112 protein-coding genes, 4 pseudogenes and 1 riboswitch (2 of these 117 running past the window's edge) are annotated in these 111,764 nt (G+C 59.9%); of the genes and pseudogenes, 56 read left to right on the forward strand and 60 right to left on the reverse strand.

All coding sequences use genetic code 11. The features are described 5' to 3' along the window. The 10 genes from LXM96_RS15285 to LXM96_RS15330 form a co-directional block, all read right to left on the reverse strand. A protein-coding gene (locus LXM96_RS15285) for an ABC transporter substrate-binding protein (protein ID WP_239999421.1) crosses the window boundary here: on the reverse strand, positions 1 to 1,158 show its 5' portion. Its footprint begins 396 nt before the window's first position; 1,158 of the gene's 1,554 nt are visible here — the first part of the coding sequence; its start codon is at positions 1,156 to 1,158; its stop codon lies beyond the left edge, outside the window. A gap of 86 nt (positions 1,159 to 1,244) precedes the next feature. Then, the gene (locus LXM96_RS15290) at positions 1,245 to 1,502 is read right to left on the reverse strand and encodes a helix-turn-helix domain-containing protein (protein ID WP_239999422.1); all 258 of its coding nucleotides are present in this window, start codon (positions 1,500 to 1,502) and stop codon (positions 1,245 to 1,247) included. Between the two features lie 58 nt (positions 1,503 to 1,560). Continuing rightward, positions 1,561 to 2,430, reverse strand: a complete 870-nt coding sequence (locus LXM96_RS15295; RefSeq protein WP_239999423.1) for a glycine betaine ABC transporter substrate-binding protein — start codon at positions 2,428 to 2,430, stop codon at positions 1,561 to 1,563. Between the two features lie 60 nt (positions 2,431 to 2,490). Further along, complete coding sequence (locus LXM96_RS15300) at positions 2,491 to 3,372, reverse strand: ABC transporter permease (protein WP_239999424.1); 882 nt, start codon at positions 3,370 to 3,372, stop codon at positions 2,491 to 2,493. Positions 3,373 to 3,396: 24 nt separating this feature from the next. After that, entirely contained in the window at positions 3,397 to 4,629 is a 1,233-nt protein-coding gene (gene proV / locus LXM96_RS15305; RefSeq protein ID WP_239999425.1) for a glycine betaine/L-proline ABC transporter ATP-binding protein ProV, read from the reverse strand. 373 nt (positions 4,630 to 5,002) lie between these two features. Beyond that, the gene (locus tag LXM96_RS15310; protein WP_239999426.1) at positions 5,003 to 6,010 is read right to left on the reverse strand and encodes an SDR family oxidoreductase; all 1,008 of its coding nucleotides are present in this window, start codon (positions 6,008 to 6,010) and stop codon (positions 5,003 to 5,005) included. 96 nt (positions 6,011 to 6,106) lie between these two features. Next, positions 6,107 to 6,793: a hypothetical protein gene (locus LXM96_RS15315; RefSeq protein ID WP_239999427.1), complete on the reverse strand. Its 687-nt coding sequence runs from the start codon at positions 6,791 to 6,793 to the stop codon at positions 6,107 to 6,109. Positions 6,794 to 6,860: 67 nt separating this feature from the next. After that, positions 6,861 to 7,817: a CAP domain-containing protein gene (locus LXM96_RS15320; protein WP_239999428.1), complete on the reverse strand. Its 957-nt coding sequence runs from the start codon at positions 7,815 to 7,817 to the stop codon at positions 6,861 to 6,863. A gap of 123 nt (positions 7,818 to 7,940) precedes the next feature. After that, positions 7,941 to 9,299: a PRC-barrel domain-containing protein gene (locus tag LXM96_RS15325; RefSeq protein WP_239999429.1), complete on the reverse strand. Its 1,359-nt coding sequence runs from the start codon at positions 9,297 to 9,299 to the stop codon at positions 7,941 to 7,943. Between the two features lie 116 nt (positions 9,300 to 9,415). Further along, positions 9,416 to 9,949: a superoxide dismutase family protein gene (locus LXM96_RS15330; RefSeq protein WP_239999430.1), complete on the reverse strand. Its 534-nt coding sequence runs from the start codon at positions 9,947 to 9,949 to the stop codon at positions 9,416 to 9,418. Between the two features lie 518 nt (positions 9,950 to 10,467). Between LXM96_RS15330 and LXM96_RS15335 the strand changes: the two genes are divergently transcribed. The 7 genes from LXM96_RS15335 (at position 10,468) to minE (ending at position 16,952) form a co-directional block, all read left to right on the forward strand. Further along, complete coding sequence (locus LXM96_RS15335; RefSeq protein ID WP_239999431.1) at positions 10,468 to 10,728, forward strand: DUF4212 domain-containing protein; 261 nt, start codon at positions 10,468 to 10,470, stop codon at positions 10,726 to 10,728. A gap of 12 nt (positions 10,729 to 10,740) precedes the next feature. Beyond that, the gene (locus tag LXM96_RS15340) at positions 10,741 to 12,507 is read left to right on the forward strand and encodes a sodium:solute symporter family protein (RefSeq protein WP_239999432.1); all 1,767 of its coding nucleotides are present in this window, start codon (positions 10,741 to 10,743) and stop codon (positions 12,505 to 12,507) included. Positions 12,508 to 12,600: 93 nt separating this feature from the next. After that, on the forward strand, positions 12,601 to 14,427 hold the full coding sequence (locus tag LXM96_RS15345) for a DUF294 nucleotidyltransferase-like domain-containing protein (protein ID WP_239999433.1): 1,827 nt from the start codon (positions 12,601 to 12,603) through the stop codon (positions 14,425 to 14,427). A 12-nt stretch (positions 14,428 to 14,439) separates the two neighbouring features. Beyond that, positions 14,440 to 14,964, forward strand: coding sequence for a hypothetical protein (locus LXM96_RS15350; protein ID WP_239999434.1), 525 nt, complete (start codon positions 14,440 to 14,442; stop codon positions 14,962 to 14,964). 148 nt (positions 14,965 to 15,112) lie between these two features. After that, positions 15,113 to 15,847 (forward strand): septum site-determining protein MinC, encoded by a 735-nt coding sequence (minC, locus tag LXM96_RS15355; protein ID WP_239999435.1) that lies wholly within the window; start codon positions 15,113 to 15,115, stop codon positions 15,845 to 15,847. A gap of 32 nt (positions 15,848 to 15,879) precedes the next feature. Next, the gene (gene minD, locus LXM96_RS15360) at positions 15,880 to 16,695 is read left to right on the forward strand and encodes a septum site-determining protein MinD (RefSeq protein ID WP_239999436.1); all 816 of its coding nucleotides are present in this window, start codon (positions 15,880 to 15,882) and stop codon (positions 16,693 to 16,695) included. Continuing rightward, entirely contained in the window at positions 16,692 to 16,952 is a 261-nt protein-coding gene (minE, locus tag LXM96_RS15365) for a cell division topological specificity factor MinE (RefSeq protein WP_239999437.1), read from the forward strand. The genes minD and minE overlap by 4 nt, the downstream gene beginning before the upstream one ends. A gap of 420 nt (positions 16,953 to 17,372) precedes the next feature. Here minE and LXM96_RS15370 read toward each other — a convergent pair whose 3' ends face one another. Next, positions 17,373 to 17,615: a DUF6074 family protein gene (locus LXM96_RS15370; protein ID WP_239999438.1), complete on the reverse strand. Its 243-nt coding sequence runs from the start codon at positions 17,613 to 17,615 to the stop codon at positions 17,373 to 17,375. A 268-nt stretch (positions 17,616 to 17,883) separates the two neighbouring features. On the opposite strand from LXM96_RS15370, the gene LXM96_RS21995 reads away from it, so the two are divergent. From LXM96_RS21995 to LXM96_RS15405, 8 genes are all read left to right on the forward strand, one after another. Then, positions 17,884 to 18,270, forward strand: coding sequence for a protoglobin domain-containing protein (locus LXM96_RS21995; protein ID WP_317208256.1), 387 nt, complete (start codon positions 17,884 to 17,886; stop codon positions 18,268 to 18,270). 437 nt (positions 18,271 to 18,707) lie between these two features. Further along, on the forward strand, positions 18,708 to 19,394 hold the full coding sequence (locus LXM96_RS22000) for a methyl-accepting chemotaxis protein (protein ID WP_449619158.1): 687 nt from the start codon (positions 18,708 to 18,710) through the stop codon (positions 19,392 to 19,394). Between the two features lie 132 nt (positions 19,395 to 19,526). Beyond that, a complete protein-coding gene (locus LXM96_RS15380; RefSeq protein WP_239999439.1) occupies positions 19,527 to 20,297 on the forward strand; it encodes an SDR family NAD(P)-dependent oxidoreductase in 771 nt (256 codons plus the stop codon). Further along, positions 20,294 to 21,229 (forward strand): 2-dehydro-3-deoxygalactonokinase, encoded by a 936-nt coding sequence (locus tag LXM96_RS15385; RefSeq protein ID WP_239999440.1) that lies wholly within the window; start codon positions 20,294 to 20,296, stop codon positions 21,227 to 21,229. Before LXM96_RS15380 ends, LXM96_RS15385 begins: the two co-directional genes overlap by 4 nt. Beyond that, entirely contained in the window at positions 21,226 to 21,858 is a 633-nt protein-coding gene (locus LXM96_RS15390) for a 2-dehydro-3-deoxy-6-phosphogalactonate aldolase (protein ID WP_239999441.1), read from the forward strand. Before LXM96_RS15385 ends, LXM96_RS15390 begins: the two co-directional genes overlap by 4 nt. A gap of 71 nt (positions 21,859 to 21,929) precedes the next feature. Beyond that, a complete protein-coding gene (locus LXM96_RS15395; protein WP_239999442.1) occupies positions 21,930 to 22,643 on the forward strand; it encodes a FadR/GntR family transcriptional regulator in 714 nt (237 codons plus the stop codon). A 14-nt stretch (positions 22,644 to 22,657) separates the two neighbouring features. Continuing rightward, positions 22,658 to 23,860 carry a mandelate racemase/muconate lactonizing enzyme family protein gene (locus LXM96_RS15400; protein WP_239999443.1) on the forward strand — a complete coding sequence of 401 codons (1,203 nt, stop codon included), beginning with the start codon at positions 22,658 to 22,660 and terminating at the stop codon, positions 23,858 to 23,860. Between the two features lie 90 nt (positions 23,861 to 23,950). After that, positions 23,951 to 24,808: a DMT family transporter gene (locus LXM96_RS15405; RefSeq protein WP_239999560.1), complete on the forward strand. Its 858-nt coding sequence runs from the start codon at positions 23,951 to 23,953 to the stop codon at positions 24,806 to 24,808. Positions 24,809 to 24,984: 176 nt separating this feature from the next. Here LXM96_RS15405 and LXM96_RS15410 read toward each other — a convergent pair whose 3' ends face one another. The 6 genes from LXM96_RS15410 to LXM96_RS15435 form a co-directional block, all read right to left on the reverse strand. Continuing rightward, positions 24,985 to 25,989 carry a TRAP transporter substrate-binding protein gene (locus LXM96_RS15410; protein WP_239999444.1) on the reverse strand — a complete coding sequence of 335 codons (1,005 nt, stop codon included), beginning with the start codon at positions 25,987 to 25,989 and terminating at the stop codon, positions 24,985 to 24,987. Between the two features lie 40 nt (positions 25,990 to 26,029). Beyond that, positions 26,030 to 27,307, reverse strand: a complete 1,278-nt coding sequence (locus tag LXM96_RS15415) for a TRAP transporter large permease (RefSeq protein WP_239999445.1) — start codon at positions 27,305 to 27,307, stop codon at positions 26,030 to 26,032. After that, on the reverse strand, positions 27,307 to 27,840 hold the full coding sequence (locus tag LXM96_RS15420) for a TRAP transporter small permease (RefSeq protein ID WP_239999446.1): 534 nt from the start codon (positions 27,838 to 27,840) through the stop codon (positions 27,307 to 27,309). The genes LXM96_RS15415 and LXM96_RS15420 overlap by 1 nt, the downstream gene beginning before the upstream one ends. Positions 27,841 to 27,858: 18 nt before the next feature. Then, positions 27,859 to 28,971, reverse strand: coding sequence for a fumarylacetoacetate hydrolase family protein (locus tag LXM96_RS15425; RefSeq protein WP_394801975.1), 1,113 nt, complete (start codon positions 28,969 to 28,971; stop codon positions 27,859 to 27,861). A gap of 189 nt (positions 28,972 to 29,160) precedes the next feature. Next, positions 29,161 to 29,892, reverse strand: a complete 732-nt coding sequence (locus tag LXM96_RS15430) for a FadR/GntR family transcriptional regulator (RefSeq protein ID WP_239999447.1) — start codon at positions 29,890 to 29,892, stop codon at positions 29,161 to 29,163. Positions 29,893 to 29,923: 31 nt separating this feature from the next. Next, entirely contained in the window at positions 29,924 to 31,369 is a 1,446-nt protein-coding gene (locus LXM96_RS15435) for an FAD-binding oxidoreductase (protein ID WP_239999448.1), read from the reverse strand. A gap of 177 nt (positions 31,370 to 31,546) precedes the next feature. Here LXM96_RS15435 and denD point away from each other — a divergent pair, with 177 nt between their 5' ends. The 3 genes from denD to LXM96_RS15450 are packed head-to-tail and all read left to right on the forward strand — an operon-like array spanning position 31,547 to position 35,213. Next, positions 31,547 to 32,533, forward strand: a complete 987-nt coding sequence (denD, locus tag LXM96_RS15440; RefSeq protein ID WP_239999449.1) for a D-erythronate dehydrogenase — start codon at positions 31,547 to 31,549, stop codon at positions 32,531 to 32,533. Beyond that, positions 32,530 to 33,423, forward strand: coding sequence for an NAD(P)-dependent oxidoreductase (locus LXM96_RS15445; RefSeq protein ID WP_239999450.1), 894 nt, complete (start codon positions 32,530 to 32,532; stop codon positions 33,421 to 33,423). Before denD ends, LXM96_RS15445 begins: the two co-directional genes overlap by 4 nt. A gap of 2 nt (positions 33,424 to 33,425) precedes the next feature. Beyond that, positions 33,426 to 35,213 (forward strand): IlvD/Edd family dehydratase, encoded by a 1,788-nt coding sequence (locus LXM96_RS15450; protein WP_239999451.1) that lies wholly within the window; start codon positions 33,426 to 33,428, stop codon positions 35,211 to 35,213. Positions 35,214 to 35,232: 19 nt separating this feature from the next. Here the strand turns inward: LXM96_RS15450 and LXM96_RS15455 are convergent, their stop codons facing one another. Beyond that, a complete protein-coding gene (locus tag LXM96_RS15455) occupies positions 35,233 to 35,928 on the reverse strand; it encodes a TetR/AcrR family transcriptional regulator (protein WP_239999452.1) in 696 nt (231 codons plus the stop codon). A gap of 150 nt (positions 35,929 to 36,078) precedes the next feature. Between LXM96_RS15455 and LXM96_RS15460 the strand changes: the two genes are divergently transcribed. Then, entirely contained in the window at positions 36,079 to 37,029 is a 951-nt protein-coding gene (locus LXM96_RS15460; RefSeq protein ID WP_239999453.1) for a homocysteine S-methyltransferase family protein, read from the forward strand. Between the two features lie 10 nt (positions 37,030 to 37,039). Then, positions 37,040 to 37,243, forward strand: a complete 204-nt coding sequence (locus LXM96_RS15465) for a hypothetical protein (RefSeq protein WP_239999454.1) — start codon at positions 37,040 to 37,042, stop codon at positions 37,241 to 37,243. A 71-nt stretch (positions 37,244 to 37,314) separates the two neighbouring features. Here LXM96_RS15465 and LXM96_RS15470 read toward each other — a convergent pair whose 3' ends face one another. Together LXM96_RS15470 and LXM96_RS15475 are read right to left on the reverse strand one after the other, a co-directional pair. Next, the gene (locus tag LXM96_RS15470) at positions 37,315 to 38,082 is read right to left on the reverse strand and encodes an SDR family oxidoreductase (protein ID WP_239999455.1); all 768 of its coding nucleotides are present in this window, start codon (positions 38,080 to 38,082) and stop codon (positions 37,315 to 37,317) included. A gap of 168 nt (positions 38,083 to 38,250) precedes the next feature. Next, entirely contained in the window at positions 38,251 to 39,291 is a 1,041-nt protein-coding gene (locus LXM96_RS15475; RefSeq protein ID WP_239999456.1) for a glutamine synthetase beta-grasp domain-containing protein, read from the reverse strand. A gap of 369 nt (positions 39,292 to 39,660) precedes the next feature. On the opposite strand from LXM96_RS15475, the gene LXM96_RS15480 reads away from it, so the two are divergent. The 5 genes from LXM96_RS15480 to LXM96_RS15500 all read left to right on the forward strand — a co-directional run bounded on the left by LXM96_RS15480 (position 39,661) and on the right by LXM96_RS15500 (position 43,745). Continuing rightward, a complete protein-coding gene (locus LXM96_RS15480; RefSeq protein ID WP_239999457.1) occupies positions 39,661 to 39,837 on the forward strand; it encodes a DUF2735 domain-containing protein in 177 nt (58 codons plus the stop codon). Positions 39,838 to 40,092: 255 nt separating this feature from the next. Then, the gene (locus LXM96_RS15485) at positions 40,093 to 40,485 is read left to right on the forward strand and encodes a hypothetical protein (protein WP_239999562.1); all 393 of its coding nucleotides are present in this window, start codon (positions 40,093 to 40,095) and stop codon (positions 40,483 to 40,485) included. A 7-nt stretch (positions 40,486 to 40,492) separates the two neighbouring features. Next, a complete protein-coding gene (locus LXM96_RS15490; protein ID WP_239999458.1) occupies positions 40,493 to 42,286 on the forward strand; it encodes an ATP-binding protein in 1,794 nt (597 codons plus the stop codon). An 18-nt stretch (positions 42,287 to 42,304) separates the two neighbouring features. Then, the gene (locus LXM96_RS15495; protein ID WP_239999459.1) at positions 42,305 to 42,736 is read left to right on the forward strand and encodes a response regulator; all 432 of its coding nucleotides are present in this window, start codon (positions 42,305 to 42,307) and stop codon (positions 42,734 to 42,736) included. Next, complete coding sequence (locus tag LXM96_RS15500) at positions 42,723 to 43,745, forward strand: sensor histidine kinase (protein WP_239999460.1); 1,023 nt, start codon at positions 42,723 to 42,725, stop codon at positions 43,743 to 43,745. Before LXM96_RS15495 ends, LXM96_RS15500 begins: the two co-directional genes overlap by 14 nt. Here the strand turns inward: LXM96_RS15500 and LXM96_RS15505 are convergent. Together LXM96_RS15505 and LXM96_RS15510 are read right to left on the reverse strand one after the other, a co-directional pair. Further along, positions 43,742 to 44,116 carry a response regulator gene (locus tag LXM96_RS15505; RefSeq protein WP_239999461.1) on the reverse strand — a complete coding sequence of 125 codons (375 nt, stop codon included), beginning with the start codon at positions 44,114 to 44,116 and terminating at the stop codon, positions 43,742 to 43,744. The two genes, LXM96_RS15500 and LXM96_RS15505, sit on opposite strands and share 4 nt — an antisense overlap. Positions 44,117 to 44,291: 175 nt before the next feature. Further along, the gene (locus LXM96_RS15510; RefSeq protein WP_239999462.1) at positions 44,292 to 44,693 is read right to left on the reverse strand and encodes a hypothetical protein; all 402 of its coding nucleotides are present in this window, start codon (positions 44,691 to 44,693) and stop codon (positions 44,292 to 44,294) included. Positions 44,694 to 44,944: 251 nt separating this feature from the next. On the opposite strand from LXM96_RS15510, the gene LXM96_RS15515 reads away from it, so the two are divergent. Beyond that, on the forward strand, positions 44,945 to 46,459 hold the full coding sequence (locus LXM96_RS15515) for a S10 family peptidase (protein WP_394801971.1): 1,515 nt from the start codon (positions 44,945 to 44,947) through the stop codon (positions 46,457 to 46,459). Between the two features lie 28 nt (positions 46,460 to 46,487). Here LXM96_RS15515 and pcaF read toward each other — a convergent pair whose 3' ends face one another. The 13 genes from pcaF to pcaD form a co-directional block, all read right to left on the reverse strand. Further along, positions 46,488 to 47,693, reverse strand: coding sequence for a 3-oxoadipyl-CoA thiolase (gene pcaF, locus LXM96_RS15520; protein WP_239999464.1), 1,206 nt, complete (start codon positions 47,691 to 47,693; stop codon positions 46,488 to 46,490). Positions 47,694 to 47,702: 9 nt separating this feature from the next. Beyond that, a complete protein-coding gene (locus LXM96_RS15525; protein ID WP_239999465.1) occupies positions 47,703 to 48,404 on the reverse strand; it encodes a 3-oxoacid CoA-transferase subunit B in 702 nt (233 codons plus the stop codon). Beyond that, the gene (locus LXM96_RS15530) at positions 48,401 to 49,108 is read right to left on the reverse strand and encodes a 3-oxoacid CoA-transferase subunit A (protein ID WP_239999466.1); all 708 of its coding nucleotides are present in this window, start codon (positions 49,106 to 49,108) and stop codon (positions 48,401 to 48,403) included. The genes LXM96_RS15525 and LXM96_RS15530 overlap by 4 nt, the downstream gene beginning before the upstream one ends. 37 nt (positions 49,109 to 49,145) lie before the next feature. After that, on the reverse strand, positions 49,146 to 49,862 hold the full coding sequence (locus tag LXM96_RS15535) for an ABC transporter ATP-binding protein (protein ID WP_239999467.1): 717 nt from the start codon (positions 49,860 to 49,862) through the stop codon (positions 49,146 to 49,148). After that, positions 49,843 to 50,607, reverse strand: a complete 765-nt coding sequence (locus tag LXM96_RS15540; protein ID WP_239999468.1) for an ABC transporter ATP-binding protein — start codon at positions 50,605 to 50,607, stop codon at positions 49,843 to 49,845. Before LXM96_RS15540 ends, LXM96_RS15535 begins: the two co-directional genes overlap by 20 nt. Further along, positions 50,604 to 51,608, reverse strand: a complete 1,005-nt coding sequence (locus LXM96_RS15545) for a branched-chain amino acid ABC transporter permease (RefSeq protein ID WP_394801972.1) — start codon at positions 51,606 to 51,608, stop codon at positions 50,604 to 50,606. The genes LXM96_RS15540 and LXM96_RS15545 overlap by 4 nt, the downstream gene beginning before the upstream one ends. Then, the gene (locus LXM96_RS15550; protein ID WP_239999470.1) at positions 51,608 to 52,471 is read right to left on the reverse strand and encodes a branched-chain amino acid ABC transporter permease; all 864 of its coding nucleotides are present in this window, start codon (positions 52,469 to 52,471) and stop codon (positions 51,608 to 51,610) included. The genes LXM96_RS15545 and LXM96_RS15550 overlap by 1 nt, the downstream gene beginning before the upstream one ends. A gap of 79 nt (positions 52,472 to 52,550) precedes the next feature. Continuing rightward, positions 52,551 to 53,723, reverse strand: a complete 1,173-nt coding sequence (locus LXM96_RS15555) for an ABC transporter substrate-binding protein (RefSeq protein WP_239999471.1) — start codon at positions 53,721 to 53,723, stop codon at positions 52,551 to 52,553. Between the two features lie 123 nt (positions 53,724 to 53,846). Continuing rightward, positions 53,847 to 54,908 carry a 3-carboxy-cis,cis-muconate cycloisomerase gene (locus LXM96_RS15560; RefSeq protein WP_239999472.1) on the reverse strand — a complete coding sequence of 354 codons (1,062 nt, stop codon included), beginning with the start codon at positions 54,906 to 54,908 and terminating at the stop codon, positions 53,847 to 53,849. 10 nt (positions 54,909 to 54,918) lie between these two features. After that, on the reverse strand, positions 54,919 to 55,536 hold the full coding sequence (pcaG, locus tag LXM96_RS15565) for a protocatechuate 3,4-dioxygenase subunit alpha (RefSeq protein ID WP_239999473.1): 618 nt from the start codon (positions 55,534 to 55,536) through the stop codon (positions 54,919 to 54,921). Between the two features lies 1 nt (position 55,537). After that, entirely contained in the window at positions 55,538 to 56,278 is a 741-nt protein-coding gene (gene pcaH / locus LXM96_RS15570) for a protocatechuate 3,4-dioxygenase subunit beta (RefSeq protein ID WP_239999474.1), read from the reverse strand. Further along, positions 56,259 to 56,693: a 4-carboxymuconolactone decarboxylase gene (gene pcaC / locus LXM96_RS15575; RefSeq protein ID WP_239999475.1), complete on the reverse strand. Its 435-nt coding sequence runs from the start codon at positions 56,691 to 56,693 to the stop codon at positions 56,259 to 56,261. Before pcaC ends, pcaH begins: the two co-directional genes overlap by 20 nt. A 4-nt stretch (positions 56,694 to 56,697) precedes the next feature. Next, positions 56,698 to 57,495: a 3-oxoadipate enol-lactonase gene (gene pcaD / locus LXM96_RS15580; protein ID WP_239999476.1), complete on the reverse strand. Its 798-nt coding sequence runs from the start codon at positions 57,493 to 57,495 to the stop codon at positions 56,698 to 56,700. A 92-nt stretch (positions 57,496 to 57,587) separates the two neighbouring features. On the opposite strand from pcaD, the gene pcaQ reads away from it, so the two are divergent. After that, positions 57,588 to 58,514 (forward strand): pca operon transcription factor PcaQ, encoded by a 927-nt coding sequence (gene pcaQ / locus LXM96_RS15585; protein ID WP_239999477.1) that lies wholly within the window; start codon positions 57,588 to 57,590, stop codon positions 58,512 to 58,514. A gap of 10 nt (positions 58,515 to 58,524) precedes the next feature. Here pcaQ and LXM96_RS15590 read toward each other — a convergent pair whose 3' ends face one another. Both LXM96_RS15590 and rocF read right to left on the reverse strand, forming a co-directional pair. After that, positions 58,525 to 59,592, reverse strand: coding sequence for an ornithine cyclodeaminase (locus LXM96_RS15590; RefSeq protein ID WP_239999478.1), 1,068 nt, complete (start codon positions 59,590 to 59,592; stop codon positions 58,525 to 58,527). Further along, positions 59,592 to 60,512, reverse strand: coding sequence for an arginase (rocF, locus tag LXM96_RS15595; protein WP_239999479.1), 921 nt, complete (start codon positions 60,510 to 60,512; stop codon positions 59,592 to 59,594). The genes LXM96_RS15590 and rocF overlap by 1 nt, the downstream gene beginning before the upstream one ends. A gap of 114 nt (positions 60,513 to 60,626) precedes the next feature. On the opposite strand from rocF, the gene LXM96_RS15600 reads away from it, so the two are divergent. After that, complete coding sequence (locus LXM96_RS15600) at positions 60,627 to 61,067, forward strand: Lrp/AsnC family transcriptional regulator (RefSeq protein WP_239999480.1); 441 nt, start codon at positions 60,627 to 60,629, stop codon at positions 61,065 to 61,067. Here the strand turns inward: LXM96_RS15600 and LXM96_RS15605 are convergent. After that, positions 61,064 to 61,393: a hypothetical protein gene (locus LXM96_RS15605; RefSeq protein WP_239999481.1), complete on the reverse strand. Its 330-nt coding sequence runs from the start codon at positions 61,391 to 61,393 to the stop codon at positions 61,064 to 61,066. The genes LXM96_RS15600 and LXM96_RS15605 overlap by 4 nt on opposite strands. 125 nt (positions 61,394 to 61,518) lie before the next feature. On the opposite strand from LXM96_RS15605, the gene LXM96_RS15610 reads away from it, so the two are divergent. Then, entirely contained in the window at positions 61,519 to 62,775 is a 1,257-nt protein-coding gene (locus LXM96_RS15610) for a glycerate kinase type-2 family protein (RefSeq protein ID WP_239999482.1), read from the forward strand. Positions 62,776 to 62,817: 42 nt separating this feature from the next. Here the strand turns inward: LXM96_RS15610 and LXM96_RS15615 are convergent. Next, positions 62,818 to 63,663 (reverse strand): annotated as a pseudogene (locus LXM96_RS15615) (helix-turn-helix domain-containing protein); the annotation flags it as partial. A 102-nt stretch (positions 63,664 to 63,765) separates the two neighbouring features. Between LXM96_RS15615 and pobA the strand changes: the two are divergent. Then, positions 63,766 to 64,935: a 4-hydroxybenzoate 3-monooxygenase gene (pobA, locus tag LXM96_RS15620; RefSeq protein ID WP_239999483.1), complete on the forward strand. Its 1,170-nt coding sequence runs from the start codon at positions 63,766 to 63,768 to the stop codon at positions 64,933 to 64,935. Between the two features lie 8 nt (positions 64,936 to 64,943). On the opposite strand, the gene LXM96_RS15625 is transcribed toward pobA, so the two are convergent. The 3 genes from LXM96_RS15625 to LXM96_RS15635 all read right to left on the reverse strand — a co-directional run bounded on the left by LXM96_RS15625 (position 64,944) and on the right by LXM96_RS15635 (position 66,670). Next, positions 64,944 to 65,354: a TIGR02588 family protein gene (locus LXM96_RS15625; RefSeq protein WP_239999484.1), complete on the reverse strand. Its 411-nt coding sequence runs from the start codon at positions 65,352 to 65,354 to the stop codon at positions 64,944 to 64,946. Between the two features lie 8 nt (positions 65,355 to 65,362). After that, on the reverse strand, positions 65,363 to 66,238 hold the full coding sequence (locus tag LXM96_RS15630) for a TIGR02587 family membrane protein (RefSeq protein WP_239999485.1): 876 nt from the start codon (positions 66,236 to 66,238) through the stop codon (positions 65,363 to 65,365). A 273-nt stretch (positions 66,239 to 66,511) separates the two neighbouring features. Continuing rightward, a complete protein-coding gene (locus tag LXM96_RS15635) occupies positions 66,512 to 66,670 on the reverse strand; it encodes a YqaE/Pmp3 family membrane protein (protein ID WP_239999486.1) in 159 nt (52 codons plus the stop codon). Between the two features lie 123 nt (positions 66,671 to 66,793). Between LXM96_RS15635 and LXM96_RS15640 the strand changes: the two genes are divergently transcribed. The 3 genes and pseudogenes from LXM96_RS15640 to LXM96_RS15650 all read left to right on the forward strand — a co-directional run bounded on the left by LXM96_RS15640 (position 66,794) and on the right by LXM96_RS15650 (position 68,427). Then, the gene (locus LXM96_RS15640) at positions 66,794 to 67,171 is read left to right on the forward strand and encodes a GFA family protein (RefSeq protein WP_239999487.1); all 378 of its coding nucleotides are present in this window, start codon (positions 66,794 to 66,796) and stop codon (positions 67,169 to 67,171) included. Then, entirely contained in the window at positions 67,164 to 67,571 is a 408-nt protein-coding gene (locus LXM96_RS15645) for a metal-dependent phosphohydrolase (protein ID WP_239999488.1), read from the forward strand. Before LXM96_RS15640 ends, LXM96_RS15645 begins: the two co-directional genes overlap by 8 nt. A 71-nt stretch (positions 67,572 to 67,642) precedes the next feature. Beyond that, positions 67,643 to 68,427, forward strand: a pseudogene (locus LXM96_RS15650) (SDR family oxidoreductase). A 76-nt stretch (positions 68,428 to 68,503) separates the two neighbouring features. Here LXM96_RS15650 and LXM96_RS15655 read toward each other — a convergent pair. After that, complete coding sequence (locus LXM96_RS15655) at positions 68,504 to 68,689, reverse strand: hypothetical protein (protein WP_239999489.1); 186 nt, start codon at positions 68,687 to 68,689, stop codon at positions 68,504 to 68,506. 115 nt (positions 68,690 to 68,804) lie between these two features. Between LXM96_RS15655 and LXM96_RS15660 the strand changes: the two genes are divergently transcribed. From LXM96_RS15660 to thiD, 4 genes are all read left to right on the forward strand, one after another. Next, positions 68,805 to 70,490, forward strand: coding sequence for a glycoside hydrolase family 13 protein (locus LXM96_RS15660; RefSeq protein WP_239999490.1), 1,686 nt, complete (start codon positions 68,805 to 68,807; stop codon positions 70,488 to 70,490). 78 nt (positions 70,491 to 70,568) lie between these two features. Continuing rightward, a riboswitch (TPP riboswitch) is annotated at positions 70,569 to 70,661 on the forward strand. A gap of 37 nt (positions 70,662 to 70,698) precedes the next feature. Further along, positions 70,699 to 71,502, forward strand: a complete 804-nt coding sequence (thiM, locus tag LXM96_RS15665; protein ID WP_239999491.1) for a hydroxyethylthiazole kinase — start codon at positions 70,699 to 70,701, stop codon at positions 71,500 to 71,502. Beyond that, complete coding sequence (gene thiE / locus LXM96_RS15670; protein WP_239999492.1) at positions 71,499 to 72,134, forward strand: thiamine phosphate synthase; 636 nt, start codon at positions 71,499 to 71,501, stop codon at positions 72,132 to 72,134. Before thiM ends, thiE begins: the two co-directional genes overlap by 4 nt. Further along, entirely contained in the window at positions 72,131 to 72,928 is a 798-nt protein-coding gene (gene thiD, locus LXM96_RS15675) for a bifunctional hydroxymethylpyrimidine kinase/phosphomethylpyrimidine kinase (RefSeq protein ID WP_239999493.1), read from the forward strand. The genes thiE and thiD overlap by 4 nt, the downstream gene beginning before the upstream one ends. Before the next feature lie 114 nt (positions 72,929 to 73,042). On the opposite strand, the gene LXM96_RS15680 is transcribed toward thiD, so the two are convergent. From LXM96_RS15680 to LXM96_RS15700, 5 genes and pseudogenes are all read right to left on the reverse strand, one after another. Then, positions 73,043 to 73,753, reverse strand: a complete 711-nt coding sequence (locus tag LXM96_RS15680) for an ABC transporter ATP-binding protein (RefSeq protein ID WP_239999494.1) — start codon at positions 73,751 to 73,753, stop codon at positions 73,043 to 73,045. After that, the gene (locus LXM96_RS15685) at positions 73,750 to 74,496 is read right to left on the reverse strand and encodes an ABC transporter ATP-binding protein (RefSeq protein ID WP_239999495.1); all 747 of its coding nucleotides are present in this window, start codon (positions 74,494 to 74,496) and stop codon (positions 73,750 to 73,752) included. Before LXM96_RS15685 ends, LXM96_RS15680 begins: the two co-directional genes overlap by 4 nt. Then, a complete protein-coding gene (locus LXM96_RS15690; protein ID WP_239999563.1) occupies positions 74,493 to 75,458 on the reverse strand; it encodes a branched-chain amino acid ABC transporter permease in 966 nt (321 codons plus the stop codon). Before LXM96_RS15690 ends, LXM96_RS15685 begins: the two co-directional genes overlap by 4 nt. Before the next feature lie 74 nt (positions 75,459 to 75,532). After that, a complete protein-coding gene (locus tag LXM96_RS15695; protein ID WP_239999496.1) occupies positions 75,533 to 76,390 on the reverse strand; it encodes a branched-chain amino acid ABC transporter permease in 858 nt (285 codons plus the stop codon). A 51-nt stretch (positions 76,391 to 76,441) separates the two neighbouring features. Further along, positions 76,442 to 77,610: pseudogene (locus tag LXM96_RS15700) on the reverse strand (ABC transporter substrate-binding protein). Between the two features lie 561 nt (positions 77,611 to 78,171). On the opposite strand from LXM96_RS15700, the gene LXM96_RS15705 reads away from it, so the two are divergent. After that, positions 78,172 to 79,065, forward strand: coding sequence for a helix-turn-helix domain-containing protein (locus LXM96_RS15705; protein ID WP_239999497.1), 894 nt, complete (start codon positions 78,172 to 78,174; stop codon positions 79,063 to 79,065). Positions 79,066 to 79,111: 46 nt separating this feature from the next. Here LXM96_RS15705 and LXM96_RS15710 read toward each other — a convergent pair whose 3' ends face one another. Beyond that, positions 79,112 to 81,241 (reverse strand): TonB-dependent siderophore receptor, encoded by a 2,130-nt coding sequence (locus tag LXM96_RS15710; protein ID WP_239999498.1) that lies wholly within the window; start codon positions 81,239 to 81,241, stop codon positions 79,112 to 79,114. 278 nt (positions 81,242 to 81,519) lie between these two features. Between LXM96_RS15710 and LXM96_RS15715 the strand changes: the two genes are divergently transcribed. The 5 genes from LXM96_RS15715 to LXM96_RS15735 are packed head-to-tail and all read left to right on the forward strand — an operon-like array spanning position 81,520 to position 86,514. Next, complete coding sequence (locus tag LXM96_RS15715) at positions 81,520 to 82,509, forward strand: iron-siderophore ABC transporter substrate-binding protein (RefSeq protein ID WP_239999499.1); 990 nt, start codon at positions 81,520 to 81,522, stop codon at positions 82,507 to 82,509. Then, on the forward strand, positions 82,506 to 83,546 hold the full coding sequence (locus LXM96_RS15720) for a FecCD family ABC transporter permease (protein ID WP_239999500.1): 1,041 nt from the start codon (positions 82,506 to 82,508) through the stop codon (positions 83,544 to 83,546). The genes LXM96_RS15715 and LXM96_RS15720 overlap by 4 nt, the downstream gene beginning before the upstream one ends. Before the next feature lie 17 nt (positions 83,547 to 83,563). Then, positions 83,564 to 84,583, forward strand: a complete 1,020-nt coding sequence (locus LXM96_RS15725) for a FecCD family ABC transporter permease (protein WP_239999564.1) — start codon at positions 83,564 to 83,566, stop codon at positions 84,581 to 84,583. Further along, positions 84,580 to 85,389: an ABC transporter ATP-binding protein gene (locus LXM96_RS15730; RefSeq protein ID WP_239999501.1), complete on the forward strand. Its 810-nt coding sequence runs from the start codon at positions 84,580 to 84,582 to the stop codon at positions 85,387 to 85,389. Before LXM96_RS15725 ends, LXM96_RS15730 begins: the two co-directional genes overlap by 4 nt. A gap of 54 nt (positions 85,390 to 85,443) precedes the next feature. Further along, on the forward strand, positions 85,444 to 86,514 hold the full coding sequence (locus tag LXM96_RS15735; protein WP_239999502.1) for a DUF2218 domain-containing protein: 1,071 nt from the start codon (positions 85,444 to 85,446) through the stop codon (positions 86,512 to 86,514). Positions 86,515 to 86,597: 83 nt separating this feature from the next. Here LXM96_RS15735 and LXM96_RS15740 read toward each other — a convergent pair whose 3' ends face one another. Next, positions 86,598 to 87,299, reverse strand: coding sequence for a GntR family transcriptional regulator (locus LXM96_RS15740; protein WP_239999503.1), 702 nt, complete (start codon positions 87,297 to 87,299; stop codon positions 86,598 to 86,600). 227 nt (positions 87,300 to 87,526) lie between these two features. On the opposite strand from LXM96_RS15740, the gene LXM96_RS15745 reads away from it, so the two are divergent. From LXM96_RS15745 to LXM96_RS15770, 6 genes and pseudogenes are all read left to right on the forward strand, one after another. Further along, positions 87,527 to 88,615 carry an ABC transporter ATP-binding protein gene (locus LXM96_RS15745; protein ID WP_239999504.1) on the forward strand — a complete coding sequence of 363 codons (1,089 nt, stop codon included), beginning with the start codon at positions 87,527 to 87,529 and terminating at the stop codon, positions 88,613 to 88,615. Between the two features lie 47 nt (positions 88,616 to 88,662). Beyond that, positions 88,663 to 89,952 carry an ABC transporter substrate-binding protein gene (locus tag LXM96_RS15750; RefSeq protein ID WP_239999505.1) on the forward strand — a complete coding sequence of 430 codons (1,290 nt, stop codon included), beginning with the start codon at positions 88,663 to 88,665 and terminating at the stop codon, positions 89,950 to 89,952. Positions 89,953 to 90,095: 143 nt separating this feature from the next. Next, positions 90,096 to 90,929: pseudogene (locus LXM96_RS15755) on the forward strand (ABC transporter permease); the annotation flags it as partial. Next, on the forward strand, positions 90,930 to 91,748 hold the full coding sequence (locus LXM96_RS15760; protein ID WP_239999507.1) for an ABC transporter permease: 819 nt from the start codon (positions 90,930 to 90,932) through the stop codon (positions 91,746 to 91,748). Between the two features lie 9 nt (positions 91,749 to 91,757). Beyond that, entirely contained in the window at positions 91,758 to 92,507 is a 750-nt protein-coding gene (locus LXM96_RS15765; RefSeq protein ID WP_239999508.1) for an aspartate/glutamate racemase family protein, read from the forward strand. Beyond that, on the forward strand, positions 92,504 to 93,346 hold the full coding sequence (locus LXM96_RS15770; RefSeq protein WP_239999509.1) for a GNAT family N-acetyltransferase: 843 nt from the start codon (positions 92,504 to 92,506) through the stop codon (positions 93,344 to 93,346). The genes LXM96_RS15765 and LXM96_RS15770 overlap by 4 nt, the downstream gene beginning before the upstream one ends. A 106-nt stretch (positions 93,347 to 93,452) precedes the next feature. Here the strand turns inward: LXM96_RS15770 and LXM96_RS15775 are convergent, their stop codons facing one another. Continuing rightward, on the reverse strand, positions 93,453 to 93,968 hold the full coding sequence (locus LXM96_RS15775) for a MarR family winged helix-turn-helix transcriptional regulator (protein ID WP_239999510.1): 516 nt from the start codon (positions 93,966 to 93,968) through the stop codon (positions 93,453 to 93,455). 167 nt (positions 93,969 to 94,135) lie between these two features. Here LXM96_RS15775 and LXM96_RS15780 point away from each other — a divergent pair, with 167 nt between their 5' ends. From LXM96_RS15780 to LXM96_RS15805, 6 genes are read left to right on the forward strand one after another with little or no spacing between them, the layout of a single operon-like run. Further along, positions 94,136 to 96,448, forward strand: a complete 2,313-nt coding sequence (locus LXM96_RS15780; protein WP_239999511.1) for a bifunctional salicylyl-CoA 5-hydroxylase/oxidoreductase — start codon at positions 94,136 to 94,138, stop codon at positions 96,446 to 96,448. Between the two features lie 10 nt (positions 96,449 to 96,458). Then, on the forward strand, positions 96,459 to 97,250 hold the full coding sequence (locus LXM96_RS15785; protein ID WP_239999512.1) for an SDR family NAD(P)-dependent oxidoreductase: 792 nt from the start codon (positions 96,459 to 96,461) through the stop codon (positions 97,248 to 97,250). Further along, on the forward strand, positions 97,247 to 98,092 hold the full coding sequence (locus tag LXM96_RS15790) for an enoyl-CoA hydratase family protein (protein ID WP_239999513.1): 846 nt from the start codon (positions 97,247 to 97,249) through the stop codon (positions 98,090 to 98,092). Before LXM96_RS15785 ends, LXM96_RS15790 begins: the two co-directional genes overlap by 4 nt. Position 98,093: 1 nt before the next feature. Continuing rightward, positions 98,094 to 99,293, forward strand: a complete 1,200-nt coding sequence (locus tag LXM96_RS15795) for an acyl-CoA dehydrogenase family protein (protein ID WP_239999514.1) — start codon at positions 98,094 to 98,096, stop codon at positions 99,291 to 99,293. Further along, on the forward strand, positions 99,286 to 99,681 hold the full coding sequence (locus LXM96_RS15800; protein WP_239999515.1) for a RidA family protein: 396 nt from the start codon (positions 99,286 to 99,288) through the stop codon (positions 99,679 to 99,681). The genes LXM96_RS15795 and LXM96_RS15800 overlap by 8 nt, the downstream gene beginning before the upstream one ends. A 4-nt stretch (positions 99,682 to 99,685) precedes the next feature. Then, positions 99,686 to 101,662 (forward strand): 3-hydroxyacyl-CoA dehydrogenase NAD-binding domain-containing protein, encoded by a 1,977-nt coding sequence (locus tag LXM96_RS15805; RefSeq protein WP_239999516.1) that lies wholly within the window; start codon positions 99,686 to 99,688, stop codon positions 101,660 to 101,662. On the opposite strand, the gene LXM96_RS15810 is transcribed toward LXM96_RS15805, so the two are convergent. From LXM96_RS15810 to LXM96_RS15835, 6 genes are all read right to left on the reverse strand, one after another. After that, on the reverse strand, positions 101,647 to 102,333 hold the full coding sequence (locus LXM96_RS15810; protein WP_239999565.1) for an ABC transporter ATP-binding protein: 687 nt from the start codon (positions 102,331 to 102,333) through the stop codon (positions 101,647 to 101,649). The genes LXM96_RS15805 and LXM96_RS15810 overlap by 16 nt on opposite strands. Further along, complete coding sequence (locus tag LXM96_RS15815) at positions 102,330 to 103,079, reverse strand: ABC transporter ATP-binding protein (protein ID WP_239999517.1); 750 nt, start codon at positions 103,077 to 103,079, stop codon at positions 102,330 to 102,332. Before LXM96_RS15815 ends, LXM96_RS15810 begins: the two co-directional genes overlap by 4 nt. Continuing rightward, positions 103,072 to 104,046 (reverse strand): branched-chain amino acid ABC transporter permease, encoded by a 975-nt coding sequence (locus LXM96_RS15820; protein WP_239999518.1) that lies wholly within the window; start codon positions 104,044 to 104,046, stop codon positions 103,072 to 103,074. Before LXM96_RS15820 ends, LXM96_RS15815 begins: the two co-directional genes overlap by 8 nt. Before the next feature lie 7 nt (positions 104,047 to 104,053). Beyond that, positions 104,054 to 104,977 carry a branched-chain amino acid ABC transporter permease gene (locus tag LXM96_RS15825; protein ID WP_239999519.1) on the reverse strand — a complete coding sequence of 308 codons (924 nt, stop codon included), beginning with the start codon at positions 104,975 to 104,977 and terminating at the stop codon, positions 104,054 to 104,056. A gap of 9 nt (positions 104,978 to 104,986) precedes the next feature. After that, entirely contained in the window at positions 104,987 to 106,123 is a 1,137-nt protein-coding gene (locus LXM96_RS15830) for an ABC transporter substrate-binding protein (protein WP_239999520.1), read from the reverse strand. A 180-nt stretch (positions 106,124 to 106,303) separates the two neighbouring features. Next, positions 106,304 to 107,932, reverse strand: coding sequence for an AMP-binding protein (locus LXM96_RS15835; protein ID WP_239999521.1), 1,629 nt, complete (start codon positions 107,930 to 107,932; stop codon positions 106,304 to 106,306). Positions 107,933 to 108,151: 219 nt separating this feature from the next. On the opposite strand from LXM96_RS15835, the gene LXM96_RS15840 reads away from it, so the two are divergent. Continuing rightward, entirely contained in the window at positions 108,152 to 108,976 is an 825-nt protein-coding gene (locus tag LXM96_RS15840; protein ID WP_239999522.1) for an alpha/beta hydrolase, read from the forward strand. Between the two features lie 52 nt (positions 108,977 to 109,028). On the opposite strand, the gene gfa is transcribed toward LXM96_RS15840, so the two are convergent. The 3 genes from gfa to LXM96_RS15855 form a co-directional block, all read right to left on the reverse strand. Continuing rightward, the gene (gfa, locus tag LXM96_RS15845; protein WP_239999523.1) at positions 109,029 to 109,604 is read right to left on the reverse strand and encodes an S-(hydroxymethyl)glutathione synthase; all 576 of its coding nucleotides are present in this window, start codon (positions 109,602 to 109,604) and stop codon (positions 109,029 to 109,031) included. A gap of 86 nt (positions 109,605 to 109,690) precedes the next feature. Next, complete coding sequence (locus LXM96_RS15850) at positions 109,691 to 110,818, reverse strand: S-(hydroxymethyl)glutathione dehydrogenase/class III alcohol dehydrogenase (protein WP_239999524.1); 1,128 nt, start codon at positions 110,816 to 110,818, stop codon at positions 109,691 to 109,693. Positions 110,819 to 110,927: 109 nt separating this feature from the next. Further along, positions 110,928 to 111,764, reverse strand: the 3' portion of a protein-coding gene (locus LXM96_RS15855; protein WP_239999525.1) for a substrate-binding domain-containing protein. The gene runs 27 nt beyond the window's last position; only the last 837 of its 864 coding nucleotides appear in the window; its start codon lies beyond the right edge, outside the window — the gene reads right to left on this strand; it ends in the stop codon at positions 110,928 to 110,930.

The raw sequence follows: 111,764 nt of genomic DNA on the forward strand, positions 1-111,764 counted from the left end.
ATCAAATCCGACCGATTGCAGATCCGCCTGTATGGCCGCACCCATGGTGACCGGGTTGAGCATTCCCGAGCCACCTTCCGCCACGTAAAAAGTCACCTTTGGGCTTTCGACGCCTGCCTCATCGAGTAATTTCTTCGCCCGCTCGGGGTCGTGGGGATAAGGCTCGACCGAGCTCTCGACCCAGTTGAAGGCGGGCGGAATGGGTCCGGCTGCAACCGTAGCAGTGCCCTGAAGCACATCGTTGACCAGGGTCTCCTTGTTGACGGCAAAATTGGCAGCCTGCCGCACACGCTTGTCAGCGAACGGACCTTCCTTCGTGTTCAAGATGGCGAACCACACATGTGGACCGGCCTGCTCGACCACCTTCAGGTTGGCATCGGAGCGAAACGCCGCCAGATTATCCGGAGGCACCTCAACCATGATGTCGATTCCGCCCGCAAGCATCTCTGCCACGCGTGTGTTGGCATCAGTGATCGGCCGGAATACCACCGCTTCCAGCGTCGGCGCACCATCCCAGTATTCATCGTTGCGCTCGGCCGCCACGAGCTGGTTGGATTGCCATTCGGCAAACTTGAAGGGACCTGTGCCGGAAGGGTGACGTCCGAAATCTTTTCCGTGTTCCTCTACCGCCGTCGGCGAGACGATCAGGCCCGTAGGATAAGCAAGATTGGAGAGGAAAGGCGCGAAAGGTTCGTTCAGCTTGAATTCAACCGTGCTGTCATCGACGACATTGACCGCCTCGACCGCAGAAAAGTTGAAGGACAGCGGAAATGGCCCGGTGTCGTGGAAAGGATGGTCGTCCTTGAGCATCCGGTCGAAGTTGAACTTCACGGCGTCGGCATTGAAGTCGGACCCGTCATGGAATTTGACCCCCTTTCGAAGCTTGAACGTATAGGTCCTGCCGTCTTCCGAGATCGTCCAACTCTCCGCAAGCGCCGGCTCCACCTCAAGAGTTCCATCCTTGTACCGAACGAGCCCGTCGTAGAGATTGACCAGGATGCGGAAGTCGTTGGTCGCCGTTACGGCATGTGGATCGAGCGATTTCGGCTCGGCAATCTGCCCGACGATCAAAACGGTGGGCGGTGTCTGCGCCAGGGCCGAAAAGCCGCCCAGTGCGAAGGCGACAGCAAGGGCCGCGCGTTGAAACAGCCTCTTCATGGGGAGGATCCTTTCGATTTGGCAGGTTTCGAAGATAAGGTAGCCCGGCCTTCTGCAATGGCAAGGCATCGACTAAGGCATAGAGACTACGCGCTGTAGATCGGGCCTTTCCCTCTTCCGCTGAGCAGCCAGCCGACGCTCACCCTCAGGACGCCGGCCAGCATCCCGAGACGATTTGCACGCGGCACCGCCCGATCGTTCTCCCAGCTTCTCCAGGTCTTGTCCTCAACGCCGAGGATTGTTGCCGTAACCTCGACGGACAGAGCTGCGGCATCGCGGGCCAGCGAGATACGACCACCCAGGGTGTCGTCATCGATCCAGTTCGTCTCAAACTCACCTGACAAGAAACGACTCCTTGCTGGAACGTAAGGTGCCGGCCGGAAACCGACCGGCACCTTTGGCTTACTCTTCGCCGATCCAGGCCTTCACCTGATCCGGATGATCCTCGATGTACTTTGCAATGGCCTCGTCATAGGAGGTTTCCTGCGCATTGAACATGCCGGCCTCCAGGTCGGAGATGGGCAGTTGCATGCGCGAAAGGAAAGCTGCGACCTCAGGATTGTCTTCCTTGAAGCCCTTGCGAGCGAGGATGTCCACGTGCTCGGCTTCACCCAGCGAGTTCTTCGGGTCTTCGATGTAGCGAATGTCGTACTTGCCGAACATCCAATGGGGGCTCCAGGACGTGGCGACGAACCAGTCTTCGGAGCGGATGGCGCGATCGACAGTCGTTAGCATGCCCGCTTCGCTAGAGATCTGAAGGTTGTAGCCCTCGAGGCCGTAATCCTTCAGCGCCTGCTGCGAAAGACGTGTGAGCCCTGCACCCGGGTCGATCCCCTGAACGGTGCTGTCGAGCTTTTCCTTGACGTCGTCCTTGGATAGATCTTCGATCGAGCTGATCGCATCTTCCGGCACATAGTTTGGAACGACCCACCCAAGCTTCGCGCCCTCGTAAACCGTGCCAAGCGTCTCTACGTCATCCTTGATCTTCGCGTAGTAGTCCGCATGCGTCTGAGGCAACCATGCCATCATCATGGCATCAAGGTCTCCGCGGCTCACACCCTGGTAGAGCGGGGCAACATCGGTTTGGACGAGCTCTACGTCCTGGCCCAGTTCGTCCTCGATCAGCTTGGCGGCGAGCTTGGTGACGAATTCCGCGTCAGACCACGCGGCCCAACCGATTTTAACCGGCTCGGCATCCTGCGCCAGAGCGGTGGTGGCGACGCTGCTGGCCATTGCGGCTGCAAGACTTAGCGAAACGATTTTCTTGATCATGTCTGCTCCTTTTTTGAAGGTTCGCATAGGGCGGACTGCCCAATTGAGTCGACGCGACGTTCAGGCGCTTGCCTGCTTTTTCTCTTGTCGCGCCACGACGGGGAAGAGGTTGCGCCAGAAGGCTGGACGCTCTTTCCCGAAGCTTTGCGTGATGCGGTCGAGCACCACGGCGAGGATGACGACGGCCAGGCCGCCTTCGAAACCTGTGCCGACGTCGAGACGCTGGATCCCTGTCAACACAGTATTGCCAATGCCGCCGGCGCCAATCATCGAGGCGATCACCACCATCGATAGCGACAGCATGATAGTCTGGTTTATGCCGGCCATGATGGACGGAAGGGCATTCGGCAGTTGCACCTTGAAGAGCAGCTGCGAGGACGTGCAGCCGAATGCATGCCCCGCCTCGACGAACTCCACATCAACTTGGCGAATGCCGAGGTTCGTCAGGCGCACGACAGGCGGCATCGAGAAGATAACAGTGGCGATTGTGCCGGGCACGGCGCCGAGGCCGAAGAACATCGCAGCGGGGATGAGGTAGACGAAAGCCGGCATCGTCTGCATCAGGTCCAGCACAGGACGTACCGCGGATGCAACGGAATCCTTCGCCGCCATGGCGATCCCGAGCGGCAAGCCGAAGAGCATAGCGATGATCGTTGAGGCAATGACGAGCGACAGAGTCTCCATCATCGCCGGCCACAGCCCCATCTGGTCCACGAGCCAGAGAGCAACGGCCGTGAAGACTGCAAAACCCAAGCCGACCCTCCACAGCGATAGAGCCACGAAGATGGCAAGGCCGACGATCATCGGAAGCGCCGTCAGCGTATCCTGGATGCCGTCGGTCACCAGGCCGATGGCTGCTGCTATGGAGTCCAGCGCAGGAGAGAAATTGTCCAGGATATAGTTGACGATCGTATCGACGCCGTCACCAATGTCGAAGTTCATGATTGCATCCTATCCCTGATGTGGTCAGCTGGCGCGATCAAGCGTCTCGAGAAGCATAGATTTACTGATCGAGCCGAGGTAGCGGCCCTGGTCGTCGACCACCGGGAGAGGCCAAGGGCTTCCTGCGACCCTCCCGAGAAGGCTCGACAGCGGCTCCGCCGCAGCAACTGGCTCGATATCGGCCAAGAACGCACTCCGATAAGGATCGGCGACTTTTAATCGGACATTCTCTACCAGAGAAGCTTGGCTGACGATCCCTTGGTACTTCTTGTCCCGGCCTACCACGATGGCATACTCACGGTCGAAGTTCTGCATCCTCTCCAAGGCAGCCGCGGCCGATACCCCTTGCCGATCGATGATCGTCACCTGCGTCTTGCGCGCAATGTCGCCTGCCTTGAAGACCTGCGTCACATCAACGTTGCGGAAAAAGGATCGCACGTAGTCATTGGCAGGCTGGGTTACAATCTCGTCGGGAGTGCCCACTTGGATCACGCTGCCGTTCTGCATGATGCAGATGCGGTCGCCGATGCGCATTGCCTCGTCCAAATCATGGCTGACAAAGACGATCGTGCGGCTATGCTCCGCCTGGAGGCGGACCAGTTCATCCTGCATTTCCGTGCGGATCAGCGGATCGAGTGCGGAGAAGGCTTCATCCATCAGAAGGATGGTCGGCTCGCTGGCAAGTGCACGGGCAAGGCCGACACGCTGCTTCATGCCGCCGGAGAGTTGGTTCGGTCGGCTGTCGGCGTAGCCTTCCAGTCCGACGGCCTTCAGCGCCTTCATTGCCTTAGCCTTCCGCTCCGACTCGGCGACTCCCGCGACCTCCAGTCCGAAGGCGGCATTGTTAAGGACGGTCCGATTGGGCAGAAGGGCAAATGATTGGAACACCATGCTGATGTCCCGGCGGCGGATCTCAATCAACTCCCTGCGCGACATCTTAGTGATGTCCTGGCCGTCAACGATGATGGAACCAGACGTTGGTTCGATCAGTCGATTGATAAGTCGAAGAAGTGTGGATTTTCCCGAGCCAGATAGCCCCATGATGACGAAGATCTCGCCGTCTTTGATATCGAAACTGGCGTCATCGACTCCAACTGCGCATCCGGTGGCTGAGTGGATATCAGCCTTGCTCTTGCCCGATCTGACCATGGCCAGGGCGTGATCGGTTCGCTCACCGAAAATCTTGAAGACATTCCGCAAGCTGATCTTGATCGCAGCCTCGACGGCCGGTTCGGGAACAGAAGTAAAAGCTTCCATGATATCCGCGTCTCACACCACTGCGAGACAAACCTCCACCAGAAATTAAGCCCGTATCAGTATCACATCGAACAACAGGCAGCGAGACGGCCTCAGGCACATCAGGAGGAAATAACATTGTCATTCCCAGGAGACTTCCTGCAGGCAACGGCGCCAGTAACACCCAGATTATTGCTCATAGGCAAAAATTACCGGCAGGACGCCGATCAACGGCAGATATAACCTCCTAAAGGAGTGATACCACGATGTCCATAGAAAATTTGTTCGCAACCGATAAGAATGCGAAAACGGCTTGCTCGAAATGCGAAAAAAAACGGATTGCAGTATGATTCCCCGCTGCGCCGGACTGAGCCGCAGCGCCCGTAGGAATTCCCTAATGGCGAGAGATCCGTCGTGTGACGAGAGCCAGGGAAGACAAAGCTGCGATGCCTGCGCCTGCTAACAGGAAGCGCACCGCGCTTCCTGACATAGCCCCCACCGAGGTGGACGACTCTTTGCCGAACCGTCCCCTGCCGCTCGCTTCCATCTCAACTGGATTGAAAAGATTGTCCTCGCGATGAGGGTTCACTGGCAGATCATCCATCTGCCCCTCATAGGCCTGCGATGCAGCAAGTCTGTCGGCGAGTGCAGGGACTGCCAAGCCGCCGAGGATCGTCTTGACCGTCGGACCACCAATCCAGAGTTCGCGGGGCGCCGACATGGCACCGTCGTAGATTTGCGCAGCGACTGCCTCTGGCTGAAACACCGGCGCCACCGGACGAGGCTGGCAATCCATCTTGCAGCGTGCCCAATCGAACTGCGGCGTGTTCACGGCGGGGAGGTGGATCATGGTCAACCGGATCGGAGAGCCGTCGTGTATCAGCTCGCTACGCAGCGAGTCGATGAAGCCTCGGATGGCTGCCTTGGCTCCACAATAGGCTGACTGAAGAGGTATCGAACGATAGGCGAGTGCAGAACCGATGCACACGATTGTTCCGCGCCCGACTTTGCTCATCTCGCGCAGCGCTGCTTGCGTACCATGAACCTGCCCAAGATATGTCACCTCTGTCACACGTCTGAACTCGTCCGCCGTGATCTTGGAGATTGGCCCGAACACCGTGACCATCGCGTTGTTGATCCAGACGTCGATGTCTCCCCATTCCGCCGTAACCCGTGCGGCAACGGTGTCGACTGCCTGCGCATCGGCGACGTCGGCGGGCAAGACCAGCGGCTCCCCACCTAATCTGCGCACCTCTTGGGCCGTCGCTTCCAGACGAGCAACCCCTCGGGCCACAAGAGCAACACGCCAACCTTCTTTGGCGAAGGCGCATGCGACAGCTCGTCCTACGCCCGCTGATGCACCCGTAATAACGACCGTCGGCTTGCGCACTTCAGCGACCACAGCATCCTCCAATGATGAATCGTCGCTGACGCAACGTGTTGAAGCACTTTTTGTTCAGTGAAACTGCAACGAACGGACGGCCAGCGAATACATCCGTCAGCGTTCTACTGTGATGGGATCTGATGCGAGGCGGAGGCGTCGATCCGCAGTTTCCACCGCAAGCGTCACTTGCTGATTGACCTCTAGGTCGGCAGGCATTGCGATCATTGTGTCGATCCGTCCGTTGTCGCCAGTGCGTAGCGTTTCAAGTTCCACGAACCGCTCCTGGTCCAGCCAGCCTAATTGCACCTCCTGGTTCCCCGGAAGACCCGCAGCCTCGATATGCAATTGACCATCAGAGGCCAGAGTCGCATCAAGCCGCGCGCCGCTTGCAGGCGCAGCGTCGAAGCCAGGAACCCCAAGATCCTGCCCAAACTCGAGCACCTGACGGTTGAGGTCAGGATTGTCGGAAAGATATTCGGCAGCAGATCGGCCGGTTGCCGTCGCAGCCTCTCCGATCTCGCGTCCGGCGTCCTGCACCGCCTGCTTTGCCCGATCCAGCCAGCCGCCCGCGTCAACGTCCGGCGACTCCACCGGATCAACCGTGGTGCTCTCGGTCGCAGCGCCACCTGCATCATTAGCAGCATTCTGAGCGAGGAGCATGCCGAGCGGCATTTCGCAACCGGACGAAGAGTAACTGGCCGAAGCGGTGTCGGGCGCGGCCCCACAAGTACGTTCTGCCGCAGCCATGCTGGGAATAAGGACTACCGAGGCGAAGAGGGGAAGCACAAACAACTTTTTCATGATGATCTCCATTTGCGGAGTTAACCGATGAACGGCGCCACAGTTCCGGCAATGCCTCGACGGCTGGTCAGCGCGCCTGTCCCAGAATCGCCGCAGCCACCTTTTTTCCCTCTCCATTGGCTCGGATAACGAATCCGAGATGCGACACGCCCTCGTCCAATAGTTGTTTTCGGTAGGTGCTCTGCTTCGCCCAATCCCCAATGAAAGCCTGAATGTCACCTTGTGTGGGCTCTGCCCCGCAGCCGCCGCATGCGCCGACGATCGTGGAGAGCTGGCTCCAACGGCCGTGATCGAGATCGGAAGAAGCCTCATTGAGCTCGGGCAAGTTCGACGGATCAGGAACATCATCCGGTACCAGGCGACTTGCCACCGCAGAAAGATCTTCCGACGGCGAGAGCGGCTCCCTTCCGGCCTCCTCCCTCAGATCGTTGATGGCCATCAACGCAGTTGAAAGGCTGTTCCCCGAGTCGACGGCAGATACCGCATCAGAGGAGCCCCGGGGCGTTCCCGCACCGGCAAATGTCTGAACAGCATAAAGACCATCTTGCGTATCCGACACCACGGCAAAGCCGAATCGGGAGATACCGGACCTGAGGATGTTTTCTCGATGACCGGGGCTGTTCATCCAGCCTTCCTGCAACCTCATAACGTCAGCCGCATCCGGCGCTTGGGTGCAGCCTGTACAACGTGAGATGTTCTCCGCAACCAGTCGCCAAGGGCTTCCGCCAGCCTCTACGTAACGGTCCTGAACATCGCCTCCTTCAGGGGAGGTATGGCTGTAGTAGTTGCGAGCGAGCATGTCCGTTGCGTGAGCCATCGCGGCCTCGTTGAGGTTGTCACTGAACCTCAGCGGATCCAGGCCATTCTCCTGTCGGTCCGCATTCACCTCTTGCAGGGCAATCTGCCTTAGCCGGTCGAGATCACCCGTCTGCTGAGCAAGAACGGGGCCCGCCCAAAGAACAAGAGAAAGCAGCGAAGCGACCACTAAGGCCGAGTGTTTGAACGAAAGCATTTTGCGGATCATCGCCACCTCCACCCACTTCAAGAGAACACGTATGGCGGCCTGAGGCCGCCATACGGAGTTTTGAAGTCTGCATCGCCCTCACTGCCTTGCAGCGGGCCGATGAGCCGACATGCGAAGCAGCAATCAGCCCGCGTTCAAGCGGTCCTCGTCGAACGGCTCGACGGTGGTCGCTTCATCACGATTGTAGGGCATGTCATAGTAGCGGTTGCCCGGAGCCCAGCCATAGTTGTAGCCATAGAACGGGTAGGCAAAGCGCCCGCGCGTCCCGTAGCCCGCATCACGATCGACGACTGCAGCAACGATCTTACCGTCATTGAAGATCAAGTCGTCGACATAGCCGTAACCCTGATGACCCATCGGGCGGTTCTGCGCGACTGTCCCAGCGTTGCCGGCTTCTTCTACACCATCGCCTCGTATGCGAGCGATATCGCCGATCAGCTCTGAAGCACGCCAGGCACGCGGGCCAAGCTCCTCGTCGTCAAGGTTGGAAACAACGTTCTGAGCAACCTGTTCCTGTGTCGGAATGGCGAGTACGCTATAATCGTCCGCGTTTTCTTCAGTCACCGGGATAACAACCGAACCGTCCTGCTGAAAGACAACCTGATCCCACGGCACGCTCACATGGGTGTCGCCGATATCCCAAAAACCGCCAACTTCAGCTACGAGCGCAAGAAGCTCCCCGTCGGACCCGACGATCAAGTCTTCAACGTCGCCGATTTCTTCACCGGTTTCACCAAAGACCTGGCGGTCGAAGAGAGCTTCGGCACTCCAGGCGGACTGATAGAGAGCTTCGGCGTCCCAGTCATTCAAAGAGATGATCTCGCCAACCTGGACGTTGGAGGCAGACCCGCCGGTTGCAGCACTGTCCTGCTGGCTCACAGCTGCCATCTGCTGGTTCTGCTGATCTGTTGCCTGGTTCATCTGCGTCGTGTTCTGGCCGCCTGTCGCAGCAGTGTTCGTCTGATCCGGCACCAGCACGCCGACAACAGCGATCAATTGATCGCTTTCCTGCTGGTTCAGGTCGCCGCTCTGATCACGATCGTAGACGACATCAACCCCAGCACGGAACTCTTCGGGAGTGAGATACCCATCGTCTGCGCCCTGCCACTCTCCGCGCAGGTCGGAGTCATTGAGCGCAACGCGAAGCTCATCCTGCGACAGCATGTCGTTGCCGTCTTCATCAAGCGAGGCGAAATCCGGCGGATCAGCGGCGAACCAGTTGTTCCAGTTTTCGTTAAATGCCTGGTCGTTGAGCTCGCCATTCGAACCGCTCCAGAGATCGTGAAGTCCGCTCGTAAACTCGTCCCCTTCTAGGCGATTGTTGCTGTTGCTGTCCCAGCGGGAGAAGGCATTCTCAGTCACGCGCTGCACCTGATCGCCGCCGCCTGCGCTGGCGCTAGCATCCGCAGCCTGTGCGGCGGCCACTGCCGGCCACGCTGATGCCGCCAAAATGACGGCAAGTGCTGTTTCCAGTTTCCTCATGGTCGTTCTCCTCTTGTTGAGAAGCGGACGAAATTCTCCGCTCGGCGAATTCCCATCCGCCGAGATCCGCTTCAGATCTTGGTCATGCGCTTCTGCGAAACGGGAGCTAGACTGCCCTATCGCTGCTCAATCACACCGCAGGCAATTCGGTCGCCAGAGGCTCCCGAAGGCTGTGTTCGATAGTCGTCGGCCGTTGAGTGGACGACGATTGCTGCGCCGTCGTCGTCAAGCACTGCATTGTCGCCTTCCGTCAGACGAAGGTTCTCGCTGAACACTTCGACCACCATGGTTCCGTCTTCCATCGCGGTCTGGTTGGCTAGGTCGCCGGCGTGCGGCCCGTTCTCGACCATGAACCCGTGCTCGTTACCTCCGGGTGCGAAATGTCCGCCAGCGGACTTGAAGCCACCTTCAACGTTGCACTCACCGGTTTCGTGAACATGAAACCCATGAGCGCCTGGTGGCAGGTTGGTGATCTTCGCCTGGATTAGCAACCCATTGCGCGTATCCTGTAATGTCGCAGTACCGACAGAGTTACCGTTTGCATCTATGAACGCTGCCCGCGCAACGTCAGGGCTGATCTTGGCGTCCTGCGCCAGAGCCGGGGATATCATTGCAGCCGATAGAGCTGCGGCTTGGACCAGTCGTCTCATCCAATTCTCCTCTCTTTGTCTGCTGTCATGCCTACCGCATATGCGGCTTCGATGCGCTGCGCTCCTGCGCGGAAGACACAGGCCTAACAGAGGCAGGCCTCAAGAGTTCCAAGCGTTAGATGTGGCGCCGTGACTGCATCGTCGTGCACAAGAGCCTCTCGCCAGGGGACATTCGGCAATCGAGCCAAGAGTTCGGCGACAAAAGATTGAGCGGTGCCACCCGCTTTACGAGGTCGAGCGGCTGGTCCATGCAGGTGGAAATTCGCGGCGTGAGGGAGGACGACTGGGGGCATCTACATCCCAAGTTTTCTTCCGTACAATTGTGCAATGCAACAACGAAAGTCGGACGGTTAAGAAAGTACAAGAGAATCTCCTGTGAAGTACGACTAACGGAGGATGTACGCTTCTTAGTCGATTGGTTACTCCTTGATACTTGTCTATTCCGCTTTGGGATTCGAGCGGCGTGGGCAAGGAGGGGTCAGCGCCGAGGCGCTATCTGAGGAAAGGGAGGAGCATACGTGGCGGACAATTCATCGTCCAATGCCTATTGGGCCGCAAACATTCGCATCATCACCATCTGCCTGGTAATCTGGGCGGTCGTTTCTTACGGTTTCGGCATCCTGCTGCGGCCGTTGCTTTCAGGCATCCCGGTGGGCGGGACTGACCTTGGCTTCTGGTTTGCTCAGCAGGGGTCGATCCTCGTCTTCATCGCGCTGATTTTTTACTACGCAGCCTACATGAACCGGCTCGATCGCGAGTTCGGCGTGGACGAGCAGTAAGGGACGGGAACAATGGATCAGTATACACTTAATCTGCTGATTGTAGGTGCGTCCTTCGCACTTTACATCGGTATCGCCATCTGGGCCCGCGCCGGCTCCACGGCAGAATTCTACGCTGCCAACCGCGGGGTTAACCCCGTCATGAACGGCATGGCTACGGCCGCTGACTGGATGTCGGCAGCCTCCTTCATCTCCATGGCCGGCCTCATCGCAGGCGTCGGCTACATCAACTCAACCTATCTGATGGGCTGGACCGGCGGCTACGTGCTGCTCGCCCTGCTTCTCGCGCCTTATCTGCGCAAGTTCGGCAAGTACACGGTTCCCCAGTTCATTGGCGACCGCTTCTACAGCCAAGGCGCGCGGCTTGTCGCGGTAATCTGCCTGATCATCATCTCGGTGACCTACGTTATCGGACAGATGACGGGTGCCGGCGTCGCCTTCTCGCGCTTCCTGGAAGTCGAAGTCTCGACCGGCCTGTGGATCGCGTCCGCAGTCGTCTTCGTCTATGCGGTTCTGGGCGGCATGAAGGGCATCACCTATACGCAGGTGGCTCAGTACGTGGTTTTGATCATCGCCTATACGATCCCGGCGATCTTCATCTCGATCCAGCTCACAGGAAATCCGATCCCGCCACTCGGCCTCTTCTCCACGCACACGGAAGCAGGCGTTCCGTTGCTGCAGAAGCTCGACCAGGTAGTGACGGATCTCGGCTTCAACGCCTATACCGGCCAAGGCTCAATGCTGAACATGACGCTGTTCACGTTGTCTCTGATGATCGGTACCGCTGGGCTGCCGCACGTTATCATCCGCTTCTTCACCGTTCCGCGGGTGGCCGACGCACGCTGGTCGGCTGGCTGGGCACTGGTCTTCATCGCGCTTCTCTACCTCACGGCTCCGGCCGTTGGTGCGATGGCTCGCCTCAACATCATCGACACGATCTTCCCGAACGGCGTTGAACAGCCCGCTGTGGAGTATGAGCAGCGCCCCGACTGGATGCGCACCTGGGAAGTTACCGGTCTGCTGAAGTTCGAGGACAAGAACGGCGACGGTCGCATCCAGTACTACAACGACACTGCAACTGGATTTACCGAAACAGCAACCCAGCGCGGCTGGTCTGGCAACGAACTGACGATCAACAACGACATCCTGGTTCTCGCGAATCCGGAAATCGCACAGCTTCCGGGCTGGGTCATTGGCCTCATCGCAGCTGGCGGTCTTGCCGCCGCGCTGTCGACCGCAGCAGGCCTTCTGCTCGCCATTTCGTCGTCAATCAGCCATGACTTGGTAAAGGACTGGCTTGTCCCCAACATCTCGGAGAAGGGCGAACTGCTGGTCGCTCGTATCGCGATGGCGGGTGCAATCTTGGTTGCAACGCTCCTGGGCCTCAACCCTCCAGGCTTTGCCGCACAGACGGTCGCACTCGCATTCGGTCTGGCCGCTGCGAGTATCTTCCCGGTCCTGATGATGGGCATCTTCTCCAAGCGCGTAAATTCGATCGGCGCAACGGTGGGGATGCTGGTCGGTCTGATCATCACCTGCCTCTACCTGTTCACCTACCTGGGCTGGTTCTTCATCCCCGGTACGAACATGATGGAGAATGTTCCGGCAAACTACCTGTTCGGCATCCCGCCGACGGCATTCGGACCGATCGGGGCACTGCTCAACTTCGCCGCTGCCTTCGGCATCTCGGCGATGACACAGGAGCCGCCACGGCATGTTCAGGAACTCGTGGAGTCGATCCGTGTGCCTCGCGGCGCCGGTGCGGCAACCGGACACTAATATCTTCAACAGTCAGAAACGGGCGGCGAAGGCCGCCCGTTCCTTTTCCTGCAGATCATTCCGCCAATGATGGCCAGTTCAGAGAGGCATGTGATGGCGGATTCCGCGTCGGACATTGCCGCGTTTGTAGAGTCGGTCCATCCCTATGATAGCCTGCCACGGGATGAACTGCAGCGTGTGATCCGTCGATTTGAGCCTCGTCGTCTCAAGGGCGGCAGCAAGATCTACGCGCTCAACGAGCATCTCCCGGGCCTCTTCCTCATCATGGATGGAAGCGTCGAAGTCAGAGATTCGTCCGACAGCCTGATTTCGCAGCTATTCCCACGCAATACGCTTGGCGAGAGAGGGCTTCTCGCCGACGGACGTGCGGCAACCAATGCCCGTGCCTTAACCGACGTCTTGCTCCTTATGTTACCAGCCGCCGAGTTCACGCGGCTCATGAGCGAGCACCCCGTCTACAGCCGCTTCTTTACCCGCGGCAAAAGCACCGAGATCCGTCGGAGCGATCTTGCCTTCCGCAAGGTCACCGACCTCATGTCCTCACCGCCAATCGTCTGTTCGCCGGACGACACGGTACAAGAGGCCGCCAGGCTGATGCGTAGCCACCGCGTCTCAAGCCTTTGCATCGTCAAGGAGGGCCGGCTTGTCGGCATCATTACCACCGGCGATCTCACGGCACGCGTTCTCGCGGAGGGCCTAGAGCCTGCACGGACACCTATTTCGGCAGTAATGACGCCTGCTCCAGTAAGCCTTGGAGAGGGGGCCCTGGTATCGGACGTATTCAACCTCATGCTTGAGCGCAGGATCGCGCATCTACCGATCAGTGAAGGTGAGCGTGTCATCGGAATGGTTACTCAGACCGACCTGACGCGCTACCAGGCAACGTCCTCCGCCTCGATGGTCAGTGAATTATCTCGTGCCACGAGTGCGACAGAGATGTCCAAGATAACCGCGCGTATCCCTCATTTGCTGGTCCAACTTGTGGGAGGCAACCACGCACATGAGGTGGTAACACGACTGATAACCGACATAGCCGATGCCGCGACGCGGCGTCTGATCTTGTTGGCTGAGGCGGAGCTTGGTCCACCCCCTGTGCCATATCTCTGGCTTGCCTGCGGCAGCCAGGGACGGCAGGAGCAGACCGGCGTGAGCGACCAAGATAACTGTATCTTCATCGACGACAGCTTTGTCGAAAGCCACCGTGAGTGGTTTGACCGCTTCGCCCGCTTTGTCAGTGATGGCCTCAACACCTGCGGATACGTGTACTGCCCGGGGGACATGATGGCGACCAATCGCCGTTGGTGCCAACCGGTAAAGGTTTGGCGGGAATACTTCCGGCATTGGATAGAGACCCCGGGGCCAATGGCGCAGATGCTGGCAAGCGTCATGTTCGACTTGCGCCCGATTGCCGGGACTGCAGAGCTCTTCAGGGACCTTCAGGCGGAGACACTGGAGCGGGCGAGCCGGAACTCCATCTTTGTTGCCCACATGATCGGCAATTCCTTGAAACATGCGCCGCCGCTTGGCCTATTGCGCGGCTTCGCCACCATGCGGGCGGGCGAGCGTCGCAACCAGATCGACATGAAGCACAACGGGGTTGTTCCGGTAAACGACCTTGGCCGTGTGTACGCTTTGATGGGGCGCCTGACGCCGGTGAACACGCGTGCGCGCCTTTTAACTGCGGAAGAGGCGGCTGTCATCTCCCAAAGCGGCGCCCGGGACTTAATCGCTGCCTATGACCTGATCGCGGAACTGCGCTTGCGAAATCAGGCGGCACAGGTAAAGGCGGGAGCCCGCCCCGATAACTACCTCGGCCCCTACGACCTCGGCGAATTTGAGCGCTCCCACCTCAGGGATGCTTTCGTCGTCGTGCGAACCATGCAATCTGCGCTGGCCAACGGTCGCGCAGCCACATTTTGAAGGAAATCCTGAATGCTGTTTGAGTTGATTGCTGCCGTGGTTGCTGGTGTCGCAATTGCAGGTGTTGCGATGGGGCTACGGTGGGTGTCACGCGACAGGTTGCCTAGATGGGTCGTTCCCGCTGCAGCAGGCCTCGGCATGCTCTCCTACGCAATCTGGAGCGAATATAGCTGGCTCTCGCGAGCACGCTCCGCCATGCCGACTGGTGTCGAGGTCGCTTGGACCAACGAGGACCGCGCGCCGTGGCGCCCGTGGACCTACTATGCGCCCGTTGTCAATCGTTTTACCGCCGTCGATCTTCGAACGGCGCAACGCCACCCCAATCAGCCAGGGCAGGTGATGGTCGATCTCCTGCTTGCCGCGAGATGGCAGCCCTCGGCCCGGGTAAAGACAGTCTTCGACTGTAACAACGGCCGCCGAGCCAATCTTATTGGTGAAGGAATTTCCGTCGCGGAAGACGGTGCGATCACCGGCGCGCAATGGGTTGATCTCGATTCCGCTGATGCCGCGCTGCAGATCGTATGTGGAGCGGAATAGAGCGGCAACTGGACCGGCGCACGGCACCAGCGTAGCAGAGGACGCCCTCATGAGGCGCCTGCCTCGCAATTCTTAATCTGCGGCGACCGTGTTAACCATTTGTTAACCATATCGCCGCTACAGCTTGGTCAACACATTCTTCATCAAGATGACCAAAGTGCTAACTGACGCTCCCACAATCCGCATCAAAGGCCGCTCCTTTCTGGCAGTTGTCCTTTCTCCCGACCTGCCCCTTGACGAGTGGCTCGTACGCTTGGATGACCTTGCTGCTCGCTCGGCCGGTTTCTTCCTGGGGCGTCCGGTCGTCCTCGATGTAACGGATCTCGCGATAGACAAGCTGCAACTGGCAGAACTGGTTGCCGGACTCGGGCAGCGCAACGTCAGGATCATGGGAATCGAGGGTGCACGTCCCTCCATGCTGGGGCCAGGCATGCCGCCGCTTCTAAAGGGGGGGCGCCCCGTCAGCGAAATGGAACAGCCTCCGACTGAGGCAGCTCCCACCGAGCCGAAGCAGCACCCGAAGAAGGCCACTGCCCAGGAGGCGGGATCGCAACCCCAGTCGATCGTGATCAATGAACCTATCCGATCTGGACAGTCCGTCATCTTCCCAGAGGGTGACGTGACAGTGGTTGGATCAGTGGCGTCTGGCGCGGAAATAATCGCCGGCGGCTCCGTCCACATCTACGGGGCTCTGCGGGGCCGTGTAATGGCCGGGTCAGTAGGCAATTCCGGAGCACGCATCTTCTGCCGAAAAATGGAGGCGGAACTGCTGGCGATCGACGGTATCTATCAAATGGCGGAAGACATGGCGCCGGCCCTGCGAGGACAAGCTGTCCAGTTATGGCTTGAGGGCGACATGATCATGGCAGAGACACTTAGCTGAGCCGGGGCGGCCAGGGAAAACAGGAGAGCAGAATGGGGAAGGTCATCGTAGTCACCTCCGGCAAGGGCGGCGTCGGCAAGACCACGTCGACGGCAGCTTTGGGTGCCGCACTTGCGCAGAGAAATGAAAAAGTCGTGGTCGTCGACTTTGACGTCGGTCTGCGCAACCTGGATTTGGTCATGGGTGCCGAGCGTCGCGTTGTCTATGACATGGTCAACGTCATCCAAGGCGATGCGAAGCTGCCGCAGGCCCTGATCCGCGACAAGCGGCTGGAAACGCTCTTCCTGCTGCCGGCTTCGCAGACTCGTGACAAGGACGCCCTCACACCGGAGGGTGTGGAATGGATAGTTGGCGAGTTGAAGAAATACTTTGACTGGATTATCTGCGACAGCCCTGCGGGCATTGAAAGGGGCGCGACGCTTGCGATGCGCCATGCCGACATGGCAGTTGTCGTAACCAATCCGGAAGTCTCTTCCGTCCGGGATTCGGATCGCATCATTGGGCTGCTCGATGCCAAGACGCTGAAGGCAGAACGCGGCGAGCGCATGGAAAAACACCTGCTGCTGACCCGCTATGACGCCAATCGGGCAGAACGGGGCGATATGCTGAAGGTCGACGACGTGCTGGACATCCTGTCCATACCGTTGATCGGGATCATTCCAGAAAGCACGGACGTGCTGAAGGCTTCCAACGTCGGCGCACCCGTCACCTTGGCAGATGCGCGCAGCGCGCCGGCGCTCGCGTACTTCGATGCAGCGCGCCGCTTGGCCGGTGAGACGCTACCCATCACCATTCCCGGTGACAAGCGCAGCCTGCTTGGCAAGATTTTTGGAAGGAAGGCGGCATGAGCATCTTCAGCCATTTTCGCAAGAAGACTTCGGCGCCCCAAGCGCGTGAACGGCTACAACTTCTTCTTGCCCACGAAAGAGCCTCGGCAGGATCGGATCTCGTGGCCATTTTACGCGAAGAGATTCTTGCCGTGATTGCCAAGCATGTCGAGGTCGACGCGGATCGTGTCCAGGTGAGAATGGATCGAGACGAGCACGTCTCCCTCTTGGAGATCGAGGTCGAAATTCCTCTGCCCTCAGCTATGAGAGCCGCTTAGATCGCACGCGAAACAAACTGATGGCCGCCAACACGGCGGTCATCTTCTTTAGTGAAGCGAACTCAGGAGCGCTTCAGCTTCGCCAGCTACTGAACCCAATAGATCGACTGCATCTCCACAGCCCCCTTCGTTCCGGCCGCAGACATGAAGCAGGCACCCACTGAGACCAATGCTTGTCGTGCGTTTACATCACCACTTACCGGTAGGATGCGCCAGCCCCCAACGGCCCACCGTCTCCATCATGTTCTGAAAACGTCTCCATGAGCTCCCCGCTCCTTCCTCGCTACGTAACGGCAGCCCCTGCCGCACAAGGCGCTTTGCGTACCGCGCCTCGAGCGCCTGGTCTGCACAACCGGGCTCTACTCTGCAACTACCGCAGGGCATAAAGGATGCGAATGGTTGTTGAAACCAGCCAGACCGTCAGCCGGCGGACTCGCTCACGTAGAAAGAGCGTAGTTCGCCCTGAACCGACTCCAGGAAAAGAAGCGCCTGTTCGCTGATGTCCTGTTCGGGAAGCCCCACGCGGCGCAAGGCTGCCGCAAACTTCCTCATCTCATCCCGCCAATAACGGTTGGCCTCTTCGCCGTTGAGGTCGCGCAGAGCGAGCGCACAGCGGCGCACATCGACTGATCTGAGGTGGAGTGGGAACTGGACTAACGTCATGTGAACTCGCTGATGGAAACCGAATCGGAAATGAACTGCCAGTTTCAGTCGTGGTTCTTCACAAAACACTAAGGCGGTGCAGAGGAGCCACTGTCGGACCATCGCGCGACTCGCCATGCATCGGCAAGGTTAGGAAAGCGTGAACAGCAGCAACTAGTTCAAGCCTGTCCACAGACCAAGACAAAGCTAATAAGGCTTTGATTACTTCCCTTTAGTCTGAGCAAAACCATGCGACGACCGCGTGCCGTATTGACCATCAGGAGCTAAAATGACGGACCAGGGCAAGACCTCCGACCTTCACGATCGGTTGAACTTCGTGGGGCTCGATGGGGAACAGAGACGCGGTCTTGCCGCCCTGCAGCCGGTTATCGCCAGCTCGATCGAAGGCGCGATCGATACCTTCTACGGCAAAGCCTCGCGCCATCCCCACACCTCCAAATTCTTCGCCGACCCTGCACACATCGATCATGCAAAGAGGCGACAGGCGGCACATTGGAAAGTCATTGCTTCGGGCAAATACGAAGACGACTATGTTAACGGGGTTACGACGGTTGGCCGCGTTCATGCGCGTATCGGGCTTGAGCCCCGTTGGTATATTGGCGCTATGCGATCATTCTTGACGGGATCATTCGCGCGATCATCGAGCAGGAACTAAAGGGCATTCTGCACGGCCGTAAGGCTGAGAAGCTTTCCAAAGATATCACTTCGGTGATGAAGGCTGCACTTGTGGACATGGATTATGCCATCACTGTTTATCTGGATTCGCTGGCAGACGAACGTTCTCGAGTCGAAGCTGAGAGGCAAGCGGAGCGGACGGCACAGTGCGCCGCCCTCGCTTCGCTCGAGAGCGCCCTTGGCTCCTTGGCTGGCGGCGACCTCACTGCGGAGATCTCCGAGGGTCTTGCATCCGATTTCAACGACCTGAAGCAAAACTTCAATTCAGCGGTCCAGGCGCTCGAAGCTGCCATGCGGGAAATCCATCAATCGGTCGCCGAGGTACGCAACCAAGTCGACGGTATCGCTTCGGCAGCGGACAACATGGCGAAACGCACGGAGCATCAGGCATCTGCCTTGGAGGAGAGTGCTGCGGCCATGGAGCAGATCACAGCCATTTCCAATCAATCTGCCGCCCGGGCACGCGAAGTTCAGAGTGTCGTGGGAGAATCTGCGAAGGAAACCGCAAAGTCTGGCCAGGTAGTTGAAGAAGCTATCGCCGCCATGGGCGCTATCGAAGGTTCCTCGCAAAAGATGACCCAAATCATCGGCGTCATCGACGACATTGCTTTTCAGACCAATCTGCTGGCGTTGAACGCGGGCGTCGAGGCGGCGCGCGCCGGCGAGCAGGGGAAGGGATTTGCGGTTGTCGCCCAGGAGGTTCGCGAACTGGCACAGCGTTCTGCGGCGGCCGCCAAAGAGATCAAGGAACTGATTGATCGCTCCTCTGCAGACGTTCGTCGGGGGGTTGATCTTGTTAACCGCACGGGTGAGTCCTTGACGGCGATCGGCCACCGCGTGAGCTCGATCAGTGAAAACATCAACTCGATCACTCAATCAGCACAGGAGCAGGCATCGGGGATAGAAGAGGTCAACTCTGCCGTCCGCAGCATGGACCAGATTACGCAACAGAACGCGGCGCTGATGGAGGAAACCAATGCTTCTGCTCAGAGCCTCTCGCAGATCAGCGGCCGGCTTGCATCGTTGATCGACCGTTTCCGTACCGGCACGGCCAAGCAACAGGCGACGTACTCCACATCCCAAGGGCGACGTGCCGCAGCATGATCGAGGCCAAGACCCTAGTTCAGGGTCTTGTGGCTTCTCGCCGTACCGTCGGTTTTCCGATCTCTTGTGTTTCACCCTATAGCTGCTTAGAACGTGCGCATCGATCAGTTGCAGCATGCCGGAGGGAAAGCCTTGGCCGATGTCGTCGTCCAGCACCCGGACCTTGCGGGCAAAGGGGTCTTGATCAGCGGCGGCGCGACAGGCATTGGTGCAGCTCTGACCGCGGCTTTCGCAGCGCAAGGGTCCAAGGTCTGCTTCATCGACATTGCGGACGAACCCGGCCGGGATCTTGCCAGATCCCTCTCACAATCATCAAGCTACCCTGTCCGCTATCTCCGGGCCGATCTCAGGCAGGTGGACCAGATCCGGCGCGCAGTCGACGAAGCCGCAAGCGCAATGGGGTCTTTGTCTGTCTTGATCAACAACGCCGGTTGGGACGACCGCCATGACATCGAGACCGTCACCGAAGCTTACTGGGACGAAAACCAGGCTGTGAACCTGAAGCAGATGTTTTTCATCTCGCAGGCGGTTCTGCCCCATCTGCGCCAGGCGGCAAACGCAGCCATCGTCAACTTTTCCTCCATCTCCTATCTGCTCAACATGGGTGACCTGCCGTCCTATGCAGCCGCCAAGGCCGGCATCGTGGGCCTGACCAAGAGCCTTGCCGGGCGGCTTGGTCCCGAAGGCATCAGGGTCAACGCCGTCCTGCCGGGAATGATTGTGACGGAGCGCCAGAAGCGCCTGTGGTTAACCGACGAAAGCATGACCGACGTGGTGAACCGGCAGTGCCTGAAGCGGGTTCTGACGGCAGAGGACATTGTCGGCCCCTGCCTTTTTCTGGCATCTGCCGCGGCCGGGGGCATGACAGCTCAAACCATGATCATTGACGGAGGACTGCTTTGACCAAACCCGCCTATGCCGCCGTCGACTGGGGAACGAGCAGTTTCCGCCTCTGGCTGATGGACGCCGAAGACACCGTACTGGCGGAGCGGCGGAGCGGCGAAGGAATGACGGTCGCGGCAAAGACAGGCTTCGAAGAGGTTCTTTCCGCTCATCTCGGTGCGCTCGCGGCCCCTCTGGACTTGCCGGCAATCGTCTGCGGAATGGCAGGCGCGCGGCAAGGTTGGATCGAGGCAGGCTACATCACCGTGCCGGCACCCCTGACGGCCGTGCTGGCGGGAGCGGTTCGGGTGGTTGGACCTACTCGTGAAGTTCACATTCTCCCCGGTCTTGCGCAACGTCACGCCGATGCTCCGGACGTCATGCGTGGTGAAGAGACGCAGCTTCTCGGCGCGCTCCGGCAGGGCGCGGACAGCCAGCAGTTGGTCTGCATGCCGGGGACGCATTCCAAGTGGGTTACTGCAACGGGAGGCGTGGTATCCGGATTTTCGACCTATATGACCGGGGAAATGTTCGATCTGCTGTCGAAGCACTCAGTACTGGCGCATTCGATCTTGGATGCGAAAACCTTCGACCCGGACCAACCCGGCTTCCTCAGCGCCGTCCAAGCAGCCTTCCAAACCCCGCAACGGGCGAGCAATCTCTTGTTTACCATTCGCTCGGGAAGCCTTTTGCAGGATCTTTCCGCGACTGATGCAGCAGGCCGGCTGTCCGGCACGCTGATCGGGCTGGAAATCGCCGGTGCCGTGAATGCTGCCGTAGATATCCCCCTGATCCGGCTGGTTGCGTCCGGCAAGTTGCAGGAGCTCTATGAGAGCGCGTTCTCCCACCTTTCCCTTGCCTTCAAGGCGATTGACGCCGATGAAGCGGTACGGCAGGGACTTGCCGCCGCCGCACACAAGATCTTACTCGCCATGCCCGAGGAACGTTCATGAACCGCATCCCTTTCCCAGACATGAATTATCCGCTGGTCGCCATCCTCCGGGGCCTGCGCCCGGAGGAGACGGAGGGTGTAATCCGCAGTCTGATCGATGCGGGCTTTACCGCTATCGAGATCCCATTGAACTCTCCCGAACCCTTCAAGTCCATTGAGATTGCAGCAAAGCTGGCACCAGCAGATTGCTTGATCGGCGCCGGAACAGTGCTGACGGTGGAGGATGTCAAGCGCCTTGACACGGCCGGGGGCAAGCTCATGGTCAGCCCGAACGTCGAGCCGCAAGTAATCAAGGCAGCCGTGGAACATGGAATGGTGACACTCCCGGGCGTCTTCTCGCCAACCGAAGCTTTGGCTGCCGCGCACGCCGGTGCGACAGGGCTGAAGTTCTTCCCCGCTAACGTCCTTGGACCTGCCGGCATCAACGCTATCCGCGCGGTTCTGCCGAAGGACCTCCTAATCGCCGCCGTCGGCGGCGTCTCCGAGGCCAATTTTGCCGATTACATCGGGGCCGGCATCACCGCCTTCGGGCTCGGTTCCAGCCTCTACAAGCGTGGAATGACGGCTGCCGAGGTTGCCCAGAGGGCTCGGTTGACCGTTTCCGCCTATGACGCAGCTCGAGCTGGCTAAGCCGCACAAGAGTTGTTTTCCGATCCGACTTCCCCTAAACCTGTAATATAGGTTTTGGGAAACGGCAGGACATGCTGTCAAGACGATCCGATACTCCGAGTTCCGATTTTGTCGGCGCCGCCGTTACGGCGATCGCTCAGCTGATTCGTGAGCAGGATCTGAGACCCGGCGACCGCCTACCTGCCGAAGCGGTCCTGTCAAAGGATTTGCAGGTGTCCCGCACGGTTATTCGGGAGGCACTGCGGTCGCTGGCTGCTCTCCGGCTCGTGGAACTCGGAGCCGGCAGGCGGCCAACGGTCGCCGAACTCAACGATGATGCCTTTGGGTTGATGATCGAGCACGGCGTGGTCATTGATCAGATCGACATCCAGCAGATCTACGATGCACGCCGGACCATCGAAGCGCGAACTTCGGCGCTGGCGGCCTTGCGCCGCACGGAGGCGGAGGCGAAAGCAATCATCGCTCATGCCGAAGCGATGGCGGCTGACTTTCATCTGCCGGAAAAGGTGATAGAGCACGACATCGCCTTCCACCTTTCGATAGCCCGCGCATCGCGCAATCCCGTCTTCGCGCTCATTCTGGGCGCCTTCCAGAACGTCACCCGCCAGACATGGCCGATTGGCTGGAGAAGCCGGGCAAATGACGGAGATCGGCAGGCAATGAACGCCCTCCACCATGAGATCGGGCAGGCCATTCTTGCTGGCGACCCTGGTGCGGCCACCGCGGCGATGAACCAGCATTTCGACGTCAGCCTGAAGGCACTCGTTACCGCAGGCCTTATCTAATTCAAAGGATACTCATGAGGATCACCAAGCTTGAAACCATCCGTATTGCGGAGCGCGCTAACCTGCTTTGGGTGCTGGTTCATACGGACGAAGGCATTACCGGCCTGGGAGAGACCTTCTTCGGCGCAGAGACCGTGGAAAGCTACATCCATGAGTACGCTGCGCCGCGCGTGCTCGGTCGCGACCCGTTGCAAATCGATCTCCTTGCCAGCGATCTCGTCGGCTACATCGGCTTCCGCTCATCAGGAGCCGAAGTGCGCGGCAACTCCGCATTCGACATCGCGCTCTGGGACATCTTCGGCAAGGCCGTGAACCAGCCGATCGCCCAGTTGCTCGGCGGCTTCAGCCGCAAGGAAATTCGCACCTACAACACCTGTGCCGGCACCGAATACATTAAGAAAACCACAGGGCAGACCACGGCCAACTACGGCATGACGGGCGGAACTGCCTACGACGATCTGAACGGCTTCCTCCACCGTGCTGACGAGCTTGCCGAATCCCTTTTGGCCGATGGCATCACTGCCATGAAGATCTGGCCCTTCGACGCCGCCGCCGAAAAGACTCGCGGCCAATATATCTCCATGCCGGACCTGAAGCTCGCGCTCGAGCCCTTCGAGAAGATTCGCAAGGCGGTCGGCGATAAGATCGATATTATGGTCGAGTTTCACTCGATGTGGCAGTTGCTTCCCGCCATCCAGATCTCCAAGGCGCTGGGACCCTACAACACGTTCTGGCACGAGGATCCCATCAAGATGGATAGCCTCTCGAGCCTAAAACGTTACGCAGACGCCTCGCCCGCCCCCATTTCGGCGTCCGAGACGTTGGCCACCCGCTGGGGCTTCCGCGACTATCTGGAAACCGGCGTCGCAGGCATCGTGATGCTCGATATATCGTGGTGCGGCGGCCTGTCTGAGGCCCGCAAGATCGCCTCCATGGCCGAGGCCTGGCACCTTCCGGTTGCCCCGCACGACTGCACCGGCCCGGTCGTACTGTGTGCCTCTACCCATCTATCGCTTAACGCGCCCAATGCGCTGGTGCAGGAAAGCGTGCGAGCCTTCTACAACACATGGTATCGCGACCTTGTTACCGCGCTGCCGGAAGTAGAAAACGGGATGATCACGGTTCCGCCTGGCGCGGGACTTGGCATGGAACTTCATCCGGATCTAGAAGAGATTTTTACCGTCAGTCGGCGATTCTCCGACATCGCCGACCTCTGACGGTTGCAGCTTTCCTGGGAGGCACCATTGACTAAAATCGCTTCGGCTGCGGCCGGCTTGGGGACATCTGCAGCCGCAGGGCCGCTCGTAATGCTGCTCGGCATGCTGCTGTTTGCCCTGAACGATGCCATGGGGAAATGGCTGGTCTCCTCCTATGGACTGGGCCAAGTCATTCTGATCCGCAGCGTGGCAGCGCTCATCATCCTGTCTCCACTCCTCTGGAAGGCTGGCATCGAGCCGATCATCCGGGCCGAGCGCAAAGGCATGCAACTGGCTCGCGTGCTCTTCTCGACGGGTGAAGTCTTCTGCTTCTACTACGCGGTCATGTATCTCCCGCTGGCCGACGTAATGACCTTCTGGCTCGCAGCACCCATCTACGTCGCAGCCCTGTCTCCGTTGCTGCTGGGCGAACGCGTCGGCTGGCGACGTTGGACCGCAATCGCGATCGGGTTTGTTGGCGTCATCATTGCGCTTGAACCGTCGAGTGCCATGTTCACTCTGCCCGCGATAATCTCGATCATCGGCAGCGGTGCTTTTGCGTTCATGATGATCTCCGGCCGCTTCCTGCGCGGCACGCCAGATACGACGCTGGTTCTGTTCCAGACTGGCGCTGCCGGCATCGCAGGTCTGATCTTCGCCCCCTTCGACTGGTCCCCCATCCAGTCTCAGACGGATCTTCTGCTGCTGGGCCTCCTTGGGGTCGTTGCGATGTCTGCACACATGCTCGTCAATCGGGCGCTGAAAATGTCGGACGCAGCGACCGTTGCTCCCCTGCAGTACACGCTGCTGCTATATGCGGTGATCTTCGGCTGGATGTTCTTCGGCGACCTGCCACGGGCCAGCATGATGGTGGGTGCCGCTCTTATCGTCGCCTCCGGCCTTTTCATTTTCATCCGCGAGCAGATGCTGAAAAGGCGGATTGAGCCGGAGCCCCTAGAAATCGCCTGATTTAACCGTCCAACAGGAGTAGGTCTAGTTTCTAGGAGGGCCGCCTCCGGCGGCCCTCTTGTAGTCTCAGGTAGCTTTGGGACCGCCTCGCCGCCACGACCAGACACTAAAAAACCCACAGCCCGGAGGCTGTGGGTTCAAGATGAGGACCGCAGTGGTGGTCCTGCTGATCCAGCTTACTTGCGGATTTCTTCGAGCTTCGCGAGAATGTTGTCGACTACGTCAGCGCCGATCTCGTTCTTATGCTTCTCGTACACGACCATCGACTTCTCACGGATACGCTGCTGCTCTTCTTCAGACAGAACGTTCACTTCCAGACCGGCTTCCTTGATCTTCTCCAGCGACTTCTTGTTGAGGTCCTGGATCACCTTACGTTCTTCATCACGACCGACGACTGCGCACTCACGAAGAGCTGCCTGCTCTTCCGCAGTGTAGCTGTCGAAGATCGGCTTGGAGAAGAGGAACAGGAAGGGCGTGTAGGCGTGGTTCGTTTCGGTGACGTACTTCTGCACTTCGTAGAACTTTGATGTGTCGATCGTAACGTAGGGGTTTTCCTGCGCGTCGATCGCGTTCGTCTCAAGCGCCGAGAAGACTTCGCCGAACGCCATCGGCGTTGCGTTGGCACCAAGGTTCTGGAAGGTATCAAGGAAGATGTTGTTCTGCATAACGCGAACCTTCATCCCTTCGAAGTCTTCCCACTTCGTGACCGGGCGAACGGAGTTCGACAGGTTACGGAAGCCGTTTTCCCAGTAAGCCAGGTTAACGAGGCCGGCTTCTTCGAGCTTCTCGTTCATCATGTCACCGAATTCGCCGTCGAGGACCTCGTAGGCTTCCTCGGCATTGGCGAACAGGAACGGCAGGTCGAACACGCCGAGTGCCGGAATGATGCCGACCAGCGGCGAAGAAGACGTCACAACGGCTTCCTGAACGCCCGAACGGAGCGCCTGGGTCGCCTGAAGGTCGCCGCCGAGCGCGCCGCCCCAGAACGCCGTGAGCTTCAGCTTGCCGCCCGACTTCTCGTCGAGGCAGGCCTGCATAGCCTTGATACCGTTGCCGACCGGATGGTCTTCATTGATGCCATTCGAAACGCGGATGTTGCGCTCGTTGAATTGCGCGAAAGCCGGAGCAGCGGCCGAAAGGCCGAAAGCGATGGCGGTCGTGGCAAGAAGTAGTTTTCTCATGGTATTATCCTCCCTAGGATAGGTTGCTGAGGGTTGTGGATCAGTAGAGCCACCGTGCAGGCACGATGACGATGTCCGGAAACAGGACGAGCAGGAGAAGCACCAAGACCTGCGTGACCAGGAATGGCCAGACGCCGATTGTTACCTTTCCAAGTGGAACCCGACCGACGCCGCTGACGACGTTCAACACAACGCCAACCGGCGGCGTCAGAAGTCCGATACAGGTATTCATGATGAACAGCACGCCGAAATAGACCGGGTCTATCCCCGCCTGCTTGATGATTGGCATCAGGACAGGCGTCAGGATCAGGATGGTAGGGGTTAGGTCCAGGGCCGTGCCGACAACCAGCACAAGCGCCATGATCACGAACATCAGCAGCATCGGCCGGTCGATCAGCGGCGCGATGTAGCCAGTGATTTCCGCCGGAATGTTTGCGGCCGTAATCAGCCAGGCGGAAACAAGCGCCGCGCAGACAAGGAACATGACCACAGCGGTTGTCTTCGCCGCGCGCAGGATAACGCCGGGCAAATCGCGTGGCGTAAGTTCACGGTAGATCACCATACCGACAAACATGGCGTAGACCGCGGCCACCACGGCGGCCTCCGTCGGTGTAACGACGCCGGCCTTGATGCCGCCGAGAATGATGACCGGCATACCCAGCGCCCAGAGCGCCCGGCCTGTTGCGTGCAGCCGAACCTTCGCCGTCGTCTTCGGTAGCGCCTGGACGTTGTCCTTACGTACGACAATCAGCCAGGTCACAACCAGGGCGATGCCCATCAAGAGGCCCGGCACGATACCAGCCATGAAAAGCTGGGTTATCGACACATTGGCTGAGACGCCGAAGACGATGAACGCCATGGAAGGCGGGATGACGGGCGCGATGACACCGCCGGCAGCGATGAGGCCGGCAGAGCGCGGCACGTTGTAACCGGCTTTCGCCATCATCGGGATCAGGATCGCCGCCAGCGCCGCTGTATCGGCTGCCGCCGATCCAGAGATACTTGCCATAATGACAGCCGCCATGATGGCCACGATCCCCAGACCGCCACGGATATGTCCGACGCACGCGATCGCAAAGTCGATGATGCGGCGCGACAAGCCGCCGGCATTCATCAGCTCACCGGCAAGAATGAAGAACGGAATGGCGAGCAGGGTGAACGTGTCGGCGCCTGCGATCATGTTCTGCGCGATGATTTGCGTGTTGAACATGCCCATGTACCACATGAGCATGACGCCACAGAACATCAGAGAAAACGCTACCGGAACGCCAATGGCCATAGCGCCGAGAAGTGAGGCAATAAAGACGCCGAGGGTCATTAATTACGCTCCGCCAGATGATCGACCGACATGTTTTCACCGGCGAATGCTGCAATTTCTTCCTCGGTCACACGACCGGTAACCAGACGCACAAGCCGCTCCAGCGCAATGAGCACGACGCCTGCGCCCGTAAAGAAGCCGATGCCATAAACCCAGATCATCGACAGCTTGGTCACTGGCGCCGTCATGGAGGCGTTAATCGGGTACTGCTTCCACGTGCCCCAGAAGAAGATGGCGGAGACGCCAATGATGATGATGTTGGACAAGATCATGCAAATGATGCGTCCCCTGCGCCCAAACAGCATCACGAGCGTTTCCACGCCCACGTGGGAATGTTCACGGAAGGCGACAACTGCGCCGATAAAGGTGAGCCACACGAAGAAGTAGCGCGACAGTTCGTCTGAGATGTTGATGCCAGAATTGAACCCATACCGTAGCACGACATTCAAGAACACCATCACCGCCATCGCCGAGAGCAATAGGATGAGCAGGAGTTCCAGACATTTGTAGAAGAGATTGACAGCTCTTTGCATTGGCTCCTCCCGCTTCGCCTACAACAGCGCGCGTTGTGCTAAGTTCTTCATCAGCGCAGCAATGCCGAAGGTCCAGCGCGGGCAACGATTGCTGTGCTCGACCCAGTTTATAAGCCGCCCGAGTTGCGGCGTCGATATTTCCACCCGATCGCCAATCTCGTGGGTGAAGCCCAGGCCCGCACCACGGCGATCCTTCACAGGTGCAAACATCGTGCCGAGAAAGAAGACAACCCCGTCGGGATACTGGTGATTGTCGTTCAGGAGTTGCGACACGAGATCTTCCGGCGTACGGCTGATTGCAGCGAGCGGGCTGACCCCGGTCATTGTGAAGCCTTCAGCTCCTTGTACTTCCAGCGCGATCTCGGCCTTCTTGATGTCTTCGAGGCTGAATCCTCCATCGAACAGGCGGATGAAAGGCCCTATCGAGCAGGAAGCGTTGTTGTCCTTGGCCTTGCTCAGCAGCAAGGCAGAGCGACCTTCGAAATCACGAAGGTTGACGTCGTTGCCGAGAGTGGCGCCGATGATTTTGCCGGTGGACGTTACCGCAAGCACGACTTCCGGCTCAGGGTTGTTCCAGTCCGACTTGGGATGGATGCCGATCAGGGCACCGCAACCGACCGAGGACATGGGCTGTGCTTTTGTGAATATCTCTGCGTCCGGTCCGATGCCAACCTCGAGGTACTGCGACCAGAGCCCAAGCTCCTGAAGCAGGTTCTTGACCTCGGCAGCCTTCTCGGATCCGGCGACGAGACCCCTGAGATTGTCGCCAAGAACCGGCGCCAGACGCCCCCGAATCTCTTGCGCCCGCAGAGGATCACCCTTTGCCTGCTCCTCGATGACGCGCTCGAGCATGCTGTCTGCAAATGTAACGCCTGCAGCTTTGATGGCCTGAAGGTCAGCGGGAGCAAGAAGTTCGCCGGCTGCGCCATCAAGAAAATCGTCAAGCGGGCCGAGATCGGCAAATTGATCAGCATCGTTGAGATTAGAAATGAGTTCTTCTAGTTCCAGAAGGCTCGACAGCGTTGGCGAGAGGGACGACAAGTCCCGCAGCCGCCCGTCCTTGAGCAAGACCGGGCACGGACCCCCGGCCTCCTTCGACCAGACGCGGCCCACTAGAAGTGCCTCGTCCATGTCTTGGGGCAGGATCGACTGCGCGCTCAACACCTTCTGAGAATTCACTAGTTTCCTCCCCGGCAGACAATGCAATCGCCCTGATTGTCAGGATGTCTGACAACAAAAGTGCGCTTTTCTAGTATGACTTTTCTGAACTGTCCAGACGTCGCGTGCCGATGTGGAAAAAACTGCGTGACCATACAGCCGTCATTTTTCGTCCCGAAATGTTTCCAGCGTAAGATCCAAACGCGACGCCGCCTGCGTAAGATGACTGCGCATTGCAGACCGAGCCTCCACAGGATCGCCACTGACCACAGCGTCGCGAATTACGACATGCTCGGCAATGGTAACTTCCACGATTTCCTCAAGCACGGCATTGGCCCGAGCAGTCTGAATGGCGAGACTGATCCGCTCCGCAATGAAGCCGGTGAACAACGGGAAATATTCGTTTTGCGTTGCAGTTGCCAGCGCCCGATGAAACGCCAGGTCCGCGACGATTCCCTGCTCCGTCCACTTCTCCGCACCGGTCATCTGTTCGAGCGCCTCATCCAGGCGCGCAAGATCTTCTGAGGTTCGATGAACGGCGGCCAGCCCCGCGGCTTCGATCTCGAGCGGAATACGCAACTGGTACAGATTGTGGAATGCGATCCGATCCGTCGGGTCGCCGTGCTCAATACGCAGAGACTGTCGGCGCTCGAACTCGGTTGCGAACGCGCCGACGCCCTGCCGCGTCTCGACGAGCCCCTCGTTGCGCAATTGTGCGATAGCTTCGCGGACGACAGAACGACTGACGCCAAAGGTCTTGGCAAGTAGATGCTCGGTCGGAAGCTTCTCCCCCGCAGCGATACGACCCTCCAGTATCTCTCGTCCGATCTGTGCAGCAATCCGCGTCGGCAAATGTTCACTTCGCCGGATCTGATTGAAATCAGCAACGACCACGTCCGCCCCTCCCTTGGCTTTGCACCTACTTCTACGAGTTCAGCACAAAATTCAATTGGCAGCCGGGGTTCATCATCTGATCGGGATCGATGGCCAGTTTGATCGCTGTCAGCAACTGGCGGCGCACCGGCGACAGGCGTTCCTCGAAGTCTCCGCGCTTCAAACGTCCGATGCCGTGTTCGGCACTAATGCTGCCCTGGTAGCCGTCAAGAATAGCGTTGATAGCGGCCTTGGCCTTATAGATCTGTTCCATCCGTTGTTCCGCGGTGGACCCGGCCGTCGGCAGAACGTTCAGGTGCACATTCCCGTCACCCACGTGACCGTAGGAGACGCAGGTAGCGCCAGGCACAGCCACCTCGACCGCCGCTTCTGCATCAGCGACAAAAGAGGCAAGCTGAGACAGCTTAACCGATACATCTGTCCTGAGGTGCATTCCCCGCTTCGCCTGCCCCTCGTTCATGCCTTCGCGTATCAGCCACAGATTGCGTGCCTGCGCCTGCGAGGCCGCGATGGTCCCGTCGACCACTATGCCCTCCTCCATAACCGCCTCCAGGAACCGCCCCATCAGATCGTCGATGTCGACGAGACCCGAACCGGAGATCTCCATCAGCACGTAGGCGGGATAGTCTGCAGCGATGGGGATCGGAAGGTCGGGCATCGCCTCCTTCGCCAACGTGAAGGCGAGCGGCGGCATGAACTCGAAGGCCGACATGAGGTCACAGCAATCCCGCCGCGCGCGGCGGAAAAGTTTGATGGCGTCGTCGAGGGATGAGAGCCCTAAGAGTGCGGTTGCGACCTGATCGGGATAGGGCGTCAGCTTGACGGAGACGGCCGTGATGATCCCGAGCGTCCCTTCCGCTCCGATGAACAACTGCTTGAGATCGATCCCGCGATTGTCCTTGCGCAAGGTCGATAGGCCATCAAAAATACTTCCATCCGGCAGAACGACCTCAAGCCCGAAGATCAGTTCGCGCGTCATTCCATAGCGCAGCACGTTGATGCCGCCCGCATTGGTAGAAACATTGCCGCCAATCCTGCACGTTCCTTGCGCCCCAAGGGCCAACGGGAAGAACATGCCTTTTTCCGCAACGGCATCTTTGAGTTCGGACAAAATGCACCCCGCCTCGACGACGGCGGAGAAATCATCGGCATCGATCTGCCGGATCTTGTTCATCCGTTCGAGGCTGAGGACCACTTGATTCTGATCTGCGTCGGGTATCCCGCCGAGAACAAGCCCGGTGTTGCCGCCCTGAGGCACGATCGAAAGCCCGAGTTCGCGGCACAGCTTGACGGCCTCCGCCACCTGCTCCGTCGTGCGCGGTCGCAGCACCGCGACCGCATCGCTCGTCACGTCTCCATGCCAATCGCGACAGTATGGGATCATCTCGTCGCGCGCGCTCAGCACAATGTCGTCGCCCAATCTTGCCCGCAACGCCACACGCCATTCACCCACCGATGCACTTACTGTCGATGCCATACCCAAAGGCCCTTCTCCTGCGTCAACTTGCACCCCGTACCCCTTGAGCTTCGTCTGCCGTCGCTGAAATAGCTATTTCCAAGCCGAGCATATAAAGTTATCAGACAACCTTACAAGGTGGATTTTTCCTGCCTCAGCGGCTCATGCGCGATGGCAGTTTCAGCGGAGGAGTTCTTCATGCACATCCTGATTATCGGCGCCGCAGGCATGGTCGGTCGCAAGCTCACCCAGCGGCTCGTCGCCGACAAGGTGCTCGGCGGAAAGCGCGTGGAAAAACTGACGCTGGTAGATGTCGTCATACCAGACGCTCCGGCGGGGTTCACAGGCCAGGTTGACGCTCGAGAAAGCGATCTGTCCGCTCCGGGAGAGGCCGAAAAGCTCGTCGCCACTCGGCCAGATGTAATCTTCCATCTTGCTGCGATCGTTTCGGGCGAAGCGGAACTCGATTTCGATAAGGGTTACCGGATCAACCTGGACGGCACGCGCTACCTGTTCGATGCGATCCGACTTGCCCACAATCAGGATGGCTACAAGCCACGCGTTGTCTTTACCTCTTCGATCGCCGTTGTTGGCGCTCCCCTGCCCTTCCCGATCCCGGACGAGTTCCACCTGACCCCGCTGACGAGCTACGGCACGCAGAAGGCGATCTGCGAACTGCTGCTGTCTGATTACAGCCGCCGTGGTTTCTTCGACGGCATTGGCATTCGCCTGCCGACGATCTGCATCCGCCCTGGAAAACCGAACAAGGCAGCCTCCGGCTTCTTCTCGAATATCCTGCGTGAACCACTGGTGGGGCAGGGAGCTGTCCTTCCCGTGTCCGAAGATGTTAGACACTGGCACACCTCGCCGCGGTCTGCGGTCGGGTTCCTGATTCACGGCGCTACGATTGACCTCGACAAGGTGGGGCCGCGCCGCAACCTATCCATGCCTGGCTTGAGTGCCACTGTCGGAGAGCAGATAGAGGCCCTGCGCCGGGTGGCCGGCGACAAGGCGGTTGCACTGATCCGCCACGAGCCCGACGAGATGATCATGAAAATGGTAGCTGGATGGGCGCCCGGATTCGAGGCGAAGCGCGCAACCGAGCTTGGCTTCACTGCCGAAAAATCGTTCGATGAAATCATCCGCGTCCACATCGACGACGAACTCGGAGGCAAGCTCGCATGAGTGGTTCAAAGAAGCAACAGATCGCTTTCCTCGGTACTGGCCTAATGGGCGCCCCGATGGCGCGCTGTCTGCTGAAGGCAGGTTTCCCGGTGACGGTGTGGAACCGTGACCTGTCGAAGGCAGCGCCGCTTGTCTCGGAAGGGGCAAGGCAGGCGCAGTCGCCGGCTGATGCTGTCACGGGCGCCGACGTTGTCTTCACCATGCTGACCAACGGTGCCGCTGTCGCTGATGTCTTGTTCGCCAAGGGTGTCGCCAATGCCATGGCAAAAGGGGCAATCCTCGTCGACTGTAGCTCGATTGCGCCGCCGGTCGCACGCGACCACGCGGCGAGACTCGCAGAACATGGCATCCGCAATATCGACGCGCCTGTCTCTGGCGGCACGGCTGGCGCATCAGCTGGAACGCTTGCGATTATGGCAGGCGGCGATGCGGCGGATGTGGATGCGATCAGGGACGTCTTCGCAGCCCTGGGGCGCGTCACCCATGTCGGTCCGAGCGGGGCAGGCCAGATTTGCAAGCTCGCCAACCAGCAGATCGTCGCAGTCACCATTGGCGCTGTTGCCGAAGCGATGATCTTGGTTGAGGCCGGCGGCGCTTCGCGTGCCGCTTTCCGCGATGCCATCCGTGGCGGCTTTGCTGAAAGCCGGATTCTGGAGCTACACGGCGGCCGTATGATCGAGCGCAATTTCGTGCCGGGCGGCGCCTCCGCCAATCAGCTGAAAGACCTCGACGCCGTGATGGCAATGGCGGAGGAACTCTCCTTGACGCTGCCGCTGACCAGCCAAGTTCAGCAAGAGTTCCGCGACTTCGTCGATCATGGCGGAGCGGACCAGGATCATAGCGGCCTTCTCCTGCACCTCGAGAAGCTCAATTCACACCACCGGGAATGACCATGAGCACCGATACGACAAAGACACGCCGCCTGCGCTCCCAGGACTGGTTCGACAATCCCGACCACATCGACATGACTGCGCTCTACCTCGAGCGCTTCATGAACTACGGCGTCACGCCTGAGGAATTGCGTTCAGGCAAGCCGATCATCGGGATCGCCCAGAGCGGCAGCGACTTGACCCCTTGCAATCGGGTCCACGTCGAACTGGTCAAGCGCGTCCGTGACGGCATCCGCGATGCTGGCGGCATTCCGATCGAATTCCCAACCCATCCCATGTTCGAGAACTGCAAGCGTCCGACGGCGGCGCTCGACCGCAATCTCGCCTATCTCAGCCTGGTTGAGGTGCTCTACGGCTACCCACTCGACGGCGTGGTGCTGACCACCGGCTGCGACAAGACCACCCCTTCTGCCTTGATGGCGGCATCGACCGTCGATATCCCCGCCATCGTCCTCTCCGGTGGCCCCATGCTGGACGGCTGGCATGAAGGCGAGCTTGCAGGCTCGGGCACCGTGATCTGGCGTATGCGGCGCAAATTTGCCGCTGGCGAGATCGATCGGGAGGAGTTCCTCCAGGCAGCGCTCGACTCTGCTCCGTCGGTTGGCCACTGCAATACCATGGGTACGGCCTCGACCATGAATGCGCTGGCTGAGGCGCTTGGCATGTCGCTTACTGGATGCGGCGCCATTCCGGCAGCTTATCGCGAAAGGGGCCAGATGGCCTATCGCACGGGCAGGCGAGCCGTCGAAATCGTCTGGGAGGATCTGAAGCCTTCCGACATTTTGACTCGCGAAGCATTCCTGAACGCGGTGCGCGTCAATTCTGCCATAGGCGGTTCGACCAATGCCCAACCGCATCTAGCAGCCATGGCGAAGCACGCCGGCGTCGACTTGTACCCTGACGATTGGCAGGTCCACGGGTTCGACATCCCGCTCCTCGCGAATGTTCAGCCCGCCGGGAAGTACCTCGGCGAGCGCTATCATCGCGCCGGCGGAACGCCAGCCATCATGTGGGAACTGCTGCAGGCGGGCAAACTCGACGGAAGCTGTGCGACGGTCACCGGCCGGACTGTGGCCGAGAACCTGAACGGTAAGGAAGCCACTGATCGTGAGGTTATCTTCCCCTACAGCCAACCCTTGAAGGAAAAGGCCGGCTTCGTCGTTCTGAAAGGCAATCTCTTCGATTTCGCCATCATGAAGACGAGCGTCATTTCGGACGGCTTCCGCCAGCGATATCTCCAGGAGCCGGGTCGGGAAGGCGTGTTCGAGGGCAAGGCGGTCGTCTTCGATGGTTCGGAGGACTATCATCACCGGATCAACGATCCAGTGTTGAACATAGACGAGAACACCATCCTCGTCATCCGCGGCGCCGGCCCGCTGGGATGGCCGGGATCTGCCGAGGTCGTCAACATGCAGCCACCGGATCACCTCTTGAAGCGCGGCATCACCAGCTTGCCTACGATTGGTGACGGTCGTCAGTCGGGAACGGCAGATAGCCCCTCGATCCTCAACGCATCCCCGGAAAGTGCAGCCGGCGGCGGTCTAGCCTGGCTTCGCAGCGGCGACATCATTCGCATAGACCTCAACGAGGGTCGCTGCGACATGCTGGTCGAGCCTGAGGAAGTCGAGCGACGCCGCGCGGACGGCATCCCAGCCGTCCCGGCGGATGCCACGCCTTGGCAGCGGATCTACCGCAAGTCTGTGACGCAGCTGTCGGATGGTGCGGTCTTGGAAGGGGCAGCGGACTTCCGCCAGATAGCCGCCAAGTCGCCACCACGACACAACCACTAGCAACAAGGGAGCGGCAGCATCAGCGGCTGAACAGGGTCTTCACGAGAGTCCTGTAAGCCAGGACCTGCCGCTCTAATTGCCCCGGATCCTTCAGCGCCTTCGCCATGATGATGGCACCGTCGAAGATACAGGTGAGCGCTCTGGCGAGGTCCTCAAGTGCGATCGGCTCCCGCGGGGGATAGACGGCAGCGATGTCCTCGATATAGCCAAGAAACCGGGCATTCCACCTGAGGACGGAACTGGTGTTGAGCTCAAGGACCTGCGGATCGAACAAGCGCTCCTGGTAGCAGATGGACGCGACGAGGCAGCCGGGATGGCCGCCCGGCAGGTCGCGGCTGAGCTCCGACAGAAGCTTCAATGCGAGCAGGAAACGCTGCAGCGGATCATCCGTCAGTTCGGCAGCGCGACCGAAGATCTCATCGAAGACGTCGTCATTCTCCGCCACATAACGCCGCAGCATCTCGCGCGCCAATTCGTTCTTGTCGCGAAAATGGTAAAAGAAGCCACTCTTGGTGATCCCCGCCTCGGCGATGACCTCCTCGATCGAGGTGGCGGCGAAGCCCTTCGCAAGCACCGACGCCTGTGCAATCTCGAGTATCCGCTGCCGCGTCCGCTCGCCCTTCGACGGCTTTTCGTTCGACAGCAACTGGACCGGCGGTACGGTTTTCCGTTGTTCGGTGAACTGTCCCGCCAGGCTTTCTGCCGGTCCTGGCATTCCAGCCTCCTATGAATTCATCAGCTTAACGATTCCGACGCAGCTTGACCGCAAGTCTTCTAGATCGAACCACGGTCTTTCAACGAAAGCCTCTGCGGCAACGAACTCGGGTGCCGAGAAACCATCGCAACGATACCACAGGAGGACACCATGGCCAAATACAGGAGCCAGCTACCACAGATCATCGATAGCCTTTTTCTTACTGACGGCGGACTGGAGACCACGTTGGTCTTCCATGAGGGGCTAGACCTTCCCTGCTTCGCGTCGTTTCCGTTGCTCGCGAACGAGGATGGGCGCGCAAAACTGAGCAAGTACTACGAGGAATATCTTCGCATCTCGCGCGACAGCGGCCTGGGCTTCATCCTCGACACGCCCACCTGGCGCGCAAACCCGGATTGGGGGCGTGAGCTTGGCTATGATGCAGCCGCGTTGGCCGACCTGAACAGACGCTCCGTCGCCTATATTTCCTCCCTGCGCGATGGCTGGGAGCGGCCGGGGCAGGAAATTCTCCTGAACGGCGTCATCGGGCCGAGGGGCGACGGTTACAAGGCCGGACGCATGACCGCCGAGGAAGCAGAGGATTATCACGCGCTACAGATCAGCGTCTTCGCAGAAACCGAAGCGGATATGGTGAGCGCCATCACCATGAACACCGTGGAAGAAGCCATCGGCATCGCGCGTGCGGCAAAGAAGAGCGGCATGCCCTGCGTGATTTCCTTCACCGTCGAGACGGATGGACGCCTGGCAACGGGCATTTCACTGCGCGAAGCGATTGAGGAGACGGACGCTGCGACCGACGGAAGCCCGACCTACTACATGATCAACTGTGCCCATCCTTCGCATTTCGAGGATGCGCTGAGCCGCGGCGAACAGTGGGCAAAGCGGATCGGCGGGCTTCGCGCCAATGCGTCAGCCAAAAGTCATGCCGAACTGGACGAGGCGACGGAGCTCGACATCGGCGATCCCTTGGATCTGGCACAACGCTACCGAAGCCTGCGTGGCAGATACCCTTCGATGCGCGTCATCGGCGGATGCTGTGGTACTGATCATCGCCATATTCAGGCAATGTGCGACGTCTGCCTCCCGCGGGCAGCAGCGTGAGGAGCATGGAGTGGCTTCCAACTCATTCGTTGCCGCCCTCGCCCGCCTGCGCGACCGCTGGTCCGGTGGCACAGGCGGCAGGAGGACGGAACCCAACGTTTGCCTGTCACAGCTGACAGCCCGGCAACTGCTTGATGAGCACCTGCTGCGCGACATTGGCTTTCGCCAAGACCGATGGACCAGCCGGCGCAGCAAGACGTTTCTGGACGTCTGATCCGGAGACGGGCAAGGAGACCTATCTCTTCGCAAGGATGCTTGCGAAGAGGATTGGCCAGCACTGCCTCGCTAGATAACGGCGCTCATGCCGCCGTCGACGTAGATGATCTGGCCGTTTATGTAGTTAGAGGCATCGGCAGCGAGGAAGACGGCCGCACCGACAAGCTCCTCCGGTTTGCCCCAGCGACGTGATGGTGTACGCCCCTTCACCCAGCTGTCGAAGTCCGGATTGTCGATCAGCGCCTGGTTCATGTCGGTCAGCATGTAGCCGGGCCCGATTGCATTCGCCTGAACCCCGTACTCGGCCCATTCGGCGGCCATCGCCTGCGTCAGAGTCTTGATGCCACCCTTTGCCGCCGTGTATGGCGCAACGGTCGCGCGGCCGAGGCCGCTCATCAGTGAGCCAATGTTGATGACCTTGCCACGCTTGCGCGGCAGCATCCGCTTGGCCGCTTCCCTCGAAACGAGGAAGGCACTGGTCAGATTTGTGTCGATGACGCGCTGCCAGTTGGCGCTATCGAGTTCGACGATCGGCTTGCGATACTGAATGCCAGCATTGTTGACCAGGATTTCGATCTCTTTGTCTGCCGCATCGAGTTGTTCGAACGCAGAAACCACCGCCGCTTCATCGGTCACGTCGAACGCAGCAGTGGCAACATCGAAACCTTGTCCACGGAGTGCCGCTGCAGTTTCCTCCAACCGCGCCTCATTCACGCCATTAAGCACGATGGAGGCACCAGCCTCAGCAAGTCCACGCGCGATCGCGAGACCGAGACCGCGGGAGGAACCGGTTATGAGCGCGGTTCGGCCTTCGAGGCTGAAAAGGGGGTTGTTCATGAAGCTGATCTCCCGATGCAAATGATGCGATGGTTTCCTTACGTGTCAGGATCCATGCGTGTCTAGCGAACGGGAACGCTATAATGATCGGTACGAGCTTGCGACACAGATCTATACGGCTCGTGCCGGGGAGAACGGCGCTAGGAAGCCCAGCGCCGTTCGAAGAACTTATGCAGCGCTGCGGCTATACTGTTCCGTTGGAACTTCCGAGATGGTCTTCAGAACGACCGACGCGATTTGGTAAGGGCAGCCCTGGGAGTTCGGCCGGCGGTCTTCGAGGTAGCCGCGATAGCCGTTGTTGACGAAGGAGTGCGGAACGCGGATCGAGGCGCCACGGTCGGCAACTCCATAGGAGAACTTATTCCACGGCGCGGTTTCATGCTTGCCGGTCAGGCGCATGTGGTTATCGGGGCCGTAGACGTCGATGTGCTCTTTCCAGTTCTTGGCAAAGGCTGCCATCAGCGCTTCGAAATAATCCTTCCCGCCAACTTCACGCATGAACTTCGTGGAGAAGTTGCAGTGCATGCCGGACCCGTTCCAGTCGGTGTCGCCGAGCGGCTTGCAATGGAATTCGACGTCGATGCCGTACTTCTCGCAAAGGCGGAGCAGCAGGTAGCGGGCAATCCAAATCTGGTCGGCGGCCTTTTTTGAGCCCTTTCCGAACACCTGGAATTCCCATTGCCCCTTGGCCACTTCGGCATTGATACCTTCGTGGTTGATGCCGGCTTCGAGGCAAAGATCAAGGTGCTCTTCAACGATCTCGCGAGCGATCGAGCCGACGTTCTTGTAGCCGACGCCCGTGTAGTACGGGCCCTGCGGCGCCGGATACCCCTGTTCGGGGAAGCCGAGCGGGCGGCCGTTCTCGTAGAAGAAGTACTCTTGCTCGAAACCGAACCATGCGTCCTCGTCATCGACGATCGTGGCTCGGCTATTCGATGCATGTGGCGTTACGCCGTCCGGCATCATGACTTCACACATGACCAAAGCGCCATTTGTGCGAGCAGGATCAGGGTAAATGGCGACCGGCTTCAGCACGCAGTCGGAGCTATGGCCTTCGGCCTGCATGGTGGAAGACCCGTCAAAGCCCCACAGAGAAAGCTGATCAAGGGTAGGAAAGCTATCGAACTCCTTGATCTGCGTCTTGCCGCGCAGGTTCGCCACCGGCTGGTAGCCATCAAGCCAAATATATTCAAGCTTGTATTTAGTCATTGCACTCTCTCTTCACTGAAGCTGCGTGATCTGGCGCCAGCCTCAACGGCCTTACAGCCGCGGACGGGCGGTGGATAATTCTGACGATGCATATCTCGTGCCAGTTTCCCGTCGACGCATTGCAGGACCTCCTGTTTTGCGCGTGCGGCTACTGATCTCGTCGCGCACTACCATTTCCGAAGAATGAGTAGGTACTTCCCCAACTTCGACTTGAGCGGGAGTAAGCGGAACAGGTCCTCGTCCGGTCCGTTTAGGCTTGAGGTCGTGCGACTTGACCATCAATTCGCCACGCCCGCTGATCAATATCAGTGCAACTGCGCAAAAAATGCGCTAAAAGACTATGCGAATACCCTCACGAGGACATGGAAGATGACCCCAGATGTTGAGCGCGTATCGGCGAAGATCTACCAGTTCCCCCTTAAGCGAACGCGCATGCAAACGGCACCGGCAGAGACCCGTGGGGATGCGTCCTTCCCCGTAGTGGACGACTGCTGGTATCACGAAGAGGCGGTACGGCAGGAGGTAAAGCCACCTTGTCGGGATTGATCGGCAGGGGCGCAGCGACCCCACATCATGGAGCCACCTGTTAGCGGCGTTCGCCGTTTAGGTCTCACCCCTGGCCTTGAGGCCCTCCTAAGCTTCCCGCTGAACCACAACCTCAGTAAGTCTGTCATGCAGACGTTTACATCGCGCGCTTCACTGCTATCGTGCGCATCCATCGCCTAATGTCCCTCGCTCGGCATTGTATCTCGAGATAAACGGCAATCCCAAGCGGGTGGAGGAACACCAGCCTTGAATACTGTGACATCGGATCTTGAAGCCGGTAGTCGTGAACCCATCCACATCCCGGGTGCGATCCAGCCACATGGTGCGCTTTTCTCTGTCCGTCCCTCCGATCTCACTGTCCTTCAGAAGAGTGCGGATACTGACGACTTTCTCCCAGGTGCCATCACCTTGGGCTGCCAGCCGGGAGGAGCGATTAAGGATCTGTTGGAACCCATCTCAAGCTGGCATTCTAGGGGCGATGTAACCCTGCAGATCCCGCTGCCGGAACAGGACCTAACGGTAGTGGCCCATCGGTCCGGCCATTCTATCATCATCGAGCTCGAACGAGGGCACGCACGGGATCAGTCGCAGACTGATGTCCCGGCTGCGAGCATTTGTGCAACTGCTGGGGCGGAGCTCCACCGTTGAAGACTCCTTGCAAGCGACTGCCAGGTTTATTCAGGAGTTGACCGGGTTCGATCGGGTTCTGGTTTATCGCTTCGATGAGGGATGGAATGGTCAAGTAGCGGCTGAGGCCGGCAACGGAGCGCTGCCGTCTTATCTTGACCTACGTTTTCCCGCCTCAGATATTCCCGCTCAGGCACGCGCTCTTTATGCATCCAGCCCTGTGCGTTTGATCCCGGACGCGGCCTATCAACCGGTACCGATCGAGCCTGCCTTGAACCCGGAAACCCAGATGCCGCTGGACCTAAGTTTGGCGCAGCTGAGGAGCGTCTCTCCGGTCCACCTCGAGTACATGCGGAACATGGGCACGGCGGCCTCGATGTCCGTTTCGATCATGGTCGATGGGCGGCTTTGGGGTCTTGTGGCATGTCATAGTGCTAGCCCGCACCATATGGGCGTCACGACTCGTGATGCCTGCGACTTTACTGTCCAATCATTATCCATGCGCATAAGCGCCCAGCAGCGGGAGCAGGAAGCCTCAAGCCGTGTCGAATTGGGACGGATAACGTCGCGCCTCCTGACGTCGATGGCTACGGGAACGAGTTGGCCAGAGGGATTGGTCTACGTCGGCCAAGACCTTCTCGCTCAGGTCAACGCAGATGGAGCCGCGATCATCACGGAAGGCATCTATACTGCCTTAGGCAACTGCCTCGAAGAGGAAGACGTGCGCGCTGTTGTCAGTTGGCTGGAGACGGATCGAAGTGAACTTGACCATTTTGCAACGTCTAACCTCGCATCTGAAATGGTTTCCGCGACCAGTTTCGCTGGGAGAGCAAGCGGCATTGCCGCCATTCGCACTTCGGAGCTCTATCCAAGTTGGCTGATATGGTTCCGACAAGAGGTGATCCGAACGGTGAAGTGGGGCGGCAACCCCCACAAGCTCGTCACGGAGGCGGGCCGCATTCATCCGCGTAAATCCTTCGATACCTGGCGCGAGCAAGTACATCAGCATTCGATCCCTTGGACGCAAGCCGAACTTTCGGCGGCAAGGGATCTTCGCAATGCCATCGTAGGCATTGTGCTGCGTAGAGCAGAGGAGCTTGCTGAACTAACAAGCGAGCTACAACGATCGAACAAGGAACTGGAAGCGTTTTCCTACTCCGTCTCCCATGATCTGCGGGCGCCTTTTCGGCATATCGTAGGGTTTGCACAATTGCTGGGGGAGCGGGAGACTTCGCTGGACAGCAAATCCCGGCACTATCTTCAGAACATCTCGGAATCGGCCTTGGCCGCTGGCCGGCTCGTTGACGATCTCTTGAACTTCTCGCAACTCGGTCGAACTTCAATCGCGCTGAAGAAGGTCGATATGAACAAGCTCGTCGAGGAAGTCGTAAAAAGCGTCATGCTTAATCAAGCAGATCGACAGATCGAATGGCACGTTGATAAGCTTCCAGTCGCTTGGGGTGACGCTACGCTGCTGCGTCAGGTCTGGTACAACCTGGTTGAGAATGCGGTGAAATACTCCCGCGATCGGTCGCCTGCGAAAATTTCCGTGAGCGGCTCGACCAAAGAGGATTCGATCATATATTGCATCACCGACAATGGAGTTGGGTTCGACATGGCCTATGTCGGAAAGCTGTTCGGGGTTTTCCAAAGGCTTCAGCGCGCCGAAGACTTCGAAGGGACAGGTATCGGCCTTGCGCTTGTTCGGCGCATTGTCGAGCGTCACAATGGAACGATCAAGGCAAGCGGCGAAGTCGGCAAGGGTGCTACCTTCACCTTCGCACTGCCAACACCGGAAAGGAAGGGCCGCGCGCTTGCCTGAACTGCGACCGAACTGCTCGTGGAGGACAGTCCCCGCGATCTCGAACTGACGCTTGCTGCCCTCGAAAAGTGTCAACTAGCCAACGATATCGTCATCGCGCGCGACGGCGCCGAGGCGGTCGATTATCTCTTTTCTACAGGCCAATACGCCGATCGCGCAGACGGAGATCCCACCGTCGTTCTGCTTGACCTGAAGCTTCCAAAGATCGATGGGCTTGAAGTCCTGGAACGGGTGAAGCGGGACGAAAAGCTAAGGCACATCCCCATTGTAATGCTGACGTCGTCGCGCGAAGAGCAAGATCTCGTGCGCAGCTACGAACTCGGCGTCAATGCATTTGTCGTAAAGCCTGTGGAGTTCAACGAGTTCTTCAAAGCCATTCAGGATCTGGGGGTCTTCTGGGCTCTATTGAACGAACCCCCGCCTGGATACCGCCAAAATGGCGCAAACTAACCGCCAGCGCCCCCCGCGCATTCTTGTTCTTGAAGATAGCCATCTCGACGCTGAGCTGATCAGGGAGCACCTCGCAACCATGATGTCTCCGCCGGTCATTCACTACGCTACCAATCGCAGCGAATATGTCGCAGCACTTGCAGCGCCCGATTTTGACGTGATTCTTGCAGACTATTCCCCTCCGGACTTTGACGGGATGAGCGCGCTCGACATGGCGCGCGACGCGCTTCCCGAAGTGCCCTTTATCTTCGTCTCGGGCATCCTTGGCGAGGAAGTTGCAATCGAATCCTTCCGTCGGGGCGCCACGGATTATGTCCTCAAGCAGCGTTTGATCCGGTTGCCCGCAGCGGTAGACCGCGCTTTGGCGGAGGCGCGCGAGAGAATCGAACGCAGACGCGCTGAGCAACAGAAGGAATTGCTGGTACGTGAGCTCAGCCATCGGGTGAAAAACACGATGGCCATGGTGATGTCACTGGTGCGCCGAACCGTGAAAACCAGCAACGGCATAGACGACTATGTCGACAAGCTTCTTGGGCGGCTAAGGGCCATGGCAGACGCACACGCGCTTCTGTTCGAAACAAACTGGAGCGAGGCCGAGCTGCTGGAAGTGGTCCGCAGGACCATCGCTCCGCAAGACCGCAACGGAAAGCGTTTCGAGCTGAACCCGGGAGCGCTGACGATGCTCTCGCCAAAGGCTGCTCTCGCCCTCAGCATGGTTCTCAACGAGCTCGCTACCAATGCGGTAAAGCATGGCGCACTGTCCCACGAGCACGGCACGGTGCATATCTCTTGGAACCGAAGAGACGACGGCATGGTGAACCTGCTATGGCAGGAAATTGATGGACCGGCGCTCCATATTCCAGAGCATCAGGGATTTGGCACCACGCTCATTGACCGCAGCATACGCTACGAGTTGCAGGGAGAGGTAACGCTCGACTACCGCCCGACCGGCCTCGTTTGCAATATAACCTTCCCGTTGGACGCAGCCCTGCCGTACAGCCCGGGCTAGCCGCTACTGACCCAACGCTGTGGCTGCGCACTGAACTGTTGGTCGATCAGTCGCGCGAGCTTCTCCGGGCTCCAAGGCTTGGGAAGAAGGGGCAACCCTTGGAGCTTCATCTTGAGCTCTGGGAGTTCGGCATAGCCGCTGCATACGATCACTGGGATGCCTCTCGCCCTAAGGGCGTCAATGACCGGAAAAGACAGCTCTCCGTTCAGGTTCAGATCTACGATAGCACCATCGGGCGGAGACGCTTTGAGCGCCTCCAGTGCCTGGTTAATACGTCCGAACGGCCCCAGCACCCTGAACCCCTGCCCGACCAGAAAATCTTCCACGTCCATTGCGAGCAGGACGTCGTCTTCCAAAACCAGGATACTCATAATGTTCGTCGAACCATCTCGGATCACCAGTGTCAGCCCCCATACCGGTCATTGCCCGACAAGCGGACAATGAACTACTATCTTTACCCGTCCCCGTTGAGTTCAAGATCTTGGAGACCATAGAAAGGATCTTGCACCCGGTATACCGGATACAAAAGTGCCACTCCAGAGACCATTAATGCTCCACTGCGCGCTCTTGTTCCTCCAGCCACGCAGCAAGCGCCCGCACCATGGAGAGGCGTAGGCTGGCGCCCTTTGCAAGAGCACGAGCCAACGAGGCCCCTTCTTCAGGGAAACCCAGTTCAACAGCGATCTGGTTCGGTCGGATGTTCCGCTTGACCATGATGCGTTCAATAGCGTCGATTGTCGATTGGAGCAGGTATCGGCCATTGGCCACCAGCGTCCTCTCCTGCCGCTGCAGAAGCAGCACCTCATCGAGCGATAGATCCCTCAGAAACGCAGCGCGTTCCTCCTCCGTTGCCTTCGTCCACGCCTTTCGGAGTTTTGTCAGTCGAGGCAGTTCCACCGTTTCCTGTTGGCTATGATCGATGTCGGAGCGCTTCTGCTTCTTCGGCACTGCCTTTGGCCTCTTGGAACTGTCGGATCGCTCGGTCGCAGGGTTGCTAATCCTCCGCTCGCTCCGCGTCAACACGACGGGTCGATATCTCCACGGTGCAGCGAAATCCACCAGGATGCGCTTGCGCCGCCATTTCATCTATCTGCACCGACGCCTACGAGAGCGATGACGTGCGGATCAATAGTATTTGAGGTGTCGAAGTCCACGCGCGGCGCTAGTTTCAATGGCATGTTCTGTGTGAGGAGCCTCTTTTGCGTGTGAAATCAACTCTTGCCTGTCTGCTCATCCTCTGCACAGTGGCACCACCCTCTGGCCTCACGCAGGAACCGTCAGAAGAGCGCCGGCCAGAGCAGCCGGCAACCGGTATCCTTAGCCACCTGCCTCCCGATTCCGTGACGGAGCACATGCTGCAAACCAGGAACGGGCCGTTGCGGTACCAAGCGACAGCCGGAACGATGGATCTGATCGGGCAGAACGGAGAGCGGAATGCGAAGATCTTCTACACCGCCTATGTGATGAAGGATCGACAAGCGGATCGACCGGTCACATTCGCGTTCAACGGCGGCCCGGGCGCTGCTTCTGCCTATCTGCATCTGGGCCTCGTCGGACCGCTGGTCCTGCCTTTCAAGGACGAGAACGCCGACGGCACGCAACCACGGTTGAAGAACAATCCTGATAGCTGGCTCTCTTTCACAGATCTCGTGTTGATCGACCCGATTGGCACGGGATGGAGCAGAGCCGTCAGCAATGACGCAGCGGAACGCTACTTCAACGTCAGGCAAGATGCTGAAAGCATCGCCAAGACGATCGCACTCTATGTTCATAAGAACAATTTACTGACCGCGCCAAAATATTTGCTCGGCGAAAGCTATGGTGGCTACAGGGCTGCGAAAGTCGCCGTAGCGATGAAGAACAGCCAGAACATCATCCCGGCCGGCATCGTCATGATCTCCCCTCTCATTGAAGGACGTTTCTTGTTCGGGCTCGATCAGGACCCGCTTGCATCCTCCTTGCAACTCCCCTCGCTGGCCGCAGCGGAACTGGAGCGCCAGGGGAGATTCACGCCCGAAGCTTTAGATCCAATCGAGCACTTTGCGATGAATGATTACCTCACCACGCTGGCGGGTCCCGTTCTGACTGACCCGGAGGCCAGCGCCTTCTATGGACGTGTTGCAGCCATGACCGGCCTACCCCTTGCGACAGTGGAGAAGACACGCGGTTTTGTCGGGGACGTCTATGCGAAGGAAGCTGGTGGGACGGGGCGCGTCGTCAGCCCCTATGACGCCGGCTCCTCGACGGCGGATCCGTATCCGGAAAGCGCCGTCTCACGCAATGATGACCCGGTGCTTGATGGCTATACCCGCGCCTACGGCTCCGCCTTTGCAAGCTATGCCCGCGACACCTTAGGTTTCGATACGCCCATCACCTATACGCTTCTGAACGAAGAGGTGAACCGTCGCTGGGAATGGAACGGAGGCCATGGCGGTGACACCCGCGCCACCGCAAGCGCATCCAATGACCTTCGCGACCTTCTATCGGTCATCCCGTCCTTCCAGCTAATGGTGGCACATGGCTACAGCGACATTCTCACCCCCTACGGCATGAGCCAGTATGTGCTGAACCATCTACCGCCCCAACTGGCGGAAGGACGCACCAGCCTCAATGTCTACCGGGGCGGCCATATGTTCTACACGCGCGACGAGGAACGTCATCGCATCTTCGAGGACGCACGCGCATTCTATGAACGCGACGATGCAAGAGACTGACGCTTGCTACGCCGCCAGGTGCTCTTGATCAGACCCGTTCAAGGACGACCGCAATTCCTTGGCCGACTCCGATGCACATCGTCGACAATGCATAGCGCCCGCCGGTCTGCTTGAGTTCAAGGGCAGCAGTTCCTGTTATCCGGGCACCTGACATGCCAAGCGGATGGCCGAGTGCGATGCCGCCGCCATTGCGGTTCACACGGGGATCGTCATCGGCCATGCCGAGTTCCCGAAGCGTGGCGATCGCTTGGGATGCGAAAGCTTCGTTCAACTCAATCACATCCATCTGATCATGCGTCAGTCCAAGGCGGTCAAGCAGCTTCTTTGAAGCCGGTGCCGGACCTATTCCCATGATGCGCGGCGGCACGCCGGCAGTGGCTCCGCCTACCACACGCGCAACGGGCTCCAACCCATATCGGCTGATGGCTTGTTCCGACGCAACGAGTAGCGCAGCAGCACCGTCGTTGACGCCCGATGCATTGCCGGCAGTCACCGTCGCACCGTCAGTTTTGTTGACCGGCTTCAGCTTGGCAAGCGCTTCCATGGACGTGACTCGAGGGTGTTCGTCCCGATCGACACTGATGGGATCACCCTTTCGCTGCGGCACGCTCACCGGAGTGATCTCCCTGGCAAGCCGCCCGTTCTCCTGCGCCCGCGCAGCCTTCTCCTGGCTACGAACGGCAAAGGCGTCTTGATCTTCGCGCGAAATCTTAAAGTCGATCGCGACATTGTCTCCCGTCTCCGGCATCGAGTCTACGCCATACTGCTTCTTCATCAGTGGGTTGACGAAGCGCCAGCCAATGGTGGTGTCATAGATCTCCGCCTTGCGGGAGAAGGCCGTCTCCGCCTTCGGCATCACGAAGGGCGCGCGGCTCATGCTTTCGACGCCGCCTGCGATCATCAAGTCGGCCTCACCCGCCTTGATGGCGCGGGCTGCCGTCATCACCGCATCCATTCCTGATCCGCAGAGGCGGTTGATGGTGGTGCCCGTCACAGCCATTGGCAATCCTGCGAGGAGGGAGGACATGCGAGCTACGTTGCGGTTGTCTTCGCCAGCCTGGTTGGCACAGCCAAAGACGACATCTTCGACAGCCTCCCAATCAATCGACCTATTTCGCTCAATAAGCGCCGTCAGCGGCACCGCACCAAGATCATCAGGTCGCACCGCGGAGAGGGATCCGCCGAAACGGCCGATAGGCGTGCGAATATAGTCGCAGATATAGGCTTCGGTCATTTTCAATCCTCAGAGTTCCGGCACGACCAGATCGGCGACGGCGCCATCCGTGTGCAGCGGTGCGCCCGTCATCGCCTGCAGTTCGTCCATGGTCATCGCCGCGAGCTTCTCGCGTACGACGAACTTGCCGGCCTTGATATCAATCACGGCATGGCTCGTGTAGACGCGGGTGATGCAGGCAACCCCGGTCAGCGGGAATGTGCACCTCTCGACCAGCTTCGGCTTTCCATCCTTGGTGACGTGCTCGGTGATGACGAAGACTTGCTTCGCACCATGCACGAGATCCATGGCCCCGCCGACGGCTGGAACACCCTTTGAGCCGACGCGCCAGTTGGCGAGATCGCCGTTCTGAGCAACCTGGTATGCGCCCAGGATCGCAACATCCAGATGACCGCCCCGCACCATGGCGAAGCTGTCGGCATGATGGAAGAAGGCAGCACCGCGCTTCAGCGTCACTGCCTTCTTGCCGGCATTGATCAGATCCCAGTCCTCTTCGCCCTCAGGCGGCGCTTCGCCGAAGTTGAGAATGCCGTTCTCGGTGTGGAAAATCGCTTGTCGTCCGGCAGGCTGGAAGCGGGCGACCATCTCGGGAAAACCGATCCCGAGGTTCACGTAGGCGCCATCCATGATGTCCTGCGCCGCGCGCCAGGCGATCTGGGCGTTGGACAGCTTGATATCGTTAAGGACATTGATCGTGGGAGCATCGGTCATGCGTAGGCCACTCCGGCTCGGATGAGCTCTTCTTCCTGTTGCGGGTTGGCGACCTCGACGACCGCATCCACGAAGATCCCGGGCGTCACCACATGCTCCGGATCGATCTCACCGGCAGCGGCGACTTTTGAAACTTGAGCGATCGTCTTGGCGGCAGCCATGCACATCAGCGGATTAAAGTTGCGGCCGGCCTTGTTGTAGGTAAGGTTGCCGTAGGTATCGCCCAGTTGCGCCTTGACGATAGCGAAGTCGGCCTTAAGCCATCGCTCCTGAACATAGGGGCGCCCATCGAATTCCGCGATCACCTTGCCTTCTGCAAGCTCGGTCCCATAACCGGTCGGGGTATAAAAGGCCGGAATGCCCGCGCCACCGGCACGGATCCGCTCTGCGAGTGTGCCCTGCGGCACAAGTTCCAGCTCGATCTCTCCGGCCAGATATCTGTCAGTGAAGGCACGCGGATCAGAAGAACGCGGGAAGGAGCAGATCATCTTCCTCACCATTCCAGCGTCGATCATCGCTGCAATGCCGATCCGCCCATTGCCCGCATTGTTGTTGATCACCGTGAGGTTCTTCGGACCCTGGTCGATCAAGGCGTGGATGAGCTCGATCGGCGCGCCGGAGCCGCCGAAGCCGCCGATCATGACGGTTGCCCCGTCTGTGATCTGGGAGACGGCTTCTGCCGTGCTCCACACTGTCTTATCCATCTGCTACTCTCCCAATGCGCTTTGCCGAGAATGCACCCTAGTGGAGACCGCCGACGCCAAGCAGGCGATCAACAGTGTCATGGTCGTTTGCCAGGGCCGTCGGCGTGCCCGACCAGGCGATCCGGCCTCGCTCCATAACAATCACATGGTCGGCAAAGTCGAGCGCGCTCTGAATGCGCTGCTCGACGAGCAGGATCGTCATGTTGCCTGATTGTGCGAGCCGCGAGAAGGCGCCCATCAGCTCCTCACAGATCACCGGCGCCAGCCCCTCCAGCGGTTCGTCGAGAAGAAGCACGCTCGGCTGCCCTAGAATGCTGCGTGCGGTCGAAAGCATCTGCTGCTCGCCACCCGACAGCTGGCTGCCGAGGTTGCGGCGACGCTCCTTCAGCCGCGGAAACATTTCATAGGCTTCGTCGACGTCAGTCTTCGGCCGACCCTTCAATCCGACGAAGAGATTTTCCTCAACCGTCAGCGTCGGAAACACGTCCCGGGTCTGCGGAACATAGCCGAGGCCGAGGAGAGCGCGTGCCGCACTCGGCTCACGCGCGATGTCGCGTCCGCCAATCCGGATCGCGCCGCCATAGCGTTTGGTCTGTCCCGCGAGCGTTGCAAAAAGGCTTGTCTTGCCCATGCCGTTGCGGCCAAGAACGGCAAGACGCAACCCGGCAGCAACGGAGAAGGAGACGCCTTCTATGACGCGCGTCGGGCCATAGCCGGCCGACAGGTCTTCGATATCAAGCGGCGCTGCCGACATTCGCATAGCTCCCGAGATAAGCTTCCCGCACGCGGGCATCCTGTGTGACGTCCTGAGGCGATCCGTCGAATATCACGGTTCCGGCTGCCAGCACGATGACGCGCTTGGCAAAGCGAAACACCAGGTCCATGTCGTGCTCGATCATCAGCACTGCGAGCTCCGGCGGCAGCTTGTCCAGCGCCTGTTCAATACGTGCCGTTTCGCTTTGCGGCACCCCGGCAGCTGGCTCGTCGAGCAGCAGCACCTTTGGCCGCAACGCCAGCGCGAGCGCGATTTCCAGCAGCCGCTGCTGCCCATAGGCAATCTCGCGCACCTTCAGATGCGACAGCTCGAGCAAGCCGAGCAGGTGGAGGATATCCCGCACCTCGTCCATCACCTGCGGCATAGCCTGGTAGCGCCCGACCATGCGCCCAGACTTGCCTTCCCGCTGAAGGACCGCGAGCGCCACATGCTCCTCCGGCGTCATCTCGTAGAACAGGCGCGTTACCTGGAAGGATCGCACCAGCCCGAGGCGTACACGCTCCATGGCATTGCGCCGCGTCACCTCCTGGCCTGCAAGGCGGACGGTTCCGGAACTGGGAAGAAGGTTCCCCGTAACGAGATTGACGAAAGTCGTCTTGCCGGCGCCGTTCGGGCCAATGAGCGCCAGGCGGTCGCCCGCCGCAAGAGAGAGCGAAACGTTGTTGGTGACTGCGAGGCCTCCGAAGCTCTTGTTGAGGTTTTGGACTTCAAACAGGGGACTCATGCGCGCCCTCCCTTCACTCTTTGGACGAGGGCGGCAGCGGTCCCATAGAGACCTCTCGGCGCGAAGAGCACGACCGCAATCAGCAGAGCGCCGACCATCGTGAGCCAGTGGAAGGGATTGGCTGCGGAAACGACATCTTCAAACCACATGAAGGCAACGGTCCCGACCAGCGCGCCGTAGAGGCTGCCCGTTCCGCCGAGCACCAGCATCACGAGCGACTCCGCCGAGAGCGTGAACGACAGGCTGTCCAGCCCGACCACCTGGGTGGAGATGGCGGTGAGCGCACCGCCGATCCCCGCCACGACGCCGGAGATCACATACATCCGCAGCAGCACCGATTGGACCGAAGCGCCCATGGCCGAAATGCGCAGCGGATCCTCCCGCACGCCACGGGCCAGCATGCCGAAGGGCGAGCGCACGAGGAGCTGCAGGAGGACGAAGACGATCAGCAGGAGAGCCAGCCCGTAAATATAGGCCGTGCGCCCCCAGAGGTCGAACTCGAACAAGCCAAGCAAGGCCGTCGGCGCGATGCCGGAGAGGCCATCGCTGCCGCCGGTCCAGGAGGATGCCTTGTTGGCGGCTTCGTGGAAGAGGTGGATCACCGCGATGGAAAGCACCAGTTGCGGCAGGCCATGCGCGCGCAGGATGATCAGGCCCGAGATCAATCCGGCGACGGCACCCGCCAATGCGCCTATGAGAGTCATCAGCAGCGGATCAGAAGCTCCGTAATGCGCCGAAGCAATCCCCGCCGCGTAAGCACCGGCTCCGAACAGGGCTGCGTGACCGAGCGTTGCGACGCCGCAATAGCCTGTCACAAGGTCGATCGACAGCACCAGCAGGGCAATCGCGATGATGCGCGTCAAAAGCGCCAGGTTGTTTGGGAACAGATAGTAGCCGATGATCCCGATCACGATGATGGTGGCGATGCCGGCCAGGCTGCCGACGATATTTCGGCTGGCCGGTGCGCCGGCCGCAAGTGTTTGATTCATGCTGGCCGCCATTATTTAAACCGCCCTGCAAGGCCGCGCGGGAAGAGGATGACGATGATGATCACCGCAAGGTAGAAGAAGAACTCACCATACTCAGGAGCGAGGTAGCGGCCGGTTGTGTCGATTGCGCCGAGCAGAAGACAGGCGAGCAGCGCGCCGGGGATAGAGCCTGCTCCGCCCACCGAGACGACGACGAGGAAGGTGACCATGTAGCGAAGCGCGTAATAGGGCTCGACCGGAAGAAGCTCGGCTCCGACAACGCCGCCAAGGGCAGCAAGACCGATCGCCACCGCGAAACTCACCGCGTAAACGAACTCGGTTCGCACGCCGAGCGCCGCCGCCATGGCCGCATTGTCGACTGCAGCACGCAGCTTGATCCCGAACGCCGTCTTCTCGATCAGGAACCACAGCGCTGCCGCAACCAGCAAGCCGCAGATGATGGCAAAGATCCGATGCGTTGCGATTGACCGGAAGCCGAGATCCGCCGAACCGCGCAGAGTGTCCGGCAGCGGGATCGTCTTCAGCGTCGGCCCGAAGACGAAGTTGGCGATGCCGATGATGCAGAAGGTGATGCCGATCGTCATCAGCACCTGCGTGAGCTCTGGCGCACCGTATATACGCCTGTAGAGCAGCCGCTCGATTGGGATGGCAATCAGCACCGTGCCCGCCACCGCAAGCAGCACCGCCGCCGCATATCCGAGCCCGAGGTCGCGCGCGGCATAGGACGCGATATAGCCGCCGATCATGGCAAATGCGCCATGAGCCAGGTTGACGACGCGCATCAATCCCATCGTGACGGAAAGGCCGATCGAAATCACGAACAGAACCATTCCGTAAGCCAGCGCGTCGACGGCTATGCTGAACACGGTCTGCATCGGCGCCACTCTCTCCCATTCTTGCGATCAGGCACGCAACCGCTCAAGGTTCCGCGCCTGATCCACTGTATAGCTAATGTTACTTCGCAGCTTCGAGACCCGGATCGCCCTGCTTCTCGAACGTCTGGATCTCCTTGTTGAAATAGGATCCGTCATCAGCCTTTGTCACTTCGCGCAGATAGATGTTCTGCATGATGTGGCGGCTTTCCGGATCGATGGTCACCGGTCCGCGCGGGCTCGTCCAGGACAATCCCTTTACGGCCTCGACCGCCTTTTCCGCATCCTGTTCGCCACCCGTGGCTTCGATCATCTTTGCGATCACATGCATGCCATCAAATGCGCCCACGGCCGGAAAGGAGAGCTCGGCCGGATTGCCAATGGCCTTCTGTGCCGCAGCTACGAACTCCTTGTTCTCCGGAGAGTCATGCGAGACTGCGTAGTGGAATGTCGTCTGCATGCCGAGCGCCTGGTCGCCAAGAGCCGGAAGGTCAGATTCCTGGGTGAGGTCGCCTGGTGCGAAGAGCTTGATGCCGGCATCCTTCAGACCGTTCTGGTTGAATGCCTTGACGAAGCCAAGCGTAGTCGGACCCGACGGCAAGAATGCAAAAACGGCTTCCGCACCGGAATCCTTCACGCGCTGCATGATCGGCGAGAAGTCGTTGGTCGACAGCGGCATGCGGATCGCCTCGACCACCTCGCCGCCTTCCTTCTCGAAGGCCGTTTTGAAGGCGTTTTCGGCGTCAACACCCGGACCATAGTCGCTGACGATGGAGATGACCTTGTTGACGCCTGCATCCTTGGCAACCTTGGCGATCGGCGTCGATGTCTGCCAGGTCGTGAACGAGGTGCGCACCACATAAGGGCTCTTCGTGACGATGGCCGAGGTCGCGGCATTCATCACCACCATCGGCACATTGCCCTGTTCGAGAATGGGGGTCGCTGCCATCGCGTCCGGCGTGAAGTAGAAGCCGGCGAGATACTGGACCCCTTCCTTGACGACCAGTTCCTGCGCCAGCGCCTTCGACTGCGCCGGATCCGGCTGCGGCACGTCGCGATAGATGACCTCGATCGTATCGTCGCCGACGGTGTTACCGTGGAGCGCAAAATAGGCGTCGATGCCCGCCTTGAAGTTCTTGCCCTGCAGGGCAAACGGGCCGGAAAACGGTCCGATGACGCCGACCTTGATTGTGTCGGCATAAGCGGCGCTCGACAGAACGACGGCCGCAATGGTTGCAGTGATGAGCTTCTTCATGTTTCCTCCCTGTGCCGACCGTCCGTGTGCGGACGTCCTCTTATCAGCTTTCTGGTGCTTCAACCTTGCCACACGAAGTGGTAATGTAAAATGAAATACTGGCCAACATCCATATCCTGTAAGTTATGAATGTTGAGAGCCGAGCGAACGGATATCGGTCAGAAGCTCCGTTGCGATCCGCAACGCCGCACCCGCTGCCATCACCATCTGCGGCAGAATGAGCCACTCCAGCGTCCATGCGGCACCGGAGCGTTCCTGTTCGTGAACCAGCGAATGATGCAGACCGGATACCTGCGTGGCATTGAAGCGCGCGAGTGATACCAGCACCTCCGCCCCGACCGGGTTCTGCTTATGCGCCATCGCAGACGATCCGCCTCCGCCGGAAAGTTCAATCTCCCCACCGGACTGCGCCAGCAGGGCAATATCCTGCCCGAGCTTTCCCAGGCTCCCCGTGATCAGCGACAGCAGGCCCGCGAACTCTGCAACGCGATCCCGCTGGCTTTGCCACTGCGGCTCATCAACAAGGCCAAGTTCGCTGGCGATCGCAAGGCGGATGACCGCCCCCTTCTCCCCAAGTTTGTCCAAGTTCCCCACAGCGCCACCCAACTGAACCGGAAAGCCTTCGGCGGCAAACTGCTCCACCCGCTGGCGATGGCGCAGCAGCGGCTCCCGCCATGCGCGAAGCCGATCCTCGACGGTGATCGGCAGCGCAGCTTGCATGCGCGTGCGACCCATCATCCCGTGCGATCCGAATTGATCCTGAAGCCTCTGCAAGCCTTCGGCGAGATCCGAAAGGCGCCCCAGAAACATGCGGCAGACCTGCTGCAGCCGCAGCATCAGCCCCGTGTCGATCACGTCCTGGCTGGTGGCACCGAAATGAACATACCTCTCGTACTCCGTGCCGACCGCCAACCGCAGCTGCCTGACGAGCTCCGGCACGACCACGCCATCCTTGGCCGTCCCTGCGCACAATGCGGACATGTCCGGGACGAAGGTGGTGCACACCTCCCCGATCCGCTCGGCGGCGGCAACGGGAATAAGACCGGCCGCCGCCTCTGCATTGGCGAGCGCTCGCTCAAAGGCGAGCATGGCGGCAATGTCTGCCTCCACGGAAAAGAAGCCGGCCGTCTCGTCGTCCCCCAGGAGCGCCGAAAGAAACGGATGAGTGAAGGCAGAAGAACTCATGATGGTCCGATCAGATGTCGAAGAAGATCGTTTCCTTATCACCCTGCAGATGGATGTCGAACCTAACTTCGTTCCCCTCGCGCTTGCCGATCAGCGTCGGAACCCGGACTCGGTGCTCGATGCGCGCCAGGATCGGATCCTCCGCATTCGCCTGCTCCTCGTCGGAGAAGTACATGCGCGTGTTGAGCCCCAGGTTGATGCCACGCGCGACAATCCAGAACGTGACATGCGGCGCCATCAGTCGCCCATCACGAAACGGTAGGCGGCCAGGTTTGATGGTCTCAAAGACAAATTCGCCCGTGTCCATGTCACCCGGGCAGCGAGCCCACCCAAAGAAGTTCGGATCCGCCTTTCCCCGCGTCTCCGACGGGCTGTTGTAAAGCCCATCTGCATCCGCCTGCCAGATTTCCACCAGCGCATCTTTGAGCGGGGTGCCGGCGCCATCGATCACCTGTCCGCGGATGGTGATCCGCTCACCTCGCGTCTGATCGTTCACGAGGGAACCCGAGCCGAGATCCTTGTCGTAGACGCCGTGGATGCCGGTGAAGTTCGGCGTGCAGCCGATGTGCACATAGGGACCCGCGGTCTGGGAGGCGGATTCCTTCAGATAACCGAGTGGCTGAGCCATGTCAGTTTCCCTCCTTGCGGTTCTCAAACAGTGTCGAGCGACGCCCGCGCAGCACGATGTCGAACTTGTAGGCCCGCATGTCGTGCGGGATCGTGTTGTTCATGTCGAGCGGTGCAATGAGGCGCTTGATGGCTTCTTCGTCCGGAATCGTCTTCACGATCGGGCAGATCCAGATCAACGGATCGCCCTCGAAATACATCTGCGTGACGAGACGCTGAGCAAATCCGTGGCCGAAAACCGAAAAGTGGATATGAGCGGGCCGCCAATCATTAACGCCATTGGGCCAGGGATAAGGGCCAGGCTTGATCGTCTTGAACCAGTAGTAGCCGTCCTCGTCGGTGACCGTCCGACCGAATCCGCCGAAGTTCGGATCGAGCGGCGCAAGGTAAGTTTCCTTCTTGTGCCGATAGCGCCCGCCGGCATTGGCCTGCCAGAACTCCACCAAGGCACCGGCGACACCGATACCGCGCTCGTCCAGGACGCGGCCATGGACCAGAATGCGCTGGCCGATAGGCCCCTCGCCCGGCTTCGCATAATTAACGATGAGATCGTTATCGGATTCGTTGAGGATGTTGTGGCCGAAGACAGGGCCTGTGATTTCGCTCTTCGTCCCCTCGAGCGAGATCAGGGCGCGCTGCGGCGAGCGAAGGACCGTGGTCTTATACCAAGGCGTGTACGCAGGCGGGTGCATGTCCCGGTCGCGTGCGAAGAAGGGTGTGGTCTCAGGCGGTGCGTTTCTCATCAGCGTCTCCCCCGGTGTCTGTCCCGGCCTCCATTTCCGAATAGACCGACTTGGCGATCTTGAAGGCATGATTGGCGGCCGGCACGCCAGCATAGACTGCCACATGCATCAGCGCCTCACAGATATCAGTCTTTGTCGCGCCGGTCCGGGCCGTTGCACGAACATGCATTGCGACCTCGTCATAGTGGCCTCCAGCTGCCAGCAATGCGATCGTTACGATTGACCGTTCCCGCTTTGAGAGCCCGGGACGCGACCAGAGGGAGCCCCAAGCGCCCTCGGTGATGAACGTCTGGAACGGCTTGTCGAACTCCGTCTCGTTTGCCAGAGCGCGATCCACATGCGCCTCGCCAAGGACCTCACGTCGCGTTGTGAGGCCCTGACGATATCGGTCGGTTTCACCTGTCTTGTCCGTCATCATCTCAGTCCTTGACGTCGTTGATTATGAAGCTTCTCACGGCGGCCGCGAACGCCGCCGGTGTTTCGGCGCAAGGAATATGCGCTGCACCCTCGATCACTTCATATTGAGCGCCGGGGATGAGGTTCGCCAGAGACCGCACGAGATCCGGAGGCGTCGAGCCGTCCTGATCACCGACCACGCAAAGAACCGGCACGCGGATCGTCCGAGCCTCCTCGGTGAAATCTGCGTCGCGGATCGCAGCGCAGGTCCCGGTGTAACCTTGGGTCGGTTGGCGAAGCAGCATGTTGCAATAGGCGCTGTAGGCTGCATTGTCCGGCCGACGGAACGGCTCCGTAAACCAGCGGACCATAATGTCGTCGAGGATGGACGCGATGCCACCGTCTTCGATCGCGGCGATCCGCTTGTTCCACATCTCAGGCGTGCCGATCTTATGTGCCGTATCGGCAAGCACCATCGCCTTCACCAAGTCCGGGCGCTGTGCATAAAGTCCCTGCGCAACCAAGCCACCGACGGAGAGACCGCACAATACGACGTCGGAGTACTCCAGATGGTCGAGCAGCCCGACAAGGTCGGCAACATGATCTCCTATGCCGTAGGGCGGACTGGCGAGGTCGGAAAGCCCGTGGCCACGTTTGTCGTAGGTCACCACAGTAAAATCTTCGGCCAGCTTCGGCACCACCAGATGCCAAATCCGGCTGTCTGTCCCGAGCGAATTGATCAGCACGAGCACTGGGTTATCGGGATCGGTCGCCGTCACTTGATAGGCAATCGTGACGGCGTTGATGCGTACAAACTGCATGTCTCATCTCCTCCCCAAAAGACATTGCCGCACGGAACTGGTTAGGTAAAATGACTTTGAAGCCGTTTTCCTTAACTCATGGGTTATGACTGTTGATCGACTCCCGCGTCAAATTTCGTCATCTGCATACATTTCTAGAAGTTGCGCGCCAGAAGAGCGTCGTCAAGGCGGCGGAACTGCTGCATGTCAGCCAGCCGGCGGTGACGAAGACGATCCGCGAACTTGAAGAGGCACTCGGCGTACCCGTCTTCGAGCGGGAAGGCCGCGGTATCCGCATCACGCGCTACGGCGAGGTCTTTCTTCGGCACGCAGGCGCAGCCATAACCGCCTTGAGGCAAGGGCTGGATTCGGTTTCACAGGAACTGTCCGATGCCGCTCCGCCCGTCCGCGTTGGCGCTCTGCCGACAGTCTCAACGCGGATCATGCCGCGCGCGATGACACTCTTCCTTCAGGAAAAGACGGGCAGCCGCATCAAGATCGTCACCGGCGAGAATGCAGTTCTGCTGGAGCAGTTGCGGGTCGGGGACCTGGATCTGGTCGTTGGACGGCTTGCGGCACCGGAGAAGATGACGGGTTTCTCTTTTGAGCACCTCTATTCCGAACAAGTCGTCTTCACCGTACGTCCCGGCCATCCGCTGCTCGCAAGGGGCGGATCAGTCTTCGAGACGCTGGAGCAATACCCGGTGCTGATGCCGACCCGGGGCTCGGTGATCCGGCCCTATGTCGAGCAGTTGCTGATCGCTAACGGCATCGGTCGGCTGCCGCTGCAAGTGGAGACAGTATCGCACGCCTTCGGACGCGCCTTCACCCGTTCGAGCGATGCGGTCTGGATCATTTCGCAAGGGGTCATCTCGGACGACTTGGCAGAAGAGCTACTCTGCGCCTTACCCGTCGACACGAGCGAAACTAAAGGTCCGGTGGGGCTTACGCTCAAGGCAGACATACCGACCTCGGCACCTCAGGCCATCTTGATGCAGACCATCCGCCAAGCGGCCGAAGAGATCGTGCCGCGCAGCTGACACACGAGCTTTAGGCGCTTTGCTGGTGTTTCAGCAGCGCATCGCGGCGAAGCAGCATGCCGTAGAGGTCCCGGGGCTCGTCGGGGTCTGCAAGAAGATCGAGCTCCGTAAAATGCCGGGTCCCCGCCAGCTTGTCGCGAACATAGCGCAAGGCGGAGAAGTCTTCGGTCGCGAAACCCACGCTGTCGAAGAGCGTGATGTGCCCCTCAGATCGACGGCCCTCAGTCTCGCCATATATCACCCGCCAAAGCTCCGTTACCGGATGATCGACAGCCAGCTGCTGTATCTCGCCCTCAATCCTGGTTTGCGGTGGGTATTCAACGAAGATATCGGATCGCAGAAGGATGTCTCGATGCAGCTCGGTCTTTCCCAGGCAGTCGCCACCGACGGCGTTGATGTGGATGCCTGGCCCGACCATGTTGTCGGTGAGGATGGTGGCATTTTGCTTGTCGGCCGTCGCGGTGGTGATGATGTCGGCGCCTTCCACAGCCTCCTCTGGCGTGCCGCAAGCGATGATGTTGAAGCCGAGCCCGGAGAGGTTGCGCCTGCAACGCTCTGTCGCCGACGGGTCCAGATCGTAAAGCCGGAGCGTGTCGATGCCGAGCAGGGCTTTGAAGGCACGCGCCTGGAATTCGCTCTGGGCACCATTGCCGATCAGCGCCATGGTCGTGGAATCGGTGCGCGCGAGATAACGAGCAGCCACTGCGGAGGTCGCGGCGGTCCTAAGTGCCGTCAGGATTGTCATCTCCGAAAGAAGCAGCGGGTAGCCGCTCTCCACTTCGGCAAGAACGCCGAAAGCGGTCACCGTTTGGCGACCGCTTCGAGTGTTCTTCGGATGCCCATTCACGTACTTGAAGCCGTAGAGGCGGCCGTCGCTCGTCGGCATGAGTTCGATCACACCTTCCGCCGAGTGAGAGGCAACGCGTGGCGTCTTGTCGAAGTTCTCCCAGCGCCGGAAGTCTTCCTCGATGTACCGGGCAAGCTCCGCGAGAAAATGATCGATGCCGATCTCCAGTACCAGATCCATCATGTTCTCGACGCTGACGAAGGGCACCAGGTTCAGGTTTTCGGTCGCCATCAGAAGCTCCTCGTCGGTCGATCGAGGACCTTTCGACCCATCAGGCTGGCTGTCAGGTCGACGAGCAGCGTCGCGGTCCGTCCCCTTTCGTCGAGAAACGGGTTGAGTTCCACAAGATCAAGGCTGGAAACGAGGCCGCTATCGTGCAGCATTTCCATCACCAGATGCGCCTCGCGGAAGGTCGCCCCGCCAGGAACGGTGGTGCCGACGGCCGGCGCGACGGCAGGATCAAGAAAATCGACGTCGAGGCTGACATGCAGCAGTCCATTGGCCTGTTCAACGCGCTTGAGGAAGCCACGCAACAAAGCCGCTACGCCGTGTTCGTCGATGGCTCGCATATCGTGAACCGTGATACCGTTCCTGGCGACTGCAGAGCGCTCTGCCGGATCCACGCTGCGGATGCCGATCATGCAGACATTACCTGGATCAACGCGGTTGGACACAGGCGGGAACAAGCCTTCAAAGCCGGGCTGACCCGTGAAGTAGGCGACCGGTACCCCATGCAGGTTGCCGCTTTCGGTCGTGTCCAGCGTGTGAAGATCGGTGTGGGCGTCGAGCCAGAGCACGAAAAGGGGCCGGCCCATTTTTGCCGCCCGCCGGGCAAGCCCCGCGACCGTTCCCGCTGAAAGGGCGTGATCACCGCCAAGAAAGATTGGCGCGCCATCGACGCTTTCCTTGTAGGCGACCTGCGTCAGCAGTTCTGTCCAGGCAATGATCTCCCCAAGATGGTGGATTGCTTGATTGGAATGCTCAGCCTCTTTGGCATTGGGCGGCTGAATATTGCCAAGATCGCTGACCTGATGGCCGAGCTCGCGAAGGGCATGGGCGAGACCGGCCACCCTTAGCGCGCTTGGCCCCATCTCGCATCCAAGGCGAGAAGCGCCTTCCTGCAACGGAACACCAATTAACTTGCAATGCATCCTGTTCTCCTTCACGACGAGGACATCACAAGCACGCGGCAGATTGAACAGGATGATTTGCCATATATCGAGGGAAATCTTGCCAAAATGGTAGGGAGGCGGCTTCAATTTGAGATGGACGAGCTTGATGAAAAGCTGATTGCGCTTCTCCGGCACGACGCCCGGCGAAGCATCTCCGACTTGGCAATTGAGACCGGCACGTCGCGTGCAACGATACGCAGCCGCATCGGCAGGCTGGAGAAGAATGGCAGCATCATTGGTTACACTGTCATCCTGCGGTCGGACGCAGTGGAAGCGCCCGTTCGTGGTATAATGATGATCGAAATCGAAGGGCGTGTGACCGATCGCGTTATCGCGTCACTGGGAGCATTCCCTGACATCTCGTCCATCCACACCACCAATGGCAGGTGGGACTTGATCGTGGAATTGAGTGCCCCGACGTTAACCAGCTTCGACGCGATACTACGGCGCATACGGCTGATCCCCGGGATCACAGCCAGCGAAACGAGCCTCCTGCTCGCAACGCCACGGAGCACCAAGGCCCGCTTGGCCTAGTTGCAAGTTTCCGGGAATGCCCGATGGAGATCTTCTGTGGTCCGGCAGACGACCTCGTCGGCGTGAAGCGTAACCGCTACGTTGTCGGCCACGTTCAACGTCTCTTCGAAATGAACTGGAACAGCTGAACCGTTCTTTCGAAAGAGGGTCGCTTCATGTCGAAACCCATGTTTCAGGAGCCAGTCGCGTGGAGCAGTCAGACTGAGCGAGACGCGAATGGCTCCGTCATCACCTTTGACCGCTTTGATCTTGTACGAGGCAGGTGCGCGTTCGTTCCCTATGGCGATTTCGCCAGGGTAGCTGGCTTGCGTGAGATGTTCGCTCATGCTCTCGTGCTCCTCTCCGTAGAATGTCGCAAGACAAACCCCTCGACGGAGGAGTTGGTTCCGGCAAGGGCGAGTGCGCTTCGTGTCAGGAACCCGTCCTTCACCAGACGTAAGGAGTAGAACGAATGCACGACCGGGAGGTACTGGCTGATCTTTTTCGAGCCGCCGTCGCTGCAGCTGATCCGCTGGAGGGGATCCGCAGGCATTTGCCGCAGGCTCCCGAAAAAGGCCGCACGGTTGTTATCGGCGCCGGAAAGGGAGCTGCGCAGATGGCTGCTGCTCTCGAAAGCTTGTGGCCTCGACCGCTTTCCGGGACGGTTGTCACCCGTTATGGCTATGGCTGCCAAACCCGAAACATTCGGATAATCGAGGCCGCTCATCCGGTTCCCGACGAAGCAGGGATTGCAGGGGCCGCCGAGCTACTCCGTGAGGTTCGGGAGCTTAATGCAGATGATCTGGTGATCGCACTGATTTGTGGGGGCGCATCGGCTCTATTGCCTGCTCCGCCGGCAGGGTTCGAACTCACTGACGAGGTGGCACTGAACGAAAGCTTGCTTGCCTCCGGTGCTCCGATCGGAGTGATGAACACGATCCGCAAGCACTTCTCAACCGTGAAGGGCGGCCGCCTTGCCGCCGCCACCCGCGCCCGTGTCGTAACGCTCATCGTCTCGGACATCCCAGGTGACAATCCTGCCCTTGTCGGCTCTGGCCCTACCGTCCCGGATCCCTCCACACGAGAGCATGCCCTGAACCTGGTGACGCAATACCGAGTCCAACTGCCGGAGGCGGTTCTGAGGCATTTGCACTCCTCCTCAGCGGATGCTCCACATTCAGACGACCCCGCGTTCGACCGCAACAAACACCATGTCATTGCCTCAGCAGGCCTATCCTTGGAGGCCGCGGCAAGTCTGGCCGGAAAGCATGGTCTCCAGGCTCATATCCTGTCGGACTCAGTCGAGGGCGAGGCGCGTGACGTCGCCCTTGTACATGCGGCGGTCGCCCGAGAGGTTGCGTCTCGCGGGCGACCGTTCCAAGCTCCTGCCGTGCTGCTTTCAGGTGGAGAGACAACCGTCACCCTGGACAAGCAGAGCGGCAGAGGCGGACGCAACGCGGAATTCGCTTTGGCGCTGGCGCTTGCCGTCGATGGTTACGAGGTGATGGCACTTGCTGCGGATACCGACGGCATTGACGGCACTGGAGACAATGCCGGCGCCTTTTGCGACGGCACAACCATCAGACGCCTGAGGGCGTCAGGCATCGACGGACGGACCCTCCTGTCCCGCCACGACAGCTACTCCGGGTTCGAAGCAATCGGCGACCTCTTCTTCACTGGCCCTACGGGTACCAATGTGAACGATTTCCGCGCTATCATCATTCGATGAGGCCGATCCATTCAGCCTCTGGCGCTCCGCGCGGCGAAAGGCGCCTGGGGTCCACCCAGTCCTCTTTCGGAAACACCGCGTGAAGTAACCTGCGTCCGCAAAGCCGAGATCGCCCGAAATTTGCTGGATGGTAGCAGGTGTAAACACCAAAGCCCGGCGCGCCTCATCCATCACCCGCGACATGATCAGGTCATGAACGGTTGATCCTGTCACCTCCCGTGCGACGCGATTGAGGTGCGTGGCTGACATATTAAGCCTGCGGGCATATTCCGCCACGGGGAGGCGGGTACGAAAGCTCCTCACGATCATTTCGGTGAGAGCCTGTACCTTCGCTTGACGAGGGTCTTCCAGCATCCGGTCTCGCGGCGCGGCAAGTCGACCAAGAAGCATAAGCGATGTGGCGAGATGGAGCTGGATCAGATCATCTCCATCCAGTCTGCGCGCTTCGAATTCTTCTGCAATTCGGTTGATCGTGGCTTCCAGATAGGCCCCGTCACCATGGGCACGAAGGCTGACCAACTGCGGATCCTTTAAGCTCGTGGCGACGCGCAGATGATCATCCGCGGCGATGCGTGGATGATCAGCCACAGCAGTGATGACTATACCTTTCACATCATGGGAAAAGCGATAGCCATGACTGACCCGGGGAGGCATCAACATAATGCAGGGTGGCGTCAAAGGCACCCTTCCGCTCTCGAGCAAAGCATCACCGACGCCATCGCAAATGTACAAGAGTTGGATGAAGTTCTCGTGGCGATGCAAACCAATCTCCCATCGATACGCACTGCTGCGCGCGGCGATCGTTTCGCAATGGATCCAGAAATCGGGGCTTTGAGAGATCTGCTCACCGTAAAGACCATAGGTGGGGACGTGGGTGCTCACTCTCATCCTTTCTTCTCGATGTTCGTTTTGTCCCACGGGAAGACCTTAAAGTCCATTTCCCGCCGATGGTGTGCCGATTAGCATTTGCCAACTCGTTGGGGAGGTGTGATGCGCACTCAAGTTGCAATTATCGGCTCTGGTCCGTCTGGCCTGCTTCTCGGTCAACTGCTGACCAATGCCGGCATAGACAACATCATCATCGACAGGGCCAGCAAGGATCATATCCTTTCACGCGTGCGCGCCGGCGTCCTCGAGGAGGGGATGGTTGGTTTGCTGGATCGCACTGGGGCCGGTGAACGCATGCATAGAGAAGGGCTCCCACACGAGGGAGTTTCCCTGGCTTTCGACGGTCGGACAAAGCGCATTGATCTGTTTGGGCTTACCGGCAAACGCGTTATGGTCTACGGCCAAACCGAAGTCACCCGCGACCTTATGGACAAACGCGAAGCAAGCGGTGCGCTTTCGATCTTCGAAGCGGGCGATGTGGTTCTGCACGACTTCGACGGCGACCAACCTCATATCACCTATAAGAAGAACGGCACCACGCACCGGATCGACTGCGCCTTGATTGCGGGCTGCGATGGCTATCACGGCGTCAGCCGAAGGTCGGTCCCCAAAGCCGCTATACAGACCTTCGAAAAAGTCTATCCGTTTGGCTGGCTCGGTATCCTGACCGACGTGCCGCCAATTAGTCACGAGCTCATCTACGCAAATCATCCACGCGGCTTTGCGCTTTGTTCGATGCGATCTTCCACCCGCAGCCGCTACTATATCCAATGCAGTTTGGACGAGTGCATCGACGAGTGGAGCGACGATCGCTTCTATGATGAATTGCGCCGCCGTCTTCCCGCCGAACAAGCGGAACCCCTGGTGTGCGGACCTTCGTTCGAGAAGTCTATCGCGCCGCTGCGATCCTTCGTGGCAGAGCCGATGCGGTTTGGCAGCTTGTTTTTGGTCGGAGACGCAGCCCATATCGTACCGCCGACGGGTGCAAAAGGACTCAACCTTGCGGCCAGCGACGTTCACTATCTTTTCGAGGGTCTACAGGAGTTCTTTGGCGAAAAGTCGCGCTCCGGCATTGACGCCTATTCGGAACGAGCCCTGAAGCGAGTCTGGAAGGCGGAACGCTTTTCGTGGTCGATGACGATGATGCTTCATAGATTTCCCGACACGGACGCTTTCAGCCGGAAGGTCCAGGAGGCGGAACTGGACTATCTCGTTCAATCGCGGGCGGCATCGACGGCTCTCGCGGAAAACTACGTGGGGCTGCCATATTAAGGTGCGGCCTATGGCTCCGTATACCCCAACGCACGAATCCGGATGTCTCCGCCAGCAGGGCTTTGCGAAAAGAAGAGACCGCCTCTAGAACTCGACCGTCCGGGAACGTAGTCGAAGGTGGTTTCGGCAGTTTCCGTTACCTGGCCCCCGCGTATCAATTCGCCCCTGACCTTCACGGCGGCGGCTGTGGAAGTACCGTCATTGAAAATCTCAAACTCGACGCGAAATCCGTCTTTCACAACCTGCGTTGCAAGGTTCTCCACGCGAAATTCGGGCGCCGTCTCCTGATGAAGGATCGCTTCACCAGCAATCCAACCCGTCATGGCTATGATAAGGACAGCAGAGACCGCGCCTACAAGCCACTCCAGCCAGTGCGGTTGAGTGGATTCGGTACTCCTGGACTTTGACGTGACGGTCATTTCGAACTCTAAAGAATTAGCCGCGCCGCAGCGGCACCGACGGCACCCGGAAATCCAAGAACGATCGCAGACATCAAAATTTGCGCGGGAGTGGTATCGTCCAGACGCCCCAAGGTCCAGAGCACGTAGAGGCTCATCAAAAGCGCAACAACATAACCCGGCAAGGTGAACCTGATGAGGGCGTGCCACCGCGGTGTTCCGACAGTGAGTTGATGGGCGCCGCGGAAGGCAACAGCATAGACAAAGGCGTGCATTACAAGAATCGAAAGAGCCACGGTCGCAGTAGCGTGCCAAGGCGTCATCTTGTATGAAATGAGAATGATCTCTTCGGTAGGGGCGACGTTGAGGCTGAGAAAGAGCGCTCCAATGGCCATCATGAAAAGCTCTCGACCGTAGCTGGTGGAGAAATCATTCTCGTTCTGGTCGTCGCCTGCGGAAGAGCTTTGATCTTCTCCTCCTAACTGAGACCGGCCTAGCAGCGCGCCGATGCTGGCAGGGACTGCTTGGATCACTATCTTTCCCACGATATCGGTAGGGGGCATACCGAGCTTCGCTATCCCGAGCAGAGTGAGTACCGCTGCGCTCATCGCGATCGCGATACCATAGGCAATGACTGCATCACGAAGCGCTTGGCTCCACGTGAACGTTTCTTCAAAGCCAATCCGGTGCGCCAGGACGACAAGCAGCGGCAAATTGGCAAGCAGCAGGATAAGCAGCCTGTATCGTTCCATGTAGAACCCGAGGAACCAAAGCTCCATGGTCATGAGCATAGGTAGACCGAAGATGAGGGCACCGGCCGCGCCTCGCGCGACGCCCTTCAAGAGGCGATCTGCATCGGCGTCAATTTGACGTCTCTCGTTTTGCCGCCCGTCCCCGACTACCATGCTGATGAAGCCTCTCCACGCGACTATCGGCCTCGCCCCGATGAAGAAAAGGTAACCGGCAACAGCACTTCGTCAAGCCAGAGGCTGATGGCATCGGACGTGTAGCATCCACGGGGTGTCACGACAGGCGCATTGGTTCTGGACAAAGCAGCTTCAGGCGCCGCGGCCTTGGCGCCGCCTCAACTACGTGACGCTTCCGGAGCCCTACAATGTGTGCGCCAGAATCAGCCTGAAGCAGCATCCACCCTCACCCTCAAGGCTCGATTTAATTACCTATTTCCTTAGAATGACCCACAAAGCGTGAATGATCCCGGGCAGCCATCCGAACAGGGTCAACAGGATGTTGAGCCAGAAATGCAGGCCCAAGCCCACCTGGAGAAACACCCCGAGTGGCGGCAGCAGAATGGCCAGAAGAATGCGAATGATGTCCATCGGATGGTCCTCCGTCGTCGATTGGAGGAATGACAACGTGCCAGGTCGCCACAGGTTCAACGGCGAGGAGGCTGCAGGAACGTAATACAGAAGGGAACGTTGTAGCCGCAACAGGAGGCAATCATGATCATTCGCTCTGGCGGCTGCCTCTGCGGAAACGTCAAATATTCTGTCAAAGGCCCGCCGCTCAGGGTAGGACTATGCCATTGCGCCGTTTGCCGGAAGGAAAGCGGCTCTGCCTTCGTCACCTTTGCGGTGTGGCCTGCCCACTCGTTCGAAACCGCGGGAGAGATAGCAATCTTCGGCGGACGTGGGTTTTGTCGAAGCTGTGGCTCGCGCCTTTTCAATCCGCAGGACGGTGAAGTGGAAGTACGCCTCGGGTCTCTTGATATGGCTCCGACTGACCTTGCTCCCACCTACGAGATCTGGGTGAAGCGCCGGGAAACATGGTTACATCCCCTCGCAGGGCTTGAGCAGTTCGAGGAGGATCGCGGTGAGTGACCTTCTGGAAAAAGCGCAGAATATCGCCACTCAGGCACACCAAGGCCAGCTTAAAAAGACGGGCGGCCTCGTCCTTGAACATGTCGCACGCGTCGCGGCGAGCGTATCGGGCAGAGAAAAGAAAACTGTCGCTTGGCTTCACGACGTGGTGGAGAAGGCTCCAGAGTGGACGCTGGCACGCTTGCGTAAGGAGGGCTTCCCGGAAGCGATTTTGCTTGCTGTCGACGCTCTAACCAAAAAACCAGGGGAGAGCCACGAAGACCTGGTTCGTCGAGCTGCCGAGAACGATCTTGCTCGATCCGTGAAACGTGCAGATCTGACTGACAATCTCGTCGAGGCAGAGCGCACGGGGCATGATCCGGAGAAGTATCGGGCAGGCCTTCGCATCCTTGATTGCTGAAGGCCGGAACTTTGAGCCCAATGGCTCGTTCGGCGCCCTCGAGACGAGGTGCCGCAACAGGAGGCAGAGGCATGGAACTTCAGGCGCGTGTGGCACTGGTCACAGGAGGCGGATCCGGCATCGGCAAAGCGACTGCCGTAACCTTTGCTCAACAAGGAGCCAAGGTCGGCGTTCTGGGCCGTACTCGAAGCGAATTGGATCGAACGGTGAAAGAGATTGAAGCTCAGGGTGGGATCGCCGTTGCTCTTGAAGCCGATGTGTCAGACGAGGAGGCGTTGCGGGCGGCGGTGGCACAGCTATTGAATGCCTACGGGCGGCTGGACATTGTTGTCGCCAACGCCGGGATCAACGGCGTCTGGGCACCGATCGACAGTCTCACGCCGGATGAATGGGACAAGACAATCCGGATCAATCTGCGCGGAACCTACCTCACGCTTCACTTGACCGTCCCGCACATGGAGGCCCAGGGCGGCGGCTCGATCATCATCGTTTCTTCCATTAACGGAAACCGCACGTTCACCTCACCCGGTGCCACACCGCCTATTCGGCGACCAAGGCAGCACAGGTTGCGATTGTACAGCAACTAGCCGTCGAACTCGGTCAGCACAAGATCCGCATCAACGCTGTCTGCCCAGGCAAGATCGACACCGAGATAGACGACAATACTAAACTACGTGAAGAAGATAAGACCGCGGTCCCTGTTGACTGGCCTGAAGGAGACATTCCACTGACAGAGGGGATACCCGGAGCGGCGATGGACGTTGCAGATGTTCTTTTGTTCCTTGCATCACATCGCGCCCGGCACGTAACCGGCGTCCCGATCTTTGTAGATGGGGCCCAAAGCCTGCTGAGGTAGGCACGTCATCAATGATGCAAGCCTAAGAATTTGAAAAGCCCTTCCCAGAGAGGAAGGGCTTCCATACGACGAGAGGTCAGCGATCCTGCTGATATCCCTGGTTGGTCGTATTGATCTTGCTGTTACCCTGCTGCCCCTGCTTGTCGAAGTTCTTTTGACTAGGGTCCGTGGTCCGGCCCTCGGACGCACTAGCCGAGGCCGGCTCGCCGGGACCCTTGTGGCTGCGGTTTTCTTCGGGGATGGGCGGGAGCTTGCTGTTCATCTCGGCCTCCTTGCTTGGTTTCACTAGGCTAACCAATCAAGGCCGTTGATGTTCCGGCATTCGGAACCCAGCTTCGCGTGCAGCGTTCGTCAGGCTGCGCCCCACGGAGACATCAATGACGCCATCCCGCCTGAAGACGCAAGACGCACGAACGTTTGAGCGCAAGTGGTGGCATGCCGCGACCGTCTACCAGATCTATCCCCGTAGCTTTTGCGACAGCGACGGTGACGGGATCGGCGACATTCCGGGTATCATCTCGAAGCTCGATTACCTGCAGTCGCTCGGGATCTCCATAATCTGGCTGTCGCCGATTTTCACCTCACCCATGGATGACAATGGCTACGACATCTCCGATTATCGAGGGATCGCTCCGGAATTCGGCAGCTTAGCGGATTTCGATCGGCTGGTGTCGGAGGCGCGCAAGCGTGGCATCGGCATCCTGCTCGATCTCGTGGTAAACCACACGTCAGACGAACATCCCTGGTTTGAGCAAGCCCGCAGGTCGAGGGACAATCCCTACCGCGACTACTACATCTGGCGCGACCCCTCCTCCACCGGCGGTGTTCCCAACTCGCTCACCTCCTCCTTTGGCGGGCCCGCCTGGACCCTCGACCCCGCAACGGGACAATATTATCTCCATCTCTTCTCGCGCCGCCAGCCGGACCTTAACTGGGAAAACCCGAAGGTGCGTGCCGAGATATACGAGATGATGAACTGGTGGCTCGATCGAGGCATCGCCGGTTTCCGGATGGATGTTATTGATCTGATCGGCAAGCAGGTCGACGCAGAGATCACCACCGACGGACCCCACCTGCATAGCTATCTACAGGAGATGAACCGGGAAACCTTCGGCAGCCGCGATGTGCTAACGGTCGGCGAAGCCTGGAGCGCCACGCCCGCCGCAGCACTGCTCTATTCGGCGCATGACAGGCGGGAGCTTTCGATGGTGTTTCAGTTCGAGCATGTCACGCAGGACTGGGACGAGACCTACGGCAAGTGGAAGGCAAAGCCCTTCGACCTCGTAGGGTTGAAGGCAGTCTTTGGCAAATGGCAGCTGGCGCTGGCGAACGACGGATGGAACTCCCTCTTCTGGGGCAATCACGACCTCCCCCGCGCCGTCTCCCGCTATGGCGACGCGGCGCGATATCATGTCGAGTCGGCGAAAATGCTGGCGACCGTAGTCCACCTGATGAAGGGGACCCCTTTCGTATATCAGGGCGAGGAAATCGGGATGACCAACGTGTCGTTCTCCAGCGTTGAGCAGTACAAGGATATAGAAACGCTCAACATGCACCGCCTTCACGTCGAGGCTGGCATGTCGTCCGAGGACTTCATCCGCGGTGCCAACGAAAGCAGCCGCGACAACGCCCGCACACCCATGCAATGGAGCGCGGCCACTAATGCTGGCTTCACCACTGGCTCGCCGTGGATAGAGCTGAATCCAAACCACGCGACAGTCAACGTGGCAACTCAGGTCGCCGATGAACGCTCCATCTGGAATCACTATTGCAAGCTGATCGGCCTGCGAAAGCAGCATGAGGTGATTGTCTACGGCCATTACCAGTCCTGGCTGGACCAGCATCCTGATGTCTTCATCTACACACGGACACTTCAGCAAGACCGGCTTGTCGTAGTTGCCAACTTCAGGCCCGAGGAGGTCACCTTGACGATCCCGGAAGAGCTTCGGCAGAGAGGGACCTGCTTGATAAGTAACTACAATCGGGTAGGCGCGATTGAGGAAAATATCACCTTGCGCCCCTACGAGGCCTTTGCCTTGCTCACCCACCAGACCAGTCGATAACAGAAGCTCTATTCCCACAACACTCTGTTGCATTTCAAAAGACGAGATGGTGACAACCGGTTCATTTGCTGTAAAGCTAGCGGCAGACAGGGGCGTCCGCACGCGGGCTGAGAAGCACCCTTTGAACCTGAACCAGATCATGCTGGCGGAGGGAGTCACAAAGACGAACCTGAGTCTTTGTCTGCTCCGCTGAAGAAAACGGGCAGCTATGTCGACACAATCCTCCTGTGGCGAACTTCTGACGGCGATGCGCCAGGCTAACCCCCTGGTTCAGTGCATCACCAATGATGTTGCCATGAACATTGCGGCGAACGTCTTGCTGGCTGCTGGCGCCTCGCCGGCGATGGTGAGCGCCGAGGAGGAGGCCGGCGAGTTTGCTCTCATTGCGGGCGCTGTCACCATCAACATTGGTACCCTTTGGTCAGGTGGTGTTGCCGGCATGCGTGAGGCGGCAAACGCCGCTCGGCGTGAAGGAAAGCCCTGGATACTCGATCCAGTCGCGCACTATGCAACAAGTTTCCGCCGCGACGTTGTCAACGAGCTCATGGGACTCAAGCCCACAATTATTCGCGGCAATGCGTCAGAGATCTTGGCTTTGGCAGGCGAAGAGTTCCGCGGCCAAGGCGTTGACAGTGGCGATAGCGCGCTTTCTGCACGCTCGGCTGCCGAGGCGCTGGCGCGCCGGCACGCCAGTGTTGTGGCAGTCACCGGGGACGTAGACTTCGTTACGGATGGGGATCGTTCGCTCGCCATCGAAGGTGGCTCTCCACTCATGCCCAAAGTCACTGCGCTCGGCTGTGCACTTACCTGTCTCGTCGGTGCTTTTGCGGCAACGGTACCCGAACACCCTTTCGAGGCGACAGCTGCAGCACTTGCCCTGTTTGCCGTTTGCGGTGAGGCCGCCGGCAGACAAGCTAAAGGACCCGGCTCTTTCCAGCCGTTGTTCCTGGACGCCCTTTCCTCCATCGGCGGCCAACTGCTGGACGCCAATCTACGGACGAGATTGCTTTGAAGACTTTTGACCTTTCCCTGTATCTGGTGCTGGATCCAATTCTCTGTCGACAGCTCGGCATGGTAGAAACCGCAACGCTAGCTGTCGCGGGCGGAGTAACGATGGTACAGTTGCGGGACAAAGCCGCCGATACTGCCGCCATGACCGAGGCCGGACGTGCCCTGAAGGCCGCCCTCGCGGGAACAGGAGTGCGGCTGATTGTCAACGACGATGTGGATGCGGCAATCGCTATCGGCGCCGATGGCGTCCATGTCGGTCAGGCTGATTTGGAAGTTGCAAGAGTACGCGAGCAAATCTCTCCCGACATGATCCTTGGCCTTTCGGTTGAGACAGTCGAACTCGCAAGAGCAGTCGAGCCGGAACTCGTTGACTACGTCGGCGTCGGCCCGGTCTTCGCAACAGGCACCAAACCAGACCACAAAGCCCCGATCGGTTTCGAAGGACTTCGGAAAGTCATCGCGGCCGCACCCGTTCGTGCGGTCGCCATCGGAGGATTGAAGGCAGAGCATGCTGCACACGTGCTGGCATCAGGCGCAGAGGGGCTGGCCGTCGTCTCCGCTATCTGCGGCACAACGGACCCTCAGGCAGCAGCCAAAGCCATCGCCGCTGAAATTGGGAGGAGCAGACGATGATCGCCAATGTTCTCGCGATCGCAGGCTCCGACCCATCCGGCGGGGCAGGCATCCAGGCGGATCTGAAAACCTTTTCCGCGCGCGGCACCTACGGTATGGCTGTTCTTACGGCACTGACGGCACAAAACACACAAGGCGTAACCGGCGTTCACCTGGTTCCACCGTCCTTCGTTGCCGATCAGATCAAAGCGGTCTTCGCGGATGTTCGGGTGGATGCGGTAAAGATCGGCATGATCGCCACTGCAGAAATCGCGGAAGCCATTGCCGATGCTCTGGGTGCATTTCCAAGTGTCCCGATTGTCCTGGATCCGGTCATGATTGCCAAGGGCGGCGCTTCGCTTTTGGCAGAAGATGCGGTCGCCGCGCTCAACCACCGCCTGCTCCCACTTGCAACGGTTATCACGCCCAACCTGCCGGAAGCCGCGGCACTGCTTGCTGAAGAGGAGGCGCGCGATAGGCAGGAAATGGAAGCACAAGCAAGACGGCTGCTCGCCCTAGGGCCTCGTGCGGTGCTGGTCAAAGGTGGCCATCTAAACGGGCCCGAGAGTCCGGACGTCTTCGCGCAGGAAGGCTCGCTGATGTGGTTGGATGCCCTGAGAAAGACTACCCGCAACACTCACGGCACTGGCTGCACGCTTTCGAGCGCCATTGCTGCTGAATTGGGCAAGGGCGAGAACCCCGCCAGGGCGGTTCAACTTGCCAAGGAGTACACCTTGGCTGCCATCTCACGTTCCGACGATCTCTCGGTTGGTACCGGGCACGGGCCGGTCCACCACTTTTACCCGTGGTGGTGAAGGTTGACGCGCGAACATCGCTGACGCTTTCCCTTTCTCCGTGAACCGTCCCGTTCGACAGCGAGCAAGTCGGGATCGGCTGGCGTGTGCATGGCCAGGAACACGACGTAGCACTCAGAGCGCCTTCTCCACCCCGAGATGCTGGCCCATTGCCCTCTCGTCAGCAAGCAGTTCGGCACTGGAACCTCGATAAACGATCGCACCCCGATCAAGGATGATTGCCTCATCAGTGAGGGGGAGGATTTTCCGCGCCTTTTGCTCGATGACGATGGCGGACGTCCCCTCACCTTGGACGATCTGACGGAGAGCAATCATAAGTTCATCGACGATGATGGGCGCCAATCCTTCCAAAGGCTCATCGAGAAGCAGGAGCCTCGGGTTCACCATCAGGGCGCGAGCGACTGCCAGCATCTGCTGCTCCCCACCAGACAGCTGGCTTCCCAGATTCCGCCGCCGCTCCTTGAGACGCGGAAACATGGAATAGACCCGCTCAACCGTCCAGGGCCCCGGCCGCGAAATCGCGGTCAGATTCTCCTCGACGGTCAACGACTTGAAGACGTTGCGCTCCTGCGGCACCCATCCGATACCAGCTGCAGCACGCCGATCGGCCCGGAGGCGTGTGATGTCACGGCCCATTAGATGGATCGTCCCGCTGTGATGGGTCGTCAAACCCGCCAACGTGTCCACAAGGGTGGTCTTGCCAGTCCCGTTCCGGCCAAGCAACGCGAGCGTCCTGCCTTCCTGAAGTGTCAGGTCGACGCCAGCAAGCACTGCCGCAGCACCATACCCCGCGAACAGCTTGTGTGTCGAAAGCAGAGGCGTCATGCAGACTCTCCGAGATAGACTGCCTTGACGTCAGGGCTCGCTGCGATCTCAGCGGCGGTCCCTTCCGCGAAGATTGCCCCTGCAACAAGGACAGAGATCCTGTTCGCAAACGAGAAGACCAGATCCATATCGTGCTCGATCAGCACCACCGTGACATCCGCCGGCAGGTCCGAAACAATCGAAAGTACTTCATGGCGTTCGTCCTCCGGAACCCCGGCAGCGGGCTCATCCAGCAGCAGCACCCGCGGCTTGGACGCGAAGGCAAGCGCTATCTCAAGCAGTCGTTGCTTACCGTAAGGGAGGCGGTTGGTGCGATCTGCCATGACGGAAGCGAGCCCGAAACGAGCAAGAAGGGCTGCGGCCTCGTCCACTGTTTTTCTGTAACTGCCAACAACAGCCCACAGACGGCTTCCCAGCCCCTCTCGTTCCAGTATGGCCAACATCACTGCTTCCAACGGTGTATAGTCCGCAAACAACTGGTTGATCTGGAATGTCCGCGTCAGGCCCTTCTTTACTCTTGTGTGAGACGGGAGGTTCGTGATCTCCTCCCCATCGAGAAGGACCTGCCCGGATGTCGGGGGAAGCACTCCCGTCAGGATATTGACAAGAGTGGTCTTTCCCGCCCCGTTCGGGCCGATCAGCGCATGGCGCGCACCGCGTTCGATTTTTAAAGAAACGTCGTTGGTGGCGACGAACGCACCGAACCGCCGCTTCAGGTCGCGCGTTTCCAGCACCGCAGTCATCGATTGGTCCCCCTCAATCCAGGAAGACGCTCGCCCAGATCATCAACCCAGCGCGTCAGCCTTGCCCGCCCGACGAGGACTAGGATCACCAGCAGAAGACCGATCCAGAACATCCAATACTGCGGTGTCACGACAGACAGCGCGTCCTTCAACAACGTAAATCCGATGGCGCCGAAGATCCCGCCGTAGAGATAGCCGGTGCCCCCGATTGCAAGGACCAGCAGCACGTCAGCGGAGCGGTGAAAAGCCAGAACGTCCGGCGAGACGAACGATGTGGTGTGAGTAAGAAGGGCCCCAGCGAAGCCTGCCATCACTGCGGCCACTGTATAGGTAGTGATCAGCCGGCGCCGAACAGGCACGCCAACAAGGGCCGCCCGCACCGGGTTGCTCTTGATCGCCTTGAGCGAAAGCCCGAATGGTGAAAACGCCAATCGCCGCGCCACCAGGGTCGATAGGAACAGAACCACAAGGTAGTAGATAAAGCCGTTTCTTCCCCAAAGGTCGAAGGGAACAAGACCGAAAATCGGGTCGATACTGAAGCCACTCAGGCCATCGGCCCCGCCGGTGAGCCACGCCATCTGGTTTGCAGCTTCAGCCATCATCAGCGCGATGCCAAGCGTGGTCATCAGCCGTGTCAGATCGGACCCGCGCAAGATCAGAAAGCTGGTTGCGTAGCCAAGCAGACCCGCCGCCGCACCTGCTACGAGAAGCCCGGCCACCGGCTCTGCTGTGACATACCGCGCAAAAAGCCCGGCAGTGTACGCGCCCAGGCCGAAAAAGGCCGCGTGACCGAGCGAGACGATGCCGGCAAAGCCCAAGACGAGGTCCAGAGACACAGCAAAAAGAGCCAGGATCGCGATCTCCGTCAAGATCAGCATCTTGGACGGCAGCAGGTAGACTGTAGCCAGAGCCCCCAGCCATATGAGGATCTCGAAAGAACGGACGGTCGTTCGTCGCTGCATCAGACGGTGCGCGCGCGATTGGTCTACATGCTGCTCTTCGGCACCCGTCTGGACGCTTTCCTGTACCGGCAGGCTCATCGCCCACCTCGCGCGAAGAGTCCGGCCGGGCGCAAGATCAGCATGATGATCATCAATCCATAAATGACGAACGGCCCTATCGCGGGTACGTGGTACTTGCCTGCCACGTCAGCCACTCCAAGTAGCAGCGCTGCCAGGAAGGGGCCGCTCACCGTTGAGGTACCGCCGACCGCGACAACGATCAGGAAGTAGATCATGAACTTGAGCGGAAAGTTCGGGTCTAAGCCCAAGATCTCTGCGCCCATAGCGCCGCCCAGCCCGGCGAGACCCGATCCAAAAGCGAAGGTAAGCGCGAAAACAGCCGGAACATTGATCCCCAGCCCCATCGCCACCCGCCGGTCGTCAACTGCCGCCCGCAGCCTGCTTCCAAAACGGGTTTTAGCCAGGATCAGTTGAAATGTTACCACTAGGATGGCGCAGACAACGATCGTAAACAGCCGGTAGCGGCCGATGCCCACGCCAACAAACTCAGTCCGGCCTGACAATTCCGGCGGCAACTGGATGAGTTGCTGCTGGCCACCCATGAGATAATCCGCGGCAGCAACCGACATGAAGACCAGCCCTACGGAGAATATCACCTGGTCTAGATGGCTCGCGTGGTAGAGGCGGCGGTAGAGCGTTGCCTCGAGAACGCCCCCCAGTATAGCGCTGGCCAGAAATGCCGCAGGTAAGCACCAGTAGAACGAGATGCCGAAACGATTCATCATCACGACCGTCACGTAGCCGCCGGTCATTGCGAAGGCACCATGGGCGAGATTGATGAAGTTCATCAATCCCAAAGTGATCGTTAGCCCACAGGCAAGGATGAACAGAAGCATGCCATAGGCGATGCCGTCGAACAGAATTGTCAGCATGACGCCCCCAACATTTTTGGACGGCCGGCACCGGCCGGCCGCCCATTTGCCTTATTGGGCAGCGTTCGGATCGCGGATCTTCTCGTACTTGGTGAACTCCACGTTGTAGAGCTCGCCGTCGACTTCCTTGACCTCACGAATGTAGATGTCCTGGACGATGTCGCGCGTCTGCGGGTCGATCATGATGGGGCCGCGCGGGCTTGTCCATTCCATGCCCTTCATTGCTTCGATCAATTCCGTCCCGTCGGTATCGCCGCCGGTCTTCTCTAGGGCGGCATAAGCGAGGTGCATCGCGTCATAGCCTCCGACCGCCATGAAGTTCGGCCGCATGTTGTCATTGTCCTTGCGCACCTGCTCGACAAAGGCCTTGTTCTCCGGGCTATCATGGTTGGCCGAGTAGAAGTGCCCAGTGATGACGCCCTTGGCTGCTTCGCCGATGCCATTGAGTAGGTCGTCATCCGTCACGTCGCCTGTCGCAATCAGCTTGATGCCAGCGTCGGCCAAGCCCCGTTCGACGAATTGCTTCATGAACAGGGAACCGACACCGGATGGCACGAAGACGAAGACAGCGTCGGGCTTGCTGTCGCGCACGCGTTGCAGGAACGGAGCAAAGTCCGGATTTTGCAGCGGCACGCGGACAGACTCAACGATCTCGCCGCCCTCCTTGCTGAACTGGTCGACGAAACCCTTTTCAATGTCGTGACCTGGACCGTAGTCCGTCACCAGCGTGACGACACGCTTCAGGTCGTTCTCGACCGCCCAAGTCGCGACGGGAAGCGCCGACTGTGGTCCTCCCATGCTGGTCCGGACGTAGTATTCCGATTTGGGCATGATCGCCGATGTGGTGGCCGAAGTGATGATGGCCGGTTTGCCTGGTTGAGGACCGGTGCCACCGACATGGCGAGGGGGGTGAGGCCAAAGCCCATCAGCATGCTGACACCCTCATTGACCACCAGTTCCTGCGCAATCCGCCGCGTCTGGTCCGCGGTGCCGGCATCGTCGCGAAGGACCAGCTCAACCTTCTTACCGGCAACCTCGTCGCCGTTGAGCGCAATGTACGCTCGAACGCCGGCTTCGACCTGCCGGCCGCTGGATGCAAATGGCCCGGTCATGGGCAAGATCAAGCCGATCTTCACCGCCTCTTGCGCCTGTGCCGGAAGCGCCGTTATGCATCCTAGCGCAAAACCTGCGGCGGCAATAAAGCTTCTTCTGTTGAGCATGCCTTCTCCTCCTCTAGAATCGATGCCAACGTCTTTCATCTCCAAGCCGCCTTTGACGGCACGACGATCCGCCTTCGTGAGCTTATCCGCGATTGCGGCTCAGGAAACACCTGCCCAACACCGCCGAGATGTATACAGCGCGCAGTTTTCCTGCCGACCTCGCAGCACCGTTTCGTGCTCGCCGTTTTTCCCTGTCGAGCCTTTAAGGGAACATTGGGACTCACGGCAGTTGAACGTGGCACCAACAAGCTCCTCCAAGCTCGGCGACACCTCCCTTTTTCGGCCTTCAGCCTATGGCCTGTATACAGCTACTGTCAATATGACACGCCATAGGCGCATCATCCGGATTTAGCCAGCTTTCGAGGTGTTCCACGTCCGAAAGCGCTTTCTATTTGCCTGAACAGCTATACGTGATAACCGCAGTCAGGATATTTCGCGGCGTTTGCCCCGCCGGCCGGATTGCACACCGTCCGCTACGGAAATGCATGGCAGATGACAATCTTCTTTGTGGGCATGCCTGACGGCGAGTCCAGGTTTTTTGCAGGTAGGCGACCACCAGTTGTGAGCTATCAGCATTCAATGATCTGCTACACGGAAGGCATCAACCCCGTTGCGCCGGTAAAGTGGCGGGGGCTGGACGGCCTTATGAGTGTATTTTGGGAAGCTGAGGGACAGCCCGGGGCCCGTGGCTATTACCTATCGCCTGATCCCCGCATCGTGGTCTTCTTCAACGAGGTCTCTCCGCATATCCGTATGTCCAACCATGAAAACGGGTGGGGCAGACATGATCGTGCACTGAAGCAGGCTGTTTATGTTCCCGCTGGCCTACCAATGTGGACGAAGTTCACCTCGGCCCATCGCTTTTCTCACCTGGACCTGCATCTGCATCAGGACCGGCTGCTGCGTTTCCTGGCGCCGTCTATCGGCGGATCAGCGGCCCGTTCGTTGCTGCGCCGGCCTGTTGAAGTAACGGATGTAGAGGCAATCAGAAGCTTGGCTGGCCTCCTGATCAAGGAGATTTCGGCCCCTTCGAGGCATCCTGTCTACGCAGAGAGCTTGGCGGGCAGCATAGCGACCGCGCTCCTGGACATTCCCAACGAATCTGCCTCACCGAACAACGGACGGCTTACGCAGGCACAGATGAACAAGCTGATGTCCCGCCTCAATGCTTGCGGTGACGGTCGCCTGAGCGTGGCGGAGATGGCTGAGACGGTTGGATTATCGGAGAGCTGGTTCGCCAATGTCTTCAAGCAGACCACGGGAAAGACACCGCTGCAGTGGCAACTGGCGCGCCGCATCGAACGGGCCCAAAAACTGCTCACCGGCACTGATCTTACCGTTGCCGACATCGCAGCTCAACTCGGGTTCTCGGATCAGGCCCACATGACCAAGGCTTTCCGCCAAGTGGCCGGCGAAACACCGGCCGCCTGGCGGCGATTGCACGACGGCGGTTGATAAGCACCAGTAGCCGCCGGAAGTGAGTTCCGGCGCTATTGGATAGTCACCATGTCTGGCGCAAGGTGGCGTAGATGGCGCGGCCGGGGTTATAGTAGTAGGCGCCGCCATCATCGTTGGCGACGTGCTTCTCGTCGAACACATTGCTGACGTTCAACTGAAACGTCGTGTTTTCCTGTATCTTGTAGGTGTAGGCGGCGTCGAAGACCACGGCACTGTCAGATTTTCGAGTATTTTCGTTGTCGAAGTAATAGGAGCCTATGAAGCGAGCGCCGAGACCGAATGTCATGTCGCCGCGCCTCCCATTTCCTTCCAGAGTATAGGTGCCCCATAATGAAGCTATGTGCTCGGGCACCTGCGCAAAGCGATTGCCCTCGTACCCGCCGCTCGCATCTTCGATCTTGGAGTCGATGTATCCGTAGGCCGCGATGACATCGATGTTGGCCAGCTCTGCTTTGGCTTCGAGGTCGAAACCACGGTGCCGGATCTCGGCCTGCGTGACCGGCAGGTACACCGGAGCCTCGCGCGTGGTGATGTTCTCCATCGTCAGGTCGTAGACAGAGGCTGTGATCAGGGCGGGGAAGCCTTCTGGCTGATACTTAAGCCCTACTTCGTATTGCTTGCCGGTGGTCGGCTCCGTTCCTGTGCTCGGAGGAGCGACTGATTCCGCATATGTGGTGTAGGCTGCAAGCTCTTCCGTGATCTTGTAGGAGAAGCCGATGCGCTTGGTCATCTCGCTGTAGTCGGAGCTTTCCGAGGTGCCGGCCAAGCGGTCCGTTTCGCTGAGGTCAAGCCAGTCGTTTCGCAGGCCGACACTCGCAGTGAGCTTATCAAAAAGGGTCAAATCCTGCTGGACATATAGCGCCTTAGTCTTTTGATTGCTTATGGTGCTGTTATAGGGAGCAAAAGGAACCGGCGCCCCGGCATAAACGGGGTTGTCGAAGTTGATCGGTGGAGCGGCGGTGTAGTAGATCTCGCCTTCAGAGTCGGCCGTATTGTACTCCGCACCGACAAGCGTTCGGCTTACGATGTTGTCCAGTTCCGCTTCGTAGAGCAGATGAGCGTCCATGATGAATTGATCGCTGGACCTGTCGCTTGCAAAATAGCTTCGATTCACGACTGTGTCCGCGCCAGACGCACCGTCAGTGTCCCAGATGTAGGCATAGCCGAAACCGGTATCAGTCTTGCTGTAGCGGGCATTCGAGCTAAAGCTCAGGCCGTTGCCGAAATCATGATCGAAGAGAAGGCTGTAGGTGTTTCGGTTCGTCTCGTCGTAGTTGAAGTCCGGCTCACCGAAGAAGCGATCCCTGTCAAAGTCGGTGAATCTTGGATGGCCGCCGCCGCTTGGCGTCCCATCCCGGTCAAGGTGATCGAACACGAATGACAGGCTTGTCATGTCGGTAGGACGCCAGGTCAAGCCGCCCATGATGAAGTTTTCGTCGTCTCGCGAGTAGTCGTACTCCGCGTCGGACCGCTGGAACTTCCCAGTGAGACGATAAGAAAGGGTGTCGTCTTCCGTGATGTTATCGCCGAAGTCGAAACCTGCTTCCTTGTGGGAGAAGGACCCACCTGTGCTATAAACTTCGCCGAAACGGTCGCTCCTGGGGGTCTTCGTGACGTAGTTCACGGATCCGCCAGGGTCGGAGACACCGAAGCCGGTGGAGTTTGCCCCCCTCAATACTTCTATGCGTTCGAAGGCAAAGGGTTCTTCCCGAACGCCTGTCCAGGTTCGCCCGATCATGAGCCCGTCACGATAGGTAAAGGGCGTGAAGCCGCGGATTTTGAAGTAGTCATACCGATCGTCGGAACCGTAGTAGTCCGTGTTTACGCCAGCGGTGTATTGAACAACCTGCTCTACGGTATCGGCGTTGCGTTCTCTCACTTCTTTGGACGTTATGACGGAGACAGACGCCGGTGTTTCCAGGATCGGAGCCGGCATTTTCCCCACACCCGACGTCTGCGTCGCCACAATTGTGCGTGCATCGTCATCTCCGCCACTCCCACGTCCTTCGATGACAATTGTTTCGAGCTCAGTGTTGGAAGACGCCTCGTAGGTTTCCTGCGCCACTGCCGAACCTGCTGAAACGACCGCGAGTGCCGTACAACTGAGAAGGAGCGGCCGCCAGGCGTTGACGCCGATCCCCATGACATTCCCGCGTCGTTTATCAATCTTCATAGTCATAAATCCGCACTTACTTTTGGTGTTGATGACGGCGCCACCGACGCGGAGGCTGCCGCATCTCCCCCGAGGTCGGTAGAGGCTCCACTTGAACCCCTCCAGAAGCCAGCCCCGGCAGCGTCATTAACTTGAGCGCACCGCTCCAGTATTGTAGATTTCTCTGGATTTGTAGGATTCTCCTGAAACTTCCTTCGGCCGCTCAAAGACCCACGACCTAGACTTGACGACGGCCGCTGAACCTGACAGCTGAACTCCACTTAGCACAGGAGACCTCAATGCCGCGGTCCATTCAATTTCTTGTAGTGATCATCGGCTGGTGGGCGACCTTTACCGGCTCCGGCGCTGCGCAGGGCACGACATATCCGATCAAGATCGAGCATGCTTTCGGAACCACCATCATCACCTCAAAGCCGGAACGGGTGGCCACTGTAGCTTGGGCCAACCACGAGGTACCCCTGGCGCTCGGCGTTATCCCGGTAGGCTTTGCCGCAGCCAATTTCGGAGATGATGATGGTGACGGCGTCCTGCCGTGGGTGGAAGAGAAGCTAACGGAACTCGGTGGAGATGAGCCCGTGCTGTTCGACGAAGGGGATGGCATCGATTTCGAGGCTGTCGCCGCCACGCAACCCGATGTCATTCTGGCGGCCTATTCCGGATTGAGCCAGGCCGATTATGATACGTTGAGCCAGATCGCGCCGGTCGTTGCTTATCCGGAAGCTCCTTGGTCGACCGATTGGCGGGAGATGATCCGGCTCAACGGCGCAGGCCTCGGCATGGCTGCCGAAGCCGACGCCCTTGTCTTGGAAATTGATGCGGAGATCGCACAGGTGGTCGCAGGTTATCCCGAACTTCAGGGAAAGTCCGCGATGTTCGTCACGCACCTGGACGCTACAGATCTTAGTGTCGTTAACTTTTACACGACGAATGATACCCGGGTTCGGTTCTTTGAAGAGATGGGCCTTTCGTCGCCGAAAAGTGTCGTCGATGCCTCGACGCCGGGCCGCTATTCCGGCTCCATCAGCGCAGAACGCGTCGATGCTTTCGATGATGTTGACATCGTTGTCACCTACGGCAGCCAAGCGCTGCGAGATGCGATGGCCGCAAACCCACTGCTTTCCAGGATGCCGGCCGTCGCGCACGATTCGATGGTTCTGTTGGAGCGAGATCCGCTTGGTACTGCCGCTTACCCCACGCCACTGTCGATCTCCTGGGTGCTGAAAACCTACGTCGCTCTGCTCGCTGAAGCAGCAAGAAAAACGGAATGACCCAGACCCTGCAACAGTCATTGGCTACAAACGCATGGGAGAGTCGTTCGAGCCGCCGCCGCCTTTGGCTGATCGCGACGCTCACGCTACTTGTGCTCCTTTGCGCACTGTCGATCACCGTCGGCACGCGGCAGGTGGTCTGGACGAACCTCTTCGCGGCGCTTGGCGGGCGCATCGACAACATTGACCAGGCTGCGGTGGCTGTACGTATCCCTCGCACGGTGCTGGCTCTCTTGGCGGGAGCCGCACTCGCGTTGGCAGGTGCCGTCATGCAGGGCGTAACACGAAATCCCTTGGCGGATCCTGGCATTCTGGGCCTCAACATGGGCGCCTCGCTCGCTGTCGTTATCGGCGTTGCCTGGTTCGACGTCGGTTCGGCATATGCGTACATCTGGATTGCCATCTTTGGTGCCGCAGCAACAGCCGTGTTTGTTTTCACCATTGGGTCGCTGGGGCGTGGCGGGGCGACGCCGCTTAAGCTCGCGCTGGCCGGCGCCGCCACCACCGTCGCATTTTCATCGCTCGTCATTGCCGTCGTCTTGCCGCGCAGCGACATTGCGGGAGGCATACGCTCCTGGCAGATCGGTGGCGTCGGTGGCGCGACATTTGACCGCCTCGAACCCGTACTGCCCTTCTTGATCGTCGGTTTCGTCATCACCCTCCTGTCCGCCCGCAGATTAAATTCTCTGGCACTGGGCGATGAACTGGCAGCGGGGCTAGGCGAACGTGTTGTGCTTGCCCGCGCCACGGCCGGCTTCGGCGCCGTTCTGCTGGCGGGAGCGACGACGGCGATTTGTGGCCCGATCGGTTTTGTGGGTCTTGTTGTGCCGCATCTCTGCCGCATGCTGATAGGAGTTGACCATCGCTGGCTGCTGCCTTTCTCTGCCATCGGCGGCGCCTGCCTTCTTCTGGCCGCGGATGTCGTCGGGCGCCTCGTCGTTAGACCATCGGAGCTTGACGTGGGGATCGTCACTGCCTTCGTAGGCGCGCCTTTCTTCATCTGGATCGTCAGGCGTCAGAGGGGTCGCGAGCTGTGACAGCTTTTCCCGCCACCATGACTCTGGTTCGGGAGAGCCGCCGGAGCCGCGCGCGCAGGCACGGACTGGCGGTCGCTCTGCTTACGGCTATGGCCGTCATCCTGTTCGCGCTGACTCTTTCTTTGGGTCAGTCGTTCACGCCGCCGGTCGATGTCCTACGGGTGCTTCTGGGGGAGGATCTACCCGGCGTCACCTTCACCATCTGGCAGTTGCGCCTTCCGCGGGCACTTCTTGGACTGTTGGCGGGACTGAGCTTCGGCTTGGGCGGCGTCGTGTTTCAGATCCTTCTGCGAAATCCGCTAGCGAGCCCCGACATCATCGGCATCAGTTGGGGAGCAAGTGCGGCAGCCGTCTTCTGCATTGTCGTCCTTTCGCTCAGTGGCCCTCTTGTTTCTGTTGTTGCAGTCGCGGCAGGTCTTGCGGTGGCGCTTCTTGTTACCGTCCTCTCCTTCCGCAATGGTGTCGGGGGAACCCGCTTCATCCTGGTCGGCATTGGCGTCGCCGCAATGCTCGAAAGCGCCATTGCTTATGTTCTTTCCACCGCGCCCTCATGGACACTGCAGGATGCAATGCGTTGGCTGACCGGCAGCCTTAACAGCGCCCAGCTAGCCCAGTCACTGCCGCTCGCGCTCGTCCTCGCAGGCTGTGGTGGGCTTCTGTTGACACGCGGGCGAGACCTCGAGGCCCTCAGAATGGGCGATGACGTCGCTGCAGCCCTAGGGATAAGGGTGGCTGGAACACGTGCAATCGTCATCAGCGCTGGCGTCGGCATGATTGCCACTGCAACGGCAGCCACCGGACCGATCGCTTTCGTGGCATTTCTCTCGGGCCCCATCGCTGCTCGGATCGTCGGAAACAGCGGATCCCTTTTAATCCCCTCAGCTCTTGTGGGAGCGTCACTCGTGCTGTTAGGCGATTACATCGGACAGTTCCTGCTCCCCGGTCGTTATCCAGTGGGCGTTGTCACAGGCGCGCTCGGCGCTCCTTATCTGATCTACCTTATCATACGAACCAATCGATCTGGAGGTTCGCTTTGAGCGCCCGCTCCTTGACAATCAACGCGCTGTCCGTCGGCTACGGCGATACTGAAGTGCTGACCGATATGGATCTTGCCATCCCATCGGGCAGGACGACCGTGATCGTAGGAGCCAATGCCTGCGGTAAGTCAACCTTGCTGCGCGCGATGTCCAGGCTGATCTCCCCCCGCAGGGGACAAGTGCTCCTGGACGGGAAATCCATTCACCGGATGCCGTCTCGCGAACTGGCCCGATCGATGGGGCTACTGCCCCAATCACCGATCGCGCCCGAAGGGATCACGGTTGCAGATCTCGTCAGCAGAGGCCGCCACCCGCACCAGGGCATGTTCTCCAGTTGGACGAAAAGGGATGATGAGGCCGTGGCCAATGCACTCGCTGCGACAGCGACGGCAGAGCTCGCGGACCGGCCGGTTGATGAGCTTTCCGGCGGGCAGCGCCAGCGCGTCTGGATTGCCATGGCACTGGCGCAGCAAACAGAGATCCTGCTGCTCGATGAGCCAACGACCTTTCTCGATATCAGCCATCAGATCGATGTTCTCGATCTGCTGATGGATCTCAACCGGGCGCAAGCGACCACCATCGTCATGGTGTTGCATGATCTCAACCTGGCCGCGCGATATGCCGATCATCTTATCACAATGGTCAGAGGCCGACTGCACCTGGCCGGCAGTCCTCAAGATGTCCTGACGGAAGAGACTGTTCGGCAGGTCTTCGGGCTCGAAAGCTGCATCATCACCGACCCCACCTCCGGTCGACCAATCATGCTTCCGATCGGGCGGCATAAAATGGAGAGCGAACGTGCTTGAGGATCAAGCCACCTTGGCCCCTCTTGGCACAAATTTAATCCAGGAGTTGTTGCCATGAATGCCATGCCGACTTTCAAACTTTCCGGCGTTGCTCTTCCGACGGATCCGCTCTTCATGCTCGACGAGGTCTGCGAGCATTTTGTAGAGCATTCGGAAGTGCAGAGGGACCAGGACGTGCTCATCCTGAAATGCGAAATCGGCACTGCAGACATCCGTCTGGCGGACAATCGGCTGATGATTGACCTCACATGTCCAACGGAGGAAGCCCTTCATCTCACGCGCAACATGATAGCGGAGCACCTCTTCTACTTCGCGGGAGAGGAACCGTTTGAGCTGTCATGGGAAAGCCCTCCCCCTGTCACCCGCCTGCCCAACATGCATGAGGTTACCGTCGTCTCGGCGGAGAATGTCACGCCGCGCATGCGGCGGGTGAAGTTCGCCTGTAACGACATCGAGCCCTTCGTCGACGGTGATATGCATGTCCGCCTGCTCGTTCCCCCAAAGGGCAGAGCACCGATCTGGCCAGGTCTCGGCGACGATGGCCGGATCGCGTGGCCGAAGGGCGAAGACGAGATCCTGGTGCGGGTTTACACCATCCGCGCGGTTGATCTGGATCGACGTGAACTTTGGGTCGATTTCGTCCAGCATCCTGCCCCGGGAATTGAGACTCCAGGTGCCGACTTCGCCCGCGATGCACAGCCGGGTGACAAGGTCGCGCTGATTGTGCCTGGCGGCGGCGATTTTCCGAAGGGAGAGACGGTGCTATTGGCAGGCGACGAAACCGCGCTGCCGGCCATCGCCCGCATTGCAGCGGAAGCTCCTGCAGGCACCCGCATAACCGCAATCATAGAGGTCGAGAACGAGGCGGAAGAACAACCGCTGTCGAGCGCAGCTTCGCTCGAGGTGCAGTGGCTGCACCGAAGCGACTATCCTGAAAGAGCGCCGGGTATCCTTCGCAACGCTATCAGGGAAGCCATAGCCGCAAGCGCCCCCGAAACCTATGTCTGGGTGGCCTGTGAAAAGCAGGACGTCCGCAGCATTCGCGCCTTTTTGAAGGACCGCGGCCACGATCGCCGCCGCAGGTATGTCGCCTGGTACTGGGAACGGGGTAAACCCTCCACCTGACCAGACGGCATTCAAGGATCAGCTTGGGAGGTTGGGAAGTGTAGCCTTTGCAGCGTGTTGCTGCGCCCGCGGCTTCATCCGCGCTAGAGGGAAAGCGCCTCCCTCAGCCGGGTCGTGCTTCTCACCCGCAGGTCGAGGTCGGCTTCCATATGATCAATATGATGAAGCATCAGGTGTTGTGCCGCCTTCCCGTCGCCACGCTCTAGTGCCTCCAGGATGGCGAGGTGCTCGTCGTGCCCGCAACTCGAGATACCTGATTGGCCGTAGAGGGCGATGACGAGTGAAGAGCGCGCGATCAACTCCTCCATAAACCTCTCTAGAATGGCATTCCCGCTCATCGATGCCAATTGCAGATGAAAATCGCCGGAGGCCTTAATCTCCGCGCGCCTCGCCGACGGGCCGCGTTCGCTGAGATAGCGGCTCTCTGCCTGCAGTTGCCGCCGCAGAACCTCCGCCCTCTCTACATCGAACCGACCCATCGCTGCAGTCAAGATTCCAGGCTCGATCAGCCGCCGCGAGGCGAAGACCTGCCGCGCTTCCTCCGGCGTAGGATTGGCGACAAAGGCACCCCGGTTGCGCTCCATCCGGACGAGGCCTTCAAAAGACAGCATCTGAAGCCCGGCTCGGGCGACGGTGCGACTGACATCGAACAGAGACCCGACCTCGCTCTCTGTAAGCTTCGTCCCAGGCGCAAGGCGCCGATCGATGATCGCATTCCTCAGCGCGTCGCGAATGGCGAGCGAACGATCTTCGTTCGGATTCGAGGTGATGTTCTGGATGTTCATCGGCGCTTCCGGATCAGCTTGTTCTAGCGACTGGCTTCTCTCCTGCCAAGTGTCTGCAGTCGAAGAAGGGATCGCATACAATTTCATCAAGCGTTTGTCTCCATTTTGCGCAGGCCTTGAAGGTGCCGCGGTGAGATACCTCTCGCGACTGCCCAATCACGCTGAACCCGCTCGATTTTCCGATTTGGCACGATCCCTGCATAGCTGTGTTGGCAGGGGTATCAGACATGAGCAAAGCATCCGAGATCGACATCGTCTCCGTCAGTAAAGTCTACGGCACAACCATCGCTGTGGAAGCGATCAGTCTGAAGATACCGGGAGGTACCTATTGTTGCCTTCTCGGCCCGTCCGGATGTGGAAAGACGTCGACCCTGCGAATGATTGCAGGCCACGAGACGATTAACAGCGGCGACATCCGGCTTGGGAATACCGTCGTGACTGACCTCCCGCCGGCCCGCCGTGGTACGGCGATGATGTTTCAGTCCTATGCGCTCTTTCCCCACCTTGATCTCGCCGACAACGTCGCATTCAGCCTGAAGATGAAGGGTATGGCGAAAGAAGAGCGTCGAGCCAAGGCAATGACCATGCTGGAGCTCATGGAGTTGCAGTCCTACGCGACCCGCAGACCAGCCCAGCTTTCAGGTGGACAGCAGCAGCGCGTGGCTTTGGCCCGCGCACTGATCACCAACCCTCAAGCCCTGCTTCTCGACGAGCCACTCTCGGCGCTTGATCCATTCTTGAAAGTGCGCATGCGCGCCGAGTTGAAGAAGCTGCAGACGTCTCTCGGTATCACCTTCGTGCATGTCACCCACAGCCAGGAAGAGGCGATGGCGCTTGCTGACTTGATCGTCGTGATGAACGACGGTCGGATTGAACAGGCAGCGGCACCGCGGGTGGTGTTTGAGAAGCCGGCAACCGCATTCGTTGCCCGTTTCATGGGCGACCACAATGTCGTTTCAGGTCGCGTCACTGCGCATCACGACGGTATCGCTACCGTCAGCGTATCGCAGGATACCAGTTTCATCGCCGTTGATGGCGTGAACTCTTTGGATGAGGTCGCCGATCTTGCCATCCGAACCGACCGCGTTCGTGTCGGCCACAGGGATGGCCGCGGCCTCGGCTTTACCGGCGAGGTCACCAATATCGAGTATCGCGGGGCTTCGGTGAAGCTCTCGGTCGCTGGAGCCGGCATCGACGATTTCACGGCCATCCTGCGCGACAGCGAATTCTTCGCCAACCCCATTCGCGTCGGCGAGCAACTGCCTCTTTGCTGGGACAAGGAGGACGTCATCTTCCTTGGTCGCACCCGGCACTGACACCAGAAACGACAAGAACAGGCCACGGCCAACAGAGGAGAACGGACATGACGAAAGCAGACACGACAGCCAAAGGAATTTCGCGCCGCGCCTTGCTGAAGACCGGTGCCGCAGCAGCAGGCCTTGCCGCTGGATCAGGCGCCATCACAGGCTTCCCCACCATTTGGGCGCAGTCCAACATCACCCTTCGCCAGTTCGGCACCGGTGTTTCCAATCTCAATGCAATCGCAGAGCAGTGCAAGAAGGACCTCGGCATCACGCTGGAAATGACGGCTTCCGATTCCGATGCCGCAGCCCAGCGTGCTGTGACGCAGCCGAATTCCTATGACATCGCCGACGTCGAGTACTGGATCCTCAAGAAGGTCTTCCCAACCGGTGTGATCCAGCCAATGGATGTGACCAAGCTGAAGCACTACGACAGCGTGGTGCCGCTGTTTAAGACAGGCAAGCTGACACCGGACACCGAGATCGCTCAGGGCACTGCCCCGCATACGGTGGGATATGTCGAGAAGCCGGGCGACAAGACTTTCGCGAGCGGCGAAACCCAGTGGTTCACCATGATGCCGACGATCTACAATGCCGATACGCTCGGCATCCGACCTGACCTCGTCGGCCGTGAGATCACGAGCTGGGCCGACATCATGGACCCGGCGTTCAAGGGCAAGACCTCGATCCTCAACATTCCGTCTATCGGCATCATGGATGCCGCCATGATCATGGAAGCGATGGGCAAGATCAAATACGCCGACAAGGGCAACATGACGAAGGAGGAGATCGACCAGACAATCGACTTCCTGATCCAGGCCAAGCAGGACGGTCAGTTCCGCGCCTTCTGGAAGTCTTTTGATGAGTCGGTAAACCTGATGTCTTCGGGTGAGGTGGTGATCCAATCCATGTGGTCTCCAGCCGTTGCAGCAGTTCGTGCCAAGGGGATCGACTGCAAATACCAACCGCTCAAGGAAGGCTACCGCGCCTGGGGTGGCGGATTGGGGCTTGCCGCGCATCTTAGCGGCGCGCAGCTCGACGCAGCCTATGAATACATCAACTGGTACACCTCTGGCTGGGTCGGTGCGTATCTCAACCGCCAAGGCTACTATTCGGCCTGCATGGAGACTGCCAAGGCTCACATGTCAGCCGATGAATGGGGCTTCTGGATCGAGGGCAAGGCTGCACAGGATGATATCCTGTCGCCTGATGGCAAGGTCATGGAAAAGGCTGGTGCCGTCCGCGACGGCGGCTCCTTCGACGAGCGCATGGGTCAAGTTGCGTGCTGGAACTCGGTGATGGACGAAGACCGCTACATGGTCCGCCGTTGGAACGAATTCATCGCCGCCTGATGCTTTCTAGGGCCGGCGCACCTATGCGCCGGCCCTACCAATAGACCGGCAGAGGGCGAGATATGGCGACATTGGCTTCATCGCACACGGATACGGCAGACAGCGCGCAGGCACGTGCTGGGCGCCGTTTCCCAGCGGCACTGATTGCTTACTTGCAGGCGGCACCGCTTGCCTTGATCTTATGCAGCTTCCTTCTGCTTCCCATTCTGATGATCGGCACCGTCAGCTTCTGGGATTACGACTTTGCCGCCATGTATCCGGATTTCGTAACTTTCAACTACACCGAGACGTTGGGTTCCTGGGTGACCTGGAAAACCTATCTCAACACCCTCAAGTTTGCTTTCCTGGTCTGGGGCATCACGCTTTTCATCGGCTTCTGGGTCGCTTACTTCCTCGCCTTCCACGTCAGAAGCTCCGCAATGCAGATGGTTCTCTTCCTCGTCTGCACGGTGCCGTTTCTCACCTCCAACATCATCCGGATGATTTCCTGGATCCCCGTGCTTGGACGCAACGGGCTCATCAACTCCGCCCTGTTGAACGCCGGCGTCGTGTCAGAGCCCGTGGAGTGGCTTCTTTATTCCGATTTCGCCGTCGTGCTGGCAATGGTTCACCTCTACACGCTGTTCATGGTAACGCCGATCTTCAACACTCTCATGCGCATAGACAAAACGCTTATCGAAGCTGCGCGCGATGCAGGCGCAAGCAGCTGGCAGACGCTTCTCAACGTCGTGCTTCCATTGGCGAAGCCAGGGATGGCGATCGGAACAATCTTTGTCGTCACGCTGGTGATGGCTGACTTTTCGACGGTCCAGGTGATGTCCGGCGGTCAGAGCGCCTCCGTCGCGCTGATGATGAAGAACCAGATGTCGCTGCTGCAATACCCGGCAGCCGCGGCGAACGCAGTGATCCTGCTGGCTCTCGTCCTCCTGATGGTGGCGGGAATCCTCCGCATCGTCGACATCCGCAAGGAGCTTTAGATGCAACGAGAAGCCCGCTCCCGTGAATTCTACGCTCTTACGATTTTCTTCGCGCTTTTTGTCGTGTTTCTCTACGGACCGCTGTCGGCCATCCTGATCCTCTCCTTCCAGGGCCCAAACGGTGGGCTCACCTTCCCCCTGAACGGAGTCTCGTTTCGCTGGTTTGCCAATCTCTTGGAGACGCAAGCTGTTGGAGACTTCGGTGGCTCATTCCGGCGCTCGCTTGCGCTTGGCCTCATGGTGACGACCACGACCGTTGTTGTGTCGCTCCTGGCCGGGCTTGCCTTCCGAAGGCGTTTTGTCGGAGCCACCGCCCTCTTCTACCTCGCGGTCGCAAGCCTCGTTGTCCCCTCCATCATCATATCCCTAGGCATTGGCGTAGTCTTTCAGCAGATGGGCCTGCAGCCCGCCTGGTACTCGTCTGCCTTAGGCGCTCATCTCACTTGGACACTGCCCTTTGGCGTTCTTATCATGTTTGCCGTGTTCAACCGCTTTTCCCCGGCCTACGAAGAGGCTGCCCGTGACCTCGGAGCGTCGTCTTGGCAGACCTTCCGCCATGTGCTGCTGCCGATCATTGCACCGAGCCTCATCGGCGTCGGGCTATTCGGCTTTACCCTCTCCTACGACGAGTTCGCCCGCACATTATTGGCCGCGGGAACTTACAATACACTGCCGCTCGAGATCTACGCGATGACCACCAATGTCACGACACCCGTTCTTTACGCACTCGGGACAGTCACCACAGCCTTCTCCTTCCTCGTCATTCTCGCCACGCTCCTTCTCATCCTCCGCCTTAACCGGCGGCGCCTCAAAGGCTGAGAGCCACTAATGCGCATTCTTGTCGTTAATCCGAATACCACCGCCAGTATGACCAGGCGCATTGCGGCGGCGGCCGAACGCGTCACCGCAGCGGGCACAGAGATCATTGCCCGAACATCCGCCATGGGGCCCGAATCCATCGAAGGCTATTACGACGAAGCGCTGGCGGTCCCGGGCCTGCTGCAGGCAATCCATCAAGGTGAACAGGAAGGCGCCGAGGCTGCCATCATCGCCTGCTTTGACGATACCGGGCTTGACGCCGCCCGTTCCATGGCGGGCATCCCCGTCATCGGCATCTGCGAAGCGGCAGTGGCGACTGCCTCTTTCATCGCCCAAAGATTTACAGTGGTGACCACGATGGAACGGTCGAGGCTGCCGGTGGAAGCCTTGGTACACCGCTACGGAATGGGAGGCCGAGCCAAGGTACGCGCAGCCGACATTCCAGTTCTGTCCCTTGAAGATCCTGGCTCGGCAGCGCGCGATCGGCTCTGCCGGGAAATCGAGCTTGCACTGCGTGAAGACCGCGCCGAAGCCATCGTGCTCGGATGTGCCGGCATGGCAAACCTGCCGCAGCAGCTCCAGGCGGACTACAACATACCGGTGATCGACGGCGTGGCTGCCGCCGTGAAGCAAGCCGAAGGCCTTGTTGCCCTCGGCCTCTCCACCGCCAAACGCGGAGCATATGCTTTTCCGCTGGAAAAGCGGTACTCGGGAATGCTGGCGACCTTCGCACCAGGCGACAGAGCACCTGCTGTATGACCGCCGCACCGGAAATCCGCCCGCTCAGCCTTTCAGAAGTTGAGCTGTTATTGGAATGGGCGAGGCAGGAAGGCTGGAACCCGGGCCTGAACGATGCAGAGGCATTCTTCAAAGCAGACCCTGAAGGCTTCCTTGGCTGCTTTACAGCGGATGCCCTGGTCGCAGGAATATCTGCAGTTCGTTACGGCAGAAGCTTCGGCTTCATCGGTCTCTACATCTGTCGGCCCGAGTACCGCGGCAGAGGGTTTGGCAAACTGATCTGGGACGCGGCGATGAGGCATCTGGCGGGCCGCATGATTGGTCTGGACGGCGTTCCGCAACAGCAGCCGAACTACCGGCGGATGGGCTTTGAGGAAGATTACCGGACGATCCGCTGGAGCGGCAAAATTGCGCCTCACCAACCTAGTGCAACATCTGTCTCGCCAATTTCGCCCATGATGCTGCCGGACGTGATCGCCTACGACCGGCGGAGCTTTCCCGCGGAACGTGACACGTTTCTACATGCATGGCTGCAGCCACCACGCGAGACGATGGTGTTCATTCGTGAAGAGGCCATCACGGGCTATGCTGTCCTTCGCCGCTGCCATGACGGCTATAAGGTTGGGCCCCTGCTCGCTGACGGTGTCAGAGAGGCGGAAGAACTATTCTTCGCCTGCATCAACAAGGTGGGTGGCGAGGTCTTGCACCTCGACGTCCCGGAGACACAAGAGGCGTTTTCCAGGGTGCTGCTGGATGCCGGCATGGCTCCAGGCTTTGAAACCAGTCGCATGTACAAAAACGGAAGCCCGAGGATCATTCCGCAGGGCGTCTTCGCCATCACGACGCTGGAATTGGGTTAATCTTCTTCGATGTAGTGCGGACGCTCGGCGATGATCTGTCGAATGCCCTGTTTGGAGCGGCCGGTGCGATTTGCGTTCGTTTTTCCTGTTGGTTCCGAAGGCGGGGCTATTCCGTCTCCGGGGCCGACAGATGATTGGCAACGGAAGCCTTGAGCCGGCCAATGTTCATCCAAAGAGACTGGACCACTTCATCTCCGGTGTCCTCCAGTAGCTCTCGAAGCCACTCTTCGTGCGCGGCGGCCATCGTGAGGAAGCGGTCGACGCCAGCGGGAGTGAGTTGCGCCACCGTAACGCGACGATCCTTGTCCGGCGTAACCCGCCTGATCAATCCGTCCGCCTCCAGGCGCTCGACAAGGCCAGTAACATTCCCGTTGGTGACCATTGTGCGTTTTGATAGCTCACCGAGCCGCAGCCCGTCTTCCTCTCGATAAAGCTGCGCCATCAGGTCGAATTGAGGAAGCGTTGCCCCGAACTCGGATCTGAGCCGTCGCCGAATCTCGTTGGTGATCAACCGGGTCGTGGAAAGCATACGTAGCCAAAGCCTGGTCTCCGGCTTGTTGCGACCGTTCGGGCCGTGCACAATCATCTCCAGATCCGCGCTGGCTGCTTCGTTGTCCACCATGTCCTCGGTCGTCCTCTCCATCGATCGACTGTTACGAAGCGCCCTTCCGAATGTCAAAGGCGGCAGGTGTATCGGCGTCCCCCTCATAAACGGCTTGACCATCTAGCGGCGCCCCATATAGTTTAAACTTAAAATAAAAGAATGGAAACATCAGGAGGAACAGCTTCATGCGCATCGTCTGCATCGGCGGCGGCCCGGCGGGGCTCTATTTCGCGCTCCTGATGAAGAAGCAGAACCCTGCGCACGAGATTTCGGTCGTCGAGCGCAATCGCCCCTACGACACGTTCGGCTGGGGCGTCGTCTTTTCCGATGCGACCATGGAGGCGATGCGCGCTTGGGATCCGGAGAGTGCGGCCGAGATCGAGGACGCCTTCAACCACTGGGACGATATCGAGGTCTGGTTCAAGGGTACCCGCCAGCGTACCTCCGGCCACGGCTTTGTCGGCATTGGCCGCAAGAAGCTTCTCAACATCCTGCAACGCCGTTGCGAGGCGCTCGGAGTTGAACTGGTTTTCGAGACGGATGTCGCGAGCGACCTCGACTATGCGGATGCGGATCTCGTCATCGCCTCGGACGGCTTCAATTCGAAGATCCGCAACCGGTATCAGGAGGTTTTCGAACCCGACCTCGTGACACGGCCGAACCGCTACATCTGGCTCGGCACCAATAAGCTCTACGATGCCTTCACCTTCGATTTCCGCAAGACGGATCACGGCTGGTTCCAGGCGCACATCTACAAGTTCGACGACAAGACTTCGACCTTCATCGTCGAGACCACCGAGGATGCCTACGAAAAGCACGGTCTCGGCCAGATGGACCAGCAGGGTTCGATCGACTTCTGCCAAAACCTCTTTTCCGAGGTACTGGACGGCGCCGAACTGATGACCAATGCCCGCCACCTGCGGGGTTCCGCGTGGTTGAACTTCAACCGCCTGATCTGCGGCAAGTGGAGCCATTTCAATGGTCACTCGCACGTCGTGCTGATGGGCGACGCCGCCCATACCGCCCACTTCGCCATCGGCTCGGGCACGAAACTCGCCATCGATGACGCGATCGAGCTCACGAACCAGTTCAACAGGCACGGCCATGCGAAGGAGCAGATCCCGGCGGTTCTGGAGGACTACGAGGAAATCCGCCGCGTCGACGTCGCCCGCATACAGAATGCCGCCCGTAACGCGATGGAATGGTTCGAGGTCGTCGGCAGGCGCTATGCCGATACGCTGCCGCCCGAACAGTTCATGTATTCTATGCTGACCCGGTCGCAGCGCATCAGCCATGAGAACCTGCGGCTGCGCGACAAGGCGTGGCTCGAGGGCTACGAGCGCTGGTTCGCCGGTCAGGCAGGTGTCGAACCGTCAGCCGAAGGCCGGGTGCCGCCTCCGATGTTCACGCCTTATACGATGCGCAGGGTGACGCTGAAGAACCGCATCGTCATGTCGCCGATGGCGATGTACTCGGCCAAGGACGGCCTGCTCGACGATTTCCATCTCGTGCATCTGGGCGCCCGCGCGCTCGGCGGCGCAGCACTCGTCTTCGGCGAAATGACCTGCGTGTCGCCGGACGCCCGAATCACCCCCGGCTGCCTCGGCCTGTGGAACGAGAAGCAGGCGGAGGGTTGGAAGCGATTTGTGGATTTCGTCCATGGCAACAGCACCGCGAAGGTGGGCATCCAGCTTGGCCATGCCGGGCGGAAGGGTGCCACGAATCTGGCATGGGAAGGGATCGACCAGCCGCTTCAGACGGGCGACTGGCCGCTGATCTCCGCCTCCGCCCTGCCCTACCTGAAGAACAGCCAGGTTCCGAAAGCGATGGACCGCGCGGACATGGATCGGGTGAAGACCGATTTTGTGCGCGCCACCGAGCTTGCCGTGACCGCCGGCGCCGATTGGCTGGAGCTTCACTGCGCGCACGGCTACCTGCTCTCGAGCTTCCTGTCGCCGCTGACCAACCGTCGAACCGACGAATATGGCGGCAGCCACGAGAACCGCGCCCGCTACCCGCTGGAGATCTTCAATGCCATTCGCGCCGTCTGGCCTGAGGATAAGCCAATCTCGGTGCGTCTCTCCTGCCACGACTGGTTCGAGGGCGGCAATACGCCAGACGACGCGGCGATCTTCGCGCAGATGTTCAAGGACGCCGGCGCCGACATGATCGACTGCTCGTCCGGCCAGGTCTGGAAGGAAGAAAAGCCGGTCTACGGCCGCCTTTTCCAGACGCCGTTCTCCGACAAGATCCGCAACGAGGTTGGCATCCCCACCATTGCCGTCGGGGCAATTTCCGAGGCGGACCACGCCAATTCGGTGATCGCCGCGGGCCGCGCCGATCTCTGCGCTGTCGCCCGTCCGCATCTCGCCGATCCGGCCTGGGTGCTGCACGAGGCAGCGCGCATCGGGCTCACCGACATCGCCTGGCCGAAGCAGTACTATTCCGGCAAGCAGCAATACGAGACCAATCTGGCGCGTGCCGCAGCAACGAAGTGAGGATCGGCTGATGGATGCAGCGCGCAAGCTGGACGGGCGTCATGCGCTGGTGACAGGTGCCGGCAGCGGCATCGGTGCTGCCATCGCCACGGCACTGGTCGAGGCCGGTGCGAGGGTCACCCTGGCCGGACGCCGCGCAGAACCGCTGAAGGCGCTCGCCGAACGACTTGGCGTTTCGCAGGTTCACGTGGCTCATGGCTTCGACGTCACAAGCGAGACGGCTGTTGCGGGGGGCATGAAGACCGCCCGCGCCGCATTTGGCCCCTTGGACATCCTCATAAACAATGCCGGCGAGGCGCCCAGCGCTCCATTCGAGAAGACCTCGCTGGACATGTGGAACCACGTCCTGGCGGTCGATCTGACTGGAGCCTTCCTCGTCACGCAGGCTGCCCTTCCAGACCTGAAGTCGCGCGGCGACGGTGCCCGTATCATCAACATCGCCTCCACCGCCGGCCTCACCGGCTATGCCTATGTTTCGGCCTATACGGCGGCAAAGCATGGCGTCATCGGCCTGACGCGCTCATTGGCGCTGGAACTCGCGAAGACAGGCATCACCGTCAACGCGGTCTGCCCCGGCTTTACGGATACGCCGCTGATCGCGCAGGCGATCGAAACGATCGTCGCGAAGACCGGCCGCAGCCAGGAAGACGCGATGAAGGAATTCACGAAAAGCAATCCGCAGGGACGGCTGATCCGGCCGGAAGAAGTCGCAGACGCCGTTCTGTGGCTGGCATCGCCCGCTGCGGCTTCAATCAACGGCCAGGCGATCGCGATCGCCGGCGGGGAGGTATTGGCGGGATGAGCACGGTTTCAATGGCAGGGCACCTGCGCCCGTTCAAGGATTATCAGGCGCAGCATTTCCTCTGGGAGGTCAGCGCCGATGGGCGGGTCGCCACGATCCGGCTGAACCGGCCAGAGCGTAAGAACCCGCTTACATTTGAAAGCTATGCGGAGCTGCGAGACCTGTTCCGCGACCTTGCCTATGCGTCGGACGTCCGGGCCGTGGTCCTGACCGGAGCCGGCGGCAATTTCTCGTCCGGCGGTGACGTGTTCGAGATCATCGAACCACTGACGCAGATGGCGATGCCGGACCTCCTCGCCTTTACCCGGATGACCGGCGATCTGGTCAAGGCAATGAAGAAGTGCCCGCAGCCGATCATCGCGGCGGTGGACGGCATCTGCGCCGGCGCCGGCGCCATCCTGGCGATGGCCTCCGACCTGCGGCTTGCGACACCCGAGGCGAAGACGGCGTTCCTCTTTACCCGCGTGGGCCTTGCCGGAGCCGACATGGGCGCCTGTGGTATCCTGCCGCGCATCATCGGCCAGGGCCGTGCCGCGGAACTCCTCTTTACCGGCCGCGCCATGAGCGCCTCGGAAGGCCATGCCTGGGGCTTCTACAACGCGCTCCACGCGGCGGACAACGTCGAGGCCGAAGCACTGAAGCTGGCGCAGTCGCTGGCGGACGGGCCATGGTTCGCCCACACGATGACGAAGACCATGCTGAACCAGGAATGGGCCATGGGCATCGACGAGATGATCGAGTCGGAGGCGCAGGCGCAAGCCGTCTGCATGGCGACCAAGGATTTCCGCCGCGCCCTCGAAGCCTTTGCTGATAAGCGCAAGCCCGTCTTCGAGGGGAACTGACATGGCGGCACCGACCCGGCTAACCGGTCCGACCCGCGAGCATCTCGACTGGCCCTTCTTCGACGACAGCCACCGTACGCTGGCGGCACGGCTCGACGCCTATACTGCATCGGGTGCGCTTTCCGCCATCGACCATGCCGACACCGATCGCGCCTGCCGCAACCTCGTTCGCTCGCTCGGAGAGGCCGGGCTACTGGATGCGGCGACCGGCGCCGGTGGAACGCGCGCGATCGATTCCCGCGAAGCCTGCCTCACCCGCGAAACGCTTGCCTGGCATGACGGCCTCGCCGATTTCGCCTTCGCCATGCAGGGTCTCGGCACCGGCGCGATCGCGCTTTCCGTAACGGAGGAACTGCGTAGCACCGTGCTGCCGAAAGCGCAGAGCGGCGAATGGATCGCCGCCTTCGCGCTCTCCGAGAAGGACGCAGGCTCCGATGTCGCTGCCATGGCCTGCGCAGCGAACCGCGACGGCGATCACTATGTCCTCGACGGCGAGAAGACTTGGATCTCCAATGGCGGCATTGCCGACGTCTACACCGTCTTCGCTCGTACGGGCGAAGCGCCCGGAACCCGCGGCATCTCGGCATTTATCGTCTATGCCGATGATCCCGGCTTCTCGATCGCCGAACGAATTGACGTGATTGCGCCGCATCCGCTGGCGACCATCCGCTTCGAGAACTGCCGCATCCCCGCTGATAGGCTGCTCGGCAGTCCCGGCGAGGGTTTCAAGATCGCCATGCGCACGCTCGACATCTTCCGCGCATCAGTTGCCGCAGCCGCGGTCGGCTTCGCCCGCCGGGCCCTGAACGAGGCGCTTGTCCATGCGACGGCCCGTCCGATGTTCGGCAACCGCCTTTCCGACCTTCAGCTGACCCAGGCTGCATTCGGCGACATGGCGGCGCAGATCGATGCCGCGGCTCTCCTGACCTATCGAGCCGCCTGGCGCCGCGACGTCCAGGCCCTGCCGACCACCAAGGAAGCAGCCATGGCGAAGATGGTCGCGACGGAGAACGCCCAGCAGGTGATCGACCGCGCCGTGCAGATGTTCGGCGGACGGGGCGTGAAGAGCGGCGAGATCGTCGAGAGCCTTTATCGCGAAATCCGTGCGCTGCGGATCTACGAGGGCGCAACCGAAGTCCAGAAACTCATCATCGCGCGCGAACTCCTGAAAAGCGCGCCTCCGGAGAAGACGCATGCATGACATTCTTCAGCCCGAGGGTTGGGCGAAGCCGATCGGCTATTCCAACGGCGTGGCGGCACGCGGCCGGCAAGTCTATGTCGGCGGCCAGATCGGCTGGAACGGCCAGTGCCAGTTCGAGACGGACGATTTCGTCGAGCAGGTCCGCCAGACGCTGAAGAACGTCGTTGCAGTCCTCGCCGCCGGCGGTGCGGGCCCCGAGCACGTGACGACCATGACCTGGTACTTCACTGACAAGGCGGAGTATCTCGCCAACCTGAAGGGGATCGGGCAGGCCTATCGCGAAATCATGGGCAAGAACTTCCCTGCCATGGCCGCCATGCAGGTGACGGCCCTCATCGAGGACCGCGCCAAGATCGAGATCCAGGCCATCGCCGTCGTTCCGGAGTAAGCCAGTGGAAGCCGCCGCGATCCCTTTCTCCGAAACTGTACGCGGCGAGATCCAGGGCGATGTTCTCGTCGTCATCATTGACAATCCGCCGGTCAATGCGCTCTCTGCCGATGTCCGCTCTGGCCTCGTGGCGGCACTGGACCGTGCCGGTGGTGACGCCGGCATCATTGGGCTCGTCATAACCGGAGCCGGGAAAACCTTCATTGGCGGCGCCGACATCCGTGAATTCGGACAGCCGCCGGCGGAGCCGAACCTGCCGACGGTCCTAGAGCGGATCGAACATTCTGCGAAACCAACCGTCGCGGCCATCAACGGCGCAGCCCTCGGAGGCGGCCTGGAGGTCGCGCTCGGCTGCCACTACAGGGTGGCGTCTTCGGCTGCGCAGATGGGGCTCCCCGAAGTGAAGCTCGGCATCGTGCCGGGTGCGGGCGGTACCCAGCGCCTGCCCCGGCTGATCGGCATCCCTGCGTCAATCGACCTGATCGGCAGCGGCCGCAGCGTGAAGGCGAAGGAAGCGCACGAACTCGGCCTGATCGATGAAATCGCGGATGCCGGCCTGCAGGAGGCAGCCCTTGCGGCCGTTCGGCGAAATACCGGCCAAGACCCGCGCCGGACCGGCCAATTGGCGGTTCGGGCCACCGACAGCGCCGCCGTCGAAAAGGCGAAGACGAGGATCCTTGCCAAGGCACGCGGGCAACAGGCCCCCGCCCAAGCCATCCGCCTCGTGGAAGCGGCCGCGCGGCCGCTCGCCGAAGGCTTGGCCGACGAGCGGGCCACTTTCCTCAAGCTCCGCGAGAGCAGCGAGGCCGCCGCATTGCGCCATGTCTTCTTTGCGGAACGGCAGGCATCGAAGGTGGAGGATCTGGAGGGTGTTTCCCCTCGCCCTGTCGAGACGATCGGCATCGCCGGCCTCGGCCTTATGGGAAGCGGCATCGCAGTGGCTGCACTCGCTGCAGGTTGCCGGGTGATCGGACTTGACCGCGACGATGAGGCAGCGGCCAGGGGTCGCGAACGCATCCTCGGACTTCTGCAGAAGAACCTCTCGGCTGGACGGATCGATCAGACGGCCTTCGACGCGCAGGAAAGCCGCCTCTCAGTCACGGCAACCGATGCCGATCTTGCTCCCTGCGATCTCGTGATCGAGGCGGTGTTCGACGATCTCGACGTCAAGATCGACCTCTTCCGCCGCCTGGACAAGGTCATTCGGCCGGATGCCATCCTCGCCACCAACACCAGCTACCTGAACCCTGACGAGATCGCCGCTGCCACGGCCCACCCGGAGCGCGTGCTCGGCCTGCACTTCTTCTCGCCGGCGCATGTCATGCGGTTGCTGGAGGTCGTGCGCTGCGCCCGCACGGCGCCCGACGTCCTGGCGACCGGGCTTGCGGTGGCGAAGAAACTCCGAAAACTCGCAATCGTCACCGGGGTCACCGAAGGCTTCATCGGCAACAGTATCTTCTCCGCCTATCGGCGCGAAGCCGAGTTCTTACTGGAGGACGGCGCCCTGCCGCACGAGATCGACGCGGCGCTGGAAGAGTATGGGTTCCCGATGGGTCTCTTCGCCGTCTACGATATGGCGGGACTGGAGATCGCCTGGGCGCGACGCAAGCGACAGGCAGCAACGCGCGATCCGTTAGAGCGCTACGTCGAGATTGCGGACCGGCTCTGCGAAGCCGGCCGGCTTGGCCAGAAAATCGGACGCGGCTGGTATGCCTATCCCGAGGGGAAGCGACAGGTCGACCCTGTGGTTACCGACATCATCGCGCAGTGTCGTGCGAAAAAGGGCATCACGCCCCGCAGCTTCATCGCCAGCGAGATTATCGACCGCCTGCTCGTCGCCATGGCGGAAGAAGGCAAAAAGCTCATCGAGGAAGGCATTGCCGCTCGCGAGAGCGACATCGATCTCGTGATGATCAACGGGTACGGCTTTCCGGCCCACAAGGGCGGGCCCATGTTCGCCGCTACTCAGACGCCGAGATAACGGTCCTGCAGGTCGGCGGACAGTTCCGCCGGCGTTCCATGCCAGGCGCTCCGTCCGTTTTCCAGAATGACGCAGCGGTCGGCGACCGGCAGCAGTTCCGACAGCGTCTTGTCGACAACCAGGATGGAGAGCCCCTCGGCCTTCAGCTTGCGGATTGCTGCCCAGATGTCCTGCCGGATCACGGGTGCCAGGCCTTCGGTCGCCTCGTCGAGGATCAGCAGGCGCGGATTGGTCATCAGCGCACGGCCGATTGCCAGCATCTGCTGCTCCCCGCCAGAGAGCGACCGTGCCATCTGCGCGTGACGCTCGGCAAGGCGGGGGAAAAGGTCATTGACGCGCTCCAGGCTCCACGCGCCGGGCCGTGCGGCCGCAATCAGGTTTTCATGTACCGTGAGGTTTGGAAAGCACCGCCGCCCCTCCGGCACCAGCCCGATGCCGAGCTTGGCGACGCGATGCGACGGCTTGCCCTTGAGGTCAGTCCCCGCAAGCCGGACGGATCCGGCACGTGGCGGGTTGAGGTTGCAGATCGCCCGGATGGTCGTCGTCTTGCCCATGCCATTGCGACCCATGAGAGCGACGGCCTGCCCTTCCTCGACCGCCAGATCGACCCCGAACAGCGCTTGGCTTGCGCCATACGAGGCTTCTATCTTGGAAACATCGAGCAGCATCAGGCGTGGTCTCCCAGATAGGCAGTCCGGACAGCGGGGTCACGCCGGATCTCCTCAACCGTGCCGGTCGCGATGACGCGACCGTAGACCAGCACGGAAATCCGGTCCGCCAGCGCGAAAACGGCATCCATGTCGTGCTCCACGAGCAGGATCGGAGCTTCCTGCCGGAGGCTGTGGAGGAAGCCGGTCAAGGCTTTCGATCCTTCCGGTCCCATGCCGGCCATTGGCTCGTCGAGCAGGAAGGCCTTGGAACTGAGCGCCAGCGCGATGGCGATTTCCAGTTGCCGACGCTCGCCGTGCGACAGTTCGGCTGCGGGAATACGCGCCCGGTCCTGCAGGCCGACCCGCTCAAGCATCGCCATGGAACGGTCGATCAGCGACGCGTCGCGCATCACCGGCTTGAAAAAACGGAAGCTCGATCCCTGCTGCGCCTGCACCGCCAGCATGACATTGCGCAATGCCGAGAAGTCGGGGGTCAGCGAGGATACCTGAAAGGTGCGGCCAAGCCCGAGCCGCGAGCGCTCTGCGACGCCGAGATGTCCGATATCCTTGCCGGCGAGGCGGATCGTGCCAGAATCCTGCCGCAGCGTACCGCAGATCTGGTGGATGAGCGTCGACTTGCCGGCGCCATTCGGCCCGATCAGCGCGTGGATTTCGCCGGGCTTCAGGTCGAGCGAGACATGATCCGTCGCTCTGAGTGCGCCGAAGCTCTTGACGATATCAGAGAGTTCAAGAACCGGTTCAGCCATGACGCGCCTTTCCGGCCAAGAGCCCTAGAAGCCCGCCGCGCGCGAAGAGCACGGTGCCGAGCAGGATCAGGCCGAGGAAGAACTGCCAGCGCTCCGTCAGCCCGCCGAGGACATATTCGAAGATCACGAACAAAGCCGCGCCCGCGAGAGGCCCGAACAACCGTCCCGTGCCGCCGAGGATGATCAGCACGATGAGTTCGCCCGACATGTGCCAAGACAGCATGGAGGGGCTGACGAAGCGGTTGAGATCGGCGAACAGCGCACCAGCAAGCCCCGTTAGGGCCGCGGAGATCGCGAAAGCCGTGAGGCGGATTCGATAGGGCGCAATACCGACGGTCGCGACGCGTACCTCATTCTGGCGCGCCGCCTGCAAGGCCGAACCGAAGCGGGAGCCGCGGATCAGCACGAAGAGGCCGAGCGCGACGATCAGCACCGCATAGCAGATCAGGAAAAAGCTTACCGGCTTCATCGTATTGGCGCCCGGGAACTGGTTGCGCACCAGGATGGAAAGGCCATCTTCGCCGCCATAGGCCGGCCAGGAGATCGCGAAATAGTAGACCATCTGCGCGAAGGCGAGCGTGATCATGATGAAATAGACGCCGGACGTCCGAAGACTGATCAGGCCGATGAGGAGCCCCACAAGCCCTGCGACGAGCATCGCCACCAGCCAGATCAGCGGCATCTGATTGGTCCCGGACAAGCCAAGCAGGAGCGGATCACCGGAGAAAGCATGGGTAGCGAGGATGCCCGCGGCATATCCGCCGATGCCGAAGAAGGCCGCGTGGCCGAAGGACACGAGGCCGCCGAGCCCGAGCGCGAGGTTGAGGCCGGTTGCCGCTAGCGCCAGGATAGCGACGCGCGTCGCAAGCGTAACGTAGAACGGCTGGCCAAACGCATTGGCCATGAGCGGCACCGCGAGCAGCAGCGCAGCCAGGATCAGGTTGACGAGAGTTTCCCGGTTCAGCATCGCGGCCTCACGCGTGGGCTGCGGGAAAAAGCCCGCGCGGCTTCATCGCCAGGATGAGCGCCATCATCATGTAGATGAGCATGGATGCCGCAGCACCGCCGATCATGCCTGCTTGCGCCGGCTGCAGGAAAACCCCGACGAGCTTTGGAAGCAGCAACCGGCCCAAGGTGTCGACGACTCCGACCAGCAGAGCGCCAAGGAGCGCTCCCTTGATGGAGCCGATGCCGCCGATGACGATCACCACGAAGGCGAGGATGAGGACAGGCTCTCCCATGCCGACCTGGACCGACTGCAGCGCGCCGACCATTGCGCCGGCAAGGCCCGCAAGCGCCGCGCCGAGGGCGAAGACGACCGTGTAGAGCGTGCGGATGTCGACACCGAGGGCGCCAATCATTTCGCGGTCGCTTTCTCCGGCGCGAATCCGCATGCCCAGCCGCGTCTTGCCGATCAGGAGATAGAGGCCGAAGGCTACCAATGCGCCGGCAGCAATGATCGCCAATCGATAAACGGGGTACTGCGCACCACCGGGCAAGGCGACGGCGCCCTGCAGAAGCGGCGGGATATCGAGGTAGAGCGGAAAGGAGCCGAACAGCCAGCGCGTGCCTTCCGAGAACATCAGAATCAGCGCAAAGGTCGCCAGAACCTGGTCCAGGTGGTCGCGATCATAGAGCCGCCGAATGACGAGCAGCTCGACGATCGCTCCGGCCGCCGCCGCGCAGGCGAGGCTGGCGACGAGACCGAGCCAGAAGGAGCCCGTTGCCGCAGCCACTGCCGCACAGGCGAACGCGCCGACCATGTAGAGAGAACCATGCGCGAGATTGATCAGCCCCATGACGCCGAAGATCAGCGTCAGCCCGGCAGCCATGAGAAACAACATGACGCCGAGCTGAAGGCCATTGAGCAACTGCTCAAGAGCAAGTGCGAGAGTCACCAGCCAACCTTACATCTTGCAGTCTTTGGCATAGGCATCCTCGTGGTCGGTGAAGACCGGCGCGAGGATCTTGTTCGTCAGCACATCACCGTCCTTCACCACTTCGCGGACGTAGATGTCCTGGATCGGGTGCTGGTTGGTGTTGAACTTGAACTTGCCACGCGGCGACTGGATGTCTGCCTTCAGCAGCTCCGCGCGGAATGCTTCCGTATCCTTGACATCGGCTTTGGCTGCTGCGGATGCAATCAGCTGACCGGCATCATAAGCCTGCACGGCATAGATGGACGGCAGGCGACCGTATTCAGCCTGGAAAGCCTCGACAAATTTCTTGTTCGCCTCGTTGTCCAGGTCCTTTGCCCAGTGGCCGGAATTCTTGACGCCGAGAGCGGCATCACCAATTGCACCCAGCACGTCCTGGCTGAAGGAGAAGCCCGGGCCCATGATCGGGATGTCGACGCCCGACTGCGCATACTGCTTCATGAAGGCAATGCCCATCCCACCCGGCAGGAAGGCAAAGACCGCGTCCGCGCCGGAGGCGCGGATCTGGGCAATCTCGGCCGCATAGTCAGTCTGTCCGACCTGGGTGTAGACTTCCGAAGCAACTTCGCCCTTGTAGAAGCGCTTGAAGCCGGTCAGCGAATCTTTACCGGCCGGATAGTTCGGCGCCATGATGAACATCTTCTTGTAGTCCTTGTTGGCGTATTCGCCCATGGCTTCATGAAGATTGTCGTTCTGGTAGGCGGCGTTGAAGTAGAGTGGGTTGCAGTTCTCACCCGCGAGCGCCGCCGGCGCCGCATTGGTGGAGACATAGAATTTGCCCTGGGCGACTGCGCTCGGCGCGACCGCCATCAGCAGGTTCGACCAGACGATGCCCGTCAGGATGTCGACCTGGTCGCTCTGGATCATCTTGTCGGCGATCTGGACGGCCAGTTCCGGCTTCTGTCCATCGTCCTCGGTGATGACCTCGATCTCGCTGTTGCCGGCCTGCTTGATGGCCAGCATGAAACCGTCGCGCGTATCGATGCCGAGGCCGGCACCGCCGCCCGAAAGCGTCGTGATCATGCCGATCTTCACAGGTTCGGCGAAGGCAAGGCTGGAAACGCTCATGCTGAGCGCCAGCGTGGCGGCGGAAACCAGTTTCTTCATTGTCTCGAACTCCCAGTTGTTCTTATGACCCCATCCCCAGGCGCGGACCCCTCGATCTCGCAGCCCGGATATCCGCCCGATGTCATCACCGACCGGTATTCCCGATACCTTCCATACTTGCAAAAGAACGTCCACTGGCGAAGCCGCTGGAATGCGCTTTTGCAGAATGTCGGTAAATGCTCATGCGGCACTCGCCTGCTTCAGCCTGAACCGCTGGATCTTGCCCGACTCCGTCTTCGGCAGCGCATCGGTAAAGACGATGGAGCGCGGGTATTTGTAGGGCGCGATGACCTTCTTGACGTGTTCCTGCAGGAGCTTCGCCATCGCCTCGCAGGCAGCACCGCGATCCGTAAGCACGACATGCGCCTCGACGATATGGCCACGTTCCGTGTCCGGGACTCCGATCACCGCGCATTCGGCAACCGCCTCGTGCTTCAGCAGTGCCGCCTCGACCTCCGGACCTGCAATGTTGTAGCCAGCCGAGACGATCATGTCATCGGAGCGGGCGGCAAAGTGGAAATAGCCTTGTTCGTCCTGCACGAAGGAATCGCCGGTAAGGTTCCAGCCGTCGCGCACGTAATCCCGCTGCCTGTCGTCGGCGAGATAGCGGCAGCCGATGGGGCCCTTGACGGCGAGCTTGCCGATCGTTCCCCGCGGCACCTCGCGCATGTCGTCATCCACGACGACGGCCTGGTAGCCGGTGAGCGGCTTGCCCGTGCAGGCAGGCTTGGAGTCGTCGAGCCGGTTGGAGATGAAGATGTGCAGCATCTCTGTCGAGCCTATGCCATCGACGATCGGCTTGCCGGTCTTCTGTACCCACTGGTCATAGACGGGAGCCGGCAGTGTTTCGCCCGCCGACACCGCGACGCGGAGTGAGGAAAGATCGGCGCCTTCATCCATGGCGGAAAGCATGGCGCGGTAGGCGGTGGGTGCGGTGAAGCAGATCGTCGCCTTGTAGGTCTCGATGATCTCGATCATCTTCGGCGGCGTCGCCTGCTCGAGCAGCGTGGCTGCCGCGCCGAAGCGCAGCGGGAAGACCGCGAGACCGCCGAGGCCGAAGGTAAAGGCGAGCGGCGGCGAACCGACGAAGACGTCGTCCGGCGTGACCTTCAACACTTCCTTCGCATAGGCATCCGCGATGATCAGGATGTCCCGGTGGAAGTGCATGGTCGCCTTCGGCACGCCGGTGGAGCCGGAGGTGAAGCCCAGCAGCGCGACATCGTCCCGTCCCGTTTTCACGGCCTCGAACTTCACGGGCTTGTCGAGGGCGGCCCGATCGAGCTCGGCATCGTGATTGGCCGTGCCGTCGAAGCCGATCACCTGCTCCAAGAACCGGCTTTCCTTGGCGACCGCCACCAGTTCGTCCATCAGGCGGGTGTCGCAGAGCGCCATGGTGACCTCGGCCTTGTCGACCACCTTGGCGATTTCGCCGGTACGTAGCATCGGCATGGTGTTGACGACCACGGCCCCCGCTTTCGTGGCCGCAAGCCAGCAGGCAACCATGGCTGGGTTGTTCGCCGAACGGATCAGGACCCGGTTACCGGGTTTCAGACCATAGTCCTCCGTCAGCGCCCGCGCGATGCGGTTCGTCCAGTCGGAAAGCTCCTTGTAGGTCCGGCGACGGCCGTTGCCGATCAGCGCAGTATGGTCGCCAAAGCCGCGCTCAACCATCCGGTCCGTCAACTCGACCCCGGCGTTCAGCCATTCGGGATAATCGAAGCCATCGAGAAGAAGCTCCGGCCACTGGTCCGGCGGCGGGAGATGGTCGCGCGCAAACGTGTCCAGATGGCCTGTCGGTCCCAGTTTCATCGTCGAGTTCCCATGCGTTCTTCTGGTCTGCAACCCGAAGATATCCGGTGCTGCCGCCGCGGCATTTTTGCCTTGCTGTTAAGAAAGCACCGCTCCAGGCGGGTGGCAAGGAAGAAATTTTAAGTTTGTAATAATTTCTTTCGACGGGCCGGTTGCGCTTCCTTTTCGTGCCGCAGGAGTGCAAGATCGAGCGATGATCCGACGTTAAGCGAGAACCAAATGCGCCACCGCATCATGGACTGGGACGATGCCTACGCGAACGGTCCCAACATCCCGGGCGGGGAGCGCTGGCCGGACCTTTGGGTGGTACCGGCCGAGAACTATCGGCGCGAGAGCTTGATAGCTGGATCTGCAGAACTCGATATCGCCTATGGCACCGGCCCGCGGAACCAGCTGGATCTCTTCAGGCCGACCGGCGATGCGAAGGGACTGGTTGTCTTCGTCCATGGCGGTTTTTGGCTTCGACTGGACAAGAACTATTGGTCGCACCTGGCGCAAGGGCCTGTGAGCCGGGGTTTTGCGGTGGCACTCCCGTCTTACTCTCTTTGCCCCTCCATACGCATCTCCGGCATTACGATCGAAATCGCCTCGGCTATCGAGCGGGCGGCGCAACTGGTGGACGGCCCGATCCGGCTTATCGGTCATTCCGCCGGCGGACACCTGGTGACGCGGATGGTAACGAGGACCTCTCCGTTGTCCGCCGAGGTGCAGCGCCGCGTGGCCAATACGGTATCGCTTTCCGGGCTGCACGATCTGCGGCCCTTGATGAAGACCTCTATGAACACGCAGTTGAAGATCGACGAGGAAGAGGCATGGCGCGAAAGTCCTGCGCTGCTTGAGCCGATCGACGGTACCCGCGTCACCTGCTGGGTGGGATCGAACGAACGATCAGAGTTCCTGCGGCAGAACGCCTTGCTTGCCAATATCTGGAAGGGATTGGGAGCGGAGACAGAGGCTGTGGAAGAACCGGATCGCCACCACTTCAACATACTTGATGCGCTCGTTGAACCGGGGCACCCGCTGGTGGATCTGCTTCTCTCCTGATGCCTTGATGTTGGCTGCTGCCGCCAAGGCGACAACAGCCAGTTGTCCAGATTTACGCCGCGAGAGCGCCGGATTTCTTCGCGACCCAGCCGGCCACGTAATCCATCAGCGCTGGCGACAGGCAGTCATACGGCTCCAGCCCGAGTTCCTTCAAGCGCGCCCGGATCGCATCCATCCTGCTGGGATCAACACCTGCCTCGATCACGGAGGAAACGAAAGCGGCGAACTCCGGCGGTGCCCAGCCCGATTCCTGAAAACGCTCCGGATGAACGAAGTCCAGCCCCTGGAAGGCATGCTCCCTCTCAACCGGGCCATACATGTGGACGCCGCATTCGCGGCACGCGTGACGCTGGATGAGCGCAGAGGTGTCAACCACCTGCAGCTTGTCGCCATTCTCCAGCACCGTCACCTTGTCATGAGGCACGACGGCCACCACGGAGAAGACGGTTCCTTTCGGTTTCCAGCATTTCGTACAGCCACAAACGTGGTTGTGAGCAACCTGCCCCTCGATCTTCACCTTGACCGGCCGATTAGTGCAGGCACAGACGAGGGTGCCTCCTGAGAAGCCGGGATCGGCCGGCTTGATACCATTATCCACGGCCGGATGTATGCGAACTGCACTTTCCATGGCATGCCACCTCCCCTGTTAAGCCGAACCACCTCCGTTTCTCGGACGTGTTCGACGTTGAAGTGATCGCTTCGACCTTCAGGTCGTCAATAAACCACGACGCCCCGGATGCTTTCTCCCTTGTGCATCATATCGAAGCCCTTGTTGATGTCCTCGAGGCCCATGGTGTGGGTGATCATTGGGTCGATCTGGATCTTGCCGTCCATGTACCAGTCAACGATCTTGGGTACGTCGGTTCGGCCGCGTGCGCCGCCAAAGGCGGTTCCCATCCAGTTGCGGCCGGTGACGAGCTGGAAGGGACGCGTCGAAATCTCCTGGCCGGCACCCGCCACCCCGATGATGATCGACTTGCCCCAGCCGCGATGCGCGCTTTCCAGCGCCTGGCGCATGACCTTGGTGTTGCCGGTGCAGTCGAATGTGTAGTCGGCGCCGCCGATCAGGTCGCCATTGCGCTTCGTCATGTTGACGAGATGGGCAACAATGTCGCCCTCGACCTCCTTCGGGTTGACGAAATGGGTCATGCCGAACCTCTCGCCCCATTCCTTGCGGTCGGGATTAATGTCGACGCCGATGATGATGTCGGCGCCGGCAAGCCGCAGACCCTGCAGCACGTTCAGGCCAATGCCGCCCAGCCCGAAGACGATGGCGGTCGACCCGATCTCCACCTTGGCCGTGTTGATCACCGCGCCAATGCCGGTCGTCACGCCGCAGCCGATATAGCAGATCTTGTCGAAGGGGGCGTCCGGATTGACCTTGGCGACCGCAATCTCCGGCAGAACCGTGAAATTAGCGAAGGTGGAGCAGCCCATATAGTGGTGGATCTTGTCCTTGCCGATCGAGAAGCGCGAAGTGCCGTCCGGCATCAGGCCTTGCCCTTGCGTCGAGCGGATCGCGGTGCACAGATTGGTCTTGCGCGACAGGCAGGAATAGCATTCCCGGCATTCAGGCGTGTAAAGCGGAATGACGTGATCGCCCTTCTTCACCGAAGTGACACCCGGTCCGACATTGACAACGATGCCGGCACCCTCATGGCCGAGGATGGCCGGAAACAGGCCTTCAGGATCGGCGCCCGAGAGCGTGAAGTCATCGGTATGGCAGATGCCGGTCGCCCTGACCTCGATCAGCACCTCACCAGCCTTCGGACCTTCAAGCTGAACGGTCATGATCTCCAGCGGCTTTCCCGCTTGAACGGCAACGGCAGCGCGAACGTCCATGTCAATTCCTCTCCTTGATCTCGCTCAGCCGGCTCGCTCCGGCCGCCGGATGTCCGAAGCATTGATGTCGATCAGGCATCCTGCACCCGCCTCGCAGGGCCCTGCAGTCCTACTGCGTAATCACTTGATCCCGCTCGTCGAGGAGCGGGACGTGATACTCCAGCAGGAGGTTGTTGATCTCGTCCTGATGCTCCCGGATGTAGGTGTTCAGGGTCCGTTTCCACTCCTGATCCGATGGCCGCACCCCCATCGTGATGCGATAGGTCATCCGCTGGCCGCCTTTTTCGTTGATCAATGGTACCATCGCCAGATCTGCGCCTGATCTGCTCGCGTAATAGCCGGCCATCGGCCCCCAGACCACGGCTGCGTCTATGACGCCGTCCAGCATGTCCCGGATCATGACTTCGGCCATGGACGGAGCAACACGCGTATCCACCATGAGCGGGTAGACCTTGGCTTTGCGCATCAGCTTGGCGGCTGCCATATTAGCCGACGGAGGCGTACCCTCCACCACTCCGATGCGCTTGTCTGCGAGCTTCGGATCCGCCAGTGTTTCTACGCCCGCCAGTTCGCCGTCCTTCTTGTAAAGCATCACGTAGGAGGAGCGATAATAGGCATTGGTATTCTGGACGAGTTCGTCTCCCTGCGCATAGCCCATGATGATATCGCAGCGATTGGCGCCGAGCGTGTTGCGAACGAACCCCGTGATGGAAGGAAACCAGGTATAGGAAACTGAGCTTCGGCCCGTTGCGTTCGCGACCATCTCTGCGAGCTTGTCCTCAAAACCTTCCCCACTTTTGTCGGTGAATGGCATGTTGGACGGATCGGCACACACGCGCAGAATATTTGGGTCCACGAGTTCACCGGCGGCGCCCAATCCCGCACTCTGGCCCTGCGCCTCAAGCGGAACAAGCATAGCTGCACAAGCAAGAGCAGCAATCGAACA

The organism is Rhizobium halophilum (assembly GCF_021648825.1).
Classification (GTDB): Bacteria; Pseudomonadota; Alphaproteobacteria; order Rhizobiales; family Rhizobiaceae; genus Neorhizobium; species Neorhizobium halophilum.

What these genes read in the sequence shown, in the direction of transcription:
- LXM96_RS15295 (WP_239999423.1), bottom strand. Translation starts at nt 2,430, where the DNA reads ATGATCAAGAAAATCGTTTCGCTAAGTCTTGCAGCCGCAATGGCCAGC.
- LXM96_RS15300 (WP_239999424.1), bottom strand. Translation starts at nt 3,372, where the DNA reads ATGAACTTCGACATTGGTGACGGCGTCGATACGATCGTCAACTATATC.
- proV (WP_239999425.1), bottom strand. Translation starts at nt 4,629, where the DNA reads ATGGAAGCTTTTACTTCTGTTCCCGAACCGGCCGTCGAGGCTGCGATC.
- LXM96_RS15315 (WP_239999427.1), bottom strand. Translation starts at nt 6,793, where the DNA reads ATGAAAAAGTTGTTTGTGCTTCCCCTCTTCGCCTCGGTAGTCCTTATT.
- LXM96_RS15320 (WP_239999428.1), bottom strand. Translation starts at nt 7,817, where the DNA reads ATGATCCGCAAAATGCTTTCGTTCAAACACTCGGCCTTAGTGGTCGCT.
- LXM96_RS15325 (WP_239999429.1), bottom strand. Translation starts at nt 9,299, where the DNA reads ATGAGGAAACTGGAAACAGCACTTGCCGTCATTTTGGCGGCATCAGCG.
- LXM96_RS15330 (WP_239999430.1), bottom strand. Translation starts at nt 9,949, where the DNA reads ATGAGACGACTGGTCCAAGCCGCAGCTCTATCGGCTGCAATGATATCC.
- LXM96_RS15340 (WP_239999432.1), top strand. Translation starts at nt 10,741, where the DNA reads ATGGATCAGTATACACTTAATCTGCTGATTGTAGGTGCGTCCTTCGCA.
- LXM96_RS15345 (WP_239999433.1), top strand. Translation starts at nt 12,601, where the DNA reads ATGGCGGATTCCGCGTCGGACATTGCCGCGTTTGTAGAGTCGGTCCAT.
- LXM96_RS15350 (WP_239999434.1), top strand. Translation starts at nt 14,440, where the DNA reads ATGCTGTTTGAGTTGATTGCTGCCGTGGTTGCTGGTGTCGCAATTGCA.
- minC (WP_239999435.1), top strand. Translation starts at nt 15,113, where the DNA reads ATGACCAAAGTGCTAACTGACGCTCCCACAATCCGCATCAAAGGCCGC.
- minD (WP_239999436.1), top strand. Translation starts at nt 15,880, where the DNA reads ATGGGGAAGGTCATCGTAGTCACCTCCGGCAAGGGCGGCGTCGGCAAG.
- minE (WP_239999437.1), top strand. Translation starts at nt 16,692, where the DNA reads ATGAGCATCTTCAGCCATTTTCGCAAGAAGACTTCGGCGCCCCAAGCG.
- LXM96_RS15370 (WP_239999438.1), bottom strand. Translation starts at nt 17,615, where the DNA reads ATGACGTTAGTCCAGTTCCCACTCCACCTCAGATCAGTCGATGTGCGC.
- LXM96_RS21995 (WP_317208256.1), top strand. Translation starts at nt 17,884, where the DNA reads ATGACGGACCAGGGCAAGACCTCCGACCTTCACGATCGGTTGAACTTC.
- LXM96_RS22000 (WP_449619158.1), top strand. Translation starts at nt 18,708, where the DNA reads ATGGAGCAGATCACAGCCATTTCCAATCAATCTGCCGCCCGGGCACGC.
- LXM96_RS15390 (WP_239999441.1), top strand. Translation starts at nt 21,226, where the DNA reads ATGAACCGCATCCCTTTCCCAGACATGAATTATCCGCTGGTCGCCATC.
- LXM96_RS15395 (WP_239999442.1), top strand. Translation starts at nt 21,930, where the DNA reads ATGCTGTCAAGACGATCCGATACTCCGAGTTCCGATTTTGTCGGCGCC.
- LXM96_RS15400 (WP_239999443.1), top strand. Translation starts at nt 22,658, where the DNA reads ATGAGGATCACCAAGCTTGAAACCATCCGTATTGCGGAGCGCGCTAAC.
- LXM96_RS15405 (WP_239999560.1), top strand. Translation starts at nt 23,951, where the DNA reads ATGCTGCTCGGCATGCTGCTGTTTGCCCTGAACGATGCCATGGGGAAA.
- LXM96_RS15410 (WP_239999444.1), bottom strand. Translation starts at nt 25,989, where the DNA reads ATGAGAAAACTACTTCTTGCCACGACCGCCATCGCTTTCGGCCTTTCG.
- LXM96_RS15415 (WP_239999445.1), bottom strand. Translation starts at nt 27,307, where the DNA reads ATGACCCTCGGCGTCTTTATTGCCTCACTTCTCGGCGCTATGGCCATT.
- LXM96_RS15420 (WP_239999446.1), bottom strand. Translation starts at nt 27,840, where the DNA reads ATGCAAAGAGCTGTCAATCTCTTCTACAAATGTCTGGAACTCCTGCTC.
- LXM96_RS15425 (WP_394801975.1), bottom strand. Translation starts at nt 28,971, where the DNA reads ATGGACGAGGCACTTCTAGTGGGCCGCGTCTGGTCGAAGGAGGCCGGG.
- LXM96_RS15435 (WP_239999448.1), bottom strand. Translation starts at nt 31,369, where the DNA reads ATGGCATCGACAGTAAGTGCATCGGTGGGTGAATGGCGTGTGGCGTTG.
- denD (WP_239999449.1), top strand. Translation starts at nt 31,547, where the DNA reads ATGCACATCCTGATTATCGGCGCCGCAGGCATGGTCGGTCGCAAGCTC.
- LXM96_RS15445 (WP_239999450.1), top strand. Translation starts at nt 32,530, where the DNA reads ATGAGTGGTTCAAAGAAGCAACAGATCGCTTTCCTCGGTACTGGCCTA.
- LXM96_RS15450 (WP_239999451.1), top strand. Translation starts at nt 33,426, where the DNA reads ATGAGCACCGATACGACAAAGACACGCCGCCTGCGCTCCCAGGACTGG.
- LXM96_RS15455 (WP_239999452.1), bottom strand. Translation starts at nt 35,928, where the DNA reads ATGCCAGGACCGGCAGAAAGCCTGGCGGGACAGTTCACCGAACAACGG.
- LXM96_RS15460 (WP_239999453.1), top strand. Translation starts at nt 36,079, where the DNA reads ATGGCCAAATACAGGAGCCAGCTACCACAGATCATCGATAGCCTTTTT.
- LXM96_RS15470 (WP_239999455.1), bottom strand. Translation starts at nt 38,082, where the DNA reads ATGAACAACCCCCTTTTCAGCCTCGAAGGCCGAACCGCGCTCATAACC.
- LXM96_RS15475 (WP_239999456.1), bottom strand. Translation starts at nt 39,291, where the DNA reads ATGACTAAATACAAGCTTGAATATATTTGGCTTGATGGCTACCAGCCG.
- LXM96_RS15480 (WP_239999457.1), top strand. Translation starts at nt 39,661, where the DNA reads ATGACCCCAGATGTTGAGCGCGTATCGGCGAAGATCTACCAGTTCCCC.
- LXM96_RS15500 (WP_239999460.1), top strand. Translation starts at nt 42,723, where the DNA reads ATGGCGCAAACTAACCGCCAGCGCCCCCCGCGCATTCTTGTTCTTGAA.
- LXM96_RS15505 (WP_239999461.1), bottom strand. Translation starts at nt 44,116, where the DNA reads ATGAGTATCCTGGTTTTGGAAGACGACGTCCTGCTCGCAATGGACGTG.
- pcaF (WP_239999464.1), bottom strand. Translation starts at nt 47,693, where the DNA reads ATGACCGAAGCCTATATCTGCGACTATATTCGCACGCCTATCGGCCGT.
- LXM96_RS15525 (WP_239999465.1), bottom strand. Translation starts at nt 48,404, where the DNA reads ATGACCGATGCTCCCACGATCAATGTCCTTAACGATATCAAGCTGTCC.
- LXM96_RS15530 (WP_239999466.1), bottom strand. Translation starts at nt 49,108, where the DNA reads ATGGATAAGACAGTGTGGAGCACGGCAGAAGCCGTCTCCCAGATCACA.
- LXM96_RS15535 (WP_239999467.1), bottom strand. Translation starts at nt 49,862, where the DNA reads ATGTCGGCAGCGCCGCTTGATATCGAAGACCTGTCGGCCGGCTATGGC.
- LXM96_RS15540 (WP_239999468.1), bottom strand. Translation starts at nt 50,607, where the DNA reads ATGAGTCCCCTGTTTGAAGTCCAAAACCTCAACAAGAGCTTCGGAGGC.
- LXM96_RS15545 (WP_394801972.1), bottom strand. Translation starts at nt 51,608, where the DNA reads ATGGCGGCCAGCATGAATCAAACACTTGCGGCCGGCGCACCGGCCAGC.
- LXM96_RS15550 (WP_239999470.1), bottom strand. Translation starts at nt 52,471, where the DNA reads ATGCAGACCGTGTTCAGCATAGCCGTCGACGCGCTGGCTTACGGAATG.
- LXM96_RS15555 (WP_239999471.1), bottom strand. Translation starts at nt 53,723, where the DNA reads ATGAAGAAGCTCATCACTGCAACCATTGCGGCCGTCGTTCTGTCGAGC.
- LXM96_RS15560 (WP_239999472.1), bottom strand. Translation starts at nt 54,908, where the DNA reads ATGAGTTCTTCTGCCTTCACTCATCCGTTTCTTTCGGCGCTCCTGGGG.
- pcaG (WP_239999473.1), bottom strand. Translation starts at nt 55,536, where the DNA reads ATGGCTCAGCCACTCGGTTATCTGAAGGAATCCGCCTCCCAGACCGCG.
- pcaH (WP_239999474.1), bottom strand. Translation starts at nt 56,278, where the DNA reads ATGAGAAACGCACCGCCTGAGACCACACCCTTCTTCGCACGCGACCGG.
- pcaC (WP_239999475.1), bottom strand. Translation starts at nt 56,693, where the DNA reads ATGACGGACAAGACAGGTGAAACCGACCGATATCGTCAGGGCCTCACA.
- pcaD (WP_239999476.1), bottom strand. Translation starts at nt 57,495, where the DNA reads ATGCAGTTTGTACGCATCAACGCCGTCACGATTGCCTATCAAGTGACG.
- LXM96_RS15590 (WP_239999478.1), bottom strand. Translation starts at nt 59,592, where the DNA reads ATGGCGACCGAAAACCTGAACCTGGTGCCCTTCGTCAGCGTCGAGAAC.
- rocF (WP_239999479.1), bottom strand. Translation starts at nt 60,512, where the DNA reads ATGCATTGCAAGTTAATTGGTGTTCCGTTGCAGGAAGGCGCTTCTCGC.
- LXM96_RS15600 (WP_239999480.1), top strand. Translation starts at nt 60,627, where the DNA reads ATGGACGAGCTTGATGAAAAGCTGATTGCGCTTCTCCGGCACGACGCC.
- LXM96_RS15605 (WP_239999481.1), bottom strand. Translation starts at nt 61,393, where the DNA reads ATGAGCGAACATCTCACGCAAGCCAGCTACCCTGGCGAAATCGCCATA.
- LXM96_RS15610 (WP_239999482.1), top strand. Translation starts at nt 61,519, where the DNA reads ATGCACGACCGGGAGGTACTGGCTGATCTTTTTCGAGCCGCCGTCGCT.
- pobA (WP_239999483.1), top strand. Translation starts at nt 63,766, where the DNA reads ATGCGCACTCAAGTTGCAATTATCGGCTCTGGTCCGTCTGGCCTGCTT.
- LXM96_RS15625 (WP_239999484.1), bottom strand. Translation starts at nt 65,354, where the DNA reads ATGACCGTCACGTCAAAGTCCAGGAGTACCGAATCCACTCAACCGCAC.
- LXM96_RS15630 (WP_239999485.1), bottom strand. Translation starts at nt 66,238, where the DNA reads ATGGTAGTCGGGGACGGGCGGCAAAACGAGAGACGTCAAATTGACGCC.
- LXM96_RS15635 (WP_239999486.1), bottom strand. Translation starts at nt 66,670, where the DNA reads ATGGACATCATTCGCATTCTTCTGGCCATTCTGCTGCCGCCACTCGGG.
- LXM96_RS15640 (WP_239999487.1), top strand. Translation starts at nt 66,794, where the DNA reads ATGATCATTCGCTCTGGCGGCTGCCTCTGCGGAAACGTCAAATATTCT.
- LXM96_RS15655 (WP_239999489.1), bottom strand. Translation starts at nt 68,689, where the DNA reads ATGAACAGCAAGCTCCCGCCCATCCCCGAAGAAAACCGCAGCCACAAG.
- LXM96_RS15660 (WP_239999490.1), top strand. Translation starts at nt 68,805, where the DNA reads ATGACGCCATCCCGCCTGAAGACGCAAGACGCACGAACGTTTGAGCGC.
- thiM (WP_239999491.1), top strand. Translation starts at nt 70,699, where the DNA reads ATGTCGACACAATCCTCCTGTGGCGAACTTCTGACGGCGATGCGCCAG.
- thiD (WP_239999493.1), top strand. Translation starts at nt 72,131, where the DNA reads ATGATCGCCAATGTTCTCGCGATCGCAGGCTCCGACCCATCCGGCGGG.
- LXM96_RS15680 (WP_239999494.1), bottom strand. Translation starts at nt 73,753, where the DNA reads ATGACGCCTCTGCTTTCGACACACAAGCTGTTCGCGGGGTATGGTGCT.
- LXM96_RS15685 (WP_239999495.1), bottom strand. Translation starts at nt 74,496, where the DNA reads ATGACTGCGGTGCTGGAAACGCGCGACCTGAAGCGGCGGTTCGGTGCG.
- LXM96_RS15690 (WP_239999563.1), bottom strand. Translation starts at nt 75,458, where the DNA reads ATGCAGCGACGAACGACCGTCCGTTCTTTCGAGATCCTCATATGGCTG.
- LXM96_RS15695 (WP_239999496.1), bottom strand. Translation starts at nt 76,390, where the DNA reads ATGCTGACAATTCTGTTCGACGGCATCGCCTATGGCATGCTTCTGTTC.
- LXM96_RS15710 (WP_239999498.1), bottom strand. Translation starts at nt 81,241, where the DNA reads ATGAAGATTGATAAACGACGCGGGAATGTCATGGGGATCGGCGTCAAC.
- LXM96_RS15715 (WP_239999499.1), top strand. Translation starts at nt 81,520, where the DNA reads ATGCCGCGGTCCATTCAATTTCTTGTAGTGATCATCGGCTGGTGGGCG.
- LXM96_RS15720 (WP_239999500.1), top strand. Translation starts at nt 82,506, where the DNA reads ATGACCCAGACCCTGCAACAGTCATTGGCTACAAACGCATGGGAGAGT.
- LXM96_RS15725 (WP_239999564.1), top strand. Translation starts at nt 83,564, where the DNA reads ATGACTCTGGTTCGGGAGAGCCGCCGGAGCCGCGCGCGCAGGCACGGA.
- LXM96_RS15735 (WP_239999502.1), top strand. Translation starts at nt 85,444, where the DNA reads ATGAATGCCATGCCGACTTTCAAACTTTCCGGCGTTGCTCTTCCGACG.
- LXM96_RS15740 (WP_239999503.1), bottom strand. Translation starts at nt 87,299, where the DNA reads ATGAACATCCAGAACATCACCTCGAATCCGAACGAAGATCGTTCGCTC.
- LXM96_RS15745 (WP_239999504.1), top strand. Translation starts at nt 87,527, where the DNA reads ATGAGCAAAGCATCCGAGATCGACATCGTCTCCGTCAGTAAAGTCTAC.
- LXM96_RS15750 (WP_239999505.1), top strand. Translation starts at nt 88,663, where the DNA reads ATGACGAAAGCAGACACGACAGCCAAAGGAATTTCGCGCCGCGCCTTG.
- LXM96_RS15760 (WP_239999507.1), top strand. Translation starts at nt 90,930, where the DNA reads ATGCAACGAGAAGCCCGCTCCCGTGAATTCTACGCTCTTACGATTTTC.
- LXM96_RS15765 (WP_239999508.1), top strand. Translation starts at nt 91,758, where the DNA reads ATGCGCATTCTTGTCGTTAATCCGAATACCACCGCCAGTATGACCAGG.
- LXM96_RS15770 (WP_239999509.1), top strand. Translation starts at nt 92,504, where the DNA reads ATGACCGCCGCACCGGAAATCCGCCCGCTCAGCCTTTCAGAAGTTGAG.
- LXM96_RS15775 (WP_239999510.1), bottom strand. Translation starts at nt 93,968, where the DNA reads ATGGTGGACAACGAAGCAGCCAGCGCGGATCTGGAGATGATTGTGCAC.
- LXM96_RS15780 (WP_239999511.1), top strand. Translation starts at nt 94,136, where the DNA reads ATGCGCATCGTCTGCATCGGCGGCGGCCCGGCGGGGCTCTATTTCGCG.
- LXM96_RS15785 (WP_239999512.1), top strand. Translation starts at nt 96,459, where the DNA reads ATGGATGCAGCGCGCAAGCTGGACGGGCGTCATGCGCTGGTGACAGGT.
- LXM96_RS15790 (WP_239999513.1), top strand. Translation starts at nt 97,247, where the DNA reads ATGAGCACGGTTTCAATGGCAGGGCACCTGCGCCCGTTCAAGGATTAT.
- LXM96_RS15795 (WP_239999514.1), top strand. Translation starts at nt 98,094, where the DNA reads ATGGCGGCACCGACCCGGCTAACCGGTCCGACCCGCGAGCATCTCGAC.
- LXM96_RS15800 (WP_239999515.1), top strand. Translation starts at nt 99,286, where the DNA reads ATGCATGACATTCTTCAGCCCGAGGGTTGGGCGAAGCCGATCGGCTAT.
- LXM96_RS15815 (WP_239999517.1), bottom strand. Translation starts at nt 103,079, where the DNA reads ATGGCTGAACCGGTTCTTGAACTCTCTGATATCGTCAAGAGCTTCGGC.
- LXM96_RS15820 (WP_239999518.1), bottom strand. Translation starts at nt 104,046, where the DNA reads ATGCTGAACCGGGAAACTCTCGTCAACCTGATCCTGGCTGCGCTGCTG.
- LXM96_RS15830 (WP_239999520.1), bottom strand. Translation starts at nt 106,123, where the DNA reads ATGAAGAAACTGGTTTCCGCCGCCACGCTGGCGCTCAGCATGAGCGTT.
- LXM96_RS15835 (WP_239999521.1), bottom strand. Translation starts at nt 107,932, where the DNA reads ATGAAACTGGGACCGACAGGCCATCTGGACACGTTTGCGCGCGACCAT.
- LXM96_RS15840 (WP_239999522.1), top strand. Translation starts at nt 108,152, where the DNA reads ATGCGCCACCGCATCATGGACTGGGACGATGCCTACGCGAACGGTCCC.
- gfa (WP_239999523.1), bottom strand. Translation starts at nt 109,604, where the DNA reads ATGGAAAGTGCAGTTCGCATACATCCGGCCGTGGATAATGGTATCAAG.
- LXM96_RS15850 (WP_239999524.1), bottom strand. Translation starts at nt 110,818, where the DNA reads ATGGACGTTCGCGCTGCCGTTGCCGTTCAAGCGGGAAAGCCGCTGGAG.